General features: G+C 69.2%; 106 protein-coding genes and 1 tRNA gene (1 of these 107 only partly in view). 58 read left to right on the plus strand and 49 right to left on the minus strand.

The features are described from left to right. Positions 1-86: 86 nt before the first annotated feature. The 5 genes from rho to lysA form a co-directional block, all read right to left on the minus strand. Entirely contained in the window at positions 87-2,162 is a 2,076-nt protein-coding gene (rho, locus tag HNR15_RS12030) for a transcription termination factor Rho (RefSeq protein ID WP_179482079.1), read from the minus strand. A gap of 208 nt (positions 2,163-2,370) precedes the next feature. Then, a complete protein-coding gene (gene thrB, locus HNR15_RS12035; protein ID WP_179482081.1) occupies positions 2,371-3,279 on the minus strand; it encodes a homoserine kinase in 909 nt (302 codons plus the stop codon). An 8-nt stretch (positions 3,280-3,287) separates the two neighbouring features. Then, positions 3,288-4,373 (minus strand): threonine synthase, encoded by a 1,086-nt coding sequence (gene thrC, locus HNR15_RS12040; protein WP_179482082.1) that lies wholly within the window; start codon positions 4,371-4,373, stop codon positions 3,288-3,290. A 5-nt stretch (positions 4,374-4,378) separates the two neighbouring features. Next, complete coding sequence (locus HNR15_RS12045; protein WP_179482084.1) at positions 4,379-5,683, minus strand: homoserine dehydrogenase; 1,305 nt, start codon at positions 5,681-5,683, stop codon at positions 4,379-4,381. A 1-nt stretch (position 5,684) separates the two neighbouring features. Continuing rightward, the gene (gene lysA, locus HNR15_RS12050; protein ID WP_179482086.1) at positions 5,685-7,058 is read right to left on the minus strand and encodes a diaminopimelate decarboxylase; all 1,374 of its coding nucleotides are present in this window, start codon (positions 7,056-7,058) and stop codon (positions 5,685-5,687) included. A 206-nt stretch (positions 7,059-7,264) separates the two neighbouring features. Here lysA and HNR15_RS12055 point away from each other — a divergent pair. After that, positions 7,265-7,336, plus strand: a tRNA-Arg gene (locus HNR15_RS12055). 128 nt (positions 7,337-7,464) lie between these two features. Here HNR15_RS12055 and HNR15_RS12060 read toward each other — a convergent pair. Then, the gene (locus HNR15_RS12060; RefSeq protein WP_218883691.1) at positions 7,465-8,097 is read right to left on the minus strand and encodes a TetR/AcrR family transcriptional regulator; all 633 of its coding nucleotides are present in this window, start codon (positions 8,095-8,097) and stop codon (positions 7,465-7,467) included. Beyond that, entirely contained in the window at positions 8,094-8,504 is a 411-nt protein-coding gene (gene paaI, locus HNR15_RS12065; protein WP_179482088.1) for a hydroxyphenylacetyl-CoA thioesterase PaaI, read from the minus strand. The genes HNR15_RS12060 and paaI overlap by 4 nt, the downstream gene beginning before the upstream one ends. 86 nt (positions 8,505-8,590) lie before the next feature. On the opposite strand from paaI, the gene HNR15_RS12070 reads away from it, so the two are divergent. From HNR15_RS12070 to paaK, 7 genes are all read left to right on the plus strand, one after another. Further along, entirely contained in the window at positions 8,591-10,858 is a 2,268-nt protein-coding gene (locus HNR15_RS12070) for a hypothetical protein (protein ID WP_179482090.1), read from the plus strand. A 115-nt stretch (positions 10,859-10,973) separates the two neighbouring features. Then, positions 10,974-11,948 (plus strand): 1,2-phenylacetyl-CoA epoxidase subunit PaaA, encoded by a 975-nt coding sequence (paaA, locus tag HNR15_RS12075; protein ID WP_179482092.1) that lies wholly within the window; start codon positions 10,974-10,976, stop codon positions 11,946-11,948. Continuing rightward, positions 11,945-12,307 carry a 1,2-phenylacetyl-CoA epoxidase subunit PaaB gene (gene paaB, locus HNR15_RS12080; RefSeq protein WP_179482094.1) on the plus strand — a complete coding sequence of 121 codons (363 nt, stop codon included), beginning with the start codon at positions 11,945-11,947 and terminating at the stop codon, positions 12,305-12,307. Before paaA ends, paaB begins: the two co-directional genes overlap by 4 nt. Positions 12,308-12,317: 10 nt before the next feature. Beyond that, positions 12,318-13,178 (plus strand): 1,2-phenylacetyl-CoA epoxidase subunit PaaC, encoded by an 861-nt coding sequence (gene paaC / locus HNR15_RS12085; RefSeq protein WP_179482096.1) that lies wholly within the window; start codon positions 12,318-12,320, stop codon positions 13,176-13,178. After that, positions 13,172-13,684 (plus strand): 1,2-phenylacetyl-CoA epoxidase subunit PaaD, encoded by a 513-nt coding sequence (gene paaD / locus HNR15_RS12090; RefSeq protein WP_343048525.1) that lies wholly within the window; start codon positions 13,172-13,174, stop codon positions 13,682-13,684. Before paaC ends, paaD begins: the two co-directional genes overlap by 7 nt. After that, complete coding sequence (paaE, locus tag HNR15_RS12095; protein ID WP_218883693.1) at positions 13,681-14,727, plus strand: 1,2-phenylacetyl-CoA epoxidase subunit PaaE; 1,047 nt, start codon at positions 13,681-13,683, stop codon at positions 14,725-14,727. Before paaD ends, paaE begins: the two co-directional genes overlap by 4 nt. Before the next feature lie 9 nt (positions 14,728-14,736). Beyond that, on the plus strand, positions 14,737-16,032 hold the full coding sequence (gene paaK, locus HNR15_RS12100; RefSeq protein WP_179482100.1) for a phenylacetate--CoA ligase PaaK: 1,296 nt from the start codon (positions 14,737-14,739) through the stop codon (positions 16,030-16,032). A gap of 293 nt (positions 16,033-16,325) precedes the next feature. On the opposite strand, the gene HNR15_RS12105 is transcribed toward paaK, so the two are convergent. Further along, positions 16,326-17,369, minus strand: coding sequence for a CNNM domain-containing protein (locus HNR15_RS12105; RefSeq protein ID WP_179482102.1), 1,044 nt, complete (start codon positions 17,367-17,369; stop codon positions 16,326-16,328). Beyond that, positions 17,366-18,685, minus strand: coding sequence for a hemolysin family protein (locus HNR15_RS12110; protein WP_179482104.1), 1,320 nt, complete (start codon positions 18,683-18,685; stop codon positions 17,366-17,368). Before HNR15_RS12110 ends, HNR15_RS12105 begins: the two co-directional genes overlap by 4 nt. A gap of 189 nt (positions 18,686-18,874) precedes the next feature. Between HNR15_RS12110 and HNR15_RS12115 the strand changes: the two genes are divergently transcribed. The 6 genes from HNR15_RS12115 to HNR15_RS12140 all read left to right on the plus strand — a co-directional run bounded on the left by HNR15_RS12115 (position 18,875) and on the right by HNR15_RS12140 (position 26,854). Next, the gene (locus HNR15_RS12115) at positions 18,875-19,876 is read left to right on the plus strand and encodes an ATP-binding cassette domain-containing protein (RefSeq protein ID WP_179482106.1); all 1,002 of its coding nucleotides are present in this window, start codon (positions 18,875-18,877) and stop codon (positions 19,874-19,876) included. Beyond that, the gene (locus tag HNR15_RS12120; RefSeq protein ID WP_179482108.1) at positions 19,876-20,682 is read left to right on the plus strand and encodes an ABC transporter permease; all 807 of its coding nucleotides are present in this window, start codon (positions 19,876-19,878) and stop codon (positions 20,680-20,682) included. Before HNR15_RS12115 ends, HNR15_RS12120 begins: the two co-directional genes overlap by 1 nt. A 176-nt stretch (positions 20,683-20,858) precedes the next feature. Then, the gene (locus HNR15_RS12125; protein ID WP_179482122.1) at positions 20,859-24,896 is read left to right on the plus strand and encodes a multifunctional oxoglutarate decarboxylase/oxoglutarate dehydrogenase thiamine pyrophosphate-binding subunit/dihydrolipoyllysine-residue succinyltransferase subunit; all 4,038 of its coding nucleotides are present in this window, start codon (positions 20,859-20,861) and stop codon (positions 24,894-24,896) included. A 7-nt stretch (positions 24,897-24,903) separates the two neighbouring features. Continuing rightward, on the plus strand, positions 24,904-25,941 hold the full coding sequence (locus HNR15_RS12130) for a GNAT family N-acetyltransferase (RefSeq protein ID WP_343048526.1): 1,038 nt from the start codon (positions 24,904-24,906) through the stop codon (positions 25,939-25,941). Positions 25,942-26,016: 75 nt separating this feature from the next. Further along, a complete protein-coding gene (locus HNR15_RS12135; protein WP_179482124.1) occupies positions 26,017-26,190 on the plus strand; it encodes a DUF6104 family protein in 174 nt (57 codons plus the stop codon). 7 nt (positions 26,191-26,197) lie between these two features. After that, the gene (locus HNR15_RS12140; protein ID WP_343048527.1) at positions 26,198-26,854 is read left to right on the plus strand and encodes a GDSL-type esterase/lipase family protein; all 657 of its coding nucleotides are present in this window, start codon (positions 26,198-26,200) and stop codon (positions 26,852-26,854) included. An 82-nt stretch (positions 26,855-26,936) separates the two neighbouring features. Here the strand turns inward: HNR15_RS12140 and HNR15_RS12145 are convergent, their stop codons facing one another. Continuing rightward, on the minus strand, positions 26,937-27,905 hold the full coding sequence (locus HNR15_RS12145) for a zinc-binding dehydrogenase (RefSeq protein ID WP_179482128.1): 969 nt from the start codon (positions 27,903-27,905) through the stop codon (positions 26,937-26,939). A 72-nt stretch (positions 27,906-27,977) separates the two neighbouring features. Continuing rightward, complete coding sequence (locus HNR15_RS12150) at positions 27,978-28,574, minus strand: TetR family transcriptional regulator (RefSeq protein WP_179482130.1); 597 nt, start codon at positions 28,572-28,574, stop codon at positions 27,978-27,980. A gap of 88 nt (positions 28,575-28,662) precedes the next feature. On the opposite strand from HNR15_RS12150, the gene HNR15_RS12155 reads away from it, so the two are divergent. Both HNR15_RS12155 and HNR15_RS12160 read left to right on the plus strand, forming a co-directional pair. Next, positions 28,663-29,619, plus strand: coding sequence for an ATP-binding cassette domain-containing protein (locus HNR15_RS12155; protein WP_179482137.1), 957 nt, complete (start codon positions 28,663-28,665; stop codon positions 29,617-29,619). Next, positions 29,616-30,458: an ABC transporter permease gene (locus HNR15_RS12160; protein ID WP_179482139.1), complete on the plus strand. Its 843-nt coding sequence runs from the start codon at positions 29,616-29,618 to the stop codon at positions 30,456-30,458. The genes HNR15_RS12155 and HNR15_RS12160 overlap by 4 nt, the downstream gene beginning before the upstream one ends. 69 nt (positions 30,459-30,527) lie before the next feature. Here HNR15_RS12160 and HNR15_RS12165 read toward each other — a convergent pair whose 3' ends face one another. The 3 genes from HNR15_RS12165 to rfbB form a co-directional block, all read right to left on the minus strand. Further along, positions 30,528-32,009 (minus strand): exopolysaccharide biosynthesis polyprenyl glycosylphosphotransferase, encoded by a 1,482-nt coding sequence (locus HNR15_RS12165; protein ID WP_179482141.1) that lies wholly within the window; start codon positions 32,007-32,009, stop codon positions 30,528-30,530. 123 nt (positions 32,010-32,132) lie between these two features. Then, positions 32,133-32,981 (minus strand): dTDP-4-dehydrorhamnose reductase, encoded by an 849-nt coding sequence (gene rfbD, locus HNR15_RS12170; RefSeq protein WP_179482143.1) that lies wholly within the window; start codon positions 32,979-32,981, stop codon positions 32,133-32,135. Next, complete coding sequence (gene rfbB / locus HNR15_RS12175; RefSeq protein WP_179482145.1) at positions 32,978-34,006, minus strand: dTDP-glucose 4,6-dehydratase; 1,029 nt, start codon at positions 34,004-34,006, stop codon at positions 32,978-32,980. The genes rfbD and rfbB overlap by 4 nt, the downstream gene beginning before the upstream one ends. Positions 34,007-34,049: 43 nt before the next feature. Between rfbB and rfbA the strand changes: the two genes are divergently transcribed. From rfbA to HNR15_RS12220, 9 genes are all read left to right on the plus strand, one after another. After that, a complete protein-coding gene (rfbA, locus tag HNR15_RS12180; RefSeq protein ID WP_179482147.1) occupies positions 34,050-34,919 on the plus strand; it encodes a glucose-1-phosphate thymidylyltransferase RfbA in 870 nt (289 codons plus the stop codon). Beyond that, positions 34,919-35,521 carry a dTDP-4-dehydrorhamnose 3,5-epimerase family protein gene (locus HNR15_RS12185; RefSeq protein ID WP_179482149.1) on the plus strand — a complete coding sequence of 201 codons (603 nt, stop codon included), beginning with the start codon at positions 34,919-34,921 and terminating at the stop codon, positions 35,519-35,521. Before rfbA ends, HNR15_RS12185 begins: the two co-directional genes overlap by 1 nt. Before the next feature lie 135 nt (positions 35,522-35,656). Continuing rightward, complete coding sequence (locus tag HNR15_RS12190; protein WP_179482151.1) at positions 35,657-36,613, plus strand: ABC transporter substrate-binding protein; 957 nt, start codon at positions 35,657-35,659, stop codon at positions 36,611-36,613. Further along, a complete protein-coding gene (locus tag HNR15_RS12195; RefSeq protein ID WP_343048528.1) occupies positions 36,603-37,562 on the plus strand; it encodes an amino acid ABC transporter permease in 960 nt (319 codons plus the stop codon). Before HNR15_RS12190 ends, HNR15_RS12195 begins: the two co-directional genes overlap by 11 nt. Further along, positions 37,559-38,485 (plus strand): amino acid ABC transporter ATP-binding protein, encoded by a 927-nt coding sequence (locus HNR15_RS12200; protein ID WP_179482153.1) that lies wholly within the window; start codon positions 37,559-37,561, stop codon positions 38,483-38,485. Before HNR15_RS12195 ends, HNR15_RS12200 begins: the two co-directional genes overlap by 4 nt. 5 nt (positions 38,486-38,490) lie before the next feature. Next, positions 38,491-38,817, plus strand: a complete 327-nt coding sequence (locus HNR15_RS12205; protein ID WP_179482155.1) for a S24 family peptidase — start codon at positions 38,491-38,493, stop codon at positions 38,815-38,817. Between the two features lie 148 nt (positions 38,818-38,965). Next, a complete protein-coding gene (sodN, locus tag HNR15_RS12210) occupies positions 38,966-39,370 on the plus strand; it encodes a superoxide dismutase, Ni (protein WP_179482157.1) in 405 nt (134 codons plus the stop codon). Between the two features lie 176 nt (positions 39,371-39,546). Continuing rightward, positions 39,547-40,440, plus strand: a complete 894-nt coding sequence (locus tag HNR15_RS12215) for an AAA family ATPase (RefSeq protein ID WP_179482159.1) — start codon at positions 39,547-39,549, stop codon at positions 40,438-40,440. After that, positions 40,424-41,809, plus strand: coding sequence for a VWA domain-containing protein (locus tag HNR15_RS12220; RefSeq protein ID WP_179482161.1), 1,386 nt, complete (start codon positions 40,424-40,426; stop codon positions 41,807-41,809). Before HNR15_RS12215 ends, HNR15_RS12220 begins: the two co-directional genes overlap by 17 nt. Positions 41,810-41,917: 108 nt before the next feature. Here HNR15_RS12220 and HNR15_RS18650 read toward each other — a convergent pair whose 3' ends face one another. Together HNR15_RS18650 and HNR15_RS12230 are read right to left on the minus strand one after the other, a co-directional pair. Next, the gene (locus tag HNR15_RS18650; protein WP_179482163.1) at positions 41,918-42,784 is read right to left on the minus strand and encodes a hypothetical protein; all 867 of its coding nucleotides are present in this window, start codon (positions 42,782-42,784) and stop codon (positions 41,918-41,920) included. 415 nt (positions 42,785-43,199) lie between these two features. After that, positions 43,200-44,048, minus strand: coding sequence for an aldo/keto reductase (locus HNR15_RS12230; protein WP_179482165.1), 849 nt, complete (start codon positions 44,046-44,048; stop codon positions 43,200-43,202). 93 nt (positions 44,049-44,141) lie between these two features. On the opposite strand from HNR15_RS12230, the gene HNR15_RS12235 reads away from it, so the two are divergent. Next, a complete protein-coding gene (locus HNR15_RS12235) occupies positions 44,142-45,914 on the plus strand; it encodes an acetyl/propionyl/methylcrotonyl-CoA carboxylase subunit alpha (protein ID WP_179482167.1) in 1,773 nt (590 codons plus the stop codon). 169 nt (positions 45,915-46,083) lie between these two features. On the opposite strand, the gene HNR15_RS12240 is transcribed toward HNR15_RS12235, so the two are convergent. Continuing rightward, positions 46,084-46,674 (minus strand): TetR/AcrR family transcriptional regulator, encoded by a 591-nt coding sequence (locus tag HNR15_RS12240; RefSeq protein ID WP_179482169.1) that lies wholly within the window; start codon positions 46,672-46,674, stop codon positions 46,084-46,086. 144 nt (positions 46,675-46,818) lie between these two features. Between HNR15_RS12240 and HNR15_RS12245 the strand changes: the two genes are divergently transcribed. Continuing rightward, on the plus strand, positions 46,819-47,004 hold the full coding sequence (locus tag HNR15_RS12245; RefSeq protein ID WP_179482171.1) for a hypothetical protein: 186 nt from the start codon (positions 46,819-46,821) through the stop codon (positions 47,002-47,004). Between the two features lie 163 nt (positions 47,005-47,167). Here HNR15_RS12245 and HNR15_RS12250 read toward each other — a convergent pair whose 3' ends face one another. Beyond that, entirely contained in the window at positions 47,168-48,565 is a 1,398-nt protein-coding gene (locus HNR15_RS12250; protein WP_179482173.1) for an NAD(P)H-quinone dehydrogenase, read from the minus strand. Between the two features lie 40 nt (positions 48,566-48,605). Between HNR15_RS12250 and HNR15_RS12255 the strand changes: the two genes are divergently transcribed. Then, positions 48,606-49,436: a purine-nucleoside phosphorylase gene (locus HNR15_RS12255; protein ID WP_179482175.1), complete on the plus strand. Its 831-nt coding sequence runs from the start codon at positions 48,606-48,608 to the stop codon at positions 49,434-49,436. Next, a complete protein-coding gene (locus tag HNR15_RS12260) occupies positions 49,436-51,070 on the plus strand; it encodes a phospho-sugar mutase (RefSeq protein ID WP_179482177.1) in 1,635 nt (544 codons plus the stop codon). The genes HNR15_RS12255 and HNR15_RS12260 overlap by 1 nt, the downstream gene beginning before the upstream one ends. Before the next feature lie 4 nt (positions 51,071-51,074). On the opposite strand, the gene HNR15_RS12265 is transcribed toward HNR15_RS12260, so the two are convergent. After that, positions 51,075-51,716, minus strand: coding sequence for a PH domain-containing protein (locus HNR15_RS12265; protein ID WP_179482179.1), 642 nt, complete (start codon positions 51,714-51,716; stop codon positions 51,075-51,077). 23 nt (positions 51,717-51,739) lie between these two features. Between HNR15_RS12265 and deoC the strand changes: the two genes are divergently transcribed. The 9 genes from deoC to HNR15_RS12310 are packed head-to-tail and all read left to right on the plus strand — an operon-like array spanning position 51,740 to position 60,586. Further along, a complete protein-coding gene (gene deoC, locus HNR15_RS12270) occupies positions 51,740-52,723 on the plus strand; it encodes a deoxyribose-phosphate aldolase (protein ID WP_179482181.1) in 984 nt (327 codons plus the stop codon). Positions 52,724-52,728: 5 nt separating this feature from the next. Then, positions 52,729-54,186 carry an aldehyde dehydrogenase family protein gene (locus HNR15_RS12275; protein ID WP_179482183.1) on the plus strand — a complete coding sequence of 486 codons (1,458 nt, stop codon included), beginning with the start codon at positions 52,729-52,731 and terminating at the stop codon, positions 54,184-54,186. Then, complete coding sequence (locus HNR15_RS12280) at positions 54,186-55,079, plus strand: aldehyde dehydrogenase family protein (RefSeq protein ID WP_179482185.1); 894 nt, start codon at positions 54,186-54,188, stop codon at positions 55,077-55,079. Before HNR15_RS12275 ends, HNR15_RS12280 begins: the two co-directional genes overlap by 1 nt. A 29-nt stretch (positions 55,080-55,108) precedes the next feature. Continuing rightward, the gene (locus tag HNR15_RS12285) at positions 55,109-56,260 is read left to right on the plus strand and encodes a proline-rich domain-containing protein (protein WP_179482187.1); all 1,152 of its coding nucleotides are present in this window, start codon (positions 55,109-55,111) and stop codon (positions 56,258-56,260) included. Further along, positions 56,247-56,888 carry a DUF4129 domain-containing protein gene (locus HNR15_RS12290; RefSeq protein WP_179482189.1) on the plus strand — a complete coding sequence of 214 codons (642 nt, stop codon included), beginning with the start codon at positions 56,247-56,249 and terminating at the stop codon, positions 56,886-56,888. Before HNR15_RS12285 ends, HNR15_RS12290 begins: the two co-directional genes overlap by 14 nt. Then, the gene (locus tag HNR15_RS12295) at positions 56,885-58,015 is read left to right on the plus strand and encodes a DUF4350 domain-containing protein (protein ID WP_179482191.1); all 1,131 of its coding nucleotides are present in this window, start codon (positions 56,885-56,887) and stop codon (positions 58,013-58,015) included. The genes HNR15_RS12290 and HNR15_RS12295 overlap by 4 nt, the downstream gene beginning before the upstream one ends. Beyond that, a complete protein-coding gene (locus HNR15_RS12300) occupies positions 58,012-58,992 on the plus strand; it encodes an AAA family ATPase (protein ID WP_179482193.1) in 981 nt (326 codons plus the stop codon). Before HNR15_RS12295 ends, HNR15_RS12300 begins: the two co-directional genes overlap by 4 nt. Before the next feature lie 3 nt (positions 58,993-58,995). Then, positions 58,996-60,291: a DUF58 domain-containing protein gene (locus tag HNR15_RS12305; RefSeq protein WP_179482195.1), complete on the plus strand. Its 1,296-nt coding sequence runs from the start codon at positions 58,996-58,998 to the stop codon at positions 60,289-60,291. A gap of 49 nt (positions 60,292-60,340) precedes the next feature. Further along, on the plus strand, positions 60,341-60,586 hold the full coding sequence (locus tag HNR15_RS12310; RefSeq protein WP_179482197.1) for a Rid family hydrolase: 246 nt from the start codon (positions 60,341-60,343) through the stop codon (positions 60,584-60,586). A gap of 64 nt (positions 60,587-60,650) precedes the next feature. Here HNR15_RS12310 and HNR15_RS12315 read toward each other — a convergent pair whose 3' ends face one another. Next, positions 60,651-61,646, minus strand: a complete 996-nt coding sequence (locus tag HNR15_RS12315; protein ID WP_179482199.1) for a stage II sporulation protein M — start codon at positions 61,644-61,646, stop codon at positions 60,651-60,653. 23 nt (positions 61,647-61,669) lie between these two features. On the opposite strand from HNR15_RS12315, the gene HNR15_RS12320 reads away from it, so the two are divergent. Then, complete coding sequence (locus tag HNR15_RS12320; protein ID WP_343048529.1) at positions 61,670-62,515, plus strand: RDD family protein; 846 nt, start codon at positions 61,670-61,672, stop codon at positions 62,513-62,515. A gap of 19 nt (positions 62,516-62,534) precedes the next feature. Here HNR15_RS12320 and HNR15_RS12325 read toward each other — a convergent pair whose 3' ends face one another. Further along, positions 62,535-63,626: an adenosine deaminase gene (locus HNR15_RS12325; protein WP_179482201.1), complete on the minus strand. Its 1,092-nt coding sequence runs from the start codon at positions 63,624-63,626 to the stop codon at positions 62,535-62,537. Between the two features lie 30 nt (positions 63,627-63,656). Further along, complete coding sequence (locus HNR15_RS12330; RefSeq protein WP_179482203.1) at positions 63,657-64,943, minus strand: thymidine phosphorylase; 1,287 nt, start codon at positions 64,941-64,943, stop codon at positions 63,657-63,659. Between the two features lie 158 nt (positions 64,944-65,101). Here HNR15_RS12330 and HNR15_RS12335 point away from each other — a divergent pair, with 158 nt between their 5' ends. Continuing rightward, positions 65,102-65,602 (plus strand): hypothetical protein, encoded by a 501-nt coding sequence (locus HNR15_RS12335; RefSeq protein ID WP_179482206.1) that lies wholly within the window; start codon positions 65,102-65,104, stop codon positions 65,600-65,602. Between the two features lie 88 nt (positions 65,603-65,690). Here the strand turns inward: HNR15_RS12335 and HNR15_RS12340 are convergent, their stop codons facing one another. The 13 genes from HNR15_RS12340 to HNR15_RS12400 form a co-directional block, all read right to left on the minus strand. After that, the gene (locus HNR15_RS12340; RefSeq protein WP_343048530.1) at positions 65,691-66,089 is read right to left on the minus strand and encodes a cytidine deaminase; all 399 of its coding nucleotides are present in this window, start codon (positions 66,087-66,089) and stop codon (positions 65,691-65,693) included. Continuing rightward, on the minus strand, positions 66,086-67,390 hold the full coding sequence (locus tag HNR15_RS12345; protein ID WP_179482208.1) for an ABC transporter permease: 1,305 nt from the start codon (positions 67,388-67,390) through the stop codon (positions 66,086-66,088). Before HNR15_RS12345 ends, HNR15_RS12340 begins: the two co-directional genes overlap by 4 nt. 67 nt (positions 67,391-67,457) lie before the next feature. Next, on the minus strand, positions 67,458-68,738 hold the full coding sequence (locus tag HNR15_RS12350; protein ID WP_218883697.1) for an ABC transporter permease subunit: 1,281 nt from the start codon (positions 68,736-68,738) through the stop codon (positions 67,458-67,460). Further along, entirely contained in the window at positions 68,735-70,267 is a 1,533-nt protein-coding gene (locus HNR15_RS12355; RefSeq protein WP_179482210.1) for an ABC transporter ATP-binding protein, read from the minus strand. The genes HNR15_RS12350 and HNR15_RS12355 overlap by 4 nt, the downstream gene beginning before the upstream one ends. 178 nt (positions 70,268-70,445) lie before the next feature. Further along, positions 70,446-71,543 (minus strand): BMP family ABC transporter substrate-binding protein, encoded by a 1,098-nt coding sequence (locus HNR15_RS12360; protein WP_218883699.1) that lies wholly within the window; start codon positions 71,541-71,543, stop codon positions 70,446-70,448. Positions 71,544-71,718: 175 nt separating this feature from the next. Continuing rightward, complete coding sequence (locus HNR15_RS12365; protein ID WP_179483755.1) at positions 71,719-72,915, minus strand: amidohydrolase; 1,197 nt, start codon at positions 72,913-72,915, stop codon at positions 71,719-71,721. Between the two features lie 151 nt (positions 72,916-73,066). Continuing rightward, positions 73,067-73,687, minus strand: a complete 621-nt coding sequence (locus tag HNR15_RS12370) for a hypothetical protein (protein WP_179482212.1) — start codon at positions 73,685-73,687, stop codon at positions 73,067-73,069. 68 nt (positions 73,688-73,755) lie between these two features. After that, the gene (locus tag HNR15_RS12375) at positions 73,756-74,184 is read right to left on the minus strand and encodes a barstar family protein (RefSeq protein ID WP_218883701.1); all 429 of its coding nucleotides are present in this window, start codon (positions 74,182-74,184) and stop codon (positions 73,756-73,758) included. After that, positions 74,181-74,645 carry a guanyl-specific ribonuclease gene (locus HNR15_RS12380; protein WP_179482214.1) on the minus strand — a complete coding sequence of 155 codons (465 nt, stop codon included), beginning with the start codon at positions 74,643-74,645 and terminating at the stop codon, positions 74,181-74,183. Before HNR15_RS12380 ends, HNR15_RS12375 begins: the two co-directional genes overlap by 4 nt. A gap of 9 nt (positions 74,646-74,654) precedes the next feature. Continuing rightward, positions 74,655-76,232 carry an acyl-CoA mutase large subunit family protein gene (locus HNR15_RS12385; protein ID WP_179482216.1) on the minus strand — a complete coding sequence of 526 codons (1,578 nt, stop codon included), beginning with the start codon at positions 76,230-76,232 and terminating at the stop codon, positions 74,655-74,657. A gap of 85 nt (positions 76,233-76,317) precedes the next feature. Continuing rightward, the gene (locus HNR15_RS12390) at positions 76,318-77,232 is read right to left on the minus strand and encodes a hypothetical protein (protein ID WP_179482218.1); all 915 of its coding nucleotides are present in this window, start codon (positions 77,230-77,232) and stop codon (positions 76,318-76,320) included. A 156-nt stretch (positions 77,233-77,388) separates the two neighbouring features. Continuing rightward, entirely contained in the window at positions 77,389-78,456 is a 1,068-nt protein-coding gene (locus tag HNR15_RS12395; RefSeq protein WP_343048531.1) for a quinone-dependent dihydroorotate dehydrogenase, read from the minus strand. Positions 78,457-78,501: 45 nt separating this feature from the next. After that, positions 78,502-79,611, minus strand: a complete 1,110-nt coding sequence (locus tag HNR15_RS12400; protein ID WP_179482220.1) for a mannose-1-phosphate guanylyltransferase — start codon at positions 79,609-79,611, stop codon at positions 78,502-78,504. A gap of 169 nt (positions 79,612-79,780) precedes the next feature. Here HNR15_RS12400 and HNR15_RS12405 point away from each other — a divergent pair, with 169 nt between their 5' ends. Beyond that, positions 79,781-80,914 carry a glycosyltransferase family 4 protein gene (locus HNR15_RS12405; protein WP_179482222.1) on the plus strand — a complete coding sequence of 378 codons (1,134 nt, stop codon included), beginning with the start codon at positions 79,781-79,783 and terminating at the stop codon, positions 80,912-80,914. A 45-nt stretch (positions 80,915-80,959) separates the two neighbouring features. Here the strand turns inward: HNR15_RS12405 and HNR15_RS12410 are convergent, their stop codons facing one another. From HNR15_RS12410 to trpS, 5 genes are all read right to left on the minus strand, one after another. Beyond that, complete coding sequence (locus tag HNR15_RS12410) at positions 80,960-81,703, minus strand: succinate dehydrogenase/fumarate reductase iron-sulfur subunit (protein WP_179482224.1); 744 nt, start codon at positions 81,701-81,703, stop codon at positions 80,960-80,962. 2 nt (positions 81,704-81,705) lie between these two features. Next, complete coding sequence (locus HNR15_RS12415) at positions 81,706-83,691, minus strand: fumarate reductase/succinate dehydrogenase flavoprotein subunit (protein WP_179482226.1); 1,986 nt, start codon at positions 83,689-83,691, stop codon at positions 81,706-81,708. Positions 83,692-83,700: 9 nt separating this feature from the next. Next, a complete protein-coding gene (locus HNR15_RS12420) occupies positions 83,701-84,426 on the minus strand; it encodes a succinate dehydrogenase/fumarate reductase transmembrane subunit (RefSeq protein ID WP_179482228.1) in 726 nt (241 codons plus the stop codon). A 402-nt stretch (positions 84,427-84,828) separates the two neighbouring features. Beyond that, positions 84,829-85,380, minus strand: coding sequence for a 2'-5' RNA ligase family protein (locus tag HNR15_RS12425; RefSeq protein ID WP_179482230.1), 552 nt, complete (start codon positions 85,378-85,380; stop codon positions 84,829-84,831). Positions 85,381-85,385: 5 nt separating this feature from the next. Further along, complete coding sequence (gene trpS, locus HNR15_RS12430) at positions 85,386-86,420, minus strand: tryptophan--tRNA ligase (protein WP_218883702.1); 1,035 nt, start codon at positions 86,418-86,420, stop codon at positions 85,386-85,388. A gap of 109 nt (positions 86,421-86,529) precedes the next feature. Here trpS and HNR15_RS12435 point away from each other — a divergent pair, with 109 nt between their 5' ends. Next, positions 86,530-87,312, plus strand: coding sequence for a DeoR/GlpR family DNA-binding transcription regulator (locus HNR15_RS12435; RefSeq protein WP_179482234.1), 783 nt, complete (start codon positions 86,530-86,532; stop codon positions 87,310-87,312). A 52-nt stretch (positions 87,313-87,364) separates the two neighbouring features. Here the strand turns inward: HNR15_RS12435 and HNR15_RS12440 are convergent, their stop codons facing one another. Both HNR15_RS12440 and HNR15_RS12445 read right to left on the minus strand, forming a co-directional pair. Further along, on the minus strand, positions 87,365-88,414 hold the full coding sequence (locus HNR15_RS12440) for a hypothetical protein (protein ID WP_179482235.1): 1,050 nt from the start codon (positions 88,412-88,414) through the stop codon (positions 87,365-87,367). Between the two features lie 135 nt (positions 88,415-88,549). Further along, positions 88,550-89,113 carry an arsenate reductase/protein-tyrosine-phosphatase family protein gene (locus HNR15_RS12445; RefSeq protein WP_179482237.1) on the minus strand — a complete coding sequence of 188 codons (564 nt, stop codon included), beginning with the start codon at positions 89,111-89,113 and terminating at the stop codon, positions 88,550-88,552. 455 nt (positions 89,114-89,568) lie between these two features. On the opposite strand from HNR15_RS12445, the gene HNR15_RS18860 reads away from it, so the two are divergent. The 8 genes from HNR15_RS18860 (at position 89,569) to HNR15_RS18350 (ending at position 101,404) form a co-directional block, all read left to right on the plus strand. After that, positions 89,569-90,984, plus strand: a complete 1,416-nt coding sequence (locus HNR15_RS18860; protein WP_179482239.1) for a polysaccharide biosynthesis tyrosine autokinase — start codon at positions 89,569-89,571, stop codon at positions 90,982-90,984. A 92-nt stretch (positions 90,985-91,076) separates the two neighbouring features. Continuing rightward, entirely contained in the window at positions 91,077-92,891 is a 1,815-nt protein-coding gene (locus tag HNR15_RS12455; RefSeq protein WP_343048532.1) for a polysaccharide biosynthesis protein, read from the plus strand. Further along, positions 92,888-94,021 (plus strand): aminotransferase class I/II-fold pyridoxal phosphate-dependent enzyme, encoded by a 1,134-nt coding sequence (locus tag HNR15_RS12460; protein WP_179482243.1) that lies wholly within the window; start codon positions 92,888-92,890, stop codon positions 94,019-94,021. The genes HNR15_RS12455 and HNR15_RS12460 overlap by 4 nt, the downstream gene beginning before the upstream one ends. After that, positions 94,021-94,644 carry a sugar transferase gene (locus HNR15_RS12465; RefSeq protein ID WP_179482245.1) on the plus strand — a complete coding sequence of 208 codons (624 nt, stop codon included), beginning with the start codon at positions 94,021-94,023 and terminating at the stop codon, positions 94,642-94,644. Before HNR15_RS12460 ends, HNR15_RS12465 begins: the two co-directional genes overlap by 1 nt. Beyond that, positions 94,641-96,887 carry a glycosyltransferase gene (locus HNR15_RS12470; protein ID WP_179482247.1) on the plus strand — a complete coding sequence of 749 codons (2,247 nt, stop codon included), beginning with the start codon at positions 94,641-94,643 and terminating at the stop codon, positions 96,885-96,887. The genes HNR15_RS12465 and HNR15_RS12470 overlap by 4 nt, the downstream gene beginning before the upstream one ends. A 1-nt stretch (position 96,888) precedes the next feature. Then, positions 96,889-97,998 (plus strand): glycosyltransferase, encoded by a 1,110-nt coding sequence (locus HNR15_RS12475; RefSeq protein ID WP_179482249.1) that lies wholly within the window; start codon positions 96,889-96,891, stop codon positions 97,996-97,998. Beyond that, on the plus strand, positions 97,988-100,852 hold the full coding sequence (wzy, locus tag HNR15_RS12480; protein WP_179482251.1) for an O-antigen polysaccharide polymerase Wzy: 2,865 nt from the start codon (positions 97,988-97,990) through the stop codon (positions 100,850-100,852). Before HNR15_RS12475 ends, wzy begins: the two co-directional genes overlap by 11 nt. Positions 100,853-101,140: 288 nt before the next feature. Beyond that, positions 101,141-101,404, plus strand: coding sequence for an acyltransferase (locus HNR15_RS18350; RefSeq protein ID WP_246305925.1), 264 nt, complete (start codon positions 101,141-101,143; stop codon positions 101,402-101,404). Between the two features lie 79 nt (positions 101,405-101,483). Here HNR15_RS18350 and HNR15_RS12490 read toward each other — a convergent pair whose 3' ends face one another. After that, on the minus strand, positions 101,484-102,746 hold the full coding sequence (locus tag HNR15_RS12490) for a nucleotide sugar dehydrogenase (RefSeq protein WP_179482255.1): 1,263 nt from the start codon (positions 102,744-102,746) through the stop codon (positions 101,484-101,486). Further along, entirely contained in the window at positions 102,743-103,672 is a 930-nt protein-coding gene (locus HNR15_RS12495) for an NAD-dependent epimerase/dehydratase family protein (RefSeq protein WP_179482257.1), read from the minus strand. The genes HNR15_RS12490 and HNR15_RS12495 overlap by 4 nt, the downstream gene beginning before the upstream one ends. Positions 103,673-103,768: 96 nt before the next feature. On the opposite strand from HNR15_RS12495, the gene HNR15_RS12500 reads away from it, so the two are divergent. Then, positions 103,769-104,404: an acetyltransferase gene (locus tag HNR15_RS12500; protein WP_179482259.1), complete on the plus strand. Its 636-nt coding sequence runs from the start codon at positions 103,769-103,771 to the stop codon at positions 104,402-104,404. A gap of 72 nt (positions 104,405-104,476) precedes the next feature. Here HNR15_RS12500 and HNR15_RS12505 read toward each other — a convergent pair whose 3' ends face one another. Then, complete coding sequence (locus HNR15_RS12505) at positions 104,477-105,274, minus strand: SGNH/GDSL hydrolase family protein (RefSeq protein WP_179482261.1); 798 nt, start codon at positions 105,272-105,274, stop codon at positions 104,477-104,479. 146 nt (positions 105,275-105,420) lie between these two features. Here HNR15_RS12505 and HNR15_RS12510 point away from each other — a divergent pair, with 146 nt between their 5' ends. Both HNR15_RS12510 and HNR15_RS12515 read left to right on the plus strand, forming a co-directional pair. After that, positions 105,421-106,794 (plus strand): HNH endonuclease, encoded by a 1,374-nt coding sequence (locus HNR15_RS12510; RefSeq protein WP_179482263.1) that lies wholly within the window; start codon positions 105,421-105,423, stop codon positions 106,792-106,794. 157 nt (positions 106,795-106,951) lie between these two features. Further along, complete coding sequence (locus HNR15_RS12515) at positions 106,952-108,217, plus strand: choice-of-anchor P family protein (protein WP_179482265.1); 1,266 nt, start codon at positions 106,952-106,954, stop codon at positions 108,215-108,217. Positions 108,218-108,285: 68 nt separating this feature from the next. Here the strand turns inward: HNR15_RS12515 and HNR15_RS12520 are convergent, their stop codons facing one another. Further along, a complete protein-coding gene (locus tag HNR15_RS12520) occupies positions 108,286-108,753 on the minus strand; it encodes a MarR family transcriptional regulator (RefSeq protein ID WP_179482267.1) in 468 nt (155 codons plus the stop codon). A gap of 167 nt (positions 108,754-108,920) precedes the next feature. Here HNR15_RS12520 and HNR15_RS12525 point away from each other — a divergent pair, with 167 nt between their 5' ends. Next, positions 108,921-109,532 carry a hypothetical protein gene (locus HNR15_RS12525; RefSeq protein ID WP_246305926.1) on the plus strand — a complete coding sequence of 204 codons (612 nt, stop codon included), beginning with the start codon at positions 108,921-108,923 and terminating at the stop codon, positions 109,530-109,532. A gap of 92 nt (positions 109,533-109,624) precedes the next feature. After that, a complete protein-coding gene (locus tag HNR15_RS18865) occupies positions 109,625-111,145 on the plus strand; it encodes a LamG-like jellyroll fold domain-containing protein (protein WP_179482269.1) in 1,521 nt (506 codons plus the stop codon). On the opposite strand, the gene HNR15_RS12535 is transcribed toward HNR15_RS18865, so the two are convergent. The 3 genes from HNR15_RS12535 to HNR15_RS18360 are packed head-to-tail and all read right to left on the minus strand — an operon-like array spanning position 111,127 to position 113,030. Continuing rightward, positions 111,127-111,951, minus strand: a complete 825-nt coding sequence (locus tag HNR15_RS12535) for an HAD-IIA family hydrolase (protein ID WP_179482271.1) — start codon at positions 111,949-111,951, stop codon at positions 111,127-111,129. The genes HNR15_RS18865 and HNR15_RS12535 overlap by 19 nt on opposite strands. Positions 111,952-111,993: 42 nt before the next feature. After that, entirely contained in the window at positions 111,994-112,770 is a 777-nt protein-coding gene (locus tag HNR15_RS12540; RefSeq protein ID WP_179482273.1) for an exodeoxyribonuclease III, read from the minus strand. A gap of 11 nt (positions 112,771-112,781) precedes the next feature. Further along, positions 112,782-113,030, minus strand: a complete 249-nt coding sequence (locus HNR15_RS18360; protein WP_179482275.1) for a DUF3775 domain-containing protein — start codon at positions 113,028-113,030, stop codon at positions 112,782-112,784. Positions 113,031-113,144: 114 nt separating this feature from the next. Here HNR15_RS18360 and HNR15_RS12550 point away from each other — a divergent pair, with 114 nt between their 5' ends. The 3 genes from HNR15_RS12550 to HNR15_RS12560 form a co-directional block, all read left to right on the plus strand. Next, positions 113,145-114,317 carry an FAD-dependent oxidoreductase gene (locus tag HNR15_RS12550; protein WP_179482277.1) on the plus strand — a complete coding sequence of 391 codons (1,173 nt, stop codon included), beginning with the start codon at positions 113,145-113,147 and terminating at the stop codon, positions 114,315-114,317. 105 nt (positions 114,318-114,422) lie between these two features. Then, a complete protein-coding gene (locus tag HNR15_RS12555; RefSeq protein WP_179482279.1) occupies positions 114,423-114,854 on the plus strand; it encodes a hypothetical protein in 432 nt (143 codons plus the stop codon). 29 nt (positions 114,855-114,883) lie between these two features. Next, a protein-coding gene (locus tag HNR15_RS12560; RefSeq protein WP_179482281.1) for a S10 family peptidase crosses the window boundary here: on the plus strand, positions 114,884-114,896 show its start. The gene runs 1,487 nt beyond the window's last position; only the first 13 of its 1,500 coding nucleotides appear in the window; the start codon lies at positions 114,884-114,886; its stop codon lies beyond the right edge, outside the window.

Here is a 114,896-nt window from a genome sequence, read left to right on the forward strand (position 1 = left end):
GGCGGCGTTTCGTCGTTCCTGCCGCCGGTTGTCAGCGGATCACCGGCGTATGCACCAGAGATTCGCTGACAACCGGGGGGTGAGGGTCAGTCCTCGTCGTCGAGCTTGATCGAGCTGGTCTGCTGCACCTGCATCAGGAACTCGGTGTTGCTCTTGGTCTTCTTCAACCGGTCGAGCAGCAACTCGATGCCCTGCTGGGGGTCCAGCGCGGCGAGCACGCGACGCAGCTTCCACATGATCTTCAGCTCGTCGGACGCGAGGAGGATCTCCTCGCGGCGGGTGCTGGAGGCGTTGAGGTCGACCGCGGGGAAGATCCGGCGCTCGGAGAGCATCCGGGACAGCCGCAGCTCCATGTTGCCGGTGCCCTTGAACTCCTCGAAGATGACCTCGTCCATCTTGGACCCGGTCTCGATGAGCGCCGTAGCGAGGATCGTCAGCGAGCCGCCGAACTCGATGTTGCGCGCCGCACCGAAGAACTTCTTCGGCGGGTAGAGCGCGGCACTGTCCACACCGCCGGACAGGATGCGCCCGCTCGCCGGTGCGGCGAGGTTGTAGGCGCGTCCCAGCTTGGTGATGGAGTCCAGCAGGACGACGACGTCCAGGCCCTGCTCGACCAGCCGCTTCGCGCGCTCGATGGCGAGCTCGGCGACCTGGGTGTGGTCGGTGGCGGGCCGGTCGAAGGTGGAGGCGATGACCTCGCCCTTCACGGCGCGCTGCATGTCGGTGACCTCTTCGGGCCGCTCGTCGACCAGCACCACCATGAGGTGGACCTCGGGGTTGTTGACCGTGATGGCGTTGGCCACGGCCTGCATGATCATCGTCTTACCGGCCTTGGCCGGCGCCACGAAGAGACCACGCTGGCCCTTACCGATCGGTGCGACGAGGTCGATGATCCGGGTGGACAGGATGTTCGACTCGGTCTCCAGGCGCAGACGCTCCTGGGGGTAGAGCGGCGTCAGCTTGCCGAATTCGACGCGCTCGCGCGCCTTCTCGGGCGTCATGCCGTTCACGGTGTCGAGACGGACCAGCGCGTTGAACTTCTGACGTGCCGGCAGCTGCTCGCCCTCGCGCAGCGCCCGGACCGCGCCGGTGATGGCGTCGCCCTTACGCATGCCGCTCTTCTTGACCATGTTGATCGGCACGTAGACGTCGCTCTGCCCCGGCAGGTAGCCGGTGGTGCGCACGAACGCGTAGTTGTCGAGCAGGTCGAGGATGCCGGCCACGGGCACGAGGACGTCGTCCTCGCGCACCTGGGTGTCCACGTCACCGAAGTCGTCGGCGCCACGGCCGCGCTTGCGGTCGCGACCGCGCTGACGACGACGGCCGCCCCGCTCGTCGTTCCAGTCGTCGCCGCCACGGCCACCGGCGTTGTTCTGGTTGCCCTGGCCCTGGTTGCCCTGGCCCTGGTTGCCACGGTTCTGGCCTGCGTTGCCCTGACCGCGGTTGCCGCGGTCCTGCTGGGCGTTGCCGCCCTGGCGGCCGCCACGGTTGTCGTTGCCGCGGTCGTTGCCGCCGCGGTTGTCGTTGCCCCGGTCGCTCCGGTTGTCCTGCTGGGCGTTGCCGCCCTGGCGACCGTCACGGTTGTCGTTGCCGCGGTTCTCGGTGCCCCGGTTGTCGTCCCGGCGGTTGTCGTTGCCGCGGTCGTCGTTGCCGCGGTTCTCGGTTCGCCCGTTCGAGCCCTGCTGGTCACGACGGTCGTTGCCGGACTGCTCGCTGGAGGAGCGGTCGCCCTCGTCACGGCAGGCGCGACGCGGCTCGTCGTCCTGGCGGGTCTGGACGGTCCGGCCGTTCCGCTGCGCGCGATCGGTGACATCGGGCGCCGTACGCGACTGCTCCGGTGCCGACGTCGCCTCGGGAGCACTGCCCTGCTCGGCGCGGGCAGGTGCCTGCACGGCCGGCGCGGGGGGCGCTGACTGGGGAGTGGTGGCGGGCGCCGTGACCCGGCCGCGCTCACGGCGCGGAGCGGTCGTGGCGGCTGCGGTGTTCCCCTGACCCCGCTCGCGGATGGCGGTCAACAGGTCGCTCTTGCGCATCTTGGACGTGCCGCTGATGCCCATGGTCGAGGCCAGTTGCTTCAACTCGTCCAGCTTCAGAGCGCTGAGCGAGCCGGTGGAACGAGGCGCGCCCTGCTCGGGCGCGGCAAGTTCGGTGGTGTCTGTCACGAAGGTTCCTTCCCCCTCGTCAGAAACCGGCTGAGCCGGTTATCAGATTGCGCGGCAAGCACTTTCGGCAGCCACGATTTTCCTTGCGGAGAGCCGCCCGGGGTAGCCCGGCGATGGGTTCTTCGCAATGGTGATGCACTCACAGGCCCGGACTTCGTCACGCGGCCTTGGGTGTGATGTGCAATGCAAACTTACACCGTCGTGCGGCTCAGAGCGAAAAAACGCGCAAGCCGTCCTCGGCTATTCCCGGGGTCGTCCTCGCCCAGCGGTCGTCCGCGCGCACCGCGGCGGCCCGGGTGCGGGTGGTGAGCACCAGCACGGACGGGCCAGCACCGGACACCACGGCGGCGTGCCCCTGCGACCGCAGCGCGTCGACCAGTTCCATGGTCGACGGATAGGAGGCACGGCGCGCCTCCTGGTGCAGCCAGTCCGCGGTCCCGGCGAGCAGCAGATCCGGCCGACGCGTCATGGCCTCGATCAACAGTGCCGCGCGCCCCGCGGTCCGCGCGGCGTCCCCGAGCGGGACGTCGGCCGGCAGCACCGAGCGCGCCCGTTCGGTCGAGAGGGTCGCGTCGGGGACGAAGAGCACCGGCTCGATGTCCGGGTGCACCGGCGGGCAGGTCGTCAGCCACCGGTCCCCCGATCGCCACGAGACTGTCAGGCCGCCGTAGACACTCGCCGACGCGTTGTCCGGGTGACCTTCGAGGTCACCCGCGATGTCGCTGACCGTATGCCGGGCCGCGTCGTCCAGACGCGGGTCGACCAGGGCCAACGCCGCACCGACTCCGGCCACGATGGCAGCGGCCGAGGACCCGAGCCCGCGAGAATGCGGAACACCGTTGTGGCAGTGCAGCTTCAGGCCCGGTGGGCTCGCGACTCCCAACCGCTCCCACGCGGTGCGCATCGAGCGCCAAACCAGGTGTGTCTCGTCGTCGGGCACGACGCCGGCACCCTCGCCGTCCACGCTGATGTGCAGCCCCGAGGCCACGACCTCCGCCGTGACGACGTCTCCGAGGCCGAGCGCGAGGCCGATCGAGTCGAAGCCGGGTCCCAGGTTGGCGGTGCTCGCCGGGACCTCGACGCGGACCTTACGGCCCAATGGGAACTGTTGTGCCATCTGCCGATTCAGCCTTCGAGCCGCAGCGCCGCGGCCGCAGAGACGGCGTCGACCGAGACCTTCGTGGGCTGGATGTCCGCGCCGTCGGCGGTCTTCAGGGCCCAGCTCGGATCCTTCAGGCCGTGTCCGGTGACGGTGCACACGACGGTGGCGCCGGCGGGCACCGCGCCCCGCTCGTGCATCAGCAGCAGACCTGCGACGCTCGCCGCGGAGCCGGGTTCGACGAAGATGCCCTCCCGGCTGGACAAGAGGCGGTGGGCGGCCAGGATCTGCTCGTCCGTGACCATGTCGATGAGGCCGCCGGAGTCGTCGCGCGCCTGCTCGGCCTGCTTCCAGGACGCCGGGTTGCCGATCCGGATCGCCGTGGCGATGGTGTCCGGCTCGTCGATCGGGTGGCCCCTGACGATCGGCGCCGCGCCCGCGGCCTGGAATCCCCACATCGCCGGCGTACGAGTCGCGACCGCCGGTTCGCCTGTCACTCCTGCGTATTCGCGGTAGCCCTTCCAGTACGCGGTGATGTTGCCGGCGTTGCCCACCGGAAGACAGTGGATGTCGGGTGCATCGCCCAGCACATCGACCACCTCGAACGCGGCAGTCTTCTGGCCCTCGATGCGGGCCGGGTTGACGGAATTGACCAGCTCGACGGGATAGGACTCCGCCAGCTTGCGCGCGAGGGTGAGACAGTCGTCGAAATTGCCTGCCACCTGGAGCAACTCGGCTCCGTGGGCGATCGCCTGGCTCAGCTTGCCCATCGCGATCTTGCCGTCCGGCACCAGCACACCGCACGTCATCCCGGCCTTGGTCGCATACGCGGCGGCCGAGGCGCTGGTGTTGCCGGTCGAGGCGCAGATGACGGCCTTGGCGCCCGCCTTGGCGGCCATCGAGATCGCCGCGGTCATCCCGCGGTCCTTGAACGAGCCGGTGGGGTTGAGTCCCTCGAACTTCACGTGGACCTGCGCGCCGACCAGCTCGCTCAGGTGCTCCGCCGGGATGAGCGGGGTGCCGCCCTCGCCGAGGGTGACGATGGGCGCGCCCGCCAGCATCGGCAACCGGTCGGCGTACTCGCGGATGACGCCCCTCCACAGATGTGCCACGTGGATCAGGCTCCTTCGACTCGCAGGACCGAGGCCACGGCTGTGACGTCGTCGTGCACCCGCAACAGGTCGACCGTGCGCGCGAGCGCGGCGTCGGTGGCCTCGTGGGTGACCAGGTGCAGGGTGGCGCGACCGGTGTCGGACCGCGCGACGCCCTGGCGCATGCTCTCGATCGAAACACCCTCTGCCCCGAAGACATTCGCGACCTGCGCCAGGACGCCCGGTCGGTCGTCGACCTCCAGGCGGATGAAGTAGCGGGTCAGCGCGGAGCCGATGCTCTGGACCGGAAGGCCGGCGTACGCCGACTCCCCCGGGCCCCGGCCCCCGCTCACCCGGTGCCGGGCGGCCTGCACGACATCCCCGAGCACGGCCGACGCCGTGGGGTCACCACCTGCACCCGGTCCGTAGAACATCAGCTCGCCCGCCAGCTCGGTCTGCACGAAGACGGCGTTGTAGGCCTCGCGGACCGAGGCCAGCGGGTGCGAACGGGGCATGAGCGCGGGGTGCACCCGCACGTTGAGGGCGGCGTCGCCGTCGGCGTCTGTCACCCGCTCGCAGATGGCCAGCAGCTTGATGACGTGCCCGGTCATCCGGGCGGCGCGGATGTCCTCGGAGGTGATCGCCATGATCCCCTCGCAGTGCACCTCGCGGCTGGACACCCGGGTGTGGAAGGCGAGCGAGGCCAGGATCGCGGCCTTGGCGCGCGCGTCGTACCCCTCGACGTCGGCCGTCGGGTCGGTCTCGGCGTACCCCAGCTCCTGTGCCTCCCGCAGCACGTCTTCGAGCTCGGCGCCGGTGCGGTCCATCTTGTCGAGGATGAAGTTGGTGGTGCCGTTGACGATGCCGGTCACCCGGTGCACCGAGTCACCCGCGAGGGACACGTGCAACGGGCGCAGCAGCGGGATCGCGCCGGCGACCGCGGCCTCGTAGTAGAAGTCGACACCGGAGCGCTCGGCGGCCTCGTACAGCTCCGGGCCGTTCTCCCCCAGCAGCAGCTTGTTGGCGGTGATGACGCCGGCGCCGGACGACATCGCGTGCAGGAGCAGCTCGCGGGCGGGCTCGAGCCCGCCCATCAACTCGATCACCAGATCGGCGCGCGCCACCAATCCCTTTGCGTCCGTCGTGAACTGGTCATGCGACAAACTGGACTCGGGCCGCGGCTTCTCGACGTCGCGCACCGCCGCGCCGATGATCTGCAGCGGCGCGCCGATGCGCGCCTCGAACTCGCCGGCCCGCTCCTGCAGCCGTCGCGCGACCGCCGAGCCCACCACTCCGCAGCCCAGCAGGGCCACCCGCACGGGTTCGCTCACGTCACTCCCCTTCCAGGGCCAACAGGTCGTCCATCGTCTCTCGCCGGAGCCATACGCCGACCTCTCCGTCGCGCAGTGCGAGCACGGGTGGGCGCGGCACGTGGTTGTACTGACTGGCGAGCGAGCGGCAGTACGCGCCGGTCGCAGGCACCGCGAGCAGGTCACCGGCTCGTACGTCGTCCGGCAGCCGCACGTCGCGGACCACGATGTCGCCGCTCTCGCAGTGCTTGCCGACGACCCGGGTCTGCGTCGTGGTCTCGCTGCCCGGCCGTCCGGCCAGCACGCAGGTGTACTCGGCGTCGTAGAGCACCGGCCGGGGGTTGTCGCTCATCCCGCCGTCGACGGCGACGTAGGTGCGGACCAGGTCGTCGCTGACCCGGACGGGCTTGACGGTGCCGACCTCGTACAGAGTGACGCCCGCGGGTCCGACGATCGCGCGCCCGGGCTCGATCGAGACGCGCGGCAGCGGCATACCTGCCTGCGCACACGCCTCCTGGACGATGCCGGCGAGCTGGCCGGCCATCTCGCGGACGCCGAGCGGCTCGTCGCCCGGCAGGTAGGCGATGCCGAAGCCTCCCCCGAGATCGAGCTCCGGCAACTGGACGCCGTGCTCCGACGCGACCGCCAGCTGCAGCGAGATCAGGCGTCGGGCGGCCTCGCGGAAGCCGTCGGACTCGAAGATCTGACTGCCGATGTGGGAGTGGAAACCGAGCAGCTGCAACGCTTCCGGGGCGGCCAGCACCCGGCGTACGGCTTCACCCACCTGGCCGTCGGAGAGGCTGAAACCGAACTTCTGGTCCTCGTGCGCAGTGGCGATGTACTCGTGCGTGTGCGCCTCGACACCGGTCTTGACGCGCAGCATCACCCGCGCCACGACCGACCGCTCGCGCGCGGCGGCGGCGACCCGGTCGATCTCCTCGAACGAGTCGACGACGATGCGCCCGATCCCCGCGTCGAGCGCCTGCGCGATCTCCGCGGGCGACTTGTTGTTGCCGTGCAGGGCGATCTGCTCCCCCGGGACGCCCGCGCGCTGCGCCACGGTCAACTCGCCGCCGGAGCAGACGTCCAGCCGCAGGCCCTCCTCCTGCAGCAGGCGGGCCATGGCGGTGCACAGGAACGCCTTGCCCGCGTAATAGACGTCCACGCGGGTGCCGATGGCCTCGAAGGCGTCGGTGAATGCCTCGCGGAACGCGGTCGCCCGGCGCCGGATGTCGGGCTCGTCGAGCACGTACGCCGGCGTCCCCCACGCGCGAGCGATGTCGCGCAGGTCGTGACCGGCGATCCGGACGGCGCCGTCGTCGGTCAGGGAGGTGCCGGACGGGAAGATCCGGTCCAGCACCGCCTCGCGGGAGTCGTGCGCGCTGTTGTCAGACATGGCGGGGTAAAGGTACCGACCGGGCAGGCTCTCGGGCTCGGGCGACCGCTGGGAGAGACGCGTCCGCGGTGGCGCGTGCCCGGCTGACCGGATGCCGCTCCGGGTCCCGCCCGGGCGCCGCTGCGAGCCGACCGGGTCGCGAGCGCGGATTGCGGACCGGTCGGCTCCGACTGGTACGGTGACGCCGCGCTGTGAAAGCGCTGCCCGCCCCCGTAGCTCAGGGGATAGAGCGTCGCCCTCCGGAGGCGAAAGCGCAGGTTCGAATCCTGCCGGGGGCACCCACGAAGAAGCACGAGACCGCAGGGAAACCTGCGGTCTCGTTCTCTTTCCGGCGGCCTCTTCGGCGGCGGGGTGCGCAGTGTGCGTCAGCGGCCAGGGCTGCCGCCCTGCCCGGCGACGCAAACCGTCAACGAGGTCGGTCCCGGACCCGCAGACCGTCGAAGACCAGGGCACTGACCTCGTCCGGCAGCGCCTGGGTGTGCGCGCGACTCGCCGGCCGGGTCCACTCGACCAGGGAGTTGACGAGTCCGAACATCAGCCGTGCGGTCACGGTGGGATCCAGATCCGCTCTCAGGTCGCCTGCGCGGACGGCGTCACGCACCAGCGACGCGGCGTACCGGTCCAGAGCGCGACGTCGTTGCAGGGCGGCGAGTTCGACCGGGCTGTTGCCGCGCACCCGCAGCAGCAGGGTCACGTACGGCTGGTGGTCGAGCAGCAGCACGACGCTCTCGTGCACCAGATGCTCCAGACGTCGTACGGCGCTCACGTCCAGCTCGCGGGCGCCCTGGGTCACCGCCTCCAGACCGTCCAGCGCGCGGTCCAGCGCAAGACGCAGCAGCACCTCCTTGCTGGCGACGTGGTGGTAGATCGCGGACTTGGCGATCCCGAGTCGCTCGGACAGATCGCCCATGCTGGTCGCGTCGTAACCCCGCTCGTTGAAGACCTCCACCGCCACCGCGAGCAGGGAGTCCAGGTCGTACCCGGGCCGACCGCGCCGCGCGGTCCGGGGCATGGGCACCGACGCCTCGCGGGAGGTCATGCGCCCCGCTCCGGGGTCGCCATCCGGTGACTGCGCCCGCGGAACTCGGCGACGACCCGCTCACCGCAGCGCACCGTCACGTCGTAGACACCCTGCCGACCGAAGCCGACCCGTCGGACCCCTTCGGCGACCAGCACCTCACCCGCACGTGCCGGCGACACGAAGACGATGTCGCCGGAGCTGGCGACGGTGACCGGGCCGGCCGCGTTGCACGCGCAGGCGAACGCCGTGTCGGCGACGCTGAAGATCATCCCGCCGTGCGCCATTCCGTGGCCGTTGACCATGTCGGGGCGCACCGTCATCCGGGTGGTCGCCCGCCCGTCGGTGCAGTCCACCAGCTCGATCCCCAGGGCCCGCGACGCCTCGTCCGCGGCCATCATGGCGTGCACGGCTCGCAGGTCCGCCATCTCGTCTCCTCGCAATTACCGACCGAACGATCGGTCACTCTCGGCAATCGAACCTAGTCCGTCGGTGCAACGGATACCGTCGGGCCGTGAGAACCGGACGCCACTCGACCGTCGTGCAGCGCACCGCGGTCGGGGCGGCCGCACGGTGGCTGCCGGCCGTCGTCTGTCTCGTGGCGTCGTACGCCGCAGCGCATACTCACGTCCCACTGGGGCAGTCGCTGATCTACCTGGTCGCCACGATCTGGTCGGTCCTGATGCCCGGAGTCCTGGTGCTGCGCCTGTGCCGCGGGCAGGCGGACTCGCTGCTGGCCGAGCTGTCCGTCGGGTTCGTGGTGGGCATCATGGTGCAGCTCGTCGCGTGGGCTGCCTTCGTGTCCCTCGGTGTCGGTGGGTGGCTCGCGCTCTACCCCGTGCCGGTGGTGGCCGCGGCAGCACTGATCCCGCAGTGGCGAGCAAGGCTGCGCAGCACTCCATACGCCCGACGCGAGCCCTGGTGGGCGGCATGGTCGCTGGCGGCGTCCTACGTCGTGGCCGTCGGGCTGCTGGCGACCCGCACCTTCGCGACCAACCCGCTGCCACCGTCGAGGGTGCGCTGGTACCCCGACCTCTACTGGCACGTCGCGGTCGCCGCGTCCGCGCGCACCTCCGTGCCACCGGCCGTGCCGCAGGTGTCCGGGCAGACCCTCAAGTACCACTGGTTCTCCCACGCTCACATGGCCGCGGACTCCCTGGTCTCGCACGTCGACGTGCTGCTGGTCGCCAGCCGTCTGTGGTACCTCCCGGTGTACGCCGCGATCCTCGTGCTCACCTATCTGCTCGCCACCCGCCTGGCGCGCACCCCGAAGGCCGGCATCGTCGCCCTCGTACTGCTCCTGGTAAACGCGGGCATCGACCCGTTGCGCTGGGTGAACGCCTTCGGCAGCGACGCCCTCGTCCCGCTGTCGCCGTCGGAGATCCTCGGGCTGCCCGTGCTGTTGGTCACCACGTGGTGGGTGATCGACATCGTGCGCGGCGCTCGTCCCACCCGCGCCGGCTGGGTGCTGCTCGGGCTCATGCTGCTCACCTGCGCCGGATCCAAGTCGTCCAATCTGCCGGTGCTCGCCTGTGGCCTACTGCTGGTCGTGGCCGGGCAGCTCATCCGCCGGCTGCGCCGCAGACACGGGCCGACGGGGACGACTGACGCCGACGGGGCATTGCGCCCCACCCTGATCACGCTCGGTCTGTGCCTGGTCGTGATCGGCCTCACCGCGCCGTACCTCGCGGGCGGCAGCAACGTCTCCACGCTCAAGACGTTCGCGCTGTCGCGCAATCGGGCGGTCGCCCTCATCGATCCCGGCGGCCACCCCGGCGGGCCGTTGCTCTGGGGGCTGCTGATCGCCCTCTCCGCCGTCACCCTGCTGCAGTTCGCCGCGCTGCTGGTGGCGGTGCCGCTGCGCGCCGACCCCGCCGTCGTCCTCATCGCCGGCATGCTCGTGGCAGGGTTCGCCGCGACCCAGCTCATCTACCATCCCAGCGATTCGGAGGTCTACTTCCTGCGCGGGGTGGTGCCGCTGTCGGAGGTGCTGATCGCGTGGGGCCTGGCCGTGGCCGTGCACCGCGCCCGGCCACCGCTGTGGGTGCTGGCCCTGAGCGCACTCGCCGGCAGCGCGGTGCTGGGCGTCGTACGCCGTTTCAGCGGGACGCATGCCCCTGGTGCGCACTCCGCGCTCACCGCCGCGTCGGTCGTCGTCGGGGTCTGCGTGCTGCTCCTGCTGGGGGGGCTGGTGGCGTGGCACCGGTGCGGGCCCCTGGTGCGAGCCGTGCTGGCCGCCCTCCTGGTCGGGGCCGTCGTGATCCCGGCCGCCGTGCCCTTCGCCCAGACCGGTCTCAGTCACTCGACCGTCGACGAGCCGTCCAACCTGTTGACCAGTGGTGACATCGCGGGCACCACCTGGCTGCGCACACACACTCCCGAGACGACGCTGATCGCGACCAACGTGCACTGCCGCGCCGGCATGACGCACCACATCTGCGACGCACGGGCGCTGTGGGTGACCGGGCTGGGCCTCCGCCGGGCGTTCGTCGAGTCGTGGGGCTACACCGATCAGGCGTACGCGACGGCGAAGCATCCGCATCCCGGCGAGAAGGGCGTCTTCTACTGGAGCGCCTCCTTCTACGACCAGCCGAGACTCCGGCTGAACGACGCCGCGTTCAACGCGCCGACGGCGTACGACCTGCGCTACCTCTACGACCACGGGGTGCGCTACCTCTTCGGCAGTACCCGGGCGAGCGCGGTCTCGCCCGAACTGGCGAACCTCGCCCAGCAGGTCTTCCACCAGGGCGACGTGACGATCTACCGACTCCACCGGCCGTGAGGCGGACCAGAGCGGACCGAGGGACGCCGCGGGTGGCGTAGGTCACGCACTCGGGGTAAATTACTGAACGACCGGTCGGTAATTCCGACAGCGTCTCGACACCAGGGAGTACGGCGTGACGACGACCCTTCCCGCCCCGCAGGCGGACGATCTGCAGCACGACTTCGACGCGACCATCTCCGACGACCGGCGGATCGAACCGCGCGACTGGATGCCGGACGCCTACCGCAAGACGATGATCCGGCAGATCGCCCAGCACGCGCACTCGGAGATCATCGGCATGCAGCCGGAGGGCAACTGGATCACCCGGGCGCCCTCACTGCGGCGCAAGGCCGTGCTGCTCGCGAAGGTGCAGGACGAGGCCGGGCACGGGATGTACCTCTACAGCGCCGCCGAGACCCTCGGGGCCGACCGGGCCGACATGACCGGCAAGCTCATCACCGGCCGGCAGAAGTACTCCTCGATCTTCAACTACCCCACGCTGACCTACGCCGACGTGGGCGTGATCGGCTGGCTCGTCGACGGCGCCGCGATCTGCAACCAGGTGCCGTTGTGCCGGGCGTCCTACGGGCCGTACGCCCGGGCCATGGTGCGCATCTGCAAGGAGGAGTCCTTCCACCAGCGGCAGGGCTACGAGCTGCTGCTCACGATGATGCGCGGCTCGGACAAGCAGCGCGCGATGGTGCAGGAGGCGACGAACCGCTTCTGGTGGCCGTCGCTGATGATGTTCGGCCCGCCCGACCACCGCTCCCCCAACACCGAGCAGTCGATGCAGTGGGGCATCAAGCGGCACACCAACGACGAGCTGCGTCAGCGCTTCGTCGACATGACCGTCCCGCAGGCCGCCAAGCTCGGCGTCACGCTGCCCGACCCTGACCTGCGCTGGAACGAGGAGCGCGGCCGACACGACTTCGGCGAGATCGACTGGTCGGAGTTCGACGCCGTGCTGAAGGGCGACGGCCCGTGCAACACCCAGCGGGTGCAGCACCGTCGCGCCGCGCACGAGGACGGCGAGTGGGTGCGGGACGCGGCGACCGCGTACGCCGCCAAGACCGCGGCCCGGCGGGCCGAGAAGAAGGTCGCCTCATGAGCGAGTACACCGCCGAGGGCGGTCATGGAGCCGTGCCCACCCAAGGTGTCCCGACCGAGCCGACGCCGAGCGCCGTGCGATCGGACTGGCCCCTCTACGAGGTCTTCCTGCGCGGCAAGCGCGGGTTGAACCACGTGCACGTCGGCTCGCTGCACGCCGCGGACGCCGACATGGCGCTGCACCACGCGCGCGACCTCTACACCCGCCGCAACGAGGGCGTCAGCATCTGGGTGGTGGCCTCCGCCGACATCACGGCGTCCAGCCCCGCCGAGAAGGACCCGTTCTTCGCACCGTCGGGCGACAAGGTCTACCGCCACCCGACCTTCTACGACATCCCGGCCGACGTGCCGCACATGTGACGAGGCTGCGATGACCGACCACCTCTACGACGCGCTCGCCGACGTCCACACCGGTGACGAACGCTGGGCGTTCGGCACGGGGTTCACCGATGCCCTCGAGGGCATCGACACGACCGTGCCCTCCGATCTGGACGCCGACGCGCTGGCGGCGTACTGCCTGATGCTCGGCGACGACGCGCTGGTCCTGTCCCACCGGCTGCAGCAGTGGGTCACCCGGCTGCCGGAGCTGGAGGAGGAGACCGCTGTCGCCAACATCGCGCTCGACCTGCTCGGCCAGGCGCGGATGCTGCTGGCCCGCGCGGGCACGATCCTCGGCCGCAGCGAGGACGAGCTGGCCTACTTCCGCGACGCGCAGGACTTCCGCAACGTGCGGCTCGTGGAGCCGGTCGACGAGGACTTCGCCCAGCTCGTCATCCGACTGATGGTCTTCAGCACCTGGCGTCTCGCCCTCTTCGAGCAGGTGCAGCGCGTCGCCGATCCGGTGCTGGCCGCGATCGCCGCCAAGGGCATCAAGGAGCTGCGCTACCACCGCGATTACGCCGCCGGTTGGGTCGTGCGACTCGGCGACGGCACCGAGGTGTCGCACGACAAGGCCGCGGCGGCCGTCGAGCGGCTGTGGCCGCTGGTGCCGGAGCTGTGGCGGCACTGCGCACCCCAGTCGGCGTTGGGCGTCGAGCCCCCCGAGGCGGCGGTGCTCGAGGTGCTGTCCGGGGTCTTCCGGACCGCGACCCTGGACGTCCCCGAAGGCGCGCACGTCCTGGGCGCCGTCGACGGTCGCACGGGCCGCGACGGCATGCACACCGAGGCGCTCGGATACCTGCTGGCGGAGCTGCAGAGCGTCGCGAGGGCCGATCCGGAGGCGACGTGGTGACCGCGAAGGCGGACACCCTCCGCGGTGCCGCGTGGGACGCGGCCGCGCAGACCCCGGACCCCGAGCTGCCGATGCTGACCCTGGCCGACCTGGGCATCCTGCGCGACGTGCAGGAGTTCCACGACCACGTCGTCGCCACGATCACCCCGACCTACTCCGGATGCCCCGCGATGCGCGAGATCGGCCTCGACGTACGCCGTCGCCTCGAGGCCGCGGGGTTTGAGAACGTCCAGGTGGCAACACAACTCGCGCCTGCGTGGACCAGTGACTGGATCACCGAGGCAGGCAGGGAGAAGCTGCAGGCTGCGGGAATCGCGCCGCCCAGCGCGGCGCGCACGGGCACCGGCCCGGTGCCGGTGACGCTCGGGCTCCCCGCCAGCGCGCCGTGCCCGCACTGCGGCTCGTCGGACACGTCGCACACCGCCGCATTCGGTGCGACAGCATGCCGCTCGCTGCATCGTTGTCACACCTGCGGCGAACCCTTCGAAGCAGTGAAGGCGATATGAGGACCGACTTCCACACGCTCACCGTGCAGCGTGTCGAGCAACTGACCGACGACTCGACGGCACTCACGTTCGCGGTGCCGCCGTCACTCGCCGACGACTTCCGCTTCGCGCCCGGCCAGAGCCTGACGGTGCGCCGCGGCGACGAGCGTCGCTCCTACTCCATCTGCGCCGCCCGCGGTGAGGCGCCGCGGATCGGCGTGCGCGAGGTCGCGGGCGGTGCCGTCAGCAGCTGGCTCGTGCACGACGTACGCGCTGGCGACAGCCTCGAAGTGCAGTCTCCCTCAGGCCGATTCGTGCCCGACCTCACGACGCCCGCGTGTCATGTGCTCATCGCGGCCGGCTCCGGCATCACGCCGATGATGTCGATCGCGCGGTCGGTGCTGGAAGCCGACGACACCTCGACCGTGACTCTGCTCTACGGCAACCGGCAGACCGACTCGGTGATGTTCGCCGACGAGATCGCCGACTGCAAGGACGCCCACCCCACCCGGATGCAGATCGTGCACGTGCTCTCGCGCGAACCGCAGGAGGTCGAGCTCTTCGGCGGCCGGATCGACGTCGAACGTCTCGCGGCCGTCCTCACCGGCACGGTCGACGTGCCGTCGGTGGACCACTGGTGGCTGTGCGGCCCGCTGGGGATGGTGGAGGCGGCGTACGACGTCCTCACCGGTCGCGACGTGCCGCACGAGCGCATCCACCGCGAGCTCTTCTGGGTCGGCGACGTGCCGCCGGTCGAGGCGACCCACACCGACGCCGCGCCGGTCGACGGTGCGCAGGCGACCATCGTGCTCGAGGGCCGCAGCAGTCTCGTGACCGTGCCGACCGACACCCCCGTGCTCGACGCGGGGCAGAAGGTGCGCCCCGACCTGCCGTTCGCCTGCAAGGGCGGCGTGTGCGGCACGTGTCGCGCCAAGGTCACCGACGGCTCGGTGCGGATGCTGCGCAACTACGCGCTCGAGCCCGAGGAGGTCGACGCCGGATATGTGTTGACCTGTCAGGCGATTCCCACCAGTGACCGGTTGACGGTCGACTACGACGGCTGAGGAGTCGCGATGGATCGAACGCCGGCCCGGGACACGCTCGACCCCATCGAACGCGCGGGCGTCGATGAGTTGCGAGCACTGCAACTGAACCGGCTGCAGTGGTCGGTACGCCACGCGTACGACAACGTCCCGCACTACCGCCCGGCGTTCGAGGCGGTCGGCGCGCACCCGGATGACGTACGCGACCTGTCCGACCTCGCGCGGCTGCCCTTCACCACCAAGGCCGACCTGCGCGACAACTACCCGTTCGGCATGTTCGCGGTGCCGCGCGAGCAGGTCTCGCGGGTGCACGCCTCGTCCGGGACGACGGGTCGACCCACCGTCGTCGGGTACACCGCCGAGGACATCGCGACCTGGTCGGGTCTGATGGCGCGCTCCATCCGCGCGGGCGGCGGGCGGCCCGGCGACATCATCCACGTGGCATACGGGTACGGCCTGTTCACCGGCGGGCTGGGCGCGCATTACGGCGCGGAGGCCCTCGGCGCGACCGTCGTGCCGGTGTCCGGGGGTATGACGCAGCGACAGGTGACGCTGATCCGCGACTTCCGCCCCGACGTGATCATGGTGACACCCAGTTACATGCTGGTGATCGCCGACGAGATGGAGCGCCAGGGCATCGACCCGCGCGAATCCTCCTTGAAGGTAGGCATATTCGGCGCCGAGCCGTGGACGCAGCAGATGCGGGAGGAGCTCGAGCGCCGGGTGGGCATCGACGCCGTCGACATCTACGGGCTCTCGGAGCTGATGGGTCCCGGCGTCGCGATGGAGTGCGTGGAGACCAAGGACGGGCTGCACCTGTGGGAGGACCACTTCTATCCCGAGATCGTCGACCCGATCACCGATGAGGTGCTCCCCGACGGGCAGGTGGGCGAGCTCGTCATCACCTCGCTCACCAAGCAGGCGATGCCGATCATGCGCTACCGCACCCGTGACCTGACCCGGTTGCTGCCCGGCACCGCGCGCCCGATGCGACGTATCGAGAAGATCACCGGCCGCTCCGATGACCTGATGATCGTGCGCGGGGTCAACCTCTTCCCCGCCCAGATCGAGGAGCTGGTGCTCGCGACGCCCGCGCTCACCCCGCACTTCCAGTGCGTCCTCACCCGCCCCGAGCGGATGGACGAACTCGTCGTACGCGTGGAGCGGCAGGTGGATGCCCCGGCCGACCAGGCGGAGGTGGCGGGTGCACAGCTGAGGTCCCAGATCAAGGAGCGGATCGGGGTCAGCGTGCGCGTCGAGGTGGTCGACCCCGACACCATCGAGCGCTCGGTGGGCAAGATGCGCCGCATCGTCGACTCCCGCTGACCGGCTCGAACCCGCCGATCGGCTGGTGGACGGTCGACTTGCGGTTCGGGCGGCGGTTTCAGGCGGCCAGGACGAGAAGGCTGCACTCGCCTCGCGCTGCTCACGTGGGTTGTCGGCGCCACGGCCACTTTCCTACGCCGATCGCGGCTGGACGGTTGGGTTATCGGCGCCACGGCCACTTCCTACGCCCGCACACCCGGCCCCAGCGCGATCCGCGATCAAGGCCGCTCGAGAAGCTCGCACCACGCGAAGCCCGCACCACGCGCAACCCGCACCCGGCGAGAGGATCGAGGTCAGCGGCGGGCGACCGGGCGGCGCTGGGTCGCGTCGTCGACCTCGCCGACCAGCTCCTCCAGCACGTCCTCCAGGAACACCACACCGGTCGCGGTGCCGCCGTCGTCGACCACCCGCGCCACGTGGCTGCCGCTGCGCTGCATGGTGAGCAGCACGTCCTCGACCTCGTCCTGACGGCGCACCGTCGCTAGGCGGCGGATCCGCTTGGGGGGCACCGGCTCGTCGTAGGCCTCGTCGCGCGCGTAGAGCACATCCTTCAGGTGCAGGTAGCCCGCGATCACCCCCGTGCGGTCGAGCACTGGGTAACGGGAGAAGCCGCGCGTGGCGACCAGCCGCTCCAGCTGCGCCGGCGTGATGCCGACGGGGACCGTCTCCAGCTCGTCGAGCGGTACGGCGACATCGGCCGCCACCCGATCGCTGAACTCCAGGGCGCCCTGCACTCGCTGCTGCTGCTGCGACTCCAGCAGCCCCTCACGGTGCGACTCCTGGACGATCAGCTGCACCTCCTCGGCGGAGAACGTCGAGGTCATCTCGTCCTTGGGCTCGATGCCGAAGCGCCGCACGATGAACTTCGACACCGACTCCACCGCCCGGATGACCGGCCCCAGCACCCGGGTCACGGCCAGCAGGGCCGGCGCGAGCACGAGGGCGGCGCGGTCCGGCCCCGCGATCGCCAGGTTCTTCGGCACCATCTCGCCGAGCACCACGTGCAGGTAGGCCACGATCAGCAGCGCGAGGACGAGCGCGACGATCTCGGCCCCGGCGTCCGGGATGCCCACCGACCTCAGCGGCCCCGCGATCAGATGGTGCACCGCACCCTCGGCGACGGCACCCAGCAGTACCGAGCACACCGTGATCCCGAGCTGGGCACAGGCGAGCAGCGACGAGACCTGTTCCAACGCCTGCAGACTCGCGCGGGCACGTTTGGAGCCAGCGGCGGCCATCGGCTCGAGCTGCGAGCGCCGCGCCGCCATGACCGAGAACTCGGCGCCCACGAAGAAGGCGTTGCCGAGCAGGAAGAGCAGGGACAGCCACAGGTTCACGGCGCGACCTCGTCGTCCTCGGGCAGCACCGGGGAGAGCCGCAGGCGGTCCACCCGCCGGCCGTCCATGGAGACGACGCGCACCGACCAGCCGGGCAGCTGCACCTCATCGCCCACGATCGGCACGCGCCCGACGCGAGCCATCACGAAACCGCCCATGGTCTCGTACGACGGCCCGTCCGGCACGTCGGCGCCGATCCGTTCGTGCACCTCGTCCGGGCGCCACAGACCGGGCACGGTCCATGACCCGTCCGGCAGCAGTCGGCTGGGATCGCTGACCCGGTCGTGCTCGTCGCTGACCTCGCCGACGATCTCCTCGATGACGTCCTCGAGCGTCACGACTCCGCTGGTCCCGCCGTACTCGTCGACCACGATCGCCAGCTGGAAACCGCTTGCGCGCAACAACAGCAGCAGCGGGTCCAGCGTGATCGTCTCGGGCACGAGCACCGGCTCGATCATCAGCGCCGTCACGGGCACGTCGTCGCGGCGTTCGGGCGGGACCGCGATGGCCCTCTTCACGTGCACGACGCCGTCGACGTCGTCCCAGTCGTGGCCGAGCACCGGGAACCGGGAGTGCCCCGTGGTCCGTGCCAGCTCCACGACGTCCCCGGCGGACGCCGTCCGGGACACCGACGCACAGCGCACCCGCGGACTCATCACGTCGGCGGCCACCCGCTCCCCGAAGTCGAGCGACCGGGTGAGCAGACGGGCCGTGCCCTCCTCCAGCACCCCGGCCTCGGCCGAGCGCCGCACCATGGAGGACAGCTCCTGAGGGGTGCGCGCCGCGCTGAGCTCCTCCTGCGGCTGCACCCCCACCGCTCGCAGGAGCGCGTTGGCCGAACCGTTGAGCAGGATGATCAAGGGGCGTACGACGAGCGCGAAGGCCCGCACCGGACGGGCCACCACCTTGGCCACGCGCAGCGGTTCGGAGAAGCCGAGGAACTGCGGCACCAGCTCGCCGACGATCATCGAGAAGAGCGTGGCGATGATCAGCGCGAGGATGGCCGACACGGCATCCGCGCCGCCGCCGTCCACGCCCACCGCGCGCAGCGGCGTCCGCAGCAGCTCCCCCAGGGACGGCTCCACGATGAAGCCCAGCACCAGGGTCGTGATCGTGATGCCCACCTGGGCGGCCGACAGCTGGGTCGACAGCTGCCGGAGCGAGCCGAGCACGACCCGCGCGCCGGTGTCGCCCTCGTCGATGGCCCGCTGCACGGTCGGGCGGTCGAGCGCCACCAGGGAGAATTCGGCGGCGACGAAGAGCGAGGTGCCGAGGGTCAGCACCACGCCGGCGAATACCAGGAGCCACTCGGTCATCGCCTCTATCTTCCACGAAGAACGCGTTCCGGCGCGCCGATGACCATGCGTGCGGCCGATACCCGATGATGGCGGCAGGTCCGCCGTGCCCGAATCGGCGCGCGGACGGACGGCGACGCGCGGCGTACGAGAGCCGGTCGCGGCGTCGGATCGGGAACGACGCACGTTGCAACGAAGGGGAGATTGACCGTGTCAGCCAGTTCCGTACGACCGCGTGCCGCAGGGGGCGAACCCGGCGCACCGGTGCAGATCAGCAACCTCACCAAGACGTTCGGCAGCTTCAAGGCCGTCGACGACCTCAGCTTCTCGGTCGAGCCGGGCCGGATCACCGGCTTCCTCGGCCCGAACGGCGCAGGCAAGACCACCACCCTGCGGATGACCCTGGGGCTCATCACCCCCACGGCGGGCACCGCGACGATCGGCGGGCGCAAGTACGCCGACCTGCCCCACCCGCTGCACACGGTGGGCGCCGCCCTTGAGGCCACCAACTTCCACCCCGGCCGCAGCGGGCGGGATCACCTGCGGGTCATCGCCGCCGCCGGCGGGTTCACCGACAAGCGCGTCGACGAGATGCTGGAGCTGGTGGGCATCCCGGCCGCCGCGAAGAAGCGCGCCGGCGGCTACTCGATGGGTATGCGGCAGCGCCTCGGGCTGGCCGCGGCGCTCCTGGGCGACCCTCAGGTCCTGATCCTCGACGAACCCGCGAACGGCCTGGACCCGGAGGGCATCCGGTGGTTGCGCGGCTTCCTGCGCCACCTGGCGGGCGAGGGCAAGACGGTGCTCATCTCCAGTCACATGCTGAGCGAGGTCGAGCAGACCGTCGACGACGTGGTGATCATCGCCAACGGCAGGTTCGTGCGGCAGGGCACCATCGGTGAGTTGCGCGGGCAGGCCCGGGTCGTCGTACGCACGCCGAACGGCGACCGTCTCACCGAGGCGTTGCGCCGGGCCGGGCTGCAGGTCGAGGCACTGCCCGAGGGTCGGTATTCCGTGTCGACCGACGACCTGATCCAGGTGGGCGACGCGGCGTTCTCCGCCGGAGTGCCCGTGCACGAACTACGCGCCGAGCGCGCCGACCTGGAGGACCTGTTCTTCCAGCTGACCGAGAACACCAATCGCAACCTGGGCCCCGGTTCGGACGGCAGCACGCCGCCGAACGGCCCGCGAGCAGCAGAGGAAGGTGCCCGCTGATGGGCGGCGCGATCAAGGCCGAGGTCCGCAAGATCTTCACCACGCGCCTGTGGTGGGGGCTGCTGATCGGCGACGTCGTCCTCGGTGCGCTGATCTCGTTCGCGTGGGCCTTCCAGATCGGCTCGGACTCCGCGAAGCAGAGCAGCGACCGGCAGACCCATCTGCTCGCGACCGCGAACCCCGACTCCATCGCGTCGGTCTACTCGGCCGGCTTCATCGCCTCGATCGCGCAGCTCTTCCCGCTGGCGCTCGGGGTCATCCTGATCACCTCGGAGTTCCGCCACAAGACGTGGACCGCCACAGTGCTCGCTCAGCCGAAGCGCTGGCCGATCACCGTGTCCAAGATCGTCTCGATCGTCGTGGTGGGAATCGTCTACGGCGTCGTCTACGACATCGCCTCGGTCATCGGCGGCGCCATCACGCTGAAGAGCTTCCGCAGCTCTGGACTGTTCCTCACCAGTAGCCAGGTGCTGCAGACGCTGGCCCTGATGCTGCTGATCTTCACCGTCTGGACCTTGCTGGGCTTCGGCTTCGGGATGCTGATCCGCAATCAGATCGCCGCGGTCTTCATCGCCGTCGGGCTGGCGTTCATCGGCAACATCCTCTTCAACGTGCTGTTCCGGCTCGTGCATTGGCACTGGGCGCCGAAGTTCCTGCCGGGCGACCTCACGAGCTCGATCCTCAACCCGGGCTTCAGCGACTCGAACTCCTTCAACTGGTGGGCCGGCGCGCTCGTCCTGACGGCCTACGGCCTGGTGCTGGCCCTCGTAGGCAGCGGCATCAACCAGCGCAAGGACGTGCTCTGAGCGACCTCCATCACTGCGCGATCAGGCGAGGGTGACCGCCGGCGACACCTTGTAACACAAGGTGTGGACACGCCGACGGCTCATCCTCGCCCCGCGTTAGGCTGGAGCCGTTGTCGTTTCCACCCCTGACGGACGCTTGCTGCCCGCCGTACACCCCTGAAAGAGGCGCATTCCGCGTGTCATCCCAGTCTCCCGACCCGCTCGCGACGTTCGGACCGAACGAGTGGCTGGTGGACGATCTGTACCAGCAGTACCTGAAGGACAAGAACTCCGTCGACAAGGCGTGGTGGAGCTTCTTCGCCGACTACCGGCCCGACGGGGGCGGACCCGCCTCCGGTGGACAGAGCGAGGGCCCGACCTCCAACGGTGCGTCCGCGAACGGAGCGTCCAACGGTTCTCCCGCGAAGACCTCGGCGTCGCGAGCGCCGTCCGGTGCCAGTGCGTCCGCCACGCCCGCGGCCGTCGGCAAGGACGCCCCCCGCACGCCCGCGGCAGGTCCCGGCGGGCCCGCCGGAGCGGGTGATGGTGGCAACGCCGCCGCGAAGCCCGCCGCGGACGCCGACCAGGCGCCGACCCCCGCCAAGGACGTCGCCGCCGAGCGGTCCAAGGCCCGCGCCAAGGCACCCTCGCGCGACCCGAAGCCCGACGGCCGCCCCGACGCCGACCACACCGCGAACGGCCACCAGGCCCACGGCTCGCCGGACCCGAGCGAGGCCGAGCTGTCCAACACCCAGCCGATCGCGCGCGACACCGTCAACGACACGGTGCCGGAGGCCGAGCCCGTGCAGGACACCCGCACCCCGTTGCGCGGGGTGTCCGCACGCATCGTCTCCAACATGGAGGCGAGCCTCGACGTCCCGACGGCCACCAGCGTCCGCGCCGTCCCCGCCAAGCTGCTCATCGACAACCGCACGGTCGTCAACAACCACCTGGCTCGCAGCCGGGGCGGCAAGGTCAGCTTCACCCACCTGCTGGGGTGGGCGATCGTCAAGGCGCTGCACGTCGTACCCGAGATGAACAACGCGCTCGGCGAGGACGAGAAGGGCAAGCCGGTCCTGGTGCAGCCCGGGCACGTCAACTTCGGCCTGGCCATCGACCTGAAGAAGGACGACGGCAGCCGCACCCTCGTGGTGCCCAGCATCAAGGGCGCCGAGGCGATGAACTTCGCTCAGTTCTGGAGCGCGTACGAGGAGATGGTGCGCAAGGCGCGTACCGGCGCCCTCACCCTCGAGGACTACGCCGGCACCACCATCAGCCTCACCAACCCGGGCGGCATCGGCACGGTGCACTCGGTGCCGCGGCTGATGAAGGGCGCGGGCGCGATCATCGGCGCAGGCGCGCTGGACTACCCCGCCGAGTGGTCGGGCGCGAGCCTGGACACGCTCAACAAGAACGCCGTCAGCAAGATCATGACGCTCACCTCCACCTACGACCACCGCGTCATCCAGGGCGCCGTCTCCGGTGAGTTCCTGCGCGTCGTGAGCGAGCTGCTGCTCGGCGAGAACGACTTCTACGACGAGATCTTCGCCGCGCTGAAGGTGCCGTACGAGCCGATCCGCTGGGTCCGCGACATCGACACCAGTCACGACGACGACATCAACAAGACCGCCCGGGTGCAGGAGCTGATCCACGCCTACCGGGTGCGAGGCCACCTGATGGCCGACACCGACCCGCTGGAGTACAAGCAGCGCCGGCACTCCGACCTCGACGTCACCACGCACGGTCTGACGCTGTGGGACCTGGACCGCACCTTCCCCACCGGGGGCTTCGGCGGTGCGCCGTTCCTGAAGCTGCGCAAGATCCTCGGCGTCCTGCGCGACTCCTACTGCCGCAGCATCGGCATCGAGTACATGCACATCCAGGACCCCGAGCAGCGGCGCTGGATCCAGGACCGGGTCGAGGTCGGCTACCAGAAGGCCACCACCGACGAGCAGTTGCGAATCCTGCGGCGCCTCAACGCCGCCGAGGCGTTCGAGACCTTCCTGCAGACCAAGTACGTCGGCCAGAAGCGCTTCAGCCTGGAGGGCGGCGAGTCGGCCATCGCGATGATGGACCGGATCCTGTCGCACGCCGCCGACGACGACCTCGACGAGGTCTGCATCGGGATGCCGCACCGCGGCCGGCTCAACGTGCTGGCCAACATCGCCGGCAAGTCCTACGCGCAGATCTTCGCCGAGTTCGAGGGCACCCAGGACCCCAAGTCGGTCCAGGGCTCCGGCGACGTGAAGTACCACCTGGGCACCGAGGGTGAGTTCACCTCCGACACCGGTCGCAAGATCGACGTCTACCTCGCCGCCAACCCCTCCCACCTGGAGGCGGTCGACCCGGTGCTGGAGGGCATCGCCCGCGCCAAGCAGGACCGGGTCAACCTGGCCGGCTCGGCCTACACCGTGCTGCCGATCCTGATGCACGGCGACGCGGCGTTCGCCGGGCAGGGCGTGGTCGCCGAGACCCTCAACCTGTCCCAGCTGCGTGGCTACCGTACGGGCGGCACGATCCACCTGGTCGTCAACAACCAGGTCGGATTCACCACGGCCCCGAGCAGCTCGCGCAGCTCGACGTACAGCACCGACGTCGCCCGGATGGTGCAGGCGCCGATCTTCCACGTCAACGGCGACGACCCCGAGGCCTGCGTGCAGGTCGCGGAGCTCGCCTACGACTACCGGCAGGCGTTCCACAAGGACGTCGTCATCGACATGATCTGCTACCGCCGCCGCGGTCACAACGAGGGTGACGACCCCTCGATGACCCAGCCGCTGATGTACCACCTCATCGAGGCCAAGCGCAGCGTCCGCAAGCTCTACACCGAGGCGCTGGTCGGTCGCGGCGACATCACGCTGGAACACGCCGAGGACGCGCTGCGCGACTACCAGAAGCAGCTGGAGCGGGCGTTCACCGAGACCAAGGCCGCCAAGCAGGCCGCGTCGCAGAGCGCCCCCGAGGCGCCGAGCCGCAGCTCCGCCGGCACCGATGCCGAGGGCCACGGCGGCCTGGAGCGTCCGTCCGCGCAGGAGGAGGACGACACCCGCGAGGACCGCAGCGGTTACGGCACCTCGGTCAGCGAGTCGACCCTGCTGAAGATCGGCGACACCTGGGTCAACCCGCCTGAGGGCTTCACCGTCCACCCGAAGCTGCAGAAGCTGATGCAGAAGCGTGCCGACATGGTGCGCAACGGCGGGATCGACTGGGCCATGGGCGAACTTGCGGCGTTCGGGTCGCTGCTGATGGAGGGTGTGCCCGTCCGGTTGGCCGGCCAGGACACCCGCCGCGGCACGTTCACCCAGCGGCACGCCGTCCTCGTCGACAAGCAGAACGGCAACGAGTGGACCCCCCTGCGCTACCTGTCCGACGACCAGGCGTGGCTGTGGATCTACGACTCGCTGCTGTCGGAGTTCGCGGCCATGGGCTTCGAGTACGGCTACTCGGTGGAGCGGCCCGACGCCCTCGTGCTGTGGGAGGCCCAGTTCGGCGACTTCGCCAACGGCGCCCAGACGATCATTGACGAGTTCATCAGCTCCTCGGAGCAGAAGTGGACCCAGCGCAGCTCGGTCGTGCTGCTGCTGCCGCACGGCTACGAGGGCCAGGGTCCCGACCATTCCTCGGCGCGGATCGAACGGTTCCTCACGCTCTTCGCCGAGGACAACATGACGATCGCCTACCCGTCCACGCCGGCGTCGTACTTCCACCTGCTGCGTCGCCAGGCGTTCGCCCGGCCGCGTCGCCCGCTGGTCGTCTTCACCCCGAAGCAGCTGCTGCGCCTCAAGGCCGCCGTCTCCGAGCCCGGCGACCTGACGACCGGCAGCTTCCGACCCGTGATCACGGACGCCAAGAAACTGGATGGCGACAAGGTGACGCGGGTGCTGCTCGCGTCGGCGCGGATCGTCTACGACCTGGAGGCCGAGCGCGAACGCCGGGACGATGACACCACCGCGATCGTGCGTGTGGAGCAGCTGGCGCCGATCCCCGCCAAGGAGATCGCCGAGGCCGTCGCGGCGTACCCGAACGCCGAGCTGGTCTGGGTGCAGGACGAGCCGAAGAACCAGGGCGCATGGCCGTTCATGGCGCTCAACCTGCCCGAGGAGCTCGCCCAACTCGGCGAGCACCGCGGTCTGCGGGTGGTGAGCCGCAAGGCCTCGGCCTCGCCGGCCTCCGGCTCCAGCAAGCGGCACCAGGCTCAGCTGGCCGAGCTGCTCTCCGGTTCGTTCGACCGCTGATCGCCCCGTGACCCTGGCTCCCGACGGTCCCACACCCGAGCTGCCGGACCGATGGTCCGCGCGTCCGCCCGCCGAGGCGGACGTCGCGGCCCTGGTGGGACTGCGGGCGGGTGAGCAGCAGGCCGCACGCGGCGAGTCGCACGTCGACGAGGACGCCGTGCGGGCCGAGGCCATCGGGCCGGGTTCGTGGACCCGCCGTCAGCTGGTCGTCACCGATCAGGACGACGTCGTCCGGGGCTGGGCCTCGGTGCACGACAGGGCGGCCGGGCGCACCAACATCGCCGTGTTCGTCGACCGGTCCCTGCCGGAGGATGTCGCGGATTCTGTGGCGGGACAGCTGTACTCGTGGTGCAGAGCGGTTGCGGGCGAGGTCGCTGCGGAACGCGGCGAGACCCGCACCCAGCTCGACGCCGGGGTGTACGACGGCGACGCGGCACAGACCCGCTGGCTCACCGCCGCCGGGCTGACCTGCACGCGCATCTGGCTGCAGATGTCGCGGCCGGTGACCCCCGACGAGGGTGAGCCGGGCGCGTTCCCACCGCTGCGCGAGGGTGTCGTCGTACGCCGCGTCGCCGAGCACACCGACGGCACACCGGTCGGCGCCGAGCTGCGCGCCGTGCACCAGATCCTGGAGGAGTCCTTCGAGGACCACTTCAACTCCTACCGGGAGTCCTTCGGGGAGTTCGTACAACGGCTCCGGGAGGACCCCGGACACCGCTGGGACCACTGGTGGATCGCGACGGTCGACATCGACGGCACCCCCACCCCGGGTGGGGCGCTGGTCGGCACCGTGCTCCCGCCGGACGACTCCGGGATCGACGGCAGCTACATCGACTACATCGGGGTGCACAGGCGTGCCCGCGGACGCGGTGTCGCCAAGGGCCTGCTGCACGCGGTGATCGCCGATGCGGCTTCTCGCGGCCGCAACAGGGTCGACCTCGAGGTCGACGCCGACTCCCCCACCCAGGCCGACGGTCTCTACCTCTCGATGGGGTGGGTGACCAAGTACCGCACCCAGTCCTGGCACCGCGACATCGACGCGTAAGGCCCGCAGGCCGGCTGACCGTCGCGCGCGGGTCGCTGGCGGCTGGCGGCCTGATCCCGGGATAACCTGCGCACTGTGTATTTCACCGACCGCGGCATCGAGGAGCTGGCCTCCCGACGCGGCGAGGACGAGGTGAGCCTGGCGTGGGTCGCGGACCAGCTCCAGGCCTTCGTCGACGTACACCCCGAGTTCGAAGTAGCAGTGGATCGGCTCGCGACCTGGCTCGCGCGCCTCGACGACGATGAGTGAGGCCGACGTGACCTACCCGACGCAGGGCAGTGAACCCCACTTCAACCCCAGTGCCGAGTTCCAGGTCGCCGAGGGGATCCGGGCCATCGGGCTGTGCTTCGTGGGCGACTCCTACGTGGCCGGGATCGGCGACCCCAAGGCACTCGGCTGGGTGTCGCGGGTCATCGCGCGTACGCCGCAGCCGGGGGTCGAGCTCGCGACGTACAACCTCGGCATCCGCGGGCAGAGCTCCACCGACGTGCTCGCCCGCTGGCAGCGCGAGTGCGAGCCGCGCTGGTCCCAGAGCAACGAGCGCCGCCTGGTGCTCGGGCTGGGGCTGCACGACGTGCTGTCGCAGATGAGCACGGCGCGTTCGCGGCTCAACCTGGCCAACATCCTGGACGACGCCTCCTCCGGCGCCATCGCGACGTTCGTGGTCGGCCCGCCGCCCACCCTCGACGCCGAGCTGAACGCGCGCCTCGAGGTGCTCGTCGATGCCCAGGCCGACGTCTGCTCGCGTCGCGGGGTCACTTACGTCGACTGCTTCCGTCCGCTGCTCGGTCACGACCAGTGGCTGTCCGACCTGTCGGCCGGCGACGGCTGGCACCCCGGCCAGGCGGGGTACGGCCTGATCGCCTGGCTGGTGCTGCACGCGGGCTGGCAGTCCTGGCTGCAGCTCGACTGAGCCTCGTCATTCGACGAAGAGTCGGGGGTCGTTGCGCGCTCTATAGAGCGCGCGACGACCCCCGACTTCGTGTCGCGGTGGTTCAGACGGTGAGCACCAGCTTGCCGAACGCCGTGCCGCCGATCATCTCGGCGAACGCGTCGCGGGCCTGATCCAGCGGGCGCACCGAGTCGATGGCCGGCTCAATGCCGCGGCTGGTCATGAAGGACAGCAACTGAGTGAGCTCGGCGCGGGTGCCCATGGTGGAGCCCTGCACGCGCATCTGCTGGAAGAAGATCCGGGTCAGCTCGGCGTTGTCCGGCTGCGGGCCGGACGTCGTACCGGCGATCACCAGCGTGCCGCCGGGCTTGAGCGACTTCACCGAGTGCGACCAGGTCGCCTTGCCCACCGTCTCCAGGACGGCGTCGGCCTTGCGCGGCAGCCGCTCGCCGCTGCCGAACGCGGCCTCGGCGCCGAGCTGCACGGCCCGCTCGCCGCGCTTCTCGTCGCGGCTGGTCACCCACATCCGCAGGCCGGCTGCGGAGCCCAGCTGCACGGCGGCACTGGCGACTCCCCCGCCCGCGCCCTGCACCAGCACCGTGTCGCCGGGGCGAACACCCGCCTGCACGAAGAGCATCCGGTACGCGGTGAGCCAGCTGGTGGAGATGCACGCGGCGTGCTCGATGGGCATCCCGTCCGGGACCGGTACGGCGTTCGCGGCCGGGATCCGCACCCGTTCGGCAAGGGTGCCGGGGTACAGCTCGGACAGCAGGGAACGCTTGGGGTCGAGGGTCTCGTCGCCGGCCCAGCCCTCGCTCGGGATCACCGAGTGGATGACAACCCGGGTGCCGTCCTTCGTGGTGCCGGCGCCGTCGCAGCCGAGGATCATCGGCAGCCGCTCCTGCGGCAGTCCGACGCCGCGCAGGGAGAAGACGTCGTGGTGGTTGAGCGCGGCGGCCTGCAGGTCGACGTCGATCCAGTCCGCGGGCGTGGCCCCGGGCTCGATGTCACCGACTTCCAGGGCGTTGATCGGGTCGGAGGAATCCTGACGGGCGGCGTACGCAGCAAGCATGGTGCCGACCCTACGACGGATGCCCGAGCTCCGGACTCGCTCGCTAACCCGATGGGCGCGCCCCCGCAGCGATCAGGCGAGGCGGCGCACGATCTCGCGTACCTGCTCTGCGGCGCGGTCGCGGAATTCCGACGACCTCGGGTCATGACCCGTCAGGCGCTTGGCCTCGGCGGCGAAGAGGGTGCCGGAGACCGTCATCGCTTCCAGGAACAGAAGCACGAAGGCGGGATCCAACTCGTGCGCGAGCTCGCCCGACTCCTGCCTCCGACGAAGATCGGCCACTTCTGCGGAATCGGGATCATGCACCACGTCGGCAGGGTCGCGGTCGAGGTTCTCGCGCAGGAAGATGCGCTCCAGGTCCGGGTTGTCGGCGAAGGCATAGAAGTAGCGCATGGCCAGATCGGGAAGCGACGTATCAGGGGTGTCGAAATCGGCAACGAACTCTCGCCGGCGCGCTGTGACGGCGTCGTAGAGACCCCGCTTCCCGCCGAAGTAGTAGGCGATGAGCTGCTTGTTCACTCCGGCTCTCGTCGCGATGGCGTCGACCCGCGCGCCGGCGAGACCCTTCTCGGCGAATTCGGTCTGAGCAGCATCGAGCAGGGCGGCTCGACTGCGTTCGGCGTCGCGAACTCTCGCCTGCGGTTCGGGGTGTCGCCGTGATATCGCCATGACCCCATCCTAGGGGCTTCCACCCCGATGTACAGCTTTGTCATACGTTTGGTTGACAAAGCTAAGTCGCAGGCGCACGCTCGAACACATGGAACCGATGCTGCAGGCCACAGGCCTGGTCAAGACGTACGGCGATCTCCGAGCGCTGGACGGAGTCGATCTCGAGGTGCCGCCGGGCCAGGTGTTCGCTCTTCTGGGGCCGAACGGCGCAGGCAAGACGACTCTGGTGCGGGCCATCGCGACCCTCACGCGACTCGATGCGGGCACCTTGCGGGTCGCGGGCCACGATGTGCGGACCGACGGGGAAGCCTTGCGTCGCGCGATCGGGCTGGCGGGCCAGTTCGCGGCGGTCGAGCCGGCGCTGACCGGGCGGGAGAACCTGCGGATGATCGCGCGGTTGTTCGGACACGACCGCCGGGGAGCGCGCGCAGCCACCGAGCGGGTCCTGGAGCAGCTCGGGCTGGGCGACGCCGGTTCTCGGACGGTACGGACCTATTCCGGTGGTATGCGCCGTCGCCTCGACCTCGGCGCGAGCCTCGTGGGCGCGCCCAAGCTGCTGTTGCTCGACGAACCGACCACGGGACTGGACCCGCGCAGCCGTACCGAACTGTGGACGGCACTGGAGGAACTGGTGGCCCAGGGCACCGACATCGTCCTGACCACCCAATACCTCGATGAAGCGGACCGCCTGGCGGACTCGATCGCCATCATCGACAACGGCCGGATCGTCGCGAACGGAACGGCCGAGGACCTGAAGAGCCAAGCCGGTCAGGACCTGCTCGACGTCCGCCTCGAACGCGCCGAGGACCTCGACCGGGCCGCCGAACTGATAGGCGGCACACCGACCGTCGACCACGCCGACCGACGCATCACCGCGACGGTCCACGACGGTGCACCCGAGATGCTCGCCCGCGCCGGGCGGCTGACCGACGCCGGGATCGCCATCGCCGACGTCGCCCTACGCCGTCCCAGCCTGGACGACGTGTTCCTCGCCCTGACCGGGCACCCGACCTCATCCACCCCCACCTCGAAGGACGCCGCATGAGCACCACGACGGCATCAGCACCCGCATCCGCACCACCGAGGTCGGCCAACGCTCCGGCGGGCACGGCCGGGGTGGTGACGACGGTCAGCGCGGTCGCCGTGCGCACCGGGCTGAAGATCCTGCGCAGGCCGCAGATCCTGGGCATCGCCGTCCTGCAGAGCGTGCTGTTCCTGCTGATGTTCCGCTACGTGCTCGGCGGGTCGATCGGCGGCACCAGCGGCTCCTACGTCGACTACTTCATCCCCGGCTTCGTCGTGGTCACCGTGCTGTTCAACGCAGGCGGCGGCGCGGTCGCTGTCGCCGAGGAGTCCGCGGCCGGGCTCTACGACCGCCTCCGGTCACTGCCGATCCCGGACGTCGCGGTCCTGGCCGGTCGAGCCCTGGCCGACGCCGCGCTGGTCTTCAGCGTCGCCATGGTCACCCTCGGCGTCGGCTTCGCGGTCGGGTTCCGCAGCAGCGCCGACCCGGCGCACTGGGCCGCCGCAGTGGCCCTGCTCGTTCTCGTCTCCGTCACCATCGGGCTGATCTTCGTGTGGATCGGGCTCGCCAGCGGCTCGGCCCAGGCCGCCAACGGCCTCGGACTGCTCAGCGTGCCCTTCTCGTTCCTGTCCAGCGCGTTCGTCCCGATCCAGACGATGCCCGCCGTCGTCCAGGCGTTCGCCGAGTGGCAGCCGTTGACCTTCCTCACCGACTCATGGCGGGGACTGCTGCTCGGCACGCGCACGACGTCCACCCTCGGGCACCCACTGAGCTTCTACATCGTCGGCTCGGTCATCTGGTGCGTGATCCTGACGGCCGTCGCCGCGCCGCTCGCTCTGCGCAGCTACCGCAAGGACTGATCGAGCGACCGCCGGGTAGACGGAGCCGGCCCGCGCGCAGTCCCGGCGCGGGCCGGACCGGGCGTGACGTCAGAAGGCGCCGTCGCGGGTCAGCACCGCTTTGACGGTCTTGACCAGCAGCAGGCAGTCCCCGACCAGCGTCCAGTTCTCCACGTAGTAGAGGTCCTTGCGGATGCTGTCCTCCCAGCTGAGGTTGGACCGCCCGCCGACCTGCCACGGACCGGTGATGCCCGGTTTGACGTTGAGTCGCCGGTGCGCGTTGTCCCGGTAGACGCTCACCTCCCGGGTGAGTGCCGGGCGCGGGCCGACCATCGACATGTTCCCGGCGAAGACGTCCAGCAGCTGCGGGAGCTCGTCCAGGGAGTACGCGCGCAGAGCCCGGCCCACGCGGGTCACTCTCGGGTCCTGGCGCATCTTGAACAACGGGTGCGCCAGCCCCGCGTCCGGAGCGAGCCCGTCCAGCCGGGACTCGGCGTCCACGACCATGGAGCGGAACTTGGTCATCGCGAACGTCTCGCCGTTGACACCCACGCGGTCCTGGCGGAACAGGACAGGCCCGTGGTCGTCCAGCTTGATCAGCAGCGCGATGACGGCGAAGAGCGGTGAGGTCACGACCAGGAGCAGGCCCGACACCACGACGTCGAAGATCCGCTTGAGCAGATAGCGCCCCCCGTCGTACCGCGGTGCCTCCACGCTCATCAAGGGCAGCCCCTCGACGGGCGTGCGGTGGATGCGCGGTCCGGCGACGTCGGTCATCCGGTTGGCGAGCACCATTCCGATGCCGGTGCGCTCGAGGGACCAGCCCAGCTCGCGCAGATAGGTGTCGGAGACCTGGGCGTGGCCGGCGATGATGATCGCGCTGACGTCGTGGGCCAGAGCGGTGGCCAGGGCGTTGTCGACAGCGCCGGCATCCGGCACCAGATTGCCGTCACGCAGCTCGAAGGTGCCCGCACGGTCCGCGCCGGTGACGACCCCGGAGATGACGAAACCCGCCTCCGGCGTTCGGCCGATCCGGTCGGCGACGTAGCGGACCTCCTGTGGCGCACCCACCACCAGCACCGTGTCCATGCAACGGCCGGCGTCGCGCGAATGCACCAACCACACGCGGATCGCGAAACGGCCCAGGATCAGCAGGGCGACGCCGAGGGGGAACGCGATGGCGATGTAGCCACGAGCGAACTGCAGCCGCAGCGCCAACGCCACCATCGCCAGCACGCCGAAGATGAAGAACGAGGACCGCACGACCCGCAGGTACGCCTCGTTGCCGATGGTCGCGTGCTCGGGGCGGTAACTCTGGGTGAAGGCCAGCGCCGCCATCCAGGCGCAGAGCAGGGAGATCGCCACGGTGAGGTAGGTGGCGTGGCTGGTGCCGGAGAGCGCCTGACTTCCGTTACCGAAGCGCAGCAGCTTCGCGGAGACCAGGGCGACGGCGATCGCGAGGGCGTCGACGCCGACGGCGGTCACGACGAAGCGGGGACGCCATCGGGACGCCTCGACGAACACCGGTTCCTTGACCGGGTGCCCTTCGGCGATCTCGAGTTGTGCGGACACCCCGCCCCTTTCACGCCACAGCAGATTCGGCGCACCACTGGTGCAACCTGTACGAATTTAGCAATCTTCGAGAGGCGGAAGTCGGCTGAGAGCCGGCCCAATTTCCGCCTGATTCCCGGGGCCCTAGGCGAGCAGTTCGGGCAGCGCCTCACGCAGGGCGTCGGCCCAGTCCCGCACCGGCGCGACGCCGTGCTCGGACAGCCGCGCGGTGCCCAGGACGGAGTACGCCGGACGCGGCGCGGGACGCACGAACTGGTCGCTGCCGACTGCCTGCACCCGCTCCGGATCCCAGCCGGCCTCCTCGAAGACGGCGCGGGCCAGCCCCCACCACGTGGTCTCACCGGCGCTGACCCCGTGCCAGTAGCCGCCGGGCACTCCGGCGTCCACCAGACGCACCACCAGGTCGGCAAGGTCGACCGTCCAGGTCGGCTGGCCGCGCTGATCGTCCACCACGGTCAGCGTGTCGCGCTCCCCGGCGAGCCGGGCCATCGTGGCGACGAAGTTGCCGCCCCCGGCGCCGTACAGCCACGCGGTGCGCACCACCAGCGCGTCGGGATGCAGCGAGCGCACAGCCCACTCCCCGGCGCACTTGGTGCGCCCGTACGCCGACCGCGGACGTTGCGTCGTGTCCTCGGCGTACGGGGTGGTGGCGGTGCCGTCGAAGACGTAGTCGGTGGAGATCTGCACGAGCCGTACGCCGCGCTGGGCACAGGCGCGCGCGACATTGGCCGCACCCGTCGCGTTGATCGAGAACGCCTGAGCCTCATGGGTTTCCGCGTCGTCGACCGCGGTCCAGGCCGCGCAGTTGACCACGACGTCGACGTCGCCGACGGCGTCCTGCACCGCTTGTGCGTCGGTGATGTCCAGGTCGGCCGACCCGGTCACCAGCACCTGGTCGCCGGAACGCTCCACGACCCGTGCCAGGTCCTGCCCGAGCATGCCGCGGCCACCGGTCAGGAGCCAGCGCTTCATCGAGAGACCTCGCCGGCGCGGTCCTGAGGCACGGCGGTCTCACCGGCCGCGGCGTACCCGGCCTCCGTCGCCGCCTTGGCGGGGCGCCACCAGTCCTCGTTGTCGCGGTACCAGTCGATCGTCGCGGCCAGTCCCGCGCGGAAGTCGCCGTAGCGCGGCGTCCAGCCGAGCTCGGTGCGCAGCCGGGTGGAGTCGATCGCGTAGCGGCGGTCGTGACCCGGCCGGTCGGTCACGTGCTCGAAGTCGTCGCCCGGGCGGCCCATCAGGTCCAGCAGGGTGCGCACCACCGTGAGGTTGTCGGCCTCCCCGTCGGCGCCGATCAGGTAGGTCGCGCCCATCTCGCCCCGCTCGACGATCGTCCACACCGCGTCGTTGTGGTCGTCGACGTGGATCCAGTCGCGCACGTTCATGCCGTCGCCGTAGAGCCGCGGGCGGCCGCCGTCGAGCAACGTGGTGATCTGGCGCGGGATGAACTTCTCCACGTGTTGGCGCGGGCCGTAGTTGTTCGAGCAGTTCGACAGGGTCGCGCGGACGCCGAAGGAGCGCACCCACGCACGGACGAGCAGGTCGCTGGCGCCCTTGGTGGACGAGTAGGGGCTGGACGGGTTGTACGCCGTGGCCTCGGTGAAGCGGTGCGGGTCGTCCAGCGCCAGGTCGCCGTAGACCTCGTCGGTGGAGATGTGGTGGTAGCGCACGTCGTGTCGCCGGACCGCCTCCAGCAGCGTGTAGGTGCCGATGACGTTGGTCTGCACGAAGGGCCAGGGCTCGCGCAGCGAGTTGTCGTTGTGCGACTCGGCCGCGAAGTGCACGACGAGGTCGGCGTCGGCGACCAGCCGGTCGACCACGTCGGCGTCGGCGACATCGCCGCGTACCAGGGTCGCGCCGGTGCCGGTCAGCGACTGCTCGTGCCCGGCGTACGTCATCGCGTCGAGCACCGTGACCTGCGCGTCGGGGCGGGTCCGCCGCGTCAGGTGGACGAAGTTACTGCCGATGAAACCGGCCCCGCCCGTCACCAGGACACGCACTCGACAACCTCCGCTCGGGGCGCGCCCGTTAGTGTCTGCGCCCATGAAGGGGATCATTCTGGCAGGTGGATCGGGCACACGGTTGCACCCGATCACCCGGGCGATCAGCAAGCAGCTGATGCCGATCTACGACAAGCCCATGGTCTATTACCCCCTGGCGACGCTGATGATGGCCGGCGTCCGGGATGTCCTCATCATCACCACCCCCCACGACTCCGAGCAGTTCTCCCGGTTGCTCGGTGACGGCTCGCAGTGGGGGATCTCCCTCACGTACGCCGTGCAGCCGCGCCCCGAGGGTCTGGCCCAGGCGTTCGTGATCGGCGCGGACTTCATCGCCGGCGACAGCGTCGCCCTCGTGCTCGGGGACAACATCTTCTTCGGCTCCGGACTCGGCCGACGGCTGCGCGACCAGGCCGACCCCGACGGGGCGCGGATCTTCGCCTACCACGTGCCGGACCCCTCGGCGTACGGCGTGGTGGAGTTCGACGCCGACGGCCTCGTGCTGTCGATCGAGGAGAAGCCGAAGGTCCCCAAGTCGCGCTACATCGTGCCGGGGCTCTACTTCTACGACAACGACGTGGTCGAGATCGCGAGAGGGCTGCGCCCGAGCGCGCGCGGGGAGTTGGAGATCACCGCGATCAACGAGGCCTATCTGCGGGCCGGGAAGCTCACGGTCACGACGCTGCCGCGCGGGACCGCGTGGTTCGACACCGGCACCTTCGAGGCCATGATGTCCGCCGCGCAGTTCGTGCACGCCGTGGAGGCGCAGCAGGGCCTGAAGATCGGCTGCGTCGAGGAGATCGCCTGGCGCGCCGGCTGGATCGGCGATGAGGAATTGATGCGGCTCGGCGACGGGCTCACCAAGAGCGGGTACGGCGAATACCTCACCGCGCTCGTAGAGGAAGGCGTCTGATGCAGATCGAACCGCTGGCCATCGTGGGTGCGTACGTCGTGACCCCGCGCCAGTTCCCCGACGACCGCGGCGTGTTCCTCGAGGGATACCGCGGCGACCTGCTGGCCGAGCACCTCGGCCACGAACCGCGGGTGCTGCAGACCAACATCTCGGTGTCCTCGCGCGGGACGGTGCGCGGCATCCACTTCGCCGACGTGCCCCCGGGCCAGGCCAAGTACGTCACGGCGTTGCACGGGTCGTTCCTCGACTTCGTGGTCGACATCCGGGTGGGTTCGCCGACCTTCGGGCGATGGGAGTCGATCCTGCTCGACACCGTCGACCGGCGCGCGGTCTACCTGTCCGAGGGCCTCGGGCACGCGCTGATCGCCTTGGAGGACGACAGCACCGCGTGCTACCTGTGCTCCGCGGCGTACAACCCGAGCGGCGAGCACGGCATCCACCCGCTCGACCCGGCGCTCGGGCTGGAGGTGCCGGACGGGATCGAGCCGTTGCTGTCGCCGAAGGACGAGGCGGCGCCCACGCTGGCCGAGGCCGAGGAGGCCGGTCTGCTCCCGTCGTACGACGCGTGCCTGACGCACCTTCGGACACTCACCGACCGCTGATCGCGGGGCCCGTCCGGGTCACGGGGTGGTCACGACCCGCCCTGGCGATGGAGCCGACGGGCCGGGTGATGCCAGGATGTCGCCCTGGACCTGGCATGTCGCCATCGGATCCCACTCATGTTCCAGGAGACACAGATGACTCTGCTTCGCCACGCGACCACTACCAAGGTCGCGGCCCTCGGCTCCATCACGGCCCTCGGATGCCTCGCCCTCACCGGCTGCGGCTCGAACTCGCTGGGTGGTTCCAGCTCCAGCTCCACCTCCGCGTCGGGCTCGTCCAGCACGACGCCCGCCGGGTCGAGCACCGCCACGCTGGACAGCGCGCTCGCCGCCAAGGTCCCGGCCGCGGTCAAGGCGAAGGGCACGCTCACGATCGGCTCCGACGCGTCCTACGCGCCGAACGAGTTCCTCGGCTCCGACGGCAAGACCGTGCAAGGCATGGACGTCGACCTCTTCAACGCCGTGGCGACCACGCTGGGGCTGAAGACCAACTTCCAGAACGCGAGCTTCGACACCATCATCCTGGGCGTCAACTCCGGCAAGTACGACGTGGGCGTCTCCTCCTTCACCATCAACGCCGACCGCGAGAAGCAGGTCGACATGGTGAGCTACTTCAGCGCCGGCACCCAGTGGGCCGTGAAGAAGGGCAATCCCAAGAAGGTCGACATCGACAACGCCTGCGGCCTGACCGTCGGCGTGCAGAAGGGCACCGTCGAGATCGACGATCTGACCGCACGGAGCAAGAAGTGCACCTCCTCCGGGAAGAAGCCGATCACCCAGATCGTCGAGGAGCAGCAGTCCAAGGTCACGGCCGACCTCATCTCGGGCAAGGTCGACGCGATGAGCGCCGACTCCCCCATCACCCTCTACGCGATCAAGCAGACCGGCGACCAGCTGCAGACCGCGGGCGCGCTCTACGGCACCGCGCCGTACGGCATCGTGGTGCCCAAGAAGGAGGCCGCACTCGCGACCGCGTTCAGCGAGGCGCTGCAGGCCCTCGACAAGAGCGGTGTCTACAAGAACATCCTGGCCAAGTGGGGCAACACCAGCGGCGCCGTCACCAGCTTCGCCGTCAATCCCAGTGTCAGTTGACACCAGTGACCGGCCGGGCAGGATCGACGCCCGGCCGGTCCGGCACCCCGGTCGCTATGTAGCGATCGTCGTCATCGCCGTCATCGTGGCGATGATGGTGAGTTCGGTGGTGACCAACTCCCGCTGGGACTGGTCGTTCGCACTGCAGATCATGAAGTACAAGCCCGTCATCAACGGGCTCTGGCGCGGCACGATCGTCGGGACCGTCGGCGCGATGATCATCGGTGTCGTGCTCGGCATCGTGCTCGCGATCATGCGGCTGTCGGACAATCCGGTGCTGCGCGGCGTCGCAGCCGTCTACGTCTGGTTCTTCAGGTCCATCCCGCGACTGGTGCTCCTGGTGATGTTCGGCACCGGCCTCGGCTACCTCTACCCCTCGCTCAGCCTTGGGGTTCCGTTCGCCGAACAGCTGGGCCACTTCATCGGCCTCAGCTCGGATGCGACCACGGTGGGCCACATCAATGTGGCGCACCTGTCCAATCAGATCATCATCGGCATCCTCGGTCTCGGCCTGTCCGAAGCCGCGTACATGGCGGAGATCGCCCGCGCCGGAATCCAGTCGGTCGACCAGGGTCAGCGTGAAGCCGCACAGGCGCTCGGGATGTCCTCCGGCAAGAGCATGCGCCGCATCGTTCTCCCGCAGGCCATGCGGGTCATCGTGCCGCCGACCGGCAACGAGACTCTTGCGATGGTGAAGGACACGTCCTTGCTGTCCGCGATCCCGATCACCGCCGAGCTGTTCTTCCAGACAGAACAGATCGGCAGTAACACCTACAAGATCATGCCGGCGATCATGGCGGCGGTACTTTGGTACCTCATCATCTGCTCGATCCTGGCGGTGGTGCAGAGCTTCCTGGAGCGCAAGTTCGGCCGGGGTATCGGCACCCAGCGCGCCGAGGGCGGCCTCCGAGCGCGCATGCTCGGCTTGGCCGGAGGAGGTCCCCGATGACGACGACCGACGCGCACAGCGACAAGCCGATCGTACGAGCCCTCAACGTCACCAAGGCTTTTCACAGCAACGAGGTGCTGAAGGGCATCGACCTCGACGTGCACGAAGGCCAGGTCGTATGCCTGCTCGGGCCCTCCGGCTCGGGCAAGACGACGTTCCTGCGGTGCATCAACCAGCTGGAGACGATCGACGGCGGCCGCATCTGGGTCGACGGCGACCTCATGGGCTACGACGACCGCGAGGGGCAGCTGCACCGCCTCACCGAGAAGCGGATCGCCGAGCAGCGCCGTGAGATCGGGATGGTCTTCCAGCGCTTCAACCTCTTCCCGCACAAGACCGCGGTGGAGAACGTCATGGAGGCGCCCATCCATGTGAAGGGCGTGGACAAGAAGACCGCCCGCGCCGAGGCGCTCGCTCTGCTCGAGCGGGTGGGCCTGGGCGATCACTGCGACCACTTCCCGGCGCAGCTGTCCGGCGGGCAGCAGCAGCGGGTCGCCATCGCCCGCGCGTTGGCGATGAAGCCGAAGCTCATGCTCTTCGACGAGCCGACGTCCGCTCTGGACCCGGAGCTGGTCGGCGAGGTGCTGGCGGTCATGCGCGAGCTGGCCCGCGACGGGATGACCATGGTCGTGGTGACGCACGAGATGGCCTTCGCCCGCGGCGTCGCCGACAAGGTGGTCTTCATGGACGCCGGCGTGGTGGTGGAGTCCGGCGACCCGCGTGACGTCATCGACCGCCCGCAGCACGAGCGGACGAAGTCCTTCCTCAGCCGGGTGCACGCCGAGGAGGAGCACCGCGTGGAGGCCGTCACCGCACTCGTCGGGCTCGAGGGCTCGGCCGGCAGCGACTCGACGAGCGCCGGGCGCCCCGCCCCCGACGACGCGTCCGGACGTTCGGGCGCATCCCCCACCGAGGTCGACTGACACCGATGATGCGCGGCCTGCCGCGGATCGGGGTGGCCGTCGTCCGCGGCCGCTCCATGGAGCCGACGTACGCCGAGGGCGACAGCTTGCTGGTCGCCTACGGCGTACGTCCGGTTCCCGGTCGGGCCCACGTCATCCGGCTGCCCGACGGCCCGGACGGCCCGCGACCGATCGCCGTCAAGCGGCTGACCCGGCGCGAACGCGACGGCTGGTGGGCCGAGCGGGACAACCCAGCCGAGGGGGTCGACTCCTGGTTGGTCGGTGCCATCCCCGAACACGACGTGCTGGCAAGGGTGCTGCTGCGCCTGCCTCGGTCGCTCAGAGCACGCTGACCACACGAGTCGCGCTCGACGCTCCGTCGATGCGACCCCGTCGCAGCAGCCGGATCCCTTGGCCCGCCCCCCGTGCCCGGCCGTAGGGTGGTTACATCTGCACCCGGCCGCGCGTCACCGCGCGGCGACCGATGAGAGGGATGACTTGATGCTCCGCCGTTTCCTTGCCCCCACGATCGAGGTCAGCGCACACTGCGACCTGCCGTGTGGCGTGTACGACCCCGCCCAGGCCCGTATCGAGGCCCAGTCCGTCAAGGCCATCTGCGAGAAGGTCGCCGACAACGACGACCCCGACTTCCGCATTCGCGCCGCGATCATCAAGGAGCAGCGCTCCGAGCTGGTCAAGCACCACCTGTGGGTGCTGTGGACCGACTACTTCAAGCCGCCGCACTTCGAGAAGTTCCCCCAGCTGCACACCCTCGTCAACGAAGCCACCAAGCTGGCCGGTGGCGGCGGCGGCACGAAGGCGACGTTCGATGTCGCCAAGGCCGACGAGCTGCTGGGCAAGATCGACGAGATCGCCGCGATCTTCGCGGAGACCAAGAAGTCCTAGCTTCACCTCTCTCGACGACGAGGGTCGTCGCGCGCTCCACAGAGCGCGCGGCGACCCTCGTCCGGTTTCCGCCCTGCGAGTGTCCGCAGATCCGTGTGGACGGGTACACGAATCTGCGGACACTCGCGGATCGACCGGCCGCGGGCGCCGATGCGGCGTACGCGAGGATGGCCGGTATGACGACCCCGCACCCCGCGCTCGCCGGTGTCGACCAGGCGCTGCAGTCCCTGGCCGACGTCGGATACCTCGCCTCGGACGAGATCGCCACCACCGTCTACCTGGCCGAAGCCCTCGGCAAGCCGCTGCTGGTCGAGGGCCCTGCCGGGGTCGGCAAGACCGAGCTCGCCAAGGCCGTCAGCCGCGCGATCGGCGCCGACCTGATCCGGCTGCAGTGCTACGAGGGCGTCGACGAGGCCCGGGCGCTCTACGAGTGGAACCACGCGGCGCAGCTGCTGCGGATCACCGCCGAGCGCGACAGCCACGAACACGCCTGGCAGGACGTCAAATCCGACATCTTCGGCGAGGAGTTCCTGCTGCCGCGGCCCCTGCTCGCCGCGATCCGCAGCGAGGAGCGGGTCGTGCTGCTCATCGACGAGCTGGACAAGGCCGACGAGGAGATGGAGGGGCTCCTGCTGGAAATCCTGTCCGACTTCCAGGTGACGGTGCCCGAGCTGGGCACGGTGACCGCACGCCACCGGCCGTTCGTCGTCCTGACCTCCAACGCCACCCGCGAACTGTCCGAGGCGCTGCGGCGCCGGTGCCTCTTCCTGCACATCGACTATCCCGATCCGCAGTTGGAGGCCCGCATCGTCGGGCTGCAGGCGCCGGGCCTGGACGACACGCTGACGCAGACCCTGGTGCGCATCGTCGGCGCCCTGCGCGCCGGGTCGTTGCGCAAACCGCCGTCGGTCGCCGAGACCCTCGACTGGGCACACACCCTCGTGGCACTCGGCACGAAGGAGCTCGACCCGGCGCTGGTCCGCAGCACCCTCGGGGTCATCCTCAAGCACCAGGACGACATCCGCGTCGCCACCAGCACACTGGACCTGGACCGTGCCCTCGACGGCTGAGAGCGCGCTCGGTGACCGGCTGGTCGAGCTGACCACCTCGCTGCGCGACCACGGGATCCGGGTCGGTACGAGCGAGGTCGCGGATGCCGCCCGGATCGCCACCGCCCTCGGTCTGGACGACCGCATCCGGCTGCGCGGCGGCGTGGCCGCGGCGATGCTGCGTCGCGCCGGTGACCGGGAGGTCTTCGACCGGCTCTTCGATCTCTACTTCCCCGCCGCCCCGGGCCGGCGCACGGTCGCGCGGGCCGAGTCGGTCGACGAGCTGCGCGACCAGCTGGTGCAGGCTCTGGCCGACAACGACGCTCAGGGGCTGGAGGACCTCGCAGCCGCCGCAGTCGATCTTCTCGGCGAAGTCGCGAACGGCGATGAACAGCAGGGGTATTCGTCGGCTCAAACGATCTCCCGACTGCAGCCGCAGCGCGCGATCGCCGCCGCGCGGCAGCAGTCACGCGGGGCCCGCGGCGAGCACAGCGGGAGTGGTCAGGGTGGCGAGCAGCTGTCGGACCGGTTCGACCGCGAGGAGATGCGCGCCCGCGTCGCGGCCTTCCGCCGCCGCATCGAGGCCGAGGCGCTGCGGCGCAACACCCAGGTGCGGTCACGTGAGCGGGTGGCGCGGTTCGGGGTCGGCAGCGGCATCGAGCAGCGCGACTTCCTGAGCGCCGGCACGAAGGACCTCGACGAGCTCCGCCGCCACATCGACCCGCTGGCCCGCAAGCTCGCCGCCCGCATGTCCGCTCGCCGGGCGGCCGGGCGGGGCGAGATCGACGTACGCCGCACGCTGAGACGGTCGCTGTCCACCGGCGGCGTGCCGATCGACCCGGCGTACCGGGAGCGGCGCCGACACCGGCCGGATCTCATCGTGCTCGCCGACCTGTCCGGTTCGGTGGGCGCCTTCTCCACCTTCACCATGCTGCTGATGCAGGCCCTGCACGCGCAGTTCCGGAAGGTGCGCGCCTACGGGTTCGTGAGTAGCACCGCCGAGATCACCGATGTGCTGAAGGACGCCGAACCCGGTGCGCCGCTGGGTATTTGGGCCCGTCGCACGCGGGAGTTCACCGCTCACGGCACGAGCAGCAGCTACGGCACGGCGTTCCGCGGCTTCGTGCGCAGCGAGTGGGAGAGCATCGGTCCACGCAGCACGGTGCTCATCCTCGGCGACGCCCGGACCAACTACGGGGACCCCGGGGTCGCGCACGTCGCGGCCATCGCGGCTCGCGCGCGGCACGTCGCCTGGCTCAACCCCGAACCCGCACGGATGTGGGACACCGGCGATTCGGTCGCGGCGGCCTACGGCGCGATCGTCGACATGCACGAGTGCCGCAATCTGGACCAGCTGCGTGCGTTCGTCGCCCGGGTCCTCCCCGTCTGAGGCGCACAGCGAGCAATACTGACGCGGTGCCCGCCGACTCGTCTCTGATGGTCCCGCTCGCGCTGTGAGCCGTTGCGGCGCGGGCGCTGCTGCTGCAGCAGTGCCCGATCAGTAGGTGATGGTGACCGAGCCGTTAGTGGCCGTGGTGTTCGCCGCGGCGTTGTTAGCGTTGGTAATAGTGGTGCCGGAGACACCAGCACCGCCGACGTAGTTGCTGCCACCGGCGCCGGCTCCACCGAAGAGCGCATAGCTCGTCCCCGTGATGACCGCACCCGCGCCGCCACCGCCCCCGGCATAACCGCCTCCACCACCGCCACCGCAGATGTTCGTCGTGCCGGCGTTGGTCTGAGCCGGGACATAGGCGCCTGCGCCGCCGTTGCCTCCGTTGTTACCGCCGGTCGCGTTGTTTCCGCCGGCTCCTCCGACGTACCGGGTCGTCACGGTGCCGGTGCCACCATTGCCGGCAGTGCCTCCGGTCGCGCTGGTCGTGGCGCCACCGCCGACCGAGGTGTATTGGGAGTTGTCGCTGGTCAGAGTGACCGTCGTCGTGCCACCGGCAGTCCCGGTATTACCACCGAGACCGGTTGCTCCGGTGTACCCGGTAAGTGAGTATGCGCCCGCACCGCCACCGCCGCCGGCCGCGACCAGGACGACGTTCGCAGAGGTGAGGATCGCGCTGCCACCGCCGCCACCTCGACCTCGGTCATTGGTGCCCAGAGCTGTGGAAGACGAGCCGCCGTTGCCGTACCCGGCCCCACCGACCCCCAGGGCGGCACCAGCTGCACCGACGACGACCGTCAGAGTCGTTGCGGTCGTTCCGGCGAGCGCAAGTGTGCCCGTGATGGAGGCACCGGAACCGCCGGCCACAGTGGTCGAGCTCGCGCCACCCGCGCCCACGACCGTGAACGTCGCGGACTTGTTGCCTGCGGGGATGGTGTAGGTGGTGCTGCCCGGGGTCGTGAACTGTCTTGTCACGGGCGGGCTCGCGGCCATCGCCGGAGCCGCAGCCCCCACGGCAATTACGGGCACCGTCCAGATGAGACCACCTGCGACGGCCCGACGGGATGGTCCGCGATGAACGCCGGCCCCCGACTTGTCCACGATCGTTCCTTCCACAGCTTTGAGAAGTTCCCCGGTCGAACGGTCATGGCCCACGCAAGCGTGTCACAGCCATCGCGCAATCAGCGATTCCAGTGCGCATCAGACATCATTCGTCACACCGCTCACGCCGGATTGGATCCCAGGGGTGTGCGGTGGATCACCCTCGCCTGCGCCGGTGGTCGGGAGTTGACTATCCCGGTCGGGGGCAGCGAAGACACCGAGGGGCGGGAAAATACCGTCACCTTTCGACGGTTTTCCCCACCCCTCGGTGGCGTGGTGCTGCGGTCGGTCAGTTGAACTCGGCGGGGTCGGGGCCGACCCGACCACCCTGGTCCAGCCGCGCGATCGTGCTCATGTCATCGGCGTCCAGCTCGAAGCCGAAGATGTCGAAGTTCTCCTTGATCCGCGACGGCGTCACCGACTTGGGGATGACGACGTTGCCGATCTGGATGTGCCAACGCAGGATCGCCTGAGCGGGCGAGACCCCCAAGGTGTCGGCGATCTTGCCGATGGTCGCGTCCTTCAGCAGCTCGCCGCCCTGGGCCAGCGGGCTCCACGCCTCGGTCACGATGTCGTGGGTCGCGTGGAAGTCGCGCAGCTCCTGCTGCTGCAGGAGCGGGTGCAGCTCCACCTGGTTGATGGCCGGGTACTCCCCCAGCTCGTCGTACACCCGCTGCAGGTGCTCGATGTTGAAGTTGCAGACGCCGGCGACCTTGATGCGGCCGTCGTCGCGCAGCTTCAGCAGCGCGCGGAACGTGTCGACGTAGGTGTCGTGCTTCGGGGTCGGCCAGTGGATCAGGTAGAGATCCGGCTCGGAGCCGAGCTTGGCGGCGGAGGCGTCGAACGCCTTCAGCGTCTTGTCGTAACCCTGGTCGTCGTTCCAGACCTTGGTGGTCAGGAAGATCTCGTCGCGGGGTACGTCGGTCGCGGCGAGCGCGCGGCCCACGCCGTCCTCGTTGCCGTAGATGCGCGCGGTGTCGAGCGAGCGGTAGCCCACCTCGAGCGCCGACGCGATGGCGGGCGGGGTGTCCTCGTCGTCCACCTGGAAGACGCCGAACCCCAGCTGCGGGATCGGGGTGGTGCCGGTAGCGGCGCGCAGGGCGACCTCGGGAACTGCAGTGCTGGTTGTGTCCGTCATGTCTGGTCCAACCGCGGGTCCCACCGCGGTATGCCCGCGCGTCTCATCACCCGGACGACCCGTGTGATCCCCGTCCCACTAGAGTCCGGGACCATGGCTGCTGTCGAGAAGGTGCTGATCGCCAACCGGGGGGAGATCGCCGTACGCATCGCGCGCGCGTGCAAGGACGAGGGCATCGCGTCGGTCGCGGTGTACGCCGATCCGGACCGTGACGCGTTGCACGTGCAGGTCGCCGACGAGGCACATGCCCTCGGCGGCGCGACTCCCGGTGAGTCCTATCTGGTGCAGGAGAAGCTGCTCGAGGTCGCGCGTACCTCGGGCGCCGACTCCGTCCACCCCGGCTACGGCTTCCTCGCCGAGAACGCCCACTTCGCCCAGGCCGTCATCGACGCCGGGCTGACCTGGATCGGCCCGTCGCCGCGGGCCATCGACTCCCTCGGCGACAAGGTGAAGGCGCGCCACATCGCGACCGCCGCGGGCGCGCCCCTCGTGCCCGGCACGAAGGAGCCCGTCAACGACGCCGACGAGATCGTCGCGTTCGCGCAGGAGCACGGCCTGCCGATCGCGATCAAGGCGGCGTACGGCGGTGGCGGGCGCGGCCTGAAGGTCGCCCGCACCATCGAGGAGATCCCCTCGCTCTTCGAGTCGGCAGTGCGCGAGGCCGTCTCGGCGTTCGGGCGCGGCGAGTGCTTCGTCGAGCGGTTCCTGGACAAGCCGCGGCACGTGGAGACCCAGTGCCTGGCCGACGCGAACGGCAACGTCGTGGTCGTCTCGACCCGTGACTGCTCGCTGCAGCGCCGCAACCAGAAGCTCGTGGAGGAGGCGCCCGCGCCGTACCTCACCGACGAGCAGCACGCGGAACTGCTGCGCGCGTCCAAGGACATCCTGCGCGCCGCCGGCTACCAGGGGGCGGGCACCTGCGAGTTCCTCGTGGGCCAGGACGGCGTCATCAGCTTCCTGGAGGTCAACACCCGCCTGCAGGTCGAGCACCCGGTCTCCGAGGAGGTCACCGGCGTCGACCTGGTGCGCGAGCAGTTCCGACTCGCCCGCGGCGAGGAGCTGGGGTACGACGACCCCGAGCCGCGCGCCCACTCCTTCGAGTTCCGGATCAACGGCGAGGACGCCGGTCGCGGCTTCCTGCCCGCGCCGGGCACCGTGTCCCGCTTCGAGGCGCCGAGCGGCCCGGGCGTCCGGGTCGACTCCGGCGTGACGAGCGGCGACGTCATCGGCGGCGCCTTCGACTCGATGCTCGCCAAGCTCATCGTCACCGGCGCGACGCGGCAGCAGGCGCTCGAACGCTCCCGCCGCGCGCTGGAGGAGATGGTCGTCGAGGGCATGCCGACCGTGCTGCCCTTCCACCGCAAGGTCGTCAGCGACCCGGCGTTCGCGCCCGAGGGCGACACGCCGTTCACCGTGCACACCCGGTGGATCGAGACCGAGTTCGACAACGACATCCCGGCGTACGACGGTCCGGCGGCCGAAGCGACCGAGACGGCCCCGCGCCAGCAGCTCGTCATCGAGGTCGGCGGCAAGCGGGTCGAGGTCTCGCTGCCGGGCGACCTGCAGCTGGGTGGCGGCGGCGGCGCTGCTCCGGGCCGGGCGAAGGCGCCCAAGCGCAGCCGTTCCGGCGGCGGTGGCGCTGCCGCGGGTGGCGATGCGCTCACCGCGCCCATGCAGGGCACCATCGTCAAGGTGGTCGCCTCCGACGGCGACACCGTCGCGACCGGCGACACGGTCGTGGTGATCGAGGCCATGAAGATGGAACAGCCGATCACCGCGCACAAGGACGGCACCATCTCCGGCCTCACGGCCGAGATCGGCCAGACGGTCACGTCCGGCGCGGTGCTGGCCCAGATCACCGACTGACAGCCTCTCGCCCGCGCGTAGGCGCGACGCAGGAAAGTGACCGCAGCGCCTACAATCCACCTGCGCGCGTGCGCGCGGCGCAGGAAAGTGACCGCAGCGCCGACAACCCACGCCCGGGCAGGCGGGGCAACGGCCGCAGGGACGAGGACGGTGCAGAGACGAGACAGCCTCAGGCGAGGCTGGAGACCACCAGGGTGAGCGTGTCGCGCAGGTAGGTCTTGCGGTCCCGCGCGGACAGCGGCAGGGACGCCACCGCGACACCCTCGACGCTGGCCACGATGCCCTGCGCCCGCCGCCGGGGGTCGGACTTGCCCGATCGCTGCACCAACTCCTCCACGACGCCGACCAGCCCGTCGCGCCAGGCCCCGGACGCCGACCGCAGTGAGGGCGTGCGCACCGATTCCAGGTAGAGCTCGGTCATCGTGATCAGCAGATCGGGACGACCCGACCAGCGCACCACCAGTTCGACCGTCGCCTCGATGGCCGGCGCGGGGTCGCCGTTGGACTCCGGCAGCGCCTCACCCATCCGGCGTACGTCGTCGGTCAACCGCTGGGCCACGAACGCAGTCAACGCCGTCAGCAGCGCGAGCCGCGTGCGGAAGTAGACCGAGCAGGTGCCCTCGGGCAGGTCGGCCTCCCGGTCGACGGCCCGGTGGGTGAGACCTCGCAGGCCGCCGCGGCCGACGACGGTGATCGCGGACTCCAGCAGGTGGGCCTGCCGCGCCGCCGTCCCCTCGGGGCGCCTGCTCTTCCTGGACACGCCCGCAGCCTCTCACGTCCGCCCATCGCCCCTGTGAGGCAGCACACAGGGGCCGCGCTTGCGGCAATTCCACTACAGGCGTAGTGTCAAGGACATGAGCACTACAGACGTAGTGATCAACAAGATCGAGACAGAGGCAGACTCATGAACGTTGTGAACATCGACCAGTTCTTCACCGGCACGATGATCATCGTCGCCGTCGCTCTCGTGGCCCTCATCGCCTGCGTCGGCACCTGGACCGTGCAGTTCTTCGCACGCAACCGCCAGCAGCGCGTCGCACAGCACAAGCCGCTGGTGACCTACTACCGCGGCCTGGCACTCGGCCACTGAGCCCCCTTACTTCACCGCAACGGCGCACGTCCCACGACGGGACGTGCGCCGTTCGCATGCCCGGACGCCGATCAGCGCCGTACGCCGAGATGTGACTTCGGGAGGGTCAGTCAGCCCACAGACCCTCCGAAACCGACATCTCGAAGAGGGGCGGAGGCCAGGATCAGTAGTCGAGCGAGTGCAGCCGGCGCGCGGCCTCGGTGATCGACCCGGTCATCGAGGGGTAGACCGAGAACGTGGAGGACACCTGGTCGACCGTGAGCCTGTTCTGCACGGCCAGCCCGATGGGGAAGATCAGCTCCGACGCCTGCGGGGCCACCACGACCCCGCCGATGATGGTGTTGCTGCCGGGCCGGACCAGCAGCTTCACGAAACCGTCCCGGATGTTGCGCATCTTGGCGCGCGGGTTGGTCGAGAGCGGCAGCGTCACCAGCTTGGCCTCGACGCGTCCCTCGTCGACGTCGGCCTGCGAGTAGCCGACCGTGGCGATCTCGGGGTCGGTGAAGATGTTGGCGCACACGCCGCGCAGGTTCAGCGGAGCCACCGCGTCGCCGAGGGCGTGCGCCATCGCGAGGCGCCCCTGCATGGCCGCGACGGAGGCCAGCGGCAGCACTCCCGTGCAGTCGCCGGCCGCGTACACGCCGGGCGCCGAGGTCCGCGAGACCCGGTCGACCACGATGTGGCCCGACTCGGTCATCTCGACGCCGGCCTCCTCCAGGCCGATGCCGCGCGTCTGCGGGATCGACCCGACGGCGAGCAGCACGTGCGAGCCCTCGACCGTGCGACCGTCCTCGAGCGTGACGAGGACGCCCTCGTCGGTGCGTTCGGCCGACTTGGCCCGGGACCGGTTGAGCACCTGCATCCCGCGGCGGCGGAAGACGTTCTCGATGACGAGGGCGGCATCGGCGTCCTCACCGGGCAGCACCCGGTCGCGTGAGGACACCAGCGTGACCGCGCACCCCAGGCCGAGATAGGCGTGCGCGAGTTCGGCACCGGTGACTCCCGAACCCACCACGATCAGGTGCTCGGGCAGCTCCTTGAGGTCGTAGATCTGCTGCCAGGTGAGGATCCGATCGCCGTCCGGCTGCGCCGCCGGCATCGTGCGGGGTCGGGTGCCGACGGCGATCAGGGTGACGTCGGCGGAGATCTCCTCGACGCCGTCCTCGCTCTCGACCGTGACCTTCCCCGGTGCGCTGATCCGGCCGGCGCCGCGGCAGACCCGCACCCCGGTGCCCTCGACCTGGGCGCGGATGTCGTGGCTCTGCGCCTGCGCGAGCGCCAGGATTCGCTCGTTGACCTGGATGAGGTGGGCCTCGGCGTGCTGGTCCTCACCGGCACCCTCGAAACCGACGCCGAGGCGTCCGGCGGAGGCGAAACGCGACATGAAGTCGGAGGTGGCGATGAGCGCCTTGCTGGGCACGCAGTCGGTGAGGACGGCGGCGCCGCCCATCGCCTCGTTCTCGATGACCGTGACGGAGGCACCGGCCGCGGCGGCCACCAGTGCCGACTCGTAGCCCCCTGGTCCTCCGCCGATGATGGCAACGGTTTTCTGACGCGTCACGGGTTCATTTCACCACGCGGGACCTCGCTAGCCTGTGCCGGTGACGATCGCAGCCGACCTCGCAGACCCCACCACCGACCCGTTCGAGGTCGCCCGCAGCGCTGCGGAGGTGATCGCCGCGGCCACCGGGAGCCCGCACCACGACGTCGCGCTGGTGCTCGGATCCGGGTGGGGCGAGACCGCCGACCGCATCGGCGAGACGCTCGCCACCGTCGCGAACACCGACGTGCCGGGCTTCACCGCGGCGGCCGTCAGCGGTCACACGGGCACGATCCGATCGGTCCGGATCGGCGAGACCGACCGGCGCGCACTGGTCTTCGGCACCCGCACCCACTTCTACGAGGGGCGCGGGGTACGCGCGGTGGTGCACGGCGTACGGACGGCGGCTGCGGCGGGCTGTACGACGATCGTCCTCACCAACGGGTGCGGCGGGTTGCGGCGTGAGTGGGCGCCCGGCACCCCGGTGCTGATCTCGGACCACATCAACCTCACCGCGACCTCCCCGATCGAGGGCGCCAATTTCGTCGACCTCACCGACCTCTACTCTGCCCGGCTGCGCGAGCTGGCCCGCACCGTCGACCCGACGCTCGACGAGGGCGTCTACGCGCAGTTCCGCGGGCCGCACTACGAGACGCCGGCCGAGGTGCGCATGGCCGGCGTCCTCGGTGCGCAGCTGGTCGGCATGTCGACCACTCTCGAGGCGATCGCGGCACGCCAGGCCGGGCTCGAGGTGCTGGGCATCAGCCTGGTCACCAACGCCGCGGCCGGCGTGAGCGATCAGCCGCTCTCCCACGCCGAGGTGCTGGAGGCCGGACAGGCCGCCGCGGCACGGTGCGGGGCGCTGCTCGCCGACGTCGTACGGGCGATGTGATGACCGCCCTCGAGGATCAGGCCCGCGCCTGGATCGCCGACGACCCCGACCCGCAGACCCGCGCCGAGCTGGAGCAGGTGCTGGCTGACGTGCGGTCCGGCGACGCCGATGCCGTGGCCGACCTCGAGGACCGGTTCTCCGGGCTGCTGCAGTTCGGCACCGCCGGCCTGCGCGGCGCGCTGGGTGCCGGACCGGCCCGGATGAACCGCGTCGTGGTGCTGCGAGCGGCAGCCGGCCTCACGGCGTACCTGCAGGAGGAGCGCGGCGCACCGGACGTGACCGTGGTGATCGGGTACGACGCCCGCCACAACTCCGACGTCTTCGCCCGGGACACCGCCGCGGTGGTCGTGGCGGCTGGGGGCCACGCGATGGTGCTGCCGCATCCGCTGCCGACACCGGTGCTGGCGTTCGCGATCCGCGACCTCGGCGCGGACGCCGGCGTCATGGTCACCGCGAGCCACAACCCGCCGCAGGACAACGGTTACAAGGTCTACCTCGGCGACGGCAGCCAGATCGTGTCGCCGGTCGACGAGCAGATCGCCGACGCCATCACGGCGGTGCCCGACGCCGCGTCCGTGCCCCAGGCGCAGGACGGCTGGCAGACCCTCGACGACGGGATCGTGGCGGACTACCTCGATTCCGTATCCCGCGTCGTCGCCCCCGGCGGCCCGCGCGCACTGCGGATCGTGCACACCGCGCTGCACGGCGTGGGGTCGCAGGTGGCCCGAGATGCGTTGGCGCGCGTGGGTTTCCATGATGTGTACTCGGTCGCCGAGCAGGAGTCGCCCGACCCCGAGTTCCCGACGGTGGCGTTCCCCAACCCCGAGGAGCCCGGCGCGATCGACCTCGCGCTCGACCTGGCCCGCGAGGTCGATGCGGACCTGGTCATCGCCAACGATCCCGACGCCGACCGGTGCGCCGTCGCGGTGGCCGACTCCGACGGGTGGCGGATGCTGCGCGGCGACGAGGTCGGCGCGCTGCTCGGCGACCATCTGCTGCGCCGGGACTGGCCGGTCGACGCGGTGATGGCCAACTCGATCGTCTCCTCGCGGCTGCTCGCCGCGATGTGCGCGGCGCACGGCGTGCGGCACGAGCAGACGCTGACCGGGTTCAAGTGGATCAGCCGCGTGCCGGGCCTGGTCTACGGCTACGAGGAGGCTCTCGGTTACTGCGTCGACCCGACCCAGGTGCGCGACAAGGACGGCGTCAGCGCGGCTCTGCTGATGGCGGAGTACGCCGCGTCGCTCGCCAGCCGCGGCGCCACCCTGCTGGACGCGCTCGACGACTTCGCCGCGACGTACGGCCACCACCTGACCGACAGCTTCTCGGTGCGGGTGCAGGACCTCGCGCTGATCGGCGACGTCATGGCGCGACTGCGCGCGACCCCGCCGAGCAGCGTCGGCGGCCAACGGGTCGCGTCCGTCGAGGATCTGGCGCGCGGTGACGGCGGCCTGCCGCCCACGGAGGGGCTGCGCTACCTGCTCGACGACGACACGCGCGTGATCGTGCGGCCGAGCGGCACCGAGCCCAAGCTGAAGGTCTACCTGGAGGCGATCGACGCCGACCGGGCGAGCGGCGAGCGCAGGCTCGCGGCCATCCGTGCGGAGATGGAGCGCCTGACCGCCCCGGCGTGACGCGTCAGCCCAGGGGGCCGACGACGATCAGGACGACGGCCGCCCCGAGGGCCGCGATCCCCCACCAGGCGGGTTGCACGCGTACGCCGGTGTCGCCAGTGGGCTGCTGGGCCGACGCGGCCTTCATCTCATCGATGCTGGCGGCGACCGCGGCCGCCGACTGCGCGCGCTCGGGACCGTTGAGATAGGCACCGACGTCGATCGGCTGCTTGCGCTCGGCACGCGACCTGAAGGTGCCCATCCCCAGGCCGATCCGCTGTGCTCTCGGGACCCGGCGGCGCTGAGTGGTGATGGCCCACGATCCGTATCCCGCGCCGCCCGTGGTGATCACCTTCAGATTCCACCGGGACTGCGTGGACTCCACGGCAGCCCAGGGGATGTGCACATCACGCACCAGGTTGCGGATCACGACCGCCTGCTCGGTGAGGGCGACGCACGGGCGCACGAAGAGCACCCACGCGAGCAGCGCGACCGCGATCGGCCACGCGATGTCGACCGCGTGCAGCCGGTGCATCGACCAAAGGCCGAACACCAGGATCACGGCGCAGATCACGATCGTGACGATGCCGAGCACCATGGCCCCGGACTGCCGGAAGAGTCGGCGCTGATCTGTGGCGTCGGGGGTATGAGCCAGTCGGGACGGCATGGCGCTGACGGTACGCTGCGTCGGTGTCAGCAACCACTGCAACGTCGCAGGCGAGGGACCTCCTCGGGGTGTCCGCGCTGTCCAACCGATCCCTGCGCACCTGGCTGCACGGCCTGCCGCCGGTGGACCAGGTAGGGGCCGAGGCACGCGCTGCGGCCCTGGGCACGCGGTCGATCAAGACCACCAGCAAGGCGTGGGCGATCGACACGGCGATCTCGATGATCGACCTCACCACGCTGGAGGGGTCCGACACCCCCGGCAAGGTGCGCAACCTGTGCGCCAAGGCCCTCCTCCCCGACCGCGCCGACCCGTCGACTCCGCGGGTTGCAGCGGTCTGCGTCTACAACGACATGGTGGGCGTCGCGCGTGAGGCGCTCGGCGACAGCGGCATCAACGTGGCCGCGGTGAGCACCGCCTTCCCGTCCGGCCGCGCCTCCCTGCCCGTCAAGCTCCTGGACACCCAGGACGCCGTCGCCGCAGGTGCCGACGAGATCGACATGGTCATCGACCGCGGCGCGTTCCTGTCCGGCGACTACCGCACCGTCTTCGACCAGATCGCCGCCGTGAAGGAGGTCTGCCGGAGCAACCCGGACCGGGCCGACGCGCACCTCAAGGTGATCCTCGAGACCGGCGAGCTCGCGACGTACGACAACGTGCGCCGCGCCTCATGGCTGGCGATGCTCGCCGGCGCCGACTTCATCAAGACCTCCACCGGCAAGATCTCGCCCGCGGCGACCCTGCCGGTCGTCCTGATCATGCTCGAGGCCGTCCGCGACTGGCGCGCGCTCACCGGCGCGATGGTCGGGGTGAAGCCCGCGGGCGGCATCCGCACCACCAAGGACGCCGTGAAGCACCTGGTCACCGTCAACGAGACCGCAGGACCGGACTGGCTCACGCCCCAGTGGTTCCGGTTCGGCGCGTCGAGCCTGCTGACCGACCTGCTGTTGCAGCGCCAGAAACTGCGCACCGGTGCCTACTCCGGATCCGACTACGTCACCGAGGATTGAGAGACATGCCAACGGGTTTCGAATACGCCCCGGCGCCCGAGTCGCGGGCGGTCGTCGACATCGCCTCCTCCTACGGGCTCTTCGTCGGCGGCGAGTTCGTCGACCCGGCCGACGGCGCATCGTTCAAGACCGTCAACCCGGCCACGGGTGAGCGGCTGAGCGACGTCGCCGAGGCCGGCGCGGCCGACGTCGATGCCGCCGTACGCGCTGCCCGGAGGGCCTACACCCAGGTGTGGGGACCGATGTCGGGTGCCGAGCGCGGCAAGTACCTCTTCCGGATCGCGCGAATCCTGCAGGAGCGGGCCCGCGAGTTCGCGGTGCTGGAGACCCTCGACAACGGCAAGCCGATCAAGGAGTCGCGCGACGTCGACATCCCTCTGGCAGCGGCGCACTTCTTCTACCACGCGGGCTGGGCCGACAAACTGGAGTACGCCGGCCTCACCACCGGCGCGCGCCCGGCACCGCTGGGTGTCATCGGCCAGGTCATCCCCTGGAACTTCCCGTTGCTGATGCTGGCGTGGAAGATCGCGCCCGCGCTCGCGACCGGCAACACCGTCGTACTCAAACCCGCCGAGACCACTCCCCTGACCGCTCTGCTCTTCGCGCAGGTGTGCCAGCAGGCCGACCTGCCCGCAGGGGTCGTCAACATCGTCACCGGAGCCGGCGCGACCGGGCAGGCGCTCACCGAGCACCCGGACGTCGACAAGATCGCCTTCACCGGCTCCACCGACGTCGGCAAGCAGATCGCGCGCACCATCGCCGGCACCCGCAAGCGCCTCACCCTGGAGCTGGGTGGCAAGGGCGCCAACATCGTCTACGACGACGCCGCGATCGACCAGGCCGTCGAGGGCATCGTCAGCGGCATCTACTTCAACCAGGGCCACGTGTGCTGCGCCGGGTCCCGCCTGCTGGTGCAGGAGTCGGTGGCCGACGACGTCGTACGCCGCCTGCAGCGCCGCCTCGGCACGTTGCGGGTCGGTGACCCGATGGACAAGAACACCGACGTCGGCGCCATCAACTCCGCCGAGCAGCTGGCCCGCATCACCGCGCTCGTCGAGGCCGGTGAGGCCGAGGGCGCTACCCGCTGGAGCGCGCCGTGCGAGCTGCCCGACCGCGGCTACTGGTTCGCGCCGACGATCTTCACCGACGTGTCGCAGGCCCACCGGGTCGCGCAGGAGGAGATCTTCGGGCCGGTGCTGTCCGTGCTCACCTTCCGCACCCCGGCCGAGGCAGTCGCCAAGGCCAACAACACGCCGTACGGGCTGTCCGCGGGCATCTGGTCCGACAAGGGGTCGCGGGTGCTCTGGACCGCCGACCGGCTGCGGGCCGGGGTGGTGTGGGCGAACTCGTTCAACAAGTTCGACCCGACGTCGCCGTTCGGCGGTTACAAGGAGAGCGGCTACGGCCGCGAGGCCGGACGACACGGCCTGGAGGCCTATGTCGCGGCGGGGAGTGAGGACTGATGGCTCGGGTGGACGTGCGTAAGACCTACAAGCTCTACATCGGCGGCAAATTCCCTCGCAGTGAGTCCGGGCGTTCGTACGCCGTTGTCTCCCAGGGTCGTTCGCAGTCCTTCCTGGCCAACGCCGCGCAGGGCTCCCGCAAGGACGTGCGCGACGCCGTCGTCGCAGCGCGGGGCGCCTTCGCCGGCTGGTCGGGCGCGACCGCGTACAACCGCGGGCAGGTGCTCTACCGGGTGGCCGAGGTGCTGGAGGGCCGGCGCGAGCAGTTCGTGGCCGACGTCATCGCCAGCGAGGGCGTGACCCGTCCCCGAGCGGAGCGGCTGGTGGACGCCGCCATCGACCGCTGGGTCTGGTACGCCGGGTGGCCGGACAAGCTGGCCCAGGTGCTCGGCAACCTCAACCCCGTCGCCGGACCGTACTTCAACCTGTCGGCGCCCGAACCGACCGGAGTCGTCGGCATCCTTGCGCCGCAACGCAGTTCGCTACTCGGGCTGATCAGCGTGATCGCGCCGGCCATCGTGTCCGGCAACACCGTGGTGGTGCTCACCAGCGAGGAGCGCCCGCTGCCGGCCGTGACCCTTTCGGAGGTGCTCGCCACTTCCGATGTGCCCGGCGGCGTGGTCAACATCGTCACCGGTCGCACCGCGGAGCTGGCTCCCTGGCTCGCGTCCCACCACGACGTGAACGCCGTCGACCTGACGGGCGCAGCGGACGCCGACGGCGTCGCGTGGGCCGATCTCGAGGCCTCGGCCGCCGACACGGTGAAGCGCGTGCTGCGCCCCGCGGGCGACGGGCCGGACGCCGTGGAGCCGGACTTCGCGCCCACTCCCAGCCTGCGTCGGATGCGGGCGTTCCTCGAGACCAAGACCGTCTGGCACCCCAAGGGCACCTGAGTGGGCCTCGCAGGCCTTATGGTTCGGCCATGAGTGACGGATGGGTGAGCCCGTCGGGGGGTCCGAACGGCACCGGCGAGCAGCCGGCGTACGGGACGCAGGCGCCCCCGCAGCAGCACACCGGCGAGCGACCGCCCCCGCAGTACGGCGCGTACGGCCCCGTCCCGCCCGCGGGGCCGCCTCAGGGCCCGCCGATGAGCGGCGGACCGCAGTACAGAGGGCCGCAGTTCCGGCCGATGGCCCCCAAGCCGGGTGTCGTGCCGCTGCGCCCGCTCACCCTCGGTGACATCTTCGGCGGCGCGTTCGCCACGATCCGCGGCAACCCAGCCGCAACCCTCGGTCTTGCGCTCATCGTGCATCTGATCGTGGCGGTGCCGACCCTGGTCATCACGCTCCTGCTGAAGCGCGTGGTCTTCCCGCACGGCCTGGACCTGTCGTCCAACAGCGATGCGGGAGGGTCCAACCCCGATCTGCTCAAGATCGATCTCATCGCCCCGGCGGCACAGATCTTCACCTACATCGGCAGCATCGTGCTCGCCGGGATGCTCATCGTCGTCGTCTCCGACGCCGTGCTCGGTCGGCGAATCAGCATGCGCGAGACATGGACCCGGATCCGCCCTCGACTGTGGCCACTGCTCGGACTCACCCTGCTGCTCGCCGTCCTGGGGCTGGTCGTCGTCGCCGTCGCCGTCGGCATCGTCGTCCTGGCGGCCCTGACCGTCGGCACCGTGCTCGCGGTGATCCTGGGCATCCTGCTGGGCATCGGGCTGGTCGTCGGCGCCATCCTCCTCAGCGTCCGGCTCATGCTGGCCAGCCCGGCCCTGGTGCTGGAAGGCATCGGTCCGGTGCCCGCGATCAAGCGGTCGTGGGCCTTGACACGCCGCTCGTTCTGGCGACTGTTCGGCATCTCGATCCTGGCGTCGCTCGTCGCCGGAGTCGTGAGCTCGGTCGTCGGAGTGCCGGGATCGTTGCTCAACCTCGGCGGTTACTCGACCGACGGGGTCGCCAGCGTGCTGCTGCTCATCGGCGGGCAACTGTGGAGCGCCGTCGTGACCGCGGCTGTCGCGCCGTTCGTCACCGGCACCACCGGTTTGCTCTACATCGATCAACGGATGCGCAAGGAGGGCCTGGACGTGACCCTCATGTCCGCGGCCGCCTCCCGCGACGATGCACCTCGCTGACGCCACTCCCCTCACACCCGGCGGCGAGCAGGGCCGCGAGCTGCTGCGCCGCGAACTGTCCAAGAGCGAGTACCGGCAGCACAAGAGTCTGCTGCAGTCCGTGTACGACTGGATCGCGTCCCGGATCGACGCCCTCCTCTCCGGGAGCACCGGCACGCTGCCCTCGATCGCCTGGCTGATCGGTCTGCTGCTGGTGATCCTGGTCGTCACGCTCGCCGTCACCGGCCTGCGCCGCGGCCGGGTGCGCGCGCGCCGCCAGCCCGACGACGCGGTGCTCGGAGACCGCAGCACCTCGGCAGAGGAGCTGCGGGCCCGTGCGACCGCCGCCGAGCGTGCCGGTGACCTCGACTCGGCCACCCTCGACTGGTTCCGCGCGATCGCCGTACGCGGCGTGGAGCGTGCGCTGGTCGACCCGGCCCCCGGTCTGACGGCCGATGAGATCGCCAGGGTGCTCGGTGCGAGATTCCCCGCATCGAGCACCGGGCTGTCCGATGCCGCAACGGTCTTCGACGCCGTGCTCTACGGCGGCAGGACCGCCGACGCGGCGGATTGCGTCCGAGTGCGCGATCTGGACAGCCTGCTGGAGCGCACGCGCCCCGAGCCCCTTCGCACCGGTCAGCTCGCATGACGCGCGGTCGCCTGCTCCTGGCGTCGCTGGTGCTCGCCCTGGTCGCGGTCGCGGTCGTCGCGGTGCTCACCGCGGGTCATCGCAGCCAGCCGCTCGACCCCGGATCGCCCGCGCCGGACGGTGCCCGCGCGGTCGCGCAGGTGCTGCGCTCGCAGGGGGTTTCCGTGCAGGTCACCCATACCGCGGCCGGCCTGGCGCAGCAGTCCGCAGGAGCGGACTCGACCGTCGTCGTCACCCGCGCCGGGTTGCTCGGCCGGGCGTCGCTGCAGCGCATCGCACGTGAGTCGACGTCGGCCGGCGCCCTCGTGGTGGTCGCCCCGCCGGCATCAGTGCTGGCGGACCTGGGCCTGCCCATCCGCGAGGTGCCCGGAGAGGGCAGCGTCGACGCGACGCAACTACGGTGCAGCGCAGCCCCGTTCGCCGGTCTCGTGTTCGACGGCGGAGTGGGCACCCGCTCCTACACCTCGACTGCCGGCACCGGATGCGTCCAGGTCGAGGACGGCGGCGACGCGATCCGCACGCTGCCGGCCGTGGCCGGCGTACGACCCGCCGTCATCATCGTCGGGTCGGCCAAGATCCTGCGCAACGACGGGGTGCTGTCCGCCGATGACGCCGCGATCGCCGTGCGCGCCCTGGGCTCTCATCCGCGGGTGATCTGGGTGGCCGCCGACGACGCGCATGCCGACGCCTCTGCCACCGGCACGGGTGGCCCGTCACCCTGGCCGCGCTGGCTCGGACCCGGCATCTGGCTGGCCGCCGCGTGCGTCGTGCTGCTGATGCTGTGGCGCGGACGGCGCCTCGGCCGGCTGGTCACCGAGCCGCTGCCGGTCGTCGTACCCGCCGTCGAGACCACCCGCAGCCGGGGTCAGCTCTACCGCCGAGCCCGCGACACCGCTCGTACGGCCGAGGTGCTGCGGATCGCGTCCCGGCACCGGCTCGCCCACTACCTCGGGCTGTCACCCACCACCTCGCCGGCCGAGCTCGTCCGGGAGACTGCGCAGGCCACCTCGCGCGACACCCGCGAGGTGCACGACGTGCTCGTCAGCGGCCCGGTCGACGACGAACAGCAGCTCATCCGCACCGCACAGCAACTCCAGGACCTCGAGAGACAGGTACACCGCCCATGACGCAATCCACGTCGCTGCACGCCGACGCCGACCGCGCACGCCAGGCGATGATCGACGTCCGCACCGAGGTGAACAAGGCTGTGGTCGGACAGGATTCGGCGATCGGCGGCCTCGTGGTGGCGTTGCTCGCCGGCGGTCACGTGCTGCTCGAGGGCGTGCCCGGCGTCGCCAAGACGCTGCTCGTGCGTGCGCTGGCGCGGTCGCTGTCGGTGCAGACCAAGCGGGTGCAGTTCACCCCCGACCTGATGCCCGGCGACCTGACCGGATCCCTGGTCTACGACGGGAGCTCGTCGGACTTCGTCTTCCGGCCCGGCCCGGTCTTCACCAACCTGCTGCTCGCGGACGAGATCAACCGCACGCCGCCGAAGACCCAGTCCGCGCTGCTGGAGGCGATGGAGGAGCGGCAGGTCTCGGTCGACGGCACGCCGCGTGCACTGCCCGCGCCGTTCATGGTCGCCGCCACCCAGAACCCGGTGGAGTACGAAGGCACCTACCCGCTGCCCGAGGCGCAGCTCGACCGGTTCCTGCTCAAGGTCGCCGTCGCGCTGCCCGACCGCCAGCAGGAGCTGATCGTCGTGCAGCGGCACGCCGACGGCTTCGACCCGCGCGATCTGGAGGCGGCCGGCGTACGCCCCGTCGCGAGCGCCGACGACATCGCAGCCGGTGCGCGCGCCGTACGCCGGGTGCGCGTCGCTCCCGAGGTCGCGGGCTACATCGTCGACATCGCCCGGGCGACCCGCACCTCCCCCTCGGTGGCACTCGGCGTCAGCCCGCGTGGTGCGACCGCGTTGCTGGCCACGAGCCGTGCCTGGGCGTTCCTCGCCGGGCGCGATTTCGTGACCCCCGACGACGTGCAGACGATGACCCGGTCGACGCTGGCCCACCGCATCACTCTGCGCCCGGAGGCCGAGCTGGAGGGCGTGGGAGCGTCCGCCGTGCTCGACTCGGCCGCCGGCTCGGTCCCCGTCCCGCGCTGACCGATGGCGATCACCGGACGCGCCGTCCTGCTGGCGGCACTGGGCCTGATCTACGTCGCGGTGGTGCCGCGCGCGTCGTCGGTGCTGGTGTGGCTGGCGGTCGTGGCCGTGCTCGTGATCGTCGACGTGCTGCTCGCCGGGTCGCCGGCGGGGTTGCACCTGACCCGGTCCCCCGGCGCGCAGGTCGTGCTCGGGGAGTCCACGTCGACCTCGCTGCTGGTCCGCAACGACGGCCGTCGGCAGGTGCGGGCACTGCTGCGGGACGCGTGGCAACCCTCCGCGGGAGCCGGCGCGGCCCGGCATACGGCATCCCTGCCTCCGGGTGAGAGTGTCCGGCTGACAACGGGGCTCACGCCGGTACGCCGCGGCGACCGGCTCGCGGACCGGACGACGGTGCGCTCCTACGGACCGCTGCGGCTGGCTGCCCGACAGCGCTCGGTCGCCGTGCCCGGCACGGTGCGCGCACTGCCGGCGTTCCCCTCGCGACGGCACCTGCCGAGCCGACTGCGCGCGTTGCGCGAGATCGATGGACGCGCGGCGGTGCGGGTGCGCGGGCAGGGCACCGAGTTCGACTCGCTGCGCGACTACGTCGACGGGGACGACGTGCGCAGCCTGGACTGGCGCGCGACCGCCCGGCGACAGCACCTGGTGGTGCGCACCTGGCAGCCCGAGCGCGACCGGCGGGTGGTGATCCTGCTCGACACCTCGCGTACCAGCGCCGGCCGGGTGGGCGACACGACCCGGCTCGACCACAGCATGGACGCCGCACTGCTGCTCGCCGCGCTGGCATCGCGCGCGGGCGATCGGGTGCAGTTCCTGGCCGGTGACCGCATGATCAACTCCCGGGTGATCGGCGTCCACGACCGCGCTCAGCTGCTGCACCGGCTGGTGACCGCGATGACCCCGCTGGAGCCGGCGCTGATCGAGGCGGACTGGTCCAGGCTCGCCGGGGCGGTCGACGGCCTGTCACGCCAGCGTGCCCTCGTCGTGCTCCTCACCTCCCTCGAACCCGCAGCGATCGAGGAGGGACTGCTGCCGGTGCTCCCGGCGCTCACCGCTCGGCACCGGGTCGTCGTCGCGTCGGTGACCGACCCGGTGCTGCGTGAGATGGCCTCGCAGCGGCGGACGGCGTTCGAGACGTACGACGCGGCCGCGGCCGAGCGGACTCTCACCCTGCGCGAGCGGGCTGCGACCGCCCTCGGTCAGCTCGGTGTCACAGTGCTGGACGAGTCCCCCGACGACCTGCCCACAGCCCTGGTCGACCACTACCTGATGCTCAAGCGGCAGTCCCTCCTCTGACCCCTTCCCCTGGTTTTGGACATGCGCACCGGGGCAGATATGACCCGCTGTGCATGTTCAAAACGCGAGAGGCGCCCCGGCCGGATCCAGGTGGATCTTCCTCGCCGGATCCTGCCCGCTGGACGACGAGGGCGGCGTGGTCGGGCGCGGCGATGTGGCGGCTCAGGCACACCAGGTGATGCGCAACCTGCAGGTCGCCCTGGCCGACGCCGGCGCCGAGCTGAGGGACGTCGTCTCCACCCGCGTACTCGTCGCCTCCGCCGAGCGGTCCGACCTGGTCACCGCCGTCCTCTGACGCCCTTTCTTGGACATGCACAACGGGGCATATGTGCCCCGCCGTGCATGTCCAAAAGCGGGGGTCAGCCGACCGTGGGGAGGGCCGCGCTGCGGTCGATCTCGGCCACGTCGCCGGTCTCACCGCCCAAGAAGGCCCGCCGGCCGACGACGAAGACGTAGAGGAGGAAGAGCACCTCCACGAGCACCCCGATCCCGATGCGCGCCACGGTCGGCAGCCCGGACGGCGTCACGAACGCCTCGATCACGCCGGTCACCAGGAGCACGACGATCAGGCCGAGCGCCAGCGTGATGACCGACCGCCCCTCCGCGGCCATCGCGTCGGGACGGGTGCGGTCACCCGGCTCGACCCATGACCAGAAGAGCTTCAGTCCGCCCGCTGCAGCCACGAACACCGCTGTCAGCTCGAGCATCCCGTGCGGCAGGATCAGCCCGAAGAAGAGTGAGAGCTTGCCGTGTGCGGCCATCAGGCCGCCGATGATCCCGACGTTCAGCACGTTCTGGAGCAGCAAGTAGATCACCGGCACCCCCAGCACACCGACCGCGATGCACAGCGCCGCGACCCACACGTTGTTGGTCCAGACGCGGGTGGCGAAATCGGTGGCAGAGTACTGCGAGTAGTAGTCCGCGAAGTCGTGGTTGACCAGTTGGTCGGCCTGCTTCCCGCTGATGAACGACGACTGCACGCCCGGGTGCCGCGCGACCCATGCGCCGATGACGAACGCCGCCGCCACGTTGACCACCAGCACGGTCAGCCACCACCGCCGCAGCCGGTAGAGCACCGCCGGGAAGGTGACCGCGAAGAACTGCGCGACGCCCGACCAGGTGCTGGTGCGCCCGCCCATCGACCTGGCCCGCGCGCGTGACAACAGGGCGGACAGGTACTGCACCAGGGCGGGATCGGCCGCCGTCGAACGGATCTGGGACAAGTGCGTCGCGGTGCGCTGATAGAGGTCGAGCAGTTCGTCGGCTTCTGCGGCGGTCAACCGGCGCCGCGCCCCCAGGTCACGCAGGCGCTCCCACTCCAGGTGGTGGGCCGCGACGTACGCGTCCAGATCCATGGCGCAAAGGTACGCTGACCGACGTGACGGACCGGGGGAAACTCGCGGAGCCGCGCGCCCTGCGTGGCGCCGAGGCGGACACCATGGTCACGGGCGAAGCCGTCCTGATCGACATCCCGCCGGCATCGCTGCCCATCCGCGTGGTCGCCCGCGTGATCGACACCGTCCTCTACCTGCTCCTGCTGATCGCGCTCTTCATAGTGGTCTTCGCGCAGTCGTTCGACGCGAGCGCGGCCAGCACCCAGACGCTCGCGCTGCTCAGCACCGTCGGCTGCCTCCTGGTCGTCCCCGTGGCGGTGGAGACACTGACCCGCGGGCGATCGCTCGGCAAGCTGATCTGCCGACTCCGCGTCGTGCGCGACGACGGCGGCCCGATCGTCTTCCGGCACGCGTTCGTGCGCGGACTCGTGGGCTTCGTGGAGCTCTTCATGGCGTACGGCGTGCCGGCCGTCATCGCGGCGGTCGCCACGACCCGCGTCAAGCGGCTCGGCGACCTCGCCGCCGGCACGTACGTCGTGCAGGAGGACGTGCGCCTGCAACTCGCGGCGCCGCCGGAGGTGCCGATGCGACTGGAGCGGTGGGCCCGGTCGACCGACATCTCGGCCCTGCCCGACGGCGCCGCCCTCGCGGTGCGTCAGTTCCTGCTGCGGCGGCGGACCCTCACGCCGGCGGCCCGCGCGCGGCTGGGCGCCGACCTCACGGCCGCGGTGCGCCCGAGCGTCGCACCGCCACCACCGCCCGGCACGTCCGACGAGGAGTTCCTGGCCGCCGTACTCGCAGAGCGCCGTCGCCGCGACCAGCAGCGCCTCGCCCGCGACGCCAGGCTGCGCTCTCGCGTCGTACCGGTCGACGAGCTCACCGGCCGCTGAATCCCACCGAGGCAGCCGGTCAGCGCGCCTCGTAGCCCGGCTTGATCTGCTCCTCGATGATCGCCAGCCGCTCGTCGAAGGGCAGGAACGCCGACTTCATGGCGTTGATCGTCACCCAGCGCAGGTCCTCCCGGTCCCACCCGGCGTCCTGCACCAGCAGCCACATCTCCCGCGACATCGACGTGTCGCTCATCAGCCGGTTGTCGGTGTTGACGGTAATCCGGAAGCGCAGGTCGCGCAGCTGCGTGATGGGGTGCGCGGCGACCGAGGTCGCAGCGCCGGTCTGCACGTTGGAGGACGGGCACAGCTCCAGCGGGATGCGGCGGTCGCGGACGTACGACGCGAGCCTCCCGAGCTGCACGCGGGACGTGCCGAGCCCTTCGATGTCGTCGACGATCCGGATGCCGTGGCCGAGCCGCTCAGCGCCGCACCACTGGATGGCCTCCCAGATGCTCGGCAGCCCGAACGCCTCACCGGCATGGATGGTGAAGTGCGCGTCCTCGCGGCGCAGATACTCGAACGCGTCGAGGTGCCGGGTGGGCGGGTTGCCCGCCTCCGCACCCGCGATATCGAAACCCGCGACCTCGTCGTCGCGGTATCGCACTGCCAGCTCTGCGATCTCGGTGCTCTTGGCGGCGTGCCGCATCGCGGTCAGCAGCGCCCTCGCCCGGATGGTGCGGCGCTGCTCCGCCGCGAGCGACTCCCCTTCGCGCAGACCGGCGTTCACGGCTTCCACCACGTCGTCCAGGCTCAGCCCCTGCTCGAGATGCTGCTCGGGCGCGTAGCGGATCTCGGCGTAGACGACGCCGTCCGCGGCCAGGTCCTCGACGGCCTCCCGCGCGACACGGCGCAGGGCATCGGCCGTCTGCATGACGCCGACGGTGTGCGCGAACGTCTCCAGATAGCGCACCAGCGAGCCGGAGTCGGCGTTCTCCCGGAACCACTGCGCGAGCTGCGACGGGTCACTGGTCGGCAACCCGTCGTAACCCGTCTCGTCCGCCAGCTGCGCCACCGTCGACGGCCGTACGCCGCCGTCCAGATGGTCGTGCAGCAGCACCTTCGGAAGCCGGACGATCTCCTCGTAGGTCAGGGGTGCCTGGGTCTGCGACATCCGGTCACTGTACGGCGAGCGCCGGCGCTCTCAGGCGATCCGGTCGATCAGCAGCGGGAGTCGATCGGACACGTCCGCGTCGGCGATGTCGAACGCGCCCTCCAGCGACGTCAACGCCCGCTCGAACCGCTCCGGGGTGTCGGTGTGCAGCGTCAGCAGCGGCGCCCCCGCACGCACGGAGTCACCCGGTCGCGCGTGCCACTGCACGCCGGCGCCGGCCTGTACGACGTCCTCCTTGCGCGCGCGCCCGGCACCGAGCCGCCAGGCCGCGACCCCCACCTGCAGCGCGTCCAGCCGGGTCAGCACCCCGTCGCGCGGTGCGGTGACGACGTGCTGCTCGCGGGCGACGGGCAGCGTGGCCGACGGGTCGCCACCCTGCGCCGCGATCATCGCCCGCCACGCGTCCATCGCGCGTCCGTCGGCGAGGGCGTCCGCGGGATCGACGTCGGAAACGCCTGCGGCAGCGACCATCTCGCGTGCGAGCGCGAGGGTCAGCTCGCGTACGTCGGCCGGACCGCCTCCCGCGAGCACCTCGACGGATTCGGTCACCTCCAGCGCGTTCCCGGCGGTCAGACCGAGCGGCGTCGACATGTCGGTCAGCAGCGCGACGGTGCGGACACCCGCGTCCGCGCCGAGGCCGACCATGGTGGTGGCCAGTTCGCGCGCGTCGGCGACGTCCTTCATGAACGCGCCCGATCCGACCTTCACGTCGAGCACCAGCGCGCCCGTGCCCTCGGCGATCTTCTTGCTCATGATCGAGCTGGCGATGAGCGGGATCGCCTCGACGGTGGCGGTGACGTCGCGCAACGCGTAGAGCTTCTTGTCGGCCGGCGCGAGACCGGCGCCGGCCGCGCAGATGACCGCACCGACCGAGTCCAGCTGGGACAGCATGGCCTCGTTCGTGAGGTCGGCGCGCCAGCCCGGGATCGACTCCAGCTTGTCCAGCGTGCCGCCCGTGTGGCCGAGTCCGCGCCCGGACAGCTGCGGCACGGCGACACCGCACGCCGCGACCAACGGCGCCAGCGGAAGGGTGATCTTATCGCCCACACCGCCGGTCGAGTGCTTGTCGGCGGTGGGGCGGGACAGCCCGGAGAAGTCCATCCGCTCTCCGGAGGCGATCATCGCCGCGGTCCAGCGGGCGATCTCGCGCCGCGTCATGCCGTTCAGCAGGATCGCCATCGCGAGCGCCGACATCTGCTCGTCGGCCACCACGCCGCGGGTGTAGGCGTCGATCACCCAGTCGATCTGGCCGTCGTCCAGCTCGTGGCGGTCGCGCTTGGCGCGGATGACATCGACGGCGTCGTGCGATTCAGGCATCCACCGATCCTGCCACGGCCCTGGGCGCGGACTCCCGCCCGCTCCGATCGCTCGCGTGCGCAAGCGCGTTCGGCCACGAAACGTCCCGTCTCGCCCGTAAGCTCGCGGCACGCGCCCACGTCACGGGCGCGTCCATCATGTTCGAGGGGAATTCACCGATGTCGATCACGTCCACGCTCACCCGCACCGCCGCCACTGCGGCGCTGCTCGCCCTCCCGCTCGGCCTCGCCGCCTGCGGCGGCAGCAGCGACAAGGTGAGCGTCAGCTCGTCCAGCAGCTCCAGCTCCTCGAGCAGCTCGTCGAATGCGCCGAGCAGCACCACCTCCAGCTCCTCCAGCAGCGCGCCCGCCTCTACGACTCCGTCGAGCACGAGTGCCAGCTCCTCCGCTGCTGCCGGCGGCGGCAAGCCCACCAAGGCAGCAGCAACCGCCGGTCTCGCCAAGGGTCTGGAGCAGACGGCGCAGGGAGCCAAGCTCAAGCCGGCGGTCGTGCAGAAGATCTCCGCCTGCATCGTCGACAAGACCTACGACAAGGTCAGTGCCAGCGCGGTGAAGGCGTACGCCGCTGCGGACAAGAACGCCCGGCTCGACTCGAAGGACAACGCGATCTACCTGGCCGCGGCTGCCGCCTGTGGCAAGGAGCTCGGCCTGCGCAAGTAGCCGCCCCTGAGTGGCATACATATGTTTTCGGTGGCATACCTCTCGGGGGTGCACCCGAAAGACAGGTATGCCACTCGGCGGTGGGGGGCTAGAGGTTGTGGGCCCCGAACGCCTGCGGCAGCATCTCGCTCATCGACCGGACGCCGAGCGGGGTCTGCAGCAGGCACTCGGGTCCGCCGTGCTCCCAGAGCAGCTGCCGGCAGCGCCCGCACGGCATCAGCGCCTCCCCCGAGCGGTCCACGCACCAGACCGCCATCAGCCGGCCGCCACCGGTGCGCGCGAGGTCGCTGACCATCCCGCACTCGGCGCACAGGCCGACGCCGTACGACGCGTTCTCCACGTTGCAACCGGACACGATCCGGCCGTCGTCGACGAGCCCCGCGACACCGACCGGGAAGTTGCTGTACGGCGCGTACGCGCGCTCCATGGCCTCGATCGCGGTGCGGTGCAACAACTCCCAGTCGACCTGGGCCAGAGCGTTGGTCACGCCGAACCCTTCACGTAGGGCTCGCCGTCGGCTGCGGGCGCCCGCACCCGCCCGACCAGACCGGCCACCGCGAAGATCGTCACGACGTACGGGAGCATGTTCAGCAGGTTGGAGTTGATCTGCAGCGGCGGGTTCACGAAGGACAGCACCGACTGCAGCGCGCCGGCGAAGCCGAAGAGCAGCGCCGCGCCGAGCGCTCCGCGCGGTGTCCAGCGTCCGAAGATCACCGCGGCGAGCGCGATGAAGCCCTGACCGGAGGAGATGTTCTTGCTGAAGGAGCCGACGTTGCCGATGGTGAGGAACGCCCCGGCGAGCCCGGCGACGCAGCCGCCGAGCACGACGTTCTGGTAGCGCAGCCGCAGCACGTTGATACCGACCGTGTCGGCCGCCTGCGGGTGTTCGCCGACGGCCCGGGTGCGCAGTCCCCAGCGGGTGCGGATGAGCGCCACGTCGATCACGATGACGATCACGTACATGGCGTAGACGATGTAGTTCTGGTCGAAGAGCACCGGACCGACCACGGGGATGTCGCCCAACAGGGGGATCTTCGCGGGGTCGAAGAAGCTGGGGTTGTTGGTGCCGTTGGAGTTGTTGGCCATGATCGCGTCGAAGAGGTAGCCGGTCAGGCCGAGCGCGAGCACGTTGAGCACGACGCCGAGGATCACCTGGTTGACCAGGAACTTGATCGCGAAGACGGCCAGCAGCAGACCGAGCAGGCCGCCGACGACGATCGCCGCGATGACGCCGGCGAACAGGCCGGCGACCGTCCCGAGCAGCGCACCCGCGAAGGCGCCCGCCAGCATCTGACCCTCGATCGCGACGTTGATGACGCCGCTGCGCTCGCAGAGGATGCCGCCCATCGCGCCCAGGACGAGCGGGGTGGCGAGCAGGAGTCCCTGCTGCAGCAGGGAGGTGAACTGCACCGTCTTGCCGCCGGTGCCCGCCCACGCGAGGAACGCCAGCAGGAAGAGCACGCCGACGCCACTGCCGACCCAGCGCATCGCCACCGGCGTGAAACCGCGCACCAGGTGGTAGATCCCCGCCAGCACGATCAATGCTCCGACGACGAAGCAGAACGGCGCCTCGGCGAAGCTCAACGTCGGCACGTGCACCTGCGCGCCGCCGGCGTCGAAGCCGAACTTGGCGTCCGTCTGGGTGCCGGTCGTGCCGAGCACGAGCGCGGTGAAGAGGCCAATCACCATCAGCCCGATCGCGACGACCGTACGGCGGGTGCGCGACGGACCGACCCGCACCGTCTTGTGGTGGACGACGAGTTCCTCGTCGGTGACCGGCGCGCTCATCGGGACTCGCCTTTCGTCGGGGTCCCCGCGATGTATCGGAGCGCAGCGGAGAACTTCATGGGGTGACTCATCCGTTCCATCCCTTCGCGACCACGGCGGTCTGGCCGCCGCCACTGCGGCGTAGCCGGAAGATCAGCCGGACCAGTCCGGGTGCGGCGATGAAGAGCACGATCAGCGCCTGCAGCACCTGCACCAGGTCCGACGGGGTGTTGGTGGAGGCCAGCAGCTGCACCGAACCGGCGCGCAGCGCGCCGAAGAGCATGCCCGCCCAGAAGGTGCCGATCGGCGATCCGCGGCCGAGCAGCGACACGGTGATCGCGTCGAACCCGACGCCTGCGTCGATGTCGCTGGTGACCTGCGGGGAGGTGCCAAGCACCTGGGCGCTGCCCGCGAGGCCGGCGAGGGCGCCGACGATCAGCATCACCACGATGTAGACGCTGGAGATGCTGATGCCCGCCGTACGCGCCGCGTCCTGGTTGGCGCCAACGGTGCGCAGCCGGAAGCCGAAGGTGCTGCGGTTCAGCAGCCATGCCACTGCCACGGTCGCCGCGATCGCGACGAGGAACGCGACGTTCGCGCGCAGAGCCGACCCGAGGAGGTGGGGATACATCGCGTTGTGGTCCACGGCGGGCGAGATGGCCTGGTTGTACGGCTTGGCCTGGAATCCGTGCACCCCGAGCAGGTACTGGATCAGGCCGAGCGCCACGTAGTTGAGCATGATCGTGGTGATCACCTCGTGCGCCCCGGTCTTGGCCTTGAGTACGCCGGCCAGCCCGGCCCACAGCGCACCGCCGAGGATGCCGGCGAGCACCGCCACGATCACGTGCAGCACCACGGGCAGGTGCCAGCTGAAGCCGACGTACCCGGCGAAGATCGCGGCGAGCAGGATCTGGCCCTGCGCACCGATGTTGAACAGGCCCGCGCGGAAGGCCAGCGTCACCGACAGGCCGGCGAAGATCAGCGGCGTCGCGCTGACGATGGTCTCCGAGATCGGGCCGAAGATGGTGGTGGCGTTGCCGCTGGAGAGGCTCGAGGGGTTGAGGATCGACCCCTCGAAGATCGCGACGTACGCGCCGGACACCGCGTGCCACGCCGCGGAGATGGTGTCCATCGGAGCCGCGGTGAAGTAGCCCGCCGCGGTGCGGGTCGCCTGGTCCGACGCGATGATCAGGATCGACCCGATGACCACGGCGGCGAAGATCGCGAGGATCGTCAGGATCGCGGGGTGGTCGCTGCGGAAGATCTCGCGCAGTCGCCCCGCGCCGCCATCCGGCGTCTGGTCGACCTTGCTGCTGCCGCTCTCCGGGGTGCTCACCGCGGGCTCGCCCCCGGCCTTCTGCTCGCTCACGCGGACTCCTTCGTGTCGTGATCGCCGGTGTCGCCATGCTGGCCACCCATGAGCAGGCCGAACTCCTGCGCGGACGCGGTCGGCGGCAGCTCCCCGACGATGGCGCCGCGGTACATGACCCCGATCCGGTCGGCGAGGCTCACCACCTCGTCCAGCTCCGTGGACACCAGCAGCACCGCGGCTCCGCGGTCGCGCTCGGCCACGATCCGCTTGTGCACGAACTCCATCGAGCCGACGTCGACGCCGCGGGTCGGCTGCGACACCACGAAGAGGCGCAGCGGGCGCGACAGCTCGCGGGCCAGCACGACCTTCTGCTGATTTCCACCGGACAGGGTCGAGGCGGTGGCGCCGGGCGACTCGGTCCGCACGTCGAACTCCTCGACGCGCGCGGCCGCGTTCTTGGCGATCTCCTTGTTGTTCAACTGGACCCGGCCGCCGAAGGGCGCCTGGTCGTACATGTCGAGCACGAGGTTCTCGGCGATGCTGAAGCTGGAGACCAGCCCGTCGTGCGCGCGGTCCTCGGGCACGTACCCGACACCGGCGCGCAGGATGTCGTACGTCGTGTCGTCGGTGACGTCCTCGCCGTCGATGATCACGCGCCCGGACGCCGGCTCGATCAGCCCGACGATGGCCTCGGTGAGCTCGGTCTGGCCGTTGCCCTGCACGCCGGCGATCGCGTAGATCTCACCGCCGCGCACCGAGAAGGAGATGTCGTCGACGAGCACCTGGCCCGCCGCGTCGACCACCCGCAGCTTGTCCACGTCGAGGATGACGTCGCGCGGCTTGGCGGGTTCCTTGTCGACCCGCAGCTGCACGGTGCGGCCGACCATCATGGCGGCCAGCTCGGCGGCCGTCGCGGTCGGCTGCGCGGTGCCGACGACCTTGCCGCGCCGGATGACGGTGATGGTGTCGGCGACCTCGCGCACCTCGCGCAGCTTGTGGCTGATGAAGACCAGGGAGGTGCCCTGCGCCTTGAGCGAGCGCATGACCTCCATCAGGTGGTCGGTCTCCTGCGGGGTGAGGACCGCCGTCGGTTCGTCGAGGATGAGCACCTTGGCCTCGCGGGCCAGCGCCTTGAGGATCTCCACCCGCTGCTGGATGCCGACCGGTAGGTCCTCGACCTTGGCGTCCGGGTCGACCTCCAGGTGGTGGCGGTCGGACAGCTCGCGCACGAGCTTGCGAGCGCGGCGCAGATCGAGGAAGCCGCCGCGGGAGGTCTGCTCGGCGCCGAGCATGATGTTCTCGGCCACGGTGAGCACCGGCACGAGCATGAAGTGCTGGTGCACCATGCCGATCCCGGCGGCCATCGCATCGCCCGGCCCCTTGAAGGTGACCGGTGCGTCGTCCACCAGGATCGTGCCCTCGGTGGGCTCGTAGAGCCCGTAGAGCACGTTCATCAAGGTGCTCTTGCCGGCGCCGTTCTCGCCGAGCAGGGCGTGGATCTCCCCCGGCTGCACGACCAGATCGATCTGGTCGTTCGCGGTGAAGGTGCCGAATCTCTTGGTGATCCCCTGCAACTGCAGTTTCATCGTGAAGGCCCGCTCCGTTGGTCGTCGACGCTTCGCGCGAGGTTACCCGCCCCGCCGTCCGTCGTCGGTAGGACGGCTGGTGATCGGGTGGCCGCGCGGCGCGTTGGGACCGCTCCCGATCGTCATACAGAAGGCGGGGCGAGCCCGTCGGCCCGCCCCGCCCCTGCGATCACCGGTGTCAGCTGGTGGGCTGGCTCGGTGAGGTGATCTTGATCGAGCCGGACACGATGCCGGCCTTGACCTTCGCCAGCTCCGCCTTCAGCGTGGCCGACTGGCTGTTGTTGTTGTCGACCAGGCCGACGCCCCCGTTGGCGAGGGTGCCGATGTAGTTACCGGTCGGGTAGGTGCCGTCCGCGGAGGACTTCAGGTAGGCCTGCACACCGCCGCTGAGGTTCTTGGTGACGCTGCCGACCATGTACTTGCAGTACTGCGCGGCGCTCTCGCAGCCGTCGGTGTCGACCCACATGATCTTCAGCTTGCCGCCGGAGGCCTGTGCCGCCGCGCCCGCGCCCAGGCCGGATCCGCCCGCGACCGGGAAGATGATGTCGGCGCCGTTGCTGGCCATCGACTGGCTGACCGACTTGCCCTTGTTCTGGTCGGTGAAGCTGTTGGAGAAGGTGCCCTTCTTGGTCTTCTCGTCCCAGCCGAGCACCTGCACCGACTTCTTGTTCTGCGTGTTGTAGTACTGCACGCCCTCCTGGAAGCCGTCCATGTAGATGGTCACCGGCGGGATGTTGAGCCCACCCCACGTGCCGACCTTGCCGGTCTTGGTGAGGCTGGCCGCGAGGTAACCGCCGAGGAAGCCGGCCTGCGCGGTGTTGTACTGGATGCCGTAGAAGTTGGCGCCCGTGCCCGGGGAGTCGACCTCGGCGAAGTGCACCTTCGGGTAGGTCTTGGCCGCAGACTTCACGTTGTCGGACATCAGGCCGCCGACGCCGATCACCGTGGCGCACCCGCCGGTGGCGAGCTTGGTGAGGTTCGGGGTGTAGTCCGCGCCGGAGTTGCTCGGGACGTACTTGATCGAGATGTTCGGGTTCGCGGCATTGGCCGCCTTCATGCCGTCCCAGGACGACTGGTTGAAGGAGCGGTCGTCGACGCCACCGGTGTCCAGCACCATGCACGCGTTGATCTTCTTGCCGACGGCCTTCGCAGCCGTCGTGGAGCCGGAGCTGCCACTACCGCTTCCGCTCGATCCCGATCCGGGCTTGCTGCCACAGCCGGTCAGGGCCAGCGAGCCGAGTGCGGCAACCGCCGCGATCTTCATCACCGAACGCACAGACATCTCCTTGTAGGTGGGGGGCACATCGGCGCCGACTCACGCTGATGGCGCAGACGTCGGGCGGGGTGCGGACGCGCAAAGATTACCGGCGCGTTCGGGTAGGTCCGGCCGTGTCGGCGCGACCGTTATCAAACGGTTGCGCCACGGCCGGCGAACGGTCGCGCCGACAGGCTCAGACGGCGGCGTCGGCCGCGGAGTCTGGCCGCAGCAGGCAGGTCGCGGCCAGCAGGGTGGCCCCCACGGAGATGGCGCGCTCGTCGACGACGAGGTCGCCCTGGTGCAGCTCGTACGTCGGGCCGCCGGGTGTGCGGGTGCCGAGTCGGCCCATCGCGCCCGGCGCGCGGGCCAGCATCCAGCTGAAGTCCTCGCCGCCCAGCGACTGTTTCGTCGGCACGACCGCGTCCGGCCCGACGGCCGCGCGGCAGGCCGAGGTGAGCCGCTCCACCGCCGTCGCGTCGTTGACCACGGGCGGCACGCCGCGGGTGTACTCCACCTCGGCGGTCACGCCGTACGGTGCCACGACCTCGTGCACCAGCGTCTGCACCAGGTCGCCGGCCTGCTCCCACGCGTCGATGTCGAGCATCCGCAGGGTGCCGACGCACTCGCCCATCGCGGGGATCACGTTGGCGGCGTTGCCGGCCACGACGGTGCCCCAGACGAGAGCAGCGCCGACCCGGGGGTCGAGCCGGCGTGACAGCGCGGCCGGCACGTCGGTGACGACCTTGGCGAGCGCGTACGTCAGGTCACCGGTCAGGTGCGGTCGGCTGGTGTGCCCACCCCGCCCGGACAGGCGCACCCGGATGGCGTCGCAGGCCGCGGTGATCGGGCCCACCTTGAGGCCGACCGTGCCCACGTCGATGCTCGGGTCGCAGTGCAGCGCGAAGACCTGGTCGACGTCGTCGAGGGCGTGCTCCTTGACGGCGGTGTGGGCCCCGCCCGGGACGACCTCCTCGGCGGGCTGGAAGACCAGCCGCACCGCCATGTCGCGCTCGATGAGCTCCTGCTCGAACCTCTTCAGCGTGAGCCCGGCGCCCAGCACGACGGTGGTGTGCACATCGTGGCCGCAGGCGTGCGCGATGCCGTCGTTGGTAGATGAGAAGTCCAGGCCGGTCCGCTCGGCGATGGGCAGCGCGTCGAGGTCGGCACGCAGCGCGACTCGGTACGACGGGTCGGCGGCGCCGATCTCGGCCGTCAGCCCGGTGCCCTCGAAGGTGCGCGAATCGATACCGGCGGCGGCGAGCGCCTCGACGACGCGGGCCGTGGTGCGCACCTCGTTGAAGCCGAGCTCGGGGTCGGTGTGCAGTGCGCGCCTCGTGCGGACCAGCTCGGGCATGAGCTCCTGCACCGTCGCCGCGACCAGACCGGGCATGTCGAAGGCTGCACTGTTACGGGTGGGAAGGCTGCTCACGATCAACCGATGCTAGTTGCTGCTGCTGATCGGGCCTGGTGCAGGTGGGGTGCGCGGGTGGTCTGTCGGCGCTGTGGCCATTTCCTGCGCCCGTCCCGTGCGACCGGGTGGGCTAGTCGGCGTGCGCGGGCGTGGAGTAGGTGACGACCACCGGCAGGCGGAGGGTGTGGGAGAGCTCCTGCGCGAGCTTCGTGCGCCCCACCCGACCGGCCACCGGGTCCTTCAGCCGCGTGTCGGACGACGCGACCGACAGGTATCGGCAGGTCTCGATACCGACGCTGACCAGTTGGTAGCGCTTCCAGTCCGCGTCCGGCACCGCGTTCTCCGCGGCCTCCAGCCGCTTCATCGAGTACGGCACCTTGGTCAGCGCGACCGGCACCTCGGCCCACGTCGGGTGACCGGCGCGAGCACCCGCGACCAGTTTCCGGGCGAGTGCCAGGTCGGTCATCTCCACGCTCATGCCGTGCTGCGAGGGATTCAACCGGACCAACCCGAACGTGCTCGCATAGTGCGTGCCACCGGTGGCCTGGATGGACTGGGCGAGATCGCTCGTCGCCTGGTCGTACGGCGGGGGGCTCGGCGACGAACTCCGCGCCGGCGCCGTGACGAAGGTGTACGGGGTCGGGGAGTACGACGGCGCACCGGATGAGCTCTGCGTACCGCATCCGGCGATCGCGGCCGCCGCCATCGCGAGCGCCACCGTGACCGTGACCTGCCGTCCCGCACCGCGCATCCACGCCACCTCCCCGCGAGTGACGCTAGACCCCCGGTGCGCACCGCGGGTGCGATCGGCGCGGATCGTCATGGTTCGCTGCCGACGTCGACCACCAGGAACGGCGCCGGCCCGGCGTCCGCGCGGTCGGCGAAGATCTCGGTGGCGGTCGCGCGTACGTCGTCGGCCAACCCGCGCGCGCCGGCCCAGACGACCAGCGTGCCGGGCAGATGCTGCACGTCGGACAGCGAGTCCGCGAGCGCGTCCCAGTTGTGGCCGAACCAGTCGGGCAGGTCGAACGCCCGCGCGCACTCGCGCAGGAACGCCGCCCGGTCGCCCCACGCCTCGAGGTGCACCACGTGCCACCCTGCGCGCACGCCCTCCTCGGCGGCCAGGACGGGGCCGATCTCCAGAATCAGTGCGCCCGACGCCGTAGCGGCCATCGCCCGTGCGAGCGCCAGCCGCGCCACCGCCTCCGGTCCCTCGCCCCCGACCGGCCGACGCGGCGCGTCGTTCACCGTTGCACCCGGCGGAAGGTGTCGTAGTGGTCGGCCGTGTAGTACGCCGTGCCGTCCCGGCCGACCACGATGCGGCGCGGGCCGCGGTCGCCCGACCCGGGGGTGACCACCGTGTACTCGTGGTAGTAGCCGCGAGGCTGGATCGGCAGATCCCGGTTGCGGTTCTGGTAGACCGTGCCGTCCTGCCGGTAGGGATAGGGACCGCCCTTGTCCACGAGGGAGAGGGTGTGGCGCGCCCCGCTCGGCAGATCGGCGTACGCCACGGTGCCGAGTCCGGACGTGTCCTTAGAAGTGCTGCTCGAGCTCGCCGGCTGCGTCACCGACAGGAGCGTGGTGCTGGGCGCACTGTGGGGTTTGCTCCCCGAGCTCTGGTGCGCGATCCAGCCGATGATCAGCGCCACGACCAGCAGCCCGAGCACGAGCGGCACGAAGCGTCGGCGAATCGTGCCGAGGGACAACATGATCGGCGCCTAGAAGAACTCGCGGGGTACGTACATGCCCCACACGTCGCGCAGCGCGTTGCTGACCTCGCCGCCGGTGGCGCGGGCCGCGAGCGCCTCCTTCATGGGGATGAGCGCGTTGTCACTGCCCTGCGCGGCGGCACGCAGCGCGTCGAGTGCCTTCTCGACGGCGCCGTTGTCGCGTTCCTTGCGCAGCGTCGCGAGCCGCTCGCACTGCTCGGCCTCGATCGCGGGGTCCACCCGCAGCGGCACGTACGCCTCGTCGTCCTTCGTGACGAACTTGTTGAGCCCGACGACCGTGCGTTCGCCGCTGTCGATCTGCAGCGCCGTGGCGTACGCCGTGCGCTCGATCTCCGACTTCTGGAAGCCCTCCTCGATCGCCTTCACCGCCCCGCCCTTGTCCTCCACCTGCTGGATGAGCGCGAGCGCGGCCTCCTCGACGTCGTCGGTCATCGACTCCACGACGTAGGAGCCGGCGAATGGGTCGACGGTCTTGGTCACGTCGGTCTCGTAGGCGATGACCTGCTGGGTACGCAGCGCGAGCCGGGCCGCCTTCGCGGTCGGCAGCGCGATGGCCTCGTCGTAGGAATTGGTGTGCAGCGACTGGGTGCCGCCTAGGACCGCGCCGAGCCCCTGCAGGGCCACGCGCACCATGTTGACCTCAGGCTGCTGGGCGGTCAGCTGCACGCCGGCGGTCTGGGTGTGGAAGCGCAGCATGAGCGACTTGGGGTTCTTGGCGCCGAACTCCTCGCGCATGATCCGCGCCCACATCCGGCGGGCCGCCCGGAACTTCGCGACCTCCTCCAGCAGGCTGGTGCGCGCGACGAAGAAGAACGACAGCCGGGGTGCGAAGTCGTCGACATCGAGGCCCGCGGCGATGGCGGCGCGCACGTACTCCTTGGCGTTGGCCAGGGTGAACGCGACCTCCTGCACGGGCGTGGCCCCCGCCTCCGCCATGTGGTAGCCGCTGATGGAGATGGTGTTCCAGCGCGGGATCTCGCGGTGGCAGTAGGCGAAGATGTCGCTGATCAGCCGCAGCGATTCCGCGGGCGGGTAGATGTAGGTCCCGCGGGCGATGTACTCCTTCAGCACGTCGTTCTGGATGGTGCCCGTCAGCTGGCCGGCGGCGATGCCCTGCCGCTCGGCGGTGAGCTGGTAGAGCAGCAGCAGCGTGCTCGCGGGCGCGTTGATGGTCATGCTGGTGCTGACCTGGTCCAGCGGCAGCTCGTCGAAGAGCACCTGCATGTCGTCGATGCTGTCGATCGCCACGCCGACCTTGCCGACCTCGCCGTGCGACAGCTCGTGGTCGGAGTCGTAGCCCATCTGGGTCGGCAGGTCGAACGCCACCGACAGGCCGCCGGTGCCGTGCTCGACGAGCTCCTTGTAGCGGGCATTCGACTCGCGTGCGGTGCCGAAACCGGCGTACTGGCGCATCGTCCACGGCCGCCCGGTGTACATGCTCGGGTAGACGCCGCGGGTGTAGGGGTACTCCCCCGGCGCTCCCAGCTTCGCCTGCGCGTCGAAGCCGGCGAGCGCGGACTCGTCGTAGACCGGCTCGATCGGAAGCTCGGATTCGCTGTTTGCCATGATGCCCCGAGGTTATCGGCTCGCCTCCCTCCCCCGGTTGTCCGCACTTTCGTGCACCCGTCCGCACGGATCTGCGGACACTCACCTACCCACTCCACCCTCGCGCCACCAACGCCCGGCGCAACTGCTGCACAAAGGGCGTCGGATCATCTCGCAGGTCCATCGACATCACTCTCAGAACGACGTCACCGTCGATCTGCAGCTCGTTCTGCTTGCGCAGATCGACCCGGGCCTGCGGGATATCGCGGTGGCCGAGGCCGTCCACCTCGACGGTGAGCGAGTACTGGTGGAACCGGGCGTCCAGGTAGTAGGTGCCACTGGGCCGCTTCAACACGTGCTGCCTGGACGGCACCGGAAGCCCGTGCGAGCGGCATACCTGCATCAGGTCCAGCTCCCCCAGGGCTTGCGATCCCCCGGCGATCTCCACGACCGCCGCCTCGATGAGCGTTGCTCGTCGCGACCGCGGCAAGCGGTCCAGCACCGAGATGAGGCGCTGCGGAGTGGTCAACCCTTGCTGCACCGTCATGGCGAGGATGGTCTGCGCAGCACGTTCGGTCGCCGCCCATCGGGCGGCACGCAGGGCAGCCAGTTCGGGCCTTACCCGACGCAGGGGTAGATCGAGTACGTCGTTCTCGCTCCAGGACCGCAGCTCGTGCACCCGCAACCCCGCCTCGCGCCGCACCCGGTCTCCTTTGGGCACGCTGATGTGTACGTCGTCCTCGAACCCGGTCATGCCCGCGCATTGCAGCGCCGTGGCGCCGTCGAGTGCTGCCCTTGGTGAGGCGCCCGCGAGAGCGAGTCGCCACCTGCCTTCCCGGGTCGCCGGCGCGCCCACGATGGTGACCGCACGGCGCTTCACCTCCCAGCGCCCCCGGCCCACCTCTTGCGCGATGCGTCGTCGGGTGACGCCGCCGCGCTGGGCTTCTCGCCGCGTGACGACGCCGTCGGTGTCCTGGGCCAACTGGTGGAGTCGGCCGCCGGCGTCATCGAGGTCTCGCATGACTCATCGGACGTCGACTCCCGACCCGTCGACCAGGGCGTGGTGGGCGGGTGTGGACAACCGCCACCCTGTGGATCACGAGTGTCCGCACTATCGCGCACCCGTCCGCACGGAAATGCGGACACTCGCGCGGGGACGCGAGGAGAACGCGGCGGGTCAGCCCAGCGCGCGGTTGAGGTCGCGCACGAGCGACGGGCCGCTGTAGACGAACCCCGTGTAGACCTGCACCAGTGCCGCACCCGCGTCGATCAGGGCCTTCCCGTCGGTGACGGACATGACCCCGCCCACCCCGATGACCGGCAGCACGGTGTGCTCGGCGACGTAGCGCACGATCCTGCGGGTACGCCGGGTGAGCGGCGAGCCGGACAGGCCCCCCTCCTCGTCGACGAGCGCGAGGTCGGCGCCGCGCAGTCCGTCGCGGCTGAGGGTGGTGTTGGTGGCGACGATGCCCGCGATGTCGGCGTGGCCGGCGACCTCGAGGATGTCGTCGATGGCCTCGTTCTTCAGGTCGGGGGCGATCTTGACGAAGATCGGCACCGGGTCGCCGGAGCGGGCCTGCGAGAGCTGGCTGGCCTCCTGCACCAGGGTGGCGAGCAGCTCGCCGAGCGGTTCGCGACCCTGCAGACCCCGCAGGCCTGCCGTGTTGGGGCTGGACACGTTGACCGCGATGTAGTCGGCGAGGCCGTCCAACGTGCGCAGGCACGTGAGGTAGTCGTGCACGGCGTCGTCGACCGGCGTCGACTTGTTCTTGCCGATGCTGACCCCGATGGGGATGGAGAGCGGGCCGACCGCGCGCAGCCGGGTCGCGAGGGCCTCGACGCCGTCGTTGTTGAAGCCCATCCGGTTGATGATCCCGGTGCTGTCGTAGACCCGGAAGAGGCGCGGCTTGTCGTTGCCGGGCTGCGCCAGCGGCGTCACGGTGCCCACCTCGATGTGGGAGAAACCGAGCGCCGACCACCCCTTCAGCGCCAGCCCGTCCTTGTCGACGCCGGCCGCGAGACCGACCTTGCCGGGGAAGGTGATGCCGGCGACCTGCACCGGTGCCGTCGGTACGGCGCACGCGCGGCGTACCAGATCGAGGACGCGCGGCCGCTCGGCGAGAGTCGAAAGCCGTTGCAGCGTCTTGTGATGCGCAGCTTCGGGGTCACCCTCCTCGCTGCGGAAGAGCACGGGCCGCAGCACGCGTGTGTAACCGGCTTCCATCGTCTTGGCGAGCAGGTCCACGCCCTGCAGCTTACGAAGTACGCCGGGTCGGCGCGAACGGCGCGCTCAGATCAGGTGCGCGCGCCCGTCGAGCCGCAGCTGCTCGACGAGTTTCTTCACGTCCTGCGCCCGGTCGCGGGTGGTGACGAGCACGGCGTCCATCGTGTCGACCACGACGACGTCCTTGATGCCGAGCGCGACGACGGTGCGGCCCGACCCCGGCGCGACCACCCCGGTGGCGTCCTTCATCACGACCAGCGACGACTCACCGAGCACCTTGACACCGGGCTCGTCCTGACGGTCCATCAGCAGCGTGGCCAGGGAGGCGAAGTCGCCGACGTCGTCCCAGCTGAACGTCGCGGGGATGACGGCGACCTGGCCGTCGACCGAGGCGGGCTCGGCGATGGCGTTGTCGATGGTGATCTTGGTCAGCCGCGGCCAGAGCTCGGAGAGCCGTAAGGGCCGCGCCGCGATCGCGCGCAGATACTCCGCGAGCAGCGGCTGGTAGTGGGCGATCATGTCCATCAGCGACTTGGCCTGCACCACGAACATGCCGGCGTTCCACCAGTAGGCGCCGCTCTCGAAGTACTCCTCGGCGGTCGGCCCGTCGGGCTTCTCGACGAACGCGTCGACCTCCCGGGCCCGCGGCGCGCCGTCGACGGGCAACTCCTCACCCACCTTGATGTAACCGAATCCCGTTGCGGGGTGGTTGGGTTCGATGCCGATGGTGACCAGCTTGCCGGCCCGCGCGACGTGCACCGCCTCGGTGACGCACTCGCAGAACGCGACGACATCGTTGATGACGTGATCGGCCGCGAAGGAGCCGATGATCGCGGCGGGGTTGCGCTGCTCCAGGATCGCGGCGGCCAGTCCGATGGCCGGCAGCGACTCCCGTCTCGAGGGCTCGGTCAGCAGGTTGTCGAAGCCCAGGGTGGGCAGCTGCTCGCGTACGGCGTCCACGTGCGGCACGCCGGTGACCACCATGAACCGCTCCTCGCAGAGCGGGACGAGGCGATCGACGGTGCCCTGCAGGAGGGACTGGCCGGATCCGGTGAGGTCGTGCAGGAATTTCGGCGACGACTCCCGCGAGAGCGGCCAGAGCCTCGTACCGGAACCGCCCGCAGGGATGATCGCCCAGAAATCGGGGATCGCCGTCGGCAGGAGGGATTCGGACATGGTGGAACGCTAACCCGAAACGCCGGCCGGGCGGCCCCAATCGGTCGGCTCACTGCACCCTGGACCATGAGAATCCACACAATCCAACAACGGCTCTTCACCGGATGATCACCTTGCCCGGCACCGGGCGTTCACCCTCCCGTCGACGAGGGCCGCCAGCGTCAGCCGTATGCGGGTCGCCATCGTCACCGAGTCGTTCCTGCCCACCCTGAACGGCGTCACGACCAGCGTGTGCCGCGTCGCCGACCACCTGTTGGACGGCGGGCACCAGGTCCTGATCGTCTGCCCCTCACCCGCCCCCACGTCGTACCGGGGAGCGCGGGTGCACACCGTCCCCGGCGTCACGCTGCGCGACTTCCGGGTCGGTGTGCCGTTCCCCGACCTGTCCAAGGTCCTGGCCGACTTCCGGCCGGACGTGGTGCACGCGGCGTCGCCGTTCGCGCTCGGCGCCCGGGGCATCGCGGCGGCCCGCGACCTCGGTGTGCCCACCGTCGCGGTCTTCCAGACCGACATGGCGACCTACCTGTCGCAGCACGCCGGCACCGCCTCGAGCGCCGTGGAGCGCGTCGTCTGGCACTGGCTGCGTCGCGTGCATTCCCTCGCCGACCTCACGCTCGCACCGAGCGCCACCTGCGCGGCCGACCTGGAACGGCACGGGATCCCGCGCGTCGCACCGTGGGGTCGCGGGGTGGACACCGACCTCTTCCGCCCCCGCGGCGCCGCCGACACGGCGACCCACGAGCTGCGCCGCTCCCTCGCCCCGCAGGGACAGACGGTCGTCGGGTACGTCGGTCGCCTGGCGCCCGAGAAGGAGGTGCATCGGCTCGCCGAGATCGCCGATCTGCCGGACGTCGCGCTGGTCGTCGTCGGTGACGGGCCGAGCCGCGCCAAACTGGAACGGCTGCTCCCCCGGGCGCGCTTCCTCGGCTACCGGCAGGGAGCCGAGCTGGCCCGGGCGTACGCCGCGTTCGACGTCTTCGTGCACACCGGCACCTGCGAGACGTTCGGGCAGACACTGCAAGAGGCCATGGCGTCAGGGTTGCCGGTCGTCGCACCGGCCAGGGGTGGGCCCCTGGACGTCATCCGCGCCGGCGTGCACGGCCACCACTTCGACCCCGACCGGCCGGGCGCGCTGCAGGAGGCGGTGTGCGGAGTACTCGCGGATCCGCTCGGCTGCCGCCGGATGGGTGCGGCGGGTCGTCAGGACGCGCTGCAGCGAGGCTGGGCGCCGGTGGTCGATCAGCTGCTGACCTACTACGGGCGGGTCACGCACCCGGCGTACGACCGGCGCGTCGCCATATGACAGCGCCCGGGCCGCAAGGACCCGGGCGCCGCACAGACCGGTCGCTCAGTGAGCGCCCTTCTTGGCCTTGCGGAAGTCCTTGTTCAGCTGGTTGATCACGTCGAGCGGGATCTCCTTGGGGCACGCCGCAGCGCACTCCCCGATGTTGGTGCAACCGCCGAAGCCCTCGGCGTCGTGCTGGTTGACCATCGAGACCACGCGCGAGTCGCGCTCCGGCTGACCCTGGGGCAGCTCGCCCAGGTGGGCGATCTTGGCGCCCATGAAGAGCATCCCGGACGCGTTCGGGCAGGCCGCCACGCACGCGCCGCAGCCGATGCAAGTCGCGGTGTCGAACGCGCGATCGGCGTTGGCCTTGGGCACCGGCACCGAGTGCGCCTCAGGGGCGGCACCGGTGTTGACCGAGATGTAGCCGCCGGCCTGGATGATCCGGTCGAACGCCGAGCGGTCGACCACGAGGTCGCGCAGCACCGGGAACGACGACGCGCGCCACGGCTCGACGGTGATCGTCTCGCCGTCGCTGAAGGAGCGCATGTGCAGCTGGCAGGTGGTGGTGACATCGGGGCCGTGCGCCATTCCGGAGATCATCAGTCCGCACTGCCCGCAGATGCCTTCGCGACAGTCGGAGTCGAAGGCGACGGGCTCCTCGCCCTTGCCGATGAGGTCCTCGTTCAGGACGTCGAGCATCTCCAGGAACGACATGTCGTCGGAGATGTCGCGCACGTCGTACGTCGCGAAGTCGCCGCCGTCGTCGGGCCCGGCCTGACGCCAGATCTTGAGGGTGAGATTCATGGTTACTTGTAGCTCCGTTGCTTCAACTCGATGAAGTTGTAGACCAGGTCCTCTTTGTGCAGCGTCGGCGTGAGGGCCACGTCGTCGCCGTCACGGTCGGCGCCGAACTCCCACGCCGCGACGTACGCGAAGTTGTCGTCGTCGCGCAGCGCCTCGCCGTCCTCGGTCTGGCTCTCGCTGCGGAAGTGACCGCCGCAGGACTCGCGCCGGTGCAGGGCGTCGATGCACATCAACTCGCCGAGCTCGAGGAAGTCCACGACCCGGCCGGCCTTCTCCAGCGACTGGTTGAGCGTGTCGGCGCTGCCGAGCACGCGCACGTTGCGCCAGAACTCCTCGCGCAGCGAGCGGATGAGGCCGATGGCCTTGTTCAGCCCCTCCTCGCTGCGCTCCATGCCGCAGTACTCCCACATGATGTGGCCGAGTTCGCGGTGGAAGGAGTCGACCGAGCGCTCGCCGTTGATGGAGAGCAGCTTCTCGATCCGGTCGGTGACCGCCGTACGCGCCTCGACGACGGCCTCGTGCTGCTCGTCGACCTTCTCGAACGGGCCGGAGGCGAGGTAGTCGCGGATGGTGTTGGGCAGCACGAAGTAGCCGTCGGCGAGGCACTGCATCAGCGAGGACGCGCCCAGCCGGTTGGCGCCGTGGTCGGAGAAGTTGGCCTCACCGGCCGCGAACAGCCCGGGGATCGTGGTCTCCAGGTCGTAGTCGACCCACAGCCCGCCCATCGTGTAGTGCACCGCCGGGTAGATGCGCATCGGCACCTCGTACGGCGACTCACCGGTGATCCGCTGGTACATGTCGAAGAGGTTCCCGTACTTCGCGGCGACCTGATCGCGCGACATCCGCTCCATGGCGTCGGCGAAATCGAGGTAGACGCCGCGGCGGAAGTCGCCCACCTTCGGGCCCACACCGCGTCCGTCGTCGCACATCGCCTTGGCCTGCCGCGACGCGATGTCGCGGGGCACCAGGTTTCCGAACGCCGGGTAGATGCGCTCCAGGTAGTAGTCGCGGTCCTCCTCGGGGATGTCCCGGGGGTCCTTGTCGCAGTCGTCGCGGTTCTTCGGCACCCAGATGCGGCCGTCGTTGCGCAGCGACTCACTCATCAGCGTCAGCTTCGCCTGGTGCTCACCGGAGACCGGGATGCAGGTCGGGTGGATCTGCGTGTAGCAGGGGTTGCCGAAGTAGGCGCCCTTGCGGTGCGCGCGCCACGTGGCGGTGACGTTGCAGCCCATCGCGTTGGTCGACAGGAAGTAGACGTTGCCGTAGCCGCCGGAGGCGAGCACCACGGCGTCGGCCAGGTGGGTCTCGATCTCGCCGGTCACCATGTCGCGGGCGATGATGCCGCGGGCGCGGCCGTCGACCACGATCACCTCGAGCATCTCGTGACGGGTGAACGCCTCGACGGTGCCGGCGGTGACCTGCCGCTCCATGGCCTGGTACGCGCCGATCAGCAGCTGCTGACCGGTCTGGCCGCGGGCGTAGAAGGTGCGCGCGACCTGCACGCCGCCGAACGAGCGGTTGTCGAGCAGGCCGCCGTACTCGCGGGCGAACGGGACGCCCTGCGCGACGCACTGGTCGATGATCGCGGTGCTGACCTCGGCCAGGCGGTAGACGTTGGTCTCGCGCGAGCGGTAGTCGCCGCCCTTGACCGTGTCGTAGAAGAGGCGGTAGGTCGAGTCGCCGTCGTCGTTGTAGTTCTTCGCGGCGTTGATGCCGCCCTGCGCGGCGATGGAGTGCGCGCGACGCGGGCTGTCCTGGTAACAGAAGGACTTCACGTGGTAGCCGGCCTCACCGAGCGTGGCGGCGGCGGCACCGCCGGCCAGCCCCGTCCCCACGATGATCACCGAGAGCTTGCGCCGGTTGGAGGGGTTGACGAGCTTGTTCTCGAACTTCGCCTCGGTCCAGCGGTTCTCGATCGGGCCGTCGGGACACTTGGTGTCCGCGATCGGCTCGCCCTCGCGGTAGAGGTCTTGAATCAGGTCAGACATCTGCGGCCCTCACTTGATGACGCCGAACAGGATGAACAGGGGCGGGACGATGAAGCCGACGGCGACGATCAAGCCGATGGCCAGGCCCGCGAGCTTCCAGTACCGCCGGGCCGCGGGCGTGCTCGCGAGGCCCAGGGTCTGCGAGGCGCTCCAGACCCCGTGGTGCAGGTGCATGAGCAGCGCGGCCATCGCCACCAGGTAGATCAGCGTCATCCACCACGTGTTGAACGTGTGCACGACCAGCTCGAACGGGTCCTGCGTGACCGACGCGCTCTGGCCGCCGGGGCCGACGTTCACCTTGAAGAAGGTGAACTCGATCAGGTGCCAGATGATGAAGAGCAGCAGCGCGAGCCCGCCCCAGCGCATCCACTTGGACGAGAACGACTGCACGACCGTCTTCTTCACCGCGTAGCGCTGCGGCCGGGCGGCCTTCGAGCGCTTCCACAGGGTGACCGCGGCGTAGATGTGCAGCACCACGCTGACCCCCAGCACGATCTCCATGATCGTGAGGAAGCCGTGCCGCGGCAGCTCCGGAGTGCCCAACGTGCGTAGGCCCTCGGCGTACTCGTTGTACGCGGCGTGCCCGGCGAAGAGCTTGAGGTTGCCGTACATGTGCGCGAGCACGTACAGCACGAAGATGATGCCCGTGACCGCCATGACGGTCTTCAGGTAGACGCTGCTGCCCGTCTTCCCCGTGCGCTTGGCGCGCTTCGCAGGGAGGGTTGAAATAGCCACAGCCTGGAGATTACTGCGCAGTTGCGCGCGCCCCTCGCTTAGGTGGGCCTCACCCGGCGGATGTGTCGTGCGACACCTGGTTGTACGCCGCGAGCGTCGGTTGCCGGTGCTGCGGTCACCTTCCGACACCCGGCGTAGGCATCAGGCGGCCTGGACGAGGACCGCTGGCGTCAGCTCCCCTGCCGGCCGCCGCGCGGGTGGGTTATCGGCGCTGCGGTCACATTCCTGCGTCTGTCGTACGCGGCCGGGTGGGTTGTTGGCGCTTCGGTCACTTCCCGACATGCCAGGTGGCGCTGGAGCGGAAGGGGGGGCAAGCGGCTCCCTTCCAGGCGCCTGAAAACATCGGCTGGCGGCGCGGCCCGCCCACCAGATCCACCCCCACGTGTGGAATCGGCGCCGCGGTCACTTTCCTGCGGAGACGGGGACCCCGCGGGCGGCAGGCGTCCCGGCGAAGGAGAAGTGGCGCACGGGACGCCACACCTCGTCCGCACCGTGCTCGTAGAGGTCGAAACCCTCGACCTGGAACCGCGCCTCGAACCCCGCCAATTCGTTGAACGCGCGGTCCAGACCCTCTTCGGGTACGTCGTGGGCGATCGTCACGTGCGGGTGGTAGGGGAAGAGCAGCGTGCGGGCGACCGGGCCGGAGCGCACCTGCGCCTCGATCTGCTCGCAGTTGCTGATGCCCTCGGCGACCGCCACGAAGACGACCTCGGAGGTCGGCCGGAAGGTGCCCGTGCCGCGCAGCGTCATCCGGAAGGGGCTGTGCCGCGCGGCGACCGAGGCCAGGTGATGCAGCAGCACGTCCCGGTCGGCTTCCTCCAGCTGCGTCGGCGGCATCAGCGTGACGTGCGGCGGCACGGCATCGGCGAGGTCGTCGCCCGCGCGGCGCCGGGCCTCCTGCAACTGGGCCGCCCACGGCTCGGGCACCGCGAAGGAGACTCCGATGGTCGGCATGCAGGTCAGGCCCGCGGGAGGAAGCCGACGGCGTCGTAGGCGCGCTCCAGGACGACGGAAGCGACCTCGCGAGCGCGATCAGCGCCCTTTCGCAGCACTGCGTCCAGCTCGGCAGGGTCCGCCAGCAGCTCATCGACATGTGTCTTGAACGGCCGCTGCAACTCGGTGACGAGTGTGGCGACGTCGCCCTTGAGCGCGCCGTACCTGTTCTCACCGGCGTACTGCTCGACGAGCGCTTCGACGGATTCACCCGACAGCGCGGCGTGGATGCGCAGCAGGTTGGCGATGCCCGGCTTGGCCTCCGGATCGAAGCGCACCTCGTTGTCGGTGTCGGTGACCGCCGACTTGAGCTTCTTCACGTTGGCCTTGGGCTCATCGAGCATCCACAGGCTGCCGTTCTGGTTCTCCGCCGACTTGCTCATCTTCGACGTCGGCTCGACCAGGCTCATGATCTTCGCCGTACCGGCCGGGATGTGCGCCTCGGGCACCACGAACGTCTCGCCGAAGCGGGCGTTGAAGCGCTGCGCGAGATTGCGGGTGAGCTCCAGGTGCTGGCGCTGGTCCTCGCCCACGGGCACCGCGGCGGTGTCGTAGAGCAGGATGTCGGCCGCCATCAACATCGGGTAGGTGAAGAGCCCGACGTTGGCGGAGTCGCCGCCCCCTCTCACAGACTTGTCCTTGAACTGCGTCATCCGCGACGCCTCACCGAAACCGGTGATGCAGTTGAGAATCCAGGCGAGCTGCGCATGCTCGGGCACGTGCGACTGCACGAAGACGGTAGAGGTCTCGGGGTCGATGCCGCCGGCGATGTACTGCGCGGCCGTGATCCGGGTACGCCGCCGCAGGTCCTCCGGCGAGACCTGCCCGCCGGTCAGGGCATGCAGATCGACCACACAGAAGAACGCCTCGAAGTCGGCCTGCATGGCCACCCAGTTCACCTGCGCACCGAGGTAATTGCCCAGGTGGAGCGAATCGTGGGTGGGCTGCATCCCGGACAGGATGCGGGGCCGATGTGCTGGCGTAGCGGACATGGCCGTCATTGTGCCAAGACCGCTCGCGCGTGGCACGTTCCGGGCGCTCGACTGCTCAGTACCGCGCTGTCCCACCGAGTACAGTCCGTTGGCAGATCGAGGCAGGGAGGGACCCACGATGCTTGCGCGGCAACGGCAGGAGGTCATCCTCACCACGGTCGAACGCGACGGGGGCGTGCGCGTGGCCGACCTGGTGACCGAGCTCCGGGTGAGCGACATGACTATCCGTCGCGACATCGAGGCGCTCGCCGAGAAGGGCCTGGTGCACAAGGTGCACGGCGGCGCGACGCTCGCCGACCGCAGCATCGACGAGCCCGGCTTCAGCGTGAAGTCGGAGATGAACCCGATCCAGAAGTCCGAGATCGCGCGCACCGCAGCCTCGCTCATCCCACCCGGTACGGCCGTCGCCGTCTCCGCCGGCACCACGGCGTACGCGGTGGCGGTCGAGCTGCGTGCCATCAAACGGCTGACGGTCGTCACCAACTCCCCGCGCGTCGCGGAGTTGCTCTACGACCCGACCCGCGACGACCAACTCGTGGTGCTGACCGGTGGTGTGCGTACGCCGTCCGACGCGCTCGCCGGTCCCGTCGCCAACGCGATGCTCGCGACCACGCACGTGGACACGTTGATCCTGGGCGTGCACGGCATCGACCTCGAGGCGGGCCTCACGACGCCGAATCTGCAGGAAGCACAGACCAATCGGGCGCTGATCAAGTCGGCGAAGAAGGTGCTGGTGGTCGCCGACCACAGCAAGTGGGGCGTCATCGGCCTGTCGACGATCGCGACCCTGGACCAGGTGGACACGCTGGTCACCGACGCGGAGCTCGACGAGGAAGCGCGGCGCGAGCTGTCCGGACACGACATCAACCTGATCGTGGCGCCCCGCTCCGACGACGACTGACGCTCCCGCCCTCCCCGGCCCGAGTGGCATACATATGTTTCCGGTGCACCCCTTACGAGTGCGCCGCTCGAGGGGTTTGTCTGCCACTCGAAAGGTCGGGCACTGGCCACTGCTGCGAGTGCCCCGTGCGCAGCCCTACTGCGCGCAGGCGTCGCAGCATCGGGGTTGCGTTCCACGCGTCGTCCCAGATCCACCGGACCACGGTGAGACCAAGTGCCCGGAGGCGGTCTTCGCGCTGCTTCTCACGCCAGAGGATCCCTGCCGCCTGCGCCGATGACTGCCTGTCGTCGACGCCGTACTTCGTCTTGCCGTCGAATTCGCCCACGACGCCGAGTTCCTTCCAGAACATGTCCACCCGCCCGATGAATCCCCGGTAGTCGCGGAACTCCACCTGCAGGCTCGGCCGCGGAAAGCCGGCCGTGTAGAGCTGCACCCGGCTCAGGGACTCGCCGGCCGATTCGCCTCCGACATCGGCGAGCGCAAGTGCCAGCGCGGCGAGCTGCCGCCCCCTACCGCCGCGCGGCACAGCGCGAAGCTCGGCCCGGAGCTCGTCGTGCGACGCGAGTCCTCGCGTGAGGACGCTGTCCATCACGCTCACCCCGGAAGCGAGTGACTGCACCCTTGCAATGTCCACCGCCGTACGCGCCGGGCTGGTCACGCACAGACCGTCCAGCTCAATGCCGTCGGGCAGGTTCTGGGTGCGTCGGCGAATCAACCCGGGTGACCTGCCGGTCCGGCCATCAGCGACCAGCATCTCGACGGACGACTGCTGCTTGCCGACGGTGGGCAGACCCCAAGCCCGGGCCGCCGTGCAGTGGGAGAACAGGCGGCCCCGCTCGGCCGAAGCGGAGATTGCGTGCGCCCGTAGAAGCAGCTGCGCATTGGCCGACAGCTGCTCCCAGCCGTCGCGATCGACGTAGGCACCGCGGCGGACACGCTGCAATCGGGCGGCGTTCGATTGCTGGTCCGCCGGGCCATCCCCGTCGGCAGTGACATCGCCCAGCCCTCCGGCCACCAGAGGGAGGGCTGCAGCGGCGTCAGCGTCGACCAGCTGGATGCGGCCCAAGTGGTACGGCCGGGCAGGGAAGGAGGGCTCGTCCATCCGGCACGGTGGCATGAATGAGCGATCGCCCGCAGACGTCATCCACAGCCTCGTCGAGTGGCATACATATGTTTCGACTGGCGTACCTACATGTGGTGCACCCGATACATATCTATGCCACTCGACAGGAGGGCGTCAGTAGGTCGGCGAGAGTTGCCTGAACGCAGCCACGACCGGCGGCAGCACCTGCTCGACTTGTGAGGCCATCCGCGCGTACGCCTCGTGCCCCTGTCGGAACGGGTCGTCGATGCCGGAGTCGTCGACGTCACGCGCCTCGACCTCTCCCCGGCGCGACGAGGCCAGCGCCACCAACGCAGCGACTCCACTCACCCCAGAGGGCACGTCGGCGGCTCCCACCAGATCGCTGAAGTCGGCAAGAGCGAAGACGTAGCGCAGGCCTCGCGGGGCGGTGCGGACCACCTCGCTGCGGTGTTCCCGCGTCGCGGTCAGCACCAGATCGGCCTGCTCGACCATCGCGGGGGTGAGCTGACGCGCGAGGAAACCCTCCGCGTCGACACCACCTTGGGTCAGGAGTTCGGACGACTCCTCCGACATCGGCTCCCCCACGAGCGCCATCGTGCCCGCGCTGGAGACCTGGACGCCGAGGTCACCTATCGACGCGCGCAGCAGTCGCTCGATGTAGGGCGAGCGGCACACGTTGCCCGTGCACACGACCAGGACGGCGCCGGCATCAGTCATGCCTCGCATCGTAGGGGTCGCGCGATGCGTCTATTCGGCCGGATCGAAAGTAAAGAATGCGTCAAGGAATGGTACGCATAAGACAGATAAACAACAGGCCTTCCAGCGATCTGCCCGCCCTGCAAAAAGGACCATGCTCTAAGGCGTCTGAGTCCTCGAAACGGCTGTTAGCGTCTACCGCGTTCTACCCGCCAGGCTGCCCACTCAGCGACGGCCATCCTCCGTGAGAGGTCTGCCTTATGGTTACGCTTCCACCCCGTGACGACCGTCGTACGACGGGCCGACACCGAACGGTGCAAGGCGAATACGCTAAGTAACGCAAGAGTAACCTAGCCCCGCTGCAGACTCACCATGGGGGAGAGTCACGCCGTCCGGCATCACGCAGCGCCGACAATTCGCCGTCGAAATGACGCGTGACCGGCCCATTCTCAAGCTTTAGTTCGGAAAGGTTTTCCGTGGATCTTCGGACCTATCTGCGAGTCCTGCGCAAACGGTGGAGAATCGTGGTCACCACCACGATCGTCATGGTCGTGCTCGCGTCGGCATACACGCTGGCGAGCACGAAGTCTTACCAATCCACTGTGCAGTTCTTCGTGTCGACCTCCGACTCGAGCGACTCGGCGCAGTTGGCCCAGGGCAGCACCTTCAGCCAGGCCCGCGTGACGTCGTACACCCAGCTCGTCACGGCCCCCGTGGTGCTGAACCCGGTCATCGAGCAGCTCAAGCTGCCGACGACGGCGGCCGACCTGGGCGCGAAGGTTTCGGCGACCGTGCCGCCCAACACCGTGCTGATCAACGTCGCGGTGACGAACACGAGCGCCTACCAGGCGCAGCGCATCGCCGCGGCGATCGCCCAGCAATTCCCGAAGACCGTCGAGGGCATCGAGCGGGTCTCCGCCAAGTCGCAGAGCCCGGTCAAGGTGACCACCACGAAGTCCCCGATCATCGACCGCTCCCCCGTGAGCCCTCGCCCGGTGCGCAACGTGCTGCTCGGTCTCGTGCTGGGTCTGCTGCTCGGCATCGGCCTCGCTGTGCTGCGTCAGCTGCTCGACAACCGGGTCCGCACCAAGGAGGACGTCGAGGAGCTGGCCGACAACCTCACGGTCATCGGCACGATCCCCTTCGACTCCGACGCCGCCAAGCACCCGCTGCTCCTGGCCTCCGACACCCACTCCACCCGGTCGGAATCCTTCCGGTCGCTGCGCACCAACCTGCGCTTCGTCGATGCCGCTCACCACCACCGGATCATCGTGATGACGTCGGCGTTGGCCGGCGAGGGCAAGACCACCACGACGGCCAACCTGGCGTTGACGCTGGCGGAGAACGGCCTGAGCGTCTGCCTGATCGAGGGCGACCTGCGCCGGCCGCGTCTCCTCGACTACCTGGGCCTGGAGGGCGCCGTCGGTCTGACCGACGTCCTGATCGAGCAGGCGTCGCTGGCGGACGTGCTGCAGCCGTACGGCAAGCACCGCCTCTCGGTGCTCGGCGCCGGCCAGCTGCCCCCGAACCCGAGCGAGCTGCTCGGCTCCCCCGCCATGGGCGAGACGCTGCGACGCCTCAGCGAGCAGTTCGACTACGTCCTCATCGACGCGCCGCCGCTGCTGCCCGTCACCGACGCCGCCGTGCTCAGCACTCAGGCGAGCGGCTGCGTGCTGGTGGTCGGCAGCGGTCTGGTCACCCGTGACCAGCTCGGCGCGGCACTGGGGTCGCTGCAGGCCGTCAACGGCACCGTGCTCGGTGTGGCGCTCAACCGCGTCCCCCGCGCCAACCGCGTCGCCGGTTACTACGACTACTACACCTACCGGCCGAACCCGGGCGGCACTCGCGCCGCGAGCCACGCCAAGTCCGAGCACGCATCGAGCCGGAAGTAAACGACACACACATGGACCAGCACAGCGCGGAGGGGCAGGCCGCGCACCCACTCGTCGTGGCACAGGATCCCACGCCGCGTGTGAAGCTGCCCGTGACTTCACGCAGGCGCGAATGGCTGGTCCAGGCGACGTGGGCGTCCGCCGACGCCGGCGTCGTGATCCTGGCCACGTATGCCGCGACCTGGTTGCGTTACGACCTGCGCTTCAACCAGTTCCTGACGATGGCGATCGTGCAGTTCGCGATCGTGGCGGCTCTCGTGCACGTGCTCGCGGGCGTCGTGGCCGGTCCCTACCGGATCGGCCACCAGCGAGGCTCGTTCGAGGAGACCGCGGACATCGGTCTGACGATCGTCTTCGACGCCGCGGTGCTGATCCTGGTCGTCATGGCCACCCCGTGGCTGCACGGGGCGCCGCGCAGCCTGGCGCTGCTCGTGCCGGCGTTGTCGCTGGTCGGCATGTTCACCCTGCGCTTCATCGTGCGTTCCTACCGGTGGGGTCGCACGGTGTCGAGCGACAGCACCCAGAAGGTCATCGTCTTCGGTGCGGGCGAGGCGGGTCGACGCCTCGTGCGCGACCTGCGGCGGGACAAGCACGCGACGTACGCGCCCGTCTGCCTGCTCGACGACGATCCGCGCAAACGGCACATCAAGATTGACGGAGTCACCGTGCGTGGCGGGCGCGACCGACTGCGCGAGCTGGCCGAGGCGAGCGGCGCGACGTCCCTGGTCATCGCGATCCCGTCGGCCGACACCGACCTGATCCGAGACCTGCGGGCACTGGCTGCCGACGCCGGCCTCACGGTGCTGATCCTGCCCACGCTGAGTGAGCTCATGGGTCACACGCCCCGCAAGGCGGATCTGCGGCGCGTGAACCTGGAGGATCTTCTCGGTCGCCGCCAGGTCGTGCTCGACGAGACGGCGATCGCCGAGTCGATCAACGGCAAGACGGTCCTCGTGACCGGCGCGGGCGGCTCGATCGGCTCCGAGTTGGCCCGCCAGATCTCGCGATTCGGCCCGAAGAAGCTGATCCTGCTCGACCGCGACGAGTCCGCGCTGCACGGAGTGCAGATGAGCATCACCGGCCGTGCCCTGCTGGACGACGGCACGCTGGCTCTGGCCGACATCCGCGACCTGGACGCCCTACGCGAAGTGTTCGCCCGCGAGCGCCCGCAGATGGTCTTCCACGCCGCGGCACTCAAGCACCTCACGCTGCTCGAGCAGTATCCGCTCGAGGGTTGGAAGACCAACGTGCTCGGCACGATGAACGTGCTGCAGGCCGCGCACGAGGTCGACGTCGAGACGTTCGTCAACATCTCGACCGACAAGGCCGCACGCCCGACCTGCGTCCTCGGCTACAGCAAACGGATCGCCGAGCGGATGACCGCGGACTTCGCCGAGCTCGATGCCGGTCGATACGTCAGCGTCCGCTTCGGCAACGTGTTGGGTTCGCGCGGATCGGTCATCACAGCGTTCACCGCGCAGATCGAGCGCGGCGGTCCGATCACGGTGACCCACCCGGACGTCGAGCGCTACTTCATGCTCATCCCCGAGGCGAGCCAGCTCGTCCTCCAGGCCTCCGCGATCGGCCGCGACGGGCACGTCATGGTGCTCGACATGGGCACGCCGGTGAAGATCGTCGACGTCGCCAAAACCCTCATCGACCTGTCCGGCGAGCGCGACGTGGAGATCGTCTACACCGGTCTGCGGCCCGGCGAGAAGTTGTCCGAGGAGCTCTTCACCCCTGGTGAGGACATCCGTCAGTCCTCCCACCCTCTCGTGAGTTATGTCGACGTGCCGCCGATCTCAACCAGTTCGGTCCTGACCGCCGAGCCGCAGGACGGCGCCGAGGCGCAGGCGCGGATGCGCTACGAAGCGACCGAACCGATCCACGTAAAGGAACAGGCGTGACGCGCATCCATCTCTCCAAGGCGGACGTGTCCGTCCTGGAGGAGACCCTCGTGCTGGAGGCGTTGCGCTCCGGCTGGGTCGCCCCCCTGGGTCCGATGGTCGACCGCTTCGAGGCCGAGGTCGCGCAGCGGGTCGGAGTCGAGCACGCCCTCGCGCTGTCCTCTGGCACGGCGGCACTGCACCTCGCGCTGCTGCACCACGGCGCGGGACCGGGCACCGTGGTCGTACTCCCCTCGATGACCTTCGCCGCGACGGCCAACGCGGTCCTCTACACCGGTGCGGAACCCGTCTTCGTCGACTCCCGGCTGGACGACGCCAACCTCGACGTCGAGCTCACTCTGGAGGCGGTCGACGAGTTGGCCGCCCAGGGCCGGGAGGTCAGCTGCGTCCTGTCCGTGGATCTGTTCGGACGCAGTGCCGACTATCAGGCCCTCATGCCGGCGCTCGCGCAGCGCGGCATCCCATTGGTCGAAGACGCTGCAGAGGCGCTGGGCGCGACCCACCACGGCAAGGGCGCCGGGTCGTTCGGCACGGCCGCCGCGCTGTCCTTCAACGGCAACAAGATCATGACGACGTCCGGCGGCGGCATGCTGCTGAGCAACGACGGCGACCTGATCGATCGAGCCCGTTACCTGTCGACGCAGGCCCGCCAACCTGCCCCCTGGTACGAGCACACCGAGATGGGCTTCAACTACCGACTCTCCAACATCCTGGCCGCGATCGGCGTCGGTCAGCTCTCGCGACTGGACGAGATGATCGCCCGGAGGCGCGCGCACCGCCAGCAGTACGCCGACGCCCTGGGCGCGCTGCCCGGCGTGCGCTTCCTGGGGCGCGGCGACGGCCTGTCGGACAGCGAGGACAACTGCTGGCTGACCTGCATGGTGCTCGCCCCGGACAGCCCCGTCAGTGCGAACGACGTCATCGCCGGCCTCGAGGCCGCGGATATCGAAGCCCGCCATCTCTGGAAGCCGATGCACATGCAGCCGCTCTACGCCAAGAGCCGCATGTTCGCCGGGGGCGTGTCCGAGTCGCTCTTCGCCTCGGGCATCACCCTGCCGAGCGGGTCGGCACTGACCAGCGCGGACATCGACCACGTCATCGATGTCACGTCGACTCTGATCCAGCAGTAATGCCCACCTCCGCTGTCGCGAAGCGGGCGTTCGATCTGGCGTTCGCTGTGCCCGCGCTCATTCTCACCGCGCCCCTCCAGGCCGTCGTCGCGGTCGCCGTACGACGGCGGCTGGGCAGCCCGGTGCTCTTCCGCCAGACCCGCCCGGGATTGCACGGGCGACCGTTCCAGATGCTGAAGTTCCGCAGCATGCTCGACGAGGACCCTTCGCGTGGGTTGGTCACGGACGCTGAGCGGCTCACGCCGTTCGGCGCGAAGCTGCGCGCGACCAGCTTGGACGAGCTGCCCGCCCTGTGGAACATCGTGCGCGGCGACATGTCGCTGGTCGGACCCCGGCCGTTGTTGATGAGCTATCTCAACCGGTATTCCCCCGAGCAGGCGCGTCGCCATCACGTCAAACCTGGTCTGACCGGCCTGGCCCAGGTGTCTGGGCGGAACGCCGTGAAATGGGACGAACGTCTGAGGCTCGACGTGCATTACGTCGACCATCATTCGATCCGCGGCGACCTGCAGCTCATTTGGCGCACGGTCCGCCCTGTCCTCGCCCGTGACGGCGTCACTGGCTCAGAGTCTGTGACCATGAACGAGTTCGCAGGCAAACCGTGCCTAGAGGGTGCCCCGTGAAGATCTTGATTGTCTTGAAGACAAATGTCGGCGGGATGTGGCTAATGCCGCAGATTGCAGCCATGCAGGCGCGGCATCACGAGGTGGTGGTCGCGATTCCCCAAGGTTTGGGCAGGTTGCGCTCAGCTCTAGACGCCCACTCCATAGCGGTTCACCCCATCGAGTGGGACTTCTCCCCAAGATCTAGCCTGGCCGGGCTGAACGCCCTCTGGAGCTTGCACAATTTCATTCGCCGGGAGACACCTGACGTCGTTTTCTACCACCTCATCTTGTCAGCCCTGCTCGCCCGCCTCGCAGCCATCGGCACACCATCTCGCACGGTCCACATGGTCGCCGGGCCCCTATACCTTGAATCAAGAGTGCTCGCGACTATTGAATCTATTGCTTCTCGCTTGGACGACGCGATCATTGCAGGATCCGAATACACCGAACGCAAGTACGCCGCGATCGGATACCCGGCCAGCCGCTTGAGGGCCATACCGTACGGCGTCGACACTCAGAAATTTGATCCAGCGCGTGACTTATCACAAGAATCTATCGCGGACCCAGACACGTTCGTATGCATCATGGTGGCCTACTTCTACGCACCGAAACAGAGTGTGTTCAGGGGGCAGGGAATCAAGGGCCATGAGACCATGATCGAGGCGTGGCAACAGTTTCATGCCAAAAATCCCAGGTCGCGTATTGTCTTCGTTGGAAGCGGCTTCGACGACACCGGCGAGCAGTACCGCCAGCGTCTGATGAACGATCATCAGCTCCCAGGTGCCACGTGGATATCAACCGTCTCCGACGTTAGGACCTATTACAATAGCGCCGACGTTTCTGTGTCGCCGTCGCTGTCGGAGAATCACGGCGCCGCGCTGGAGGCCTCCAGTATGGGCCTGCCCGTAATCGTTTCCGATGCAGGAGCCCTGCCGGAGGCAATCACAGACCTCACAGGCTGGGTATTCAAGGCCGGCGACGCCGGTGACCTCTTGGATAAGTTGAATCAGGCGCACGAAGAATTCAAGACCGGCAGGCTGGAGGAACGTGGGCACAGAGCGCGGGAACTGATGGTCCGAAAGTTCGACAACCAAATCCTCTCGAATGAGGTGGTCGACGTCCTCGAGGGTACGCTCAGCAGCCAGCCTCCGCTTCTCGTCGTGGTCGAGCAGAGATGTGAGGTGCGTGATTCTACGCTGTACGGTTTCTCGTCTCTGGGGGCTTTGAGCGGCTTGTCGCAACAACGCCCTGTGAAAGTCCTGGCCAGGGCTGCAGCCGGCACCGATTTGACGGCGTCGCGGCCTCTGCTTCCCGGAAGCGCTGGAGTGGTCGTCCCCTGGCGAGGGATTTCGGATGTGCTCCGTTCTGCCATGCATCTGTATAGCCACATACGGCACGCTCCGGGCGTCGTCGTGTACACACCCGGATCCATCAGTACGATCGCCGGTCTCATAACCCTCGCCACACGCACGCCTCTTGCTGTGGTGGTGGCTGGAGATCCGGTCGAATCGCTCGCCGAGCCGGTCACGCAGGGATTAGTCGGTCGGATTCAGCGGCCAACCATGCGGGCAGCAACCCGCCTCCTGACATCTCGGGCGCACGTCGCTCGGTACGTGACAAGGCGCGTTCTCCAAGACCGCTACCCAACACGTGGGGAAGAGTTTGGAGCATTTTCGGTGCGTCGACTGAATTATTCGGCCACTGCCAGGGCAACGGATAATCCCACGATGAATATCTTAACTGTGGCGAGTCTTGAGAAACCCTACAAGGGCGTGCGCGAGTTGATTGATGCTATCGCCGCGGTGAGGGCGCGGGGGGTCCGGGTGACGTTGACCGTCGCCGGGGACGGGCAACTGCGACCTGCCCTACAGGAACACGCAAATGGTCTTCTCGGAGACTCGGGTCGATTTTTGGGACATGTTTCGAGCGACCGACTGGCGGTCGAATACCAACGCGCGGATCTCTTCGTCTTGAATTCCTGGGCGGAAGGCCTGCCTCGAGCTTTGGTCGAGGCGATGGGAAGCGGACTCCCTTGCATAGCTACCAAGGTGGGGGGGAACGAAGAATTACTCGAATTGCGCTGCTTGGTGCCACCTAAGGACACCAGCGCGCTGGCGGATTCCATCCTTGCCATGGCGGAGTCTCCAGAACAGAGAATGGTAACAGGCAAACGTAACGCGGAGCATGCAAGAACGCTTGTGGCAGAGGCGAATACGGTGCACGAGGACTTCATGTATGCTCTCAGCGAGTTTGGGATCTAGCGTGACTACCGTTGTTCTGCATGTTTTCGGGTCGATGGACGTGGGTGGGGCGGAACTTCGTACCATCGAACTTGCTGAGGCACTTGACGACGAAGACTTCGAGTTCCATTACCTGGCCTTGTCGGGTCGAGCTGGATCGCTCGCCCACCGCATCGAGTCCCGGGGTGGACAAATCCATCCACTACGGCTCGGGCCAAGATTTCCGTTGCAATATGCTCGGCTCCTACGAGAACTTCGACCTGATGTGATCGACTCGCATGTGGCCACCTTCTCCGGTGCCGTCCTGGCCGGGGCCGCTGCTCTCGGAGTGCCACGTCGAATTGCGCATTTTCGCAGCGACGGGGATTTGCATGGAAACTCGGCGCGTCGGCGGCTGCAGCGACGAACAATGCGTTATCTCATTTCCCGTTGCGCAACATCCATCGTCGGCGTGAGCCCGGGAGCCCTCTCGAACGGCTACTCGGCGTCTTGGCGCCAGGACGATCGCGCTCGGGTGATTCCCAACGGCTTTTCCGTGGTCACCGCCGCAACCAAGCCCGAGATGCAATTCAGGCGCGACGGGGTCAAAGGCGACCTTCGCCTCATCCATGTAGGTCGTCCGTCGGCGGAGAAGAACCGCAGCAGGACGATTAGCATCCTACGAGAGGTGCGCGCCGCTGGGTTCAATGCGCACCTAACTTTGGTGGGAGGCAAAGGGGCGGATGAGGCCGTGATTGCAGATGCTGTGAAGGCTCTGAAGATGGCGCCGTATATTGATGACGCGGGACATCAGGCCAACCCACAAAAATGCATCGCGAGGGCAGATTGCTTGATCCTGACCAGCACACGAGAGGGGCTCCCGGGCGTCGTGCTCGAGTCACTCGCTGTGGGAACTCCAGCCCTGTGCTCCGACGTTCCCGGAGCCGTCTGGATCGCCGACTATTTTCCATCAGCCGTTCGCACGATGCCGCTCAGTGCTCCTGACAGCGAATGGGTCACCGCTCTACAATCACTACTGAGTGGTGCTCCTGAGCGTCACGCTATCGTGGGCGCGTTCGCCGATACACCGTTCTCCCTGTCAGCTGCAACCGAGAACCATCGCGATCTATATCTGGGGACCAGTGATCACTAAAAACCGTTCGGCACCGTATTTGCTGCTCTGCTTGTTGACGCTGAGCGGCGTTCTGTACCTGCACGACCTCATCGTCGCGGACTCGGTCACCGGTATGCGCGTTGCCTGCTGCGTATTCATCCTGTGCCTAGCTCTTCACATGACGCAAAGACCCGGTCATCCGTTCACCCTAACGGCTGCTTATACGGGTCTGCTAGGAGTCTTCCACACCGGTCTCTTCTTCCAACCAGCCCTCGGCGGGACCTTCTCGACCCTCCGGCCAACCGATATCATCTGGTTGAATGCTGGCAGTATCCCGGCAGCCGCATACATCTACTCCGTAGGCCAACTCGCATTCAGCGCGTCGACGTTCGCCGTGGCCCTGTGGCGACGAGAGAGCCCGAGCGAACGAATTACCGCCGCCCCCACGCCTTCTTTCGAGAAATCCGCCACCGTTGTGGGAAGTGCACTTTTGATCGGTGGTCTCGCTCTTTGGTTCGCGATTTCGTTGACCCGTGGCGTGACGATCCTCGGTGGGTCCTACGTCAACTTCTTGTCCGGCACGGGGAATTCGAAGATCGCTTATGCCTATCTTCTGATGGGCGTCGGACTACCTATCCTCGCGACGACCTCGGGGCAGATGCGCAAGAAGCTGTTCAGGGTCTTCCTAGCGTGGTCGGCAATCGCGTTCATTCTCGGATTGCGTGGTGAGGTCCTGATCCCTATGACCGCATACCTCGTGGTCCGAGCGCGCCAACGTCCCATCAAGTTTCGCGCGTGGATGGCACCTGCCGCTGTCGCGCTGCTCGCGCTGGGGGCGCTGGTGCGAACCACGCGAGTCCAGGGCCTTCGCGGCGCAGTGGTGAATCTGGCCGATGTGAATCCTCTCTCCAGTCTGGCCGAACTCGGTTACAGCATCAGACCCCTGGCCCAGGTCATCACATGGCAGTCGTCCTCCGAGCTCCCGGTGGGTTCTGGCACCTACACGCACCCTGTTCTCAGAGCCCTCGGCGGCCACTTTCTCAATCTGGGTCTGCCGCCGGCCTCCACGGATCCCACGGCGTTGAACACCGTGGTTGCTGCACGAGTCGGCAACATCGGTGGCTCGCCCATCGCTGAGGCGTTTCGCGCCGGATCGCTGCCGGGTGTCATCCTGGTCATGGTGAGCCTGGGCATCATCAGCGGGATCCTGGATGCACGCCGCGGCGGCCAGCTCTTCGACTGCCTTGCAGGCGGCTTGGCATTCGTGCTGTTCCTCTGGGTGCGCAACACGTTCACACCGGTCCCCCTTCAGGTCGGTCTGGTGCTCGCCGCTGTGCTCGCCGTCAGAATGGCCGGCACCGCCAACGGAAAGCGCCGCACCGTCCTCATCACATCAGGCGCGCCACGTCGCGCCGTCGAGCTTCGGGACCCCGTCTTGAAGTTCCCTGCACAAAGCCTGGTCGTCGCGAACAACGGTTTCCTGTCCAGAAGTTCAACCGCTGACAACAGTCGCCCCCTCGTGAGCGGCGGTTCTTCGACGGAGACGTACGTCAAGGCGGGTCGCGTCTTCGACCCACCCCCAACCTCCGCAGCCGGCCGATACAGGCACACCCCACCTGTTCCACCCCGGCAGCACACCTCATGGCGCGATCGTGGCGGGCGCGTTGTCCAATCGCTCAGGCCCATCGTGGGCGTCTCCAGCGGTGCTGTCTCGAACGCAGGTCTCGCGCTGGCCTTCGGAATCCTCACAGCACGCATCCTTGGACCAACGGGCCAAGGCGAACTGACAGTCTGGGTCACCGTCTCGAGCCTGGCCGTCCTAGTGCTCACCCTGGGAACAGGAACAGCACTACGGGTCCGATCCCGCGGCGTGCCATCGAAGTCAGACTGCGCTGCCTACGCCGTCTTCACGTTGGTCGCGGCGATCGTCGCCGCGGCCCTGACTGTCGCCATCGGTCTTCCAGTGCACCATTCCTCCTCAACCGGGGTCATCTCGGCTGCTTTCCTTCTCGGCTTCTCCTTCATGCTCGGCAGACAGGCGGGCGACCTTCTACAAGCCGCTGGATTGACATCATTCTCGGTCTATTCAGGGGCGGTGGCGACCGGGGTGCAGCTTCTGCTGTTCGCCGTGGCCTGCCTGAGCGGGCACGGCACGGTGTTCTTCGCCCTGATCTGCGGATCCGTCGGTTACCTCAGCCAGATGTATTTCGCTGTGCACCGATCGCGCCGGGCAGGCACACGACCGGGCGTTCGCACGACAACATCCGCCGTCTCCTCCCTCATCAAGATCGGCGCGCCGACTCTTGGGTACAGCGTGGGCCTACTCGTCATTCAACGCGCCGACAGAATCATCTTGGCCGGTGTTCTTGGTGCACGATCCGCTGGAATCTACGCTGCTGCTGCGACGTTGGCTGAATCGATCAGGCTCGTGCCGGCGGCAATCGGGCAACTGCTGTTTGCTCGTACGGCGGTTGCTCAACGGGCCACCGGCGAGACTAGGCATCTCTACAAGGTGGCAGCCACCCTCATCCTCGGATCGTGTGCAGCGATCATCGCTATCTCCGGACCCCTTGTCAGAATTCTTTTCGGGTCACAGTATTCAGGCGCGGTCCCCATACTGCGCGGCCTGGTGATCGCCGAGATATTTATGGGGCTAGCACTGCTGGACTCCCGCATTCTCATGGGACTGGCGCGAACGAAAGAAGTGGGGCTTATTTCGACCCTGCTCGTTCTCATTGCCTTGCCCACGTATTACCTCGGTATCAAACTCTTCGGGGTGACGGGTGGCGTTATAAGCTGCATCGTCCTTTACGCCGCCTATGCGGCCATCCTATGGGCGAGGCGGCGAAAGATAGATGATGCGTTGGGTCATCTTTCGCCGTCACCTCACTAAATTGAGCCAGAAGCCCGGGAGAATTGCATGAAGCGAACGGCCGCCGCAATCGCGTACGGATTGATGGCCAGCCATCTACACCCACGCGTTCCGGGAGGTTACTGGGCCCGCCGGAAGCTGGCGCAGGCGATCTGTGAAGAAGTCCTCCCTGGCGCCAGGATTGGGCCCAGAGCACAGTTGTCGCGTAGCGTGCAACTGAAAGAGGGCGCAGGGATCGGTGCAGGAACATCGTTCCTCGGATCAGGATCAGTCGTGCTCGGAGCGCGACTCAAGATGGGCCCCGAATGTATGTTCATCACCAATGACCATCCCCTCCCCGACGCCGGTTCTACCTTCAGCTCATTGCACGGAACAACTCGCGGGATCCAGGTCGGTGAGGACGTTTTCATCGGAGCGAGGAGTGTCATCCTCCCTGGTGTCTCCATCGGAGATCGAGCATTGGTTGCTGCAGGTAGTGTCGTCACGAAGGATGTCCCGCCTGAGATGGTCGTAGGTGGGAACCCGGCAAGAGTAATTCGACAAGCTTTCAACGGGCCGTCCGAAACCCTCTAGCGAGGTCGACGCCAATGTAGTACGCCGTGGGTCGCAAGCCATCTCGGGCCAGAAGTACGTCCGACCCACGGCCACCCACCTACAACCCGTGCACTCGCTTCCCCTCGAGGACCCCGCGTGTGTCCAGTACCTCCACATCGGCATCATTCATGGCACTCAGATCGTAATAATCGTGCGCTTGCATCAGAACCACGAGATCCGATTCGCGCATTTCGCCATCCAGGTCCGTAACACTATCGAATGTTTGGTCCGTGCCTCGCGGTCTCCACTGCGATACATACGGGTCGTGATATCTGACGGTAGCCCCCCATGCGAGGAGTCGAAGTGCGAGCGGATCAGCCGGACTCTCACGCTGGTCTGCAATATTGGCCTTATAGGCCACTCCTAAAAGGAGGATTCGAGCTCCACGAACAGCTTTGCTGTCGTCGTTGAGAATATTTCGTATCCGATTGGCAACGTACCCCGGCGCAGCCTGGTTGATTTCCTCGGCCAGCTCGACCATCCGAAAGGCATACCCCAATTTGGCCTTGACCCGATGCGAGAGGTAGGACGGGTCTACCGGGATGCAGTGGCCACCGACTCCTGGGCCAGGTCTGAACGCCATAAAGCCGAAAGGCTTAGTAGCAGCCGCGTCAATTGCATTACCCAGATCTATATCGAGTTCCCGACTGAACCGCACCATCTCGTTCACCAGCGCAATGTTCACATGCCGAAAAGTATTCTCCAACAGCTTTGCCATCTCGGCTTCCCGAGCACGTTTGGCCGGTACGACAGTGTCAATGAAACTCTGGTAGAAGTCACGCGCCTTGGCCGTGCATGCGTCCGTGATTCCTCCGACGACTTTAGGAGTGTTCTTCACTCCATACTGCTCGTTCCCCGGATCGATTCTCTCAGGTGAGAACGCTACGAAGAGGTCGGACCCAATCTCCAGATCATTCCCCGCAACGATGGGTCCGAAGATCTCCTCTGTAGTTCCAGGGTAGGTCGTGGACTCGAGGATGCACAGCGTCCCACTTTTCACGTGCCGGGCTATGGTGTGGGCCGCGTTCTCTACTGCACCCAGATCCGGGCCACCACCTGCACCCAAGGGCGTCGGAACACAGACCACCACCACATCGGCCCGTTCGATGCAAGCCGGGTCGGCGGACGCGATATAGCCCTTGCTCAGGGCATTTGAGAGTTCGGCCTCCCCAATATCGCCGATGTGGGACACACCCCGGTTGAGATTCTCCACGACGGTCTCGTTCAACTCGAGACCCGTGACGCTGTGTCCGACCTGCGCCGCGCGCAGCGCCATGGGTAGACCGACATAACCTTGCCCGATGACTACGACAGTGTTCATTTGGTTCCTTCCCTGAACCATGCGATGGTCTCTTCGATACCCTCGTCAAGCGATGTGCTTGTTATGTTTGGGAAAAGTGATTGCAGAACCGCATTATCGGCCTGCGAATGTGCAACATCGCCAGCACGCGGTTCACGGAATCTAACGTCTCCTTTACACCCTGCCTTCTTCTCCAAAGCGTCGATCAGCTCGAGCAGGGATGTATTCGTACCAAACGCGAGGTTGACCGGCTCCGGGTGTTGCAGCCGTTTCTCGCTTGCCTCGAGGAGGACGCGACACACGGTTCCGACGTACGTGAAGTCGCGTGAGTTTGATCCGTCGCCGTTGACGAAGAGGGGCCGTTGAGCCAAGAGGGCGTCGATAAAGACTGGGATGACAGCCGCGTACACATGTCCGGCCATCTGCCGCGGTCCGTAGACGTTGAAGAATCGGAAGGCCATCGTCGACATCCCGTAAGACTGCTGAAATGAAAGGGCGTACTGCTCAGTAGCCAGTTTGCTCACTGCATACGGACTCATTGGTCGAACCCATTCACGCTCGGACTTAGGCAGCGCCGGATTCATTCCGTAAACCGATGACGACGAGGCCACCGTCGCGTGTTTCACACCTAGGGTGCGGGCCTCATTTAGCACCTCAAGGGTTCCGGTGGCATTTGACACGTGAGTTGCGATCGGATCCTTAATACTTCTGGGGACTGACCCGAGGGCGGCTAAATGCACGACCGACTGCACGCCGGCCAGCGCATGACGAAGAGCCCTCGAGTCCAAGATCGACGCCTCGACGAACTCGACGTCCAAGCCCTCGATGTTGGCAATATTGCCCGTTGAAAGGTCGTCGATGACGGTAACTTCGTGGTTACTTGCAAGGGCGAGTCGCACGAGGTTGGAGCCGATAAATCCGGCTCCCCCAGTGATGAGCAGACGCATGGCAACTTTCGGTAGATCAAGTCAGGACAGATGAGACGGCCAGTTGATGTAGCGTCCAGGCAGATATACGAGCCAATCTGTGCGGAAGGAGTCGCGATGGATGTGGTAATCGTCGGAGCTGGCGGCCACGGCCGTGAGACGCTCCACTGTATTCGACGGGCATCAGTCGATGGGTCTTTAAGGGTGCTGGGAATCGCGGATGACAGGCAGCCGTCGGGCGAGAGCCTGGACCGTCTCGAAAGGATCGACATCGGGTGGCTGGGGCCCGTGGAGTCCTTCCGCCACGTGCCCGTCTACCTCGGAATCGGTAATGGCATCGTCAGATGCAAGCTCAACGAGGTCATGACGTCGGCGCCGCCCGTAGTGGACCCGTCGGCGGTTGTGGGAGACGACGTCCGCCTCGACTGGGGATCCATCGTCTTCGCGCAGGCAACGGTGACTACGAACGTGCGTCTGGGGCGCCACACCCACATCGGGCGAGGCGCCGCAGTCGGCCACGACTGCACCCTTGAAGATGGGGTGTCGGTCATGCCGCTGGCATCCATCTCGGGCGATGTGTCGATCGGCAAGGGTGCCTTCGTCGGCACCGGCGCCCTGATACGTCAGGGAGTCCGCATTGGAGCCGCGGCGACCATCGGCATGGGCGCTGTCGTACTAGAGGACGTTCCCGATGCCGTGACGGTGGTAGGGAACCCGGCGAGGGTGCTCGGTAAACCACGCCACACTGACTGACCAACCTTCGCCCGCCGGGTTTCTGCGCGCGTCGTCGGTCTGCAGCTCTCGCACCCAGACCCGCCCGTTCCTTCAGGTAGTCCCGAGCGCTGCTGCTACTGCTGCGGCGATGGCGCGGTATCCGTCAGCGTTCGGGTAGACCCCACCGGAGCTCAGCAGGCCGGCCTTGCCGCTCAGAGGCGAGCCGACGTCGACGTACTGGCCGCCCACCTGCTGCACCGCGCTGCGCACCTCGGCGCCGAGGGCGGTGAGGGGCGCGGGGTAGGAGCCGGAGTCCCAGAAGGGTGAGACGGCGACGATCCGCGCCTTCGGCAGGTCCTGCCGCAGCTGCTGGAAGATCTTGGGGATGTTGGTGGCGGCCCTGGCCTGGTTCGTCATGTCGTTGCGACCGCCCGACACCACGACGATCGCGGGGTGGGCGGCGACCGCCCGGCTCACGACCTGCAGATAGTCCGGGCATCCCGCGGCAGGGCAATCAGGGGCGTGGAATTCCATGCCGTAACCGGTCCCCCGGTAGCCCAGGTTGACCTCGCGCCACCCCTCGCGCTGAGCCAGCAGCGTGGTCCATTTCGTCCCGTCGCCGCCGGCGCCGGTCGTGTAGGAGTCTCCGATGAAGACTGCCGTCGGTCGGGCCGCTGTCGTCCCGGTCGTCGAGCCGCCGGCCGCGCTCGATGTGGTCGGGCTCGGCGTACGCACCGAGGACGCCGATGAGGGTCGCGCGGAGGCGCCTGCGGTGGCGCGACCGTCCGCGATCGCCACTCCGGCGATGACCACAGCCGCGATCGCCCCGACAGCCAGGGCCGCATCCGGAAGAGCGTGGCGCGCCGCGGACTCTAAGCGGGTGCTGCGACGGGCGGGAGCGCGGGTCATTCAACATCCTTGGTCGGCGGGCAATTCCGATCATCATGCCACCGGCCCGCTCCCAGACACGGGACGTCGCTGGCACGGTCGGTCGATGAGCGGGCACCCATGTCCTGGAGTCGATGCCTGTCAGACCCCACCCCTACTCTGGAAGCATGTTCGATCCACAGCAGACCGTCGCCGGGGACGACTTCACGCCGCTCGCGAGCGAGGAGATCCGCACCTGGCTGATGCGGCTGCTCGAAGTCGACTACTGCCTGCCCGATGCTCAGCGGATCGACCAGATCGCCGCGCTGGAGGATCTGAAGGGCGCGGCCGCAGCAGCCCAGGCAGCTCTGACCGTCGATCTCTACGACGAGCAGCGCGCGTCCGACCAGGCGCGCGGCCTTCGCCAGGCCGACACCGCGCGGTCCGTCGGCGGCCAGGTCGCGCTCGCGCGCCGCGAGTCGCCGTCCCGCGGCTCACGGCACCTCGGACTGGCACGCGCCCTGGTCGATGAGATGCCGCAGACCTACGGCGCTCTGCGTCGCGGCGAGATCAGCGAGTGGCGCGCCACCATCGTCGCGCAGGAGACCGCCTGCACCACCCGCGAGATCCGCGGCCTCGTCGATGAGCAGCTCGCCGACGACCTGCCCCGGATGTCCGACCGCCGCGCCCACGCGATGGCCGCGGGCCTCACCGCGCGGCTGGACGCCGCGAGCGTCGTCGCCCGACGCTCGCGAGCCGTCGCCGCCCGTCGGGTCTGCGTGCGAGCTGCGCCGGACGGGATGGCAATCCTGACCGCCGTCCTGCCCTGCGCCGACGCGATCGCCGCGCACCTCGCGCTGCAGCAGGAGGCGCGCACGGACGTCGCCGACGGCACCGAGCGCTCGCGGGGCCAGCGGATGGCCGACCTGCTGGTCGGACGGCTGACCGGGCGCGAGCCCGCCGGCCCATGCGACGTGCACCTCAACCTGCTCATGGACGCGGAGACGCTCTTCGCCGGCGACGCCACGCCGGCGCGGCTCGAGGGATACGGCCCCATCCCGGCCGATCTCGCACGCCAGCTCGTCGGAGCCGGGTCCGAAGGTGACCGCAACACCGCGCGGGTCACCCTTCGCCGCCTCTTCACCTCACCGCGCGACGGCGACCTGATCCGGATGGAGGCGACGACAAGGGCGTTCACCGGGCTGCTTCGCGAGCTGGTCACCGTGCGCGACGAGGTCTGCCGTACGCCCTACTGCGACGCCCCGATCCGACATGTGGACCACATCCGGCCGCACTCGGCGGGCGGATCCACGTCGTTCGACAACGCGCAAGGGCTATGCGAGGACTGCAACTACCGCAAGGAGCACCCCGACTGGCGTGCTTCCCGGGCATCGAGTGACGGCTACCGGCATGGCGTCCACGTCATCACCCCGACCGGACACGTCTACCGCAGCGAGCCGCCCCCGACGCCGGTCCGGCAACGATCACGGCTGGAGCACTCTCTCGCGAAACGAATCGACGTCGCCCTCCTCACCGGGCGCATCTACCTCGAATCCGGCTGAGATAACTACAGGCAAGTAACTTACTCGAAAGAAACTTACCCGCTGCTGAGCCCCCGTAATTTAGTACGACCGACGTACTTTCAAGTACCGACCGCTTTGCGGCCGTGCCGACCTCGCTCCCACGCCGGTCGACCAGCACGTCCAAGGGGAAGAGCGCATGAGAAGAGCATCAGCAGTCGTCGTCGCAAGCACCGTCCTCGCAGGGTTCACCCTGAGCACCCATCCGCCTACCGCCTCGGCGGCTGCAGCGACCCCGGCACCCGTCGGCTACTCCGCCTACGGGTACGGCACCTACGTCAGTTCCTCTCTGGCAGCGCTCAATTCGGGCGCCACCGCATACTCAGCCATCTCCTGCACGACGACCTCCAACCTCACCAACTCCAACCAGGTGGCCTCGGTCGACCTGGGCAAGGTCGGCAAGGTCGGCACGGACTACAGCCAGAGCCGCAGCATCCTCGACGCGTCCGGCCGTACGTCCCAGGGCATTGCGCAGATCTCTGGGGTCAATCTCCTGGGTGGTCTCATCACGTCCACCTCGCTGAAGACCACGTCTCGCGCCACCTACACACCGAGCAAGACGTCGTACGGCTCCAACAGCACCGCGTTCGTCGGCATCAAGGTCGCGGGCAAGGGCTTCGCGAGCGGCGTCGGCCCCAACACGAAGGTGGCTCTCGCGCTCGGTGGCAAACCCTTCGCTTCGGTGGTGCTCAACGAGCAGTCGCAGGCCAAGGTCAACGGCCTCACCCAGGCGGTCACCACCGCGATCCACGTCACCGTCACGAACTCCAACAGCATGGGACTGCCCGTCGGCACGACGGTCTACATCGGCCGTTCGTACGCTGCGTTGAGAGGCACGCCGGCCGGTTTCGCGACCGGGTCGGCGTACGGCACACAGGCCACGCTGTCGGGCAGCGTCAAGAGTGGTCCCACCGCTCTCGCGGGAGTCGCCTGCGACGGGGGCGACCGCACGGTCAGCGTCGCCTCGAGCGCGATCCCGAGCTTGCTGAGCCTCGGGGCGGTGAAGAGCACGACCTCGTCGGTGGCCACACCGAAACTGACCAGCTCAGCGACCAACCAGATCAGCGGGCTCAATGTGCTCAGCTCCTTGATCGGCGCTCGCACCATCACGGCGTCGACGACGACCAGCCGGACGAGCTTCACGTCAGCGGCGACCTTCACCGACGCATCCGGGTTCGTCGGCCTCAAGATCGCCGGCATGCCCTCCATCACCGACTCGGTCAAGCCGAACACGACGATCACCCTCAGCCAGCTGGGGACCGTGACCTTGCACAAGGTCACCAAGACCACGACCGGCATCCGAGTGGTGATGGTCTCGATCACCCTCGACAAGGCGCTCGGCAACCTCGCCAGAGGCACGCTCGTCGAGATCGGCGTCTCCAACACCGGGGTGCAGAACCGCTGACCCCTTCGACGCACGCAGGACGAGAGCCCCGGACCAGCGCTGGTCCGGGGCTCTCGCCGTCTGTGGGGTCAGTCGGCCGTGGAGGCGGTGCCCAGGAGGTCCGCGGTCTGCTGCGCGAGCCCGGCTTCCAGCAGCTGCATGGACCGGGTGACCTCGGGAATGACCTTCGGACCGAGACGCTCGACCGCGTTGCTGAGCCAGTGATCCGACGCGGTCACAACCTCCTCACCCGCCGCCGTCAGCGTGATGACCGACTTGCGCCGGTCGGTGGGGTGCGCCTCACGCCGGGCGAAGCCGGCTGCCTCGAGCCGGTCCAGCAGTGACGTGACGGTTGAAGGAGTCAGTCCGAGCCGTTCGGCCAACTCTCGCGGGCCAAGTGGACCCCGCAGGTGCAGATGGCTCATCGCCAGGGTCTCTGGGACGCCCGTGCCAAAGTGCTCCGCGATGGCCTGGCGCAGGTGCTCGCCCGCAACGATCAGCGCGCGAAGAGCGTCGATGCCGTCCGCCAAGGGGTCCGCGGGGGGAGACGTGGACACGGTGGTCCTTTCGAAGTCGAATACGTGAAGCTGCAATCATACGTTCATCGGATCGTTTGACAGTCGTACGGTTGACCGTTACTTTACCTTCTATTGACCCGCCGTGGGAGCGGTTCGGGTCCTCCTGAGCTCGTTCATACCGTGCAAAATCGAAAGGTCGTCCATCCATGTCTGCTTCCATCCGCCGCCCCCGCCGTCGTTCCGTCCGCGCCATCACCCTCGGCGCCGTCGCGACAGGGCTGGTCACCTCCGGCGCCCTGGTCTGGGGAGCGTCGTACTCCGCGTTCTCCGCCACCACGAGCAACGGGAGCAACAACTGGTCCGCCGGCACCGTCGCGCTGGCCGACGACAGCAACAACACCGCGATGTTCTCCGCGACCAACCTGAAGCCCGGCTCCACCGACTCCAAGTGCATCGCGGTCACGTCGAGCGGTTCCGTGGCCTCCGCGGTGAAGCTCTACGGCACGGGCGCGACGACGACCAAGGCACTGTCCTCCTCGCTGAACCTCACGATCGCGCAGGGCACCGGCGGCGGCTCCGGCTCCTGCACCGGCTTCACCCCGCTCACCAGCGGCTCCGCGGTCTACACCGGCACCCTCGCCTCCTTCGGCAGCGCGGCCACCAACTACTCCACGGGCGTCGGCAACTGGGCCCCCACGGGCACCGCGTCGGAGACCCGCGTCTACAAGATCACCTACGGCCTCGACGCCAACACCCCGAACACGGCGCAGGGCGGCACCGCCTCGATCGGCTTCACCTGGGAAGCCCAGAACAGCTGATCGCCGAAGCGAGGCGGGTGCGGCCCCTACGGGTCGCACCCACCCCCGCTGCTGCCACCGGAGAACCGTCCGAACCGTCGAGGAGCCCGCCCGTGCCCGTTGCAGTCGTCCGCCCCACCGAGCCGCGGGTGCACGCCACCCCCGGCTCGACGTGGCGCGGCGGCTGGGGCGCCCTCGTGATCACCGCTCTCGCGCGCGCGGCTCTGGCGATGCTCGCCAGCCTGCTGCTGTGGTCTATGGTGCCGGTCGCGATCGGCTGGCACAGCACCGTCGTCATGAGCAACTCCATGGCGCCGCAACTGAAAACCGGCGACATCGTCGCCTCTCGCCCGATCGCGCCGCAGGACGTGCGGATCGGCCAGGTGCTCCTGGCCGACGACCCCGACCACGCCGGGCGACTGCGGATGCACCGGCTCGTCGCCGTACGCCCGGACGGGCGCCTCACGCTGCGCGGTGACGCGAACCGCACCGACGACTCCACCCCGATCTCCCGGAGCGCGGTCCACGGCGTCGCATCGTTGCGCTCGCCCTGGATCGGCAAGCCGGTCTTCCTCCTGCGCACCCACCAGGGCGCTGCCCTGCTCCCGATCCTGGCCGCGCTCCTCGTGCTGGTCTCAGCGGCGTTCGTCTTCCGCCCGGAGGACGAGGACGACGACGTCGAGCGGGACGGGCTCGCCACCTCGACCGCGCTCGCCTCTGCCGTCCCGTCCCACCTCGACACCCCCCGCGCGATGACACCTCCGGGGTACGCCGCGCGACACGCCTCCGCGCCCGCCGCGCCGCGGCGTCGCAGCCGGCTCGTGCTCGTCGGCCTCAGCGTCGCCGCGATCGCGACCGGGGCTGCGCTTCCCGCGAGCGCCTCCAGCTCGTTCACCGACACGACGGTCAACGCGGGTGACGCCTGGTCGGCGGCGGACTACTTCAGTTGCGCGAACGCCGTCCAGGCTGCCAACCCCTACTTCTTCTACCCCCTCGGCGAACAGAGCGGGAACACCGCGACGGACGCCTCGGGTGGCGGACGCAACGGCACCTATCAGCCCAGCCGTGCCGGGGCCACGAGCGGCACCACCGCGGGCCCGTGCGGGACCGACCGGGCGACGACGCTCAACGGCAGCTCGGGGTACATCAGCACCCCGACCTACCTCGTCGGCCCGAACACCTTCAGTCTGGAGATCTGGTTCAAGACCACCACGACCCGTGGCGGGGTGCTGATGGGCTTCTCCGACGCCCAGACGGGTGCCGCGAAAACGGCGGGCGACCGGGTGCTCTACATCACCAACTACGGTCAGCTCGTCTTCGGGGTCAACCCGGGCCGGGTTGCGTACGTCAACACGGCGGGGAAGGTCAACGACGGCACCTGGCACCTGGCGACCGCCACCCTCTCCAACGCCGGGATGCGGCTCTACCTGGACGGCCAGCTTGCCGACAGCGACACGACGGTGACGAGCGGCCGCAGCTTCAACGGCTACTTCCGGATCGGTGACAACGACCTGCAGGGTTTCCCCGCCGCGCCGACCAGCAACTTCCTGAACGCCAGCATCTACAACGCGGCGCTCTTCGGGTCGGCACTGACCGCAGCCCAGGTCTCAGCCCACTACGACGCCGCGTCCTGACCACGGCCCGTCACCGGGGCGAGTTCGTCGATCATCGGCACCACGTCGTGGATGCCGTCCTTGACCCAGGTCGGCACGTACGGGTAGCGACCCACCTGCTCGGCGCGCGTCGACCCGCTCAGCACCAGGATCGAGCGCATCCCCGCCTCCAGACCGCTGCGGATGTCGGTGTCCATCCGGTCGCCGATCATCACCGTCGTCTCGGAGTGCGCATCGATCTGGTTGAGCGCGCTGCGCATCATCAGCGGGTTCGGCTTGCCGATGTAGTACGGGTCGACGCCGGTCGCCTTGGTGATGAGCGCGGCGATCGCGCCGGTCGCCGGCAGCGAGCCCTCCGCCGACGGTCCGGTGGCGTCGGGGTTGGTGGCGATGAAGCGGGCACCGTTGTCGATCAAGCGGATCGCGCGGGTGATGGTCTCGAACGAGTAGGTGCGGGTCTCCCCCAGCACCACGTAATCCGGGTCGCGCTGGGACATGATGTAGCCGACCTCGTGCAGGGCGGTCGTCAGCCCCGACTCCCCCAGCACGTACGCCGATCCGCCGGCCCGCTGATCCTGCAGGTACTGCGCGGTTGCGAGCGCCGAGGTCCAGATCGCCTCCTCGGGCAGGTCGATCCCGCTGGCCAGCAGCCGCGCCCGCAGATCGCGGCGGGTGTAGATCGAGTTGTTCGTCAGCACCATGAAGCGGCGCCCGCTCGCCTGCAGCTTCGCCAGGAACTCAGGAGCCCCGGGCAGCGCGTGCTCCTCGTGGACGAGCACCCCGTCCATGTCGGTCAGCCAGCACTCGACCGGTCTCCTGTTGGTCATGGCCGCATTCTTCCAGCACCGCACCGGCATCGGGCGTCGATCTCACCCCGCGCCGTAGTCGACGACGACTGCCGCGTGGTCACTCCACCGCTCGGCGTACGACGCGGCACGCCCTACCCGCGCGCCAGTCGCGAGGGCAGCGAGCGCCGGTGACGCCCACTGGTAGTCGATGCGCCACCCGGTGTCGTTGTCGAACGCCTTGCCGCGCCAGGACCACCACGTGTACGGCCCGTCCACGGCGCCGGCGTCCGCGCGTACGACGTCCCGCCACCCGGCCGCCGCCCACCGGTCGAGGTGCGCCTGCTCCTGCGGCAGATACCCCGACTTGCCGACATTGCCCTTCACGTTGCGCAGGTCGAGTGCGGTATGGCAGATGTTGAGATCCCCTGTCAGCACTGCCTTCTCGGCCACCAGCTCGCTCATCCGCTCACCGATGCGGTCCAGGAAGGCCAGCTTCTCCTCCTCGCGGGGACTGCCCGCCTCACCGGTGTGCACGTAGGTCGAGGCCACCGTCACGTCACCGACGCGCGCCTGCACCCACCGGCCGGCCTGCTCGAAACCGGGCAGTCCGACCCGCACGTCGGTCAGCGGAACCGGCGCCAGGATCGCCACACCTGCGCGACCGGCATCCGCCGCCTCGGTGTGCGCAACCGACCAGTCGCCCATCCCGACGTCGTCCAGCACCGCGCGCAGCTGAGCGTCGGTGGCGCGCACCTCCTGCAACGCGACGACGTCCGGCTGCTGCTCGGCGATCCACGCCAGGCCGCCGCGGCGGTGAGCGGCGCGAACGCCGTTGACGTTGGCCGAGATCAGGCGCAAGAATGCGGCGCTCAGCGGGGCTGGGCCGCGCGCACGGTGGGCGTGCCGGCGTTCTCGTCCTGAGCCAGCGCGTCGATCTCACCGACCAGCCGGTCGAACTCGTCCTGCTCGAGCGTCACGCCGGCCGCGTCCAGACCCTCGCGCAGCTTGTCGGCGATCTTCGCCTCGCCCGCGCTGTAGTCCCAGGACGTGGCGGTGTCGACCGCCTGCTGCGCGGCCTCGCGTGCCGCGTCGAGCTCTTCGGAGGTGTGCTCGCTCATGATCGTGACTCTCCTTCGACGGGGGCGCCGCGCGCCGAGCGCGGACGTACGGCGACAGTAGTGAAGGACGCCGACAGGTCTCACGCCGGCGCGGCCCCGCGGAAGGAGCAGACGGTGCAGGAGATCTCGCACGACGTCGTCATCGTCGGAGCCGGTAACGCCGGCACCGCCCTGGCCGCCCAACTGTTGCGCCTGGGCGCCCGCGACGTGGCGCTGCTCGACCCCAGCCGGACCCACGTCTACCAGCCGCTGCTCTCCTACGTCGGCGCGGGGATGGCCACCACGGCCCAGACGCGCAGGCCCCGCAGCGCCCTCGTCCCGGACGGCTGCACCTGGCACACCCAGGCCGTCGCCTCGGTCGATCCCGATGCCGGCCACCTCACCACGACCGACGGGACCCGCATCGCGTACGGCGACCTGGTCCTCTGCCCCGGCGCCCGCCCCGACTGGGACGCGCTCCCGGGCTCGCGCGCGGCGATGGACGAGGCGCACGGCTCGACCAACTACCTGCCGGAGCTGGCGCCGAAGACCTGGGAGCTCATCCGCGGGCTGCGCTCCGGCACCGCGGTCTTCACCGTCCCCGACCGGCCGGTGCCGTGCGGCGGGGTCGCCTACAAACCCCTCTTCCTGGCGTGCGACCACTGGCGGCGCACCGGAGTGCTGGACCGCATCGAGGTAGTGGCGCTCGTGGAGTCGCCGACCATGTTCGGCATCCCGCAGATCGACCGCCGGCTGGAGCGGGCGGCCCAGCGGTACGGCGTGCAGGTGCGCACCGGCACCTCCGTGCGCGCGATCCGTGCGGAGGACCAGACCCTGGAGACGACGGCCGGCGAGCTGCACTACGACCTGCTGCACCTCACCCCCGAGCACCGTGCGCCCGAGTGGATCGCCGCCGCCGGTCTGAGCGACGGTGCCGGCAGCTTCATCACGGTCGACGAACGCACCCTGCAGCACCCACGCCACCGCCGCGTCTGGGGACTGGGCGATGCGGCCGACACCCACTCCAGCAAGTCCGGCGGGGCTCTGCGCAAGCAGGTGCCCGTGGTCGCGTACAACATCGCCGCAGCCCGGATGGAGCAGCCGCTGCACGAGTACGACGGGTACTCCGTCGCCCCGATCACCACCTCGAGGTCGCACCTGCTACTGGCGGAGTTCGACCGCGACGGCGGGCTGCAGCCGATGTTCGGCCTGCGCGACCTGGCCCGGCCACGACCCTGGACGCTCGCCTTCGATCGCTATCTGCAGCCGCAGCTCTACTGGCACGGGATCCTGCCCGGACGGCTCTAGCACGCGCGTCTCGACGTGCCGCCACGCAGCGCTACTTTGCAGTAACCTCAGGCGAACCGCGCCACCGTGGTGGAGTGCCCCGCTCATGATCGAGGAGAACGCCGCATGACTCACGTTTCGCCCGAACCCAAGGCCGCCCCCAGCTCGGACCTGAACGCGCGCCAGGAGGCACTGCTCTGGGCGGGCGCCGACGTGGTTTTCATCGTCATCCTGCTGCTGCTCAGCGCCACCTTCCTGTCGGTCAACTCCGACTCCTTCCTCACGGCCACGCTGATCGCGCCGTTCGTCGGATGGGTGATCGGCAACCTGCTCGCCTTCGTGGTCCCCCGCACGATCTCGACCCCGTCGTGGCTGATCGCGATCGTCGCCCTAGTGCTCGTGGTGATCTGCGCCGGCGTCTTCCACAGCGGGCAGGGTGTCATCGCCACCGGCCGCGGACTTGCCGGGCTGATCATCGGCCTCGCCACCGGATTCCTCTTCCTGCGCGCGTGGCGCGCCCAGCACCAGGCACACAGCGCGGCGCGCGAGACCGCCTGACGGCCGCTCCGGCGTCGTACGCTGCGGAGATGGCCGACGCCG

This window comes from Allobranchiibius huperziae, from assembly GCF_013410455.1.
Classification (GTDB): Bacteria; Actinomycetota; Actinomycetes; order Actinomycetales; family Dermatophilaceae; genus Allobranchiibius; species Allobranchiibius huperziae.

Bases quoted from the DNA above. Each gene is read 5' to 3' on its own strand.
- thrB (WP_179482081.1), bottom strand. From the start codon at position 3,279: ATGGCACAACAGTTCCCATTGGGCCGTAAGGTCCGCGTCGAGGTCCCG.
- lysA (WP_179482086.1), bottom strand. From the start codon at position 7,058: ATGTCTGACAACAGCGCGCACGACTCCCGCGAGGCGGTGCTGGACCGG.
- HNR15_RS12060 (WP_218883691.1), bottom strand. From the start codon at position 8,097: ATGACCTCCCGCGAGGCGTCGGTGCCCATGCCCCGGACCGCGCGGCGC.
- paaI (WP_179482088.1), bottom strand. From the start codon at position 8,504: ATGGCGGACCTGCGAGCCGTGCACGCCATGATGGCCGCGGACGAGGCG.
- paaB (WP_179482094.1), top strand. From the start codon at position 11,945: ATGAGCGAGTACACCGCCGAGGGCGGTCATGGAGCCGTGCCCACCCAA.
- paaC (WP_179482096.1), top strand. From the start codon at position 12,318: ATGACCGACCACCTCTACGACGCGCTCGCCGACGTCCACACCGGTGAC.
- paaE (WP_218883693.1), top strand. From the start codon at position 13,681: ATGAGGACCGACTTCCACACGCTCACCGTGCAGCGTGTCGAGCAACTG.
- paaK (WP_179482100.1), top strand. From the start codon at position 14,737: ATGGATCGAACGCCGGCCCGGGACACGCTCGACCCCATCGAACGCGCG.
- HNR15_RS12110 (WP_179482104.1), bottom strand. From the start codon at position 18,685: ATGACCGAGTGGCTCCTGGTATTCGCCGGCGTGGTGCTGACCCTCGGC.
- HNR15_RS12120 (WP_179482108.1), top strand. From the start codon at position 19,876: ATGGGCGGCGCGATCAAGGCCGAGGTCCGCAAGATCTTCACCACGCGC.
- HNR15_RS12145 (WP_179482128.1), bottom strand. From the start codon at position 27,905: ATGCTTGCTGCGTACGCCGCCCGTCAGGATTCCTCCGACCCGATCAAC.
- HNR15_RS12150 (WP_179482130.1), bottom strand. From the start codon at position 28,574: ATGGCGATATCACGGCGACACCCCGAACCGCAGGCGAGAGTTCGCGAC.
- HNR15_RS12155 (WP_179482137.1), top strand. From the start codon at position 28,663: ATGGAACCGATGCTGCAGGCCACAGGCCTGGTCAAGACGTACGGCGAT.
- HNR15_RS12160 (WP_179482139.1), top strand. From the start codon at position 29,616: ATGAGCACCACGACGGCATCAGCACCCGCATCCGCACCACCGAGGTCG.
- rfbD (WP_179482143.1), bottom strand. From the start codon at position 32,981: ATGAAGCGCTGGCTCCTGACCGGTGGCCGCGGCATGCTCGGGCAGGAC.
- rfbA (WP_179482147.1), top strand. From the start codon at position 34,050: ATGAAGGGGATCATTCTGGCAGGTGGATCGGGCACACGGTTGCACCCG.
- HNR15_RS12185 (WP_179482149.1), top strand. From the start codon at position 34,919: ATGCAGATCGAACCGCTGGCCATCGTGGGTGCGTACGTCGTGACCCCG.
- HNR15_RS12190 (WP_179482151.1), top strand. From the start codon at position 35,657: ATGACTCTGCTTCGCCACGCGACCACTACCAAGGTCGCGGCCCTCGGC.
- HNR15_RS12200 (WP_179482153.1), top strand. From the start codon at position 37,559: ATGACGACGACCGACGCGCACAGCGACAAGCCGATCGTACGAGCCCTC.
- HNR15_RS12205 (WP_179482155.1), top strand. From the start codon at position 38,491: ATGATGCGCGGCCTGCCGCGGATCGGGGTGGCCGTCGTCCGCGGCCGC.
- sodN (WP_179482157.1), top strand. From the start codon at position 38,966: ATGCTCCGCCGTTTCCTTGCCCCCACGATCGAGGTCAGCGCACACTGC.
- HNR15_RS12215 (WP_179482159.1), top strand. From the start codon at position 39,547: ATGACGACCCCGCACCCCGCGCTCGCCGGTGTCGACCAGGCGCTGCAG.
- HNR15_RS12230 (WP_179482165.1), bottom strand. From the start codon at position 44,048: ATGACGGACACAACCAGCACTGCAGTTCCCGAGGTCGCCCTGCGCGCC.
- HNR15_RS12235 (WP_179482167.1), top strand. From the start codon at position 44,142: ATGGCTGCTGTCGAGAAGGTGCTGATCGCCAACCGGGGGGAGATCGCC.
- HNR15_RS12245 (WP_179482171.1), top strand. From the start codon at position 46,819: ATGAACGTTGTGAACATCGACCAGTTCTTCACCGGCACGATGATCATC.
- HNR15_RS12260 (WP_179482177.1), top strand. From the start codon at position 49,436: ATGACCGCCCTCGAGGATCAGGCCCGCGCCTGGATCGCCGACGACCCC.
- HNR15_RS12265 (WP_179482179.1), bottom strand. From the start codon at position 51,716: ATGCCGTCCCGACTGGCTCATACCCCCGACGCCACAGATCAGCGCCGA.
- HNR15_RS12275 (WP_179482183.1), top strand. From the start codon at position 52,729: ATGCCAACGGGTTTCGAATACGCCCCGGCGCCCGAGTCGCGGGCGGTC.
- HNR15_RS12280 (WP_179482185.1), top strand. From the start codon at position 54,186: ATGGCTCGGGTGGACGTGCGTAAGACCTACAAGCTCTACATCGGCGGC.
- HNR15_RS12285 (WP_179482187.1), top strand. From the start codon at position 55,109: ATGAGTGACGGATGGGTGAGCCCGTCGGGGGGTCCGAACGGCACCGGC.
- HNR15_RS12290 (WP_179482189.1), top strand. From the start codon at position 56,247: ATGCACCTCGCTGACGCCACTCCCCTCACACCCGGCGGCGAGCAGGGC.
- HNR15_RS12295 (WP_179482191.1), top strand. From the start codon at position 56,885: ATGACGCGCGGTCGCCTGCTCCTGGCGTCGCTGGTGCTCGCCCTGGTC.
- HNR15_RS12300 (WP_179482193.1), top strand. From the start codon at position 58,012: ATGACGCAATCCACGTCGCTGCACGCCGACGCCGACCGCGCACGCCAG.
- HNR15_RS12305 (WP_179482195.1), top strand. From the start codon at position 58,996: ATGGCGATCACCGGACGCGCCGTCCTGCTGGCGGCACTGGGCCTGATC.
- HNR15_RS12315 (WP_179482199.1), bottom strand. From the start codon at position 61,646: ATGGATCTGGACGCGTACGTCGCGGCCCACCACCTGGAGTGGGAGCGC.
- HNR15_RS12325 (WP_179482201.1), bottom strand. From the start codon at position 63,626: ATGTCGCAGACCCAGGCACCCCTGACCTACGAGGAGATCGTCCGGCTT.
- HNR15_RS12330 (WP_179482203.1), bottom strand. From the start codon at position 64,943: ATGCCTGAATCGCACGACGCCGTCGATGTCATCCGCGCCAAGCGCGAC.
- HNR15_RS12335 (WP_179482206.1), top strand. From the start codon at position 65,102: ATGTCGATCACGTCCACGCTCACCCGCACCGCCGCCACTGCGGCGCTG.
- HNR15_RS12345 (WP_179482208.1), bottom strand. From the start codon at position 67,390: ATGAGCGCGCCGGTCACCGACGAGGAACTCGTCGTCCACCACAAGACG.
- HNR15_RS12355 (WP_179482210.1), bottom strand. From the start codon at position 70,267: ATGAAACTGCAGTTGCAGGGGATCACCAAGAGATTCGGCACCTTCACC.
- HNR15_RS12365 (WP_179483755.1), bottom strand. From the start codon at position 72,915: ATGCCCGGTCTGGTCGCGGCGACGGTGCAGGAGCTCATGCCCGAGCTG.
- HNR15_RS12370 (WP_179482212.1), bottom strand. From the start codon at position 73,687: ATGCGCGGTGCGGGACGGCAGGTCACGGTCACGGTGGCGCTCGCGATG.
- HNR15_RS12380 (WP_179482214.1), bottom strand. From the start codon at position 74,645: ATGTTGTCCCTCGGCACGATTCGCCGACGCTTCGTGCCGCTCGTGCTC.
- HNR15_RS12385 (WP_179482216.1), bottom strand. From the start codon at position 76,232: ATGGCAAACAGCGAATCCGAGCTTCCGATCGAGCCGGTCTACGACGAG.
- HNR15_RS12390 (WP_179482218.1), bottom strand. From the start codon at position 77,232: ATGCGAGACCTCGATGACGCCGGCGGCCGACTCCACCAGTTGGCCCAG.
- HNR15_RS12400 (WP_179482220.1), bottom strand. From the start codon at position 79,611: ATGTCCGAATCCCTCCTGCCGACGGCGATCCCCGATTTCTGGGCGATC.
- HNR15_RS12405 (WP_179482222.1), top strand. From the start codon at position 79,781: ATGCGGGTCGCCATCGTCACCGAGTCGTTCCTGCCCACCCTGAACGGC.
- HNR15_RS12410 (WP_179482224.1), bottom strand. From the start codon at position 81,703: ATGAATCTCACCCTCAAGATCTGGCGTCAGGCCGGGCCCGACGACGGC.
- HNR15_RS12415 (WP_179482226.1), bottom strand. From the start codon at position 83,691: ATGTCTGACCTGATTCAAGACCTCTACCGCGAGGGCGAGCCGATCGCG.
- HNR15_RS12425 (WP_179482230.1), bottom strand. From the start codon at position 85,380: ATGCCGACCATCGGAGTCTCCTTCGCGGTGCCCGAGCCGTGGGCGGCC.
- trpS (WP_218883702.1), bottom strand. From the start codon at position 86,420: ATGACGGCCATGTCCGCTACGCCAGCACATCGGCCCCGCATCCTGTCC.
- HNR15_RS12435 (WP_179482234.1), top strand. From the start codon at position 86,530: ATGCTTGCGCGGCAACGGCAGGAGGTCATCCTCACCACGGTCGAACGC.
- HNR15_RS12440 (WP_179482235.1), bottom strand. From the start codon at position 88,414: ATGGACGAGCCCTCCTTCCCTGCCCGGCCGTACCACTTGGGCCGCATC.
- HNR15_RS12445 (WP_179482237.1), bottom strand. From the start codon at position 89,113: ATGACTGATGCCGGCGCCGTCCTGGTCGTGTGCACGGGCAACGTGTGC.
- HNR15_RS12465 (WP_179482245.1), top strand. From the start codon at position 94,021: ATGCCCACCTCCGCTGTCGCGAAGCGGGCGTTCGATCTGGCGTTCGCT.
- HNR15_RS18350 (WP_246305925.1), top strand. From the start codon at position 101,141: ATGTTCATCACCAATGACCATCCCCTCCCCGACGCCGGTTCTACCTTC.
- HNR15_RS12490 (WP_179482255.1), bottom strand. From the start codon at position 102,746: ATGAACACTGTCGTAGTCATCGGGCAAGGTTATGTCGGTCTACCCATG.
- HNR15_RS12495 (WP_179482257.1), bottom strand. From the start codon at position 103,672: ATGCGTCTGCTCATCACTGGGGGAGCCGGATTTATCGGCTCCAACCTC.
- HNR15_RS12500 (WP_179482259.1), top strand. From the start codon at position 103,769: ATGGATGTGGTAATCGTCGGAGCTGGCGGCCACGGCCGTGAGACGCTC.
- HNR15_RS12505 (WP_179482261.1), bottom strand. From the start codon at position 105,274: ATGACCCGCGCTCCCGCCCGTCGCAGCACCCGCTTAGAGTCCGCGGCG.
- HNR15_RS12510 (WP_179482263.1), top strand. From the start codon at position 105,421: ATGTTCGATCCACAGCAGACCGTCGCCGGGGACGACTTCACGCCGCTC.
- HNR15_RS12515 (WP_179482265.1), top strand. From the start codon at position 106,952: ATGAGAAGAGCATCAGCAGTCGTCGTCGCAAGCACCGTCCTCGCAGGG.
- HNR15_RS12525 (WP_246305926.1), top strand. From the start codon at position 108,921: ATGTCTGCTTCCATCCGCCGCCCCCGCCGTCGTTCCGTCCGCGCCATC.
- HNR15_RS12535 (WP_179482271.1), bottom strand. From the start codon at position 111,951: ATGACCAACAGGAGACCGGTCGAGTGCTGGCTGACCGACATGGACGGG.
- HNR15_RS18360 (WP_179482275.1), bottom strand. From the start codon at position 113,030: ATGAGCGAGCACACCTCCGAAGAGCTCGACGCGGCACGCGAGGCCGCG.
- HNR15_RS12555 (WP_179482279.1), top strand. From the start codon at position 114,423: ATGACTCACGTTTCGCCCGAACCCAAGGCCGCCCCCAGCTCGGACCTG.